The 86,430-nt window shown below is 42.8% G+C and carries 67 protein-coding genes, 8 tRNA genes and 4 pseudogenes (1 of these 79 cut by a window edge); 12 read left to right on the forward strand and 67 right to left on the reverse strand.

Translation table 11 applies throughout. The annotated features are described in order from the left end of the window. From ELZ11_RS20710 to ELZ11_RS20805, 20 genes are all read right to left on the reverse strand, one after another. Window positions 1–424, reverse strand: the 5' end (the start) of a protein-coding gene (locus tag ELZ11_RS20710; protein ID WP_137359284.1) for a metal ABC transporter solute-binding protein, Zn/Mn family. The gene continues 497 nt to the left of window position 1, outside the view; only the first 424 of its 921 coding nucleotides appear in the window; the start codon lies at window positions 422–424; its stop codon lies off the left edge, out of view. Window positions 425–442: 18 nt separating this feature from the next. After that, on the reverse strand, window positions 443–1,033 hold the full coding sequence (locus ELZ11_RS20715; RefSeq protein ID WP_137359285.1) for a DUF6162 family protein: 591 nt from the start codon (window positions 1,031–1,033) through the stop codon (window positions 443–445). Next, entirely contained in the window at window positions 1,030–1,362 is a 333-nt protein-coding gene (locus ELZ11_RS20720; RefSeq protein WP_137359286.1) for a hypothetical protein, read from the reverse strand. Before ELZ11_RS20720 ends, ELZ11_RS20715 begins: the two co-directional genes overlap by 4 nt. A 72-nt stretch (window positions 1,363–1,434) precedes the next feature. Continuing rightward, window positions 1,435–2,271 carry a DUF4198 domain-containing protein gene (locus ELZ11_RS20725; protein WP_208746727.1) on the reverse strand — a complete coding sequence of 279 codons (837 nt, stop codon included), beginning with the start codon at window positions 2,269–2,271 and terminating at the stop codon, window positions 1,435–1,437. 90 nt (window positions 2,272–2,361) lie between these two features. Further along, the gene (locus ELZ11_RS20730) at window positions 2,362–2,877 is read right to left on the reverse strand and encodes a DUF2271 domain-containing protein (RefSeq protein ID WP_137359288.1); all 516 of its coding nucleotides are present in this window, start codon (window positions 2,875–2,877) and stop codon (window positions 2,362–2,364) included. A 38-nt stretch (window positions 2,878–2,915) separates the two neighbouring features. Further along, window positions 2,916–3,542 carry a PepSY-associated TM helix domain-containing protein gene (locus ELZ11_RS20735; RefSeq protein ID WP_137359289.1) on the reverse strand — a complete coding sequence of 209 codons (627 nt, stop codon included), beginning with the start codon at window positions 3,540–3,542 and terminating at the stop codon, window positions 2,916–2,918. A gap of 208 nt (window positions 3,543–3,750) precedes the next feature. Next, window positions 3,751–5,748 (reverse strand): Fe(3+)-hydroxamate ABC transporter permease FhuB, encoded by a 1,998-nt coding sequence (gene fhuB, locus ELZ11_RS20740; RefSeq protein ID WP_137359290.1) that lies wholly within the window; start codon window positions 5,746–5,748, stop codon window positions 3,751–3,753. Then, window positions 5,749–6,639 carry an ABC transporter substrate-binding protein gene (locus ELZ11_RS20745; RefSeq protein WP_137359291.1) on the reverse strand — a complete coding sequence of 297 codons (891 nt, stop codon included), beginning with the start codon at window positions 6,637–6,639 and terminating at the stop codon, window positions 5,749–5,751. Window positions 6,640–6,660: 21 nt separating this feature from the next. Beyond that, window positions 6,661–7,428 (reverse strand): ABC transporter ATP-binding protein, encoded by a 768-nt coding sequence (locus ELZ11_RS20750; protein WP_137359292.1) that lies wholly within the window; start codon window positions 7,426–7,428, stop codon window positions 6,661–6,663. 83 nt (window positions 7,429–7,511) lie between these two features. Next, complete coding sequence (locus tag ELZ11_RS20755) at window positions 7,512–8,273, reverse strand: siderophore ferric iron reductase (RefSeq protein ID WP_137359293.1); 762 nt, start codon at window positions 8,271–8,273, stop codon at window positions 7,512–7,514. A 143-nt stretch (window positions 8,274–8,416) separates the two neighbouring features. Then, complete coding sequence (locus ELZ11_RS20760) at window positions 8,417–9,589, reverse strand: tetratricopeptide repeat protein (protein WP_137359294.1); 1,173 nt, start codon at window positions 9,587–9,589, stop codon at window positions 8,417–8,419. Beyond that, entirely contained in the window at window positions 9,586–10,206 is a 621-nt protein-coding gene (locus tag ELZ11_RS20765; protein ID WP_137359295.1) for an energy transducer TonB, read from the reverse strand. Before ELZ11_RS20765 ends, ELZ11_RS20760 begins: the two co-directional genes overlap by 4 nt. Then, window positions 10,206–10,610 (reverse strand): ExbD/TolR family protein, encoded by a 405-nt coding sequence (locus ELZ11_RS20770; protein WP_137359296.1) that lies wholly within the window; start codon window positions 10,608–10,610, stop codon window positions 10,206–10,208. Before ELZ11_RS20770 ends, ELZ11_RS20765 begins: the two co-directional genes overlap by 1 nt. After that, window positions 10,607–11,125 (reverse strand): MotA/TolQ/ExbB proton channel family protein, encoded by a 519-nt coding sequence (locus tag ELZ11_RS20775; protein ID WP_137359356.1) that lies wholly within the window; start codon window positions 11,123–11,125, stop codon window positions 10,607–10,609. Before ELZ11_RS20775 ends, ELZ11_RS20770 begins: the two co-directional genes overlap by 4 nt. Before the next feature lie 59 nt (window positions 11,126–11,184). Next, entirely contained in the window at window positions 11,185–12,561 is a 1,377-nt protein-coding gene (locus tag ELZ11_RS20780; protein ID WP_137359297.1) for a MotA/TolQ/ExbB proton channel family protein, read from the reverse strand. Then, window positions 12,561–13,328, reverse strand: coding sequence for a DUF3450 domain-containing protein (locus ELZ11_RS20785; protein WP_137359298.1), 768 nt, complete (start codon window positions 13,326–13,328; stop codon window positions 12,561–12,563). The genes ELZ11_RS20780 and ELZ11_RS20785 overlap by 1 nt, the downstream gene beginning before the upstream one ends. 162 nt (window positions 13,329–13,490) lie before the next feature. Further along, window positions 13,491–15,611: a TonB-dependent siderophore receptor gene (locus ELZ11_RS20790; protein ID WP_137359299.1), complete on the reverse strand. Its 2,121-nt coding sequence runs from the start codon at window positions 15,609–15,611 to the stop codon at window positions 13,491–13,493. Between the two features lie 266 nt (window positions 15,612–15,877). Then, window positions 15,878–17,260 carry a sensor histidine kinase gene (locus ELZ11_RS20795; RefSeq protein WP_137359300.1) on the reverse strand — a complete coding sequence of 461 codons (1,383 nt, stop codon included), beginning with the start codon at window positions 17,258–17,260 and terminating at the stop codon, window positions 15,878–15,880. Continuing rightward, the gene (locus tag ELZ11_RS20800; RefSeq protein WP_137359301.1) at window positions 17,260–17,925 is read right to left on the reverse strand and encodes a response regulator transcription factor; all 666 of its coding nucleotides are present in this window, start codon (window positions 17,923–17,925) and stop codon (window positions 17,260–17,262) included. The genes ELZ11_RS20795 and ELZ11_RS20800 overlap by 1 nt, the downstream gene beginning before the upstream one ends. Window positions 17,926–18,004: 79 nt before the next feature. After that, window positions 18,005–18,478 carry a LabA-like NYN domain-containing protein gene (locus ELZ11_RS20805; protein WP_137359302.1) on the reverse strand — a complete coding sequence of 158 codons (474 nt, stop codon included), beginning with the start codon at window positions 18,476–18,478 and terminating at the stop codon, window positions 18,005–18,007. A gap of 137 nt (window positions 18,479–18,615) precedes the next feature. Between ELZ11_RS20805 and ELZ11_RS20810 the strand changes: the two genes are divergently transcribed. Continuing rightward, window positions 18,616–19,056, forward strand: a complete 441-nt coding sequence (locus ELZ11_RS20810) for a DUF4174 domain-containing protein (protein ID WP_137359303.1) — start codon at window positions 18,616–18,618, stop codon at window positions 19,054–19,056. Between the two features lie 11 nt (window positions 19,057–19,067). Here the strand turns inward: ELZ11_RS20810 and cobA are convergent, their stop codons facing one another. The 5 genes from cobA to ELZ11_RS20835 form a co-directional block, all read right to left on the reverse strand. Continuing rightward, window positions 19,068–19,838: a uroporphyrinogen-III C-methyltransferase gene (cobA, locus tag ELZ11_RS20815; protein ID WP_137359304.1), complete on the reverse strand. Its 771-nt coding sequence runs from the start codon at window positions 19,836–19,838 to the stop codon at window positions 19,068–19,070. Between the two features lie 317 nt (window positions 19,839–20,155). Further along, window positions 20,156–20,968: a formate/nitrite transporter family protein gene (locus tag ELZ11_RS20820; protein WP_137359305.1), complete on the reverse strand. Its 813-nt coding sequence runs from the start codon at window positions 20,966–20,968 to the stop codon at window positions 20,156–20,158. Between the two features lie 120 nt (window positions 20,969–21,088). Continuing rightward, complete coding sequence (gene nirD, locus ELZ11_RS20825; RefSeq protein WP_137359306.1) at window positions 21,089–21,412, reverse strand: nitrite reductase small subunit NirD; 324 nt, start codon at window positions 21,410–21,412, stop codon at window positions 21,089–21,091. A gap of 14 nt (window positions 21,413–21,426) precedes the next feature. Continuing rightward, complete coding sequence (gene nirB, locus ELZ11_RS20830) at window positions 21,427–24,000, reverse strand: nitrite reductase large subunit NirB (protein WP_137359307.1); 2,574 nt, start codon at window positions 23,998–24,000, stop codon at window positions 21,427–21,429. Window positions 24,001–24,395: 395 nt separating this feature from the next. Continuing rightward, a complete protein-coding gene (locus tag ELZ11_RS20835) occupies window positions 24,396–26,030 on the reverse strand; it encodes a methyl-accepting chemotaxis protein (protein ID WP_137359308.1) in 1,635 nt (544 codons plus the stop codon). A gap of 578 nt (window positions 26,031–26,608) precedes the next feature. Here ELZ11_RS20835 and ELZ11_RS20840 point away from each other — a divergent pair. Beyond that, window positions 26,609–28,159, forward strand: a complete 1,551-nt coding sequence (locus ELZ11_RS20840; RefSeq protein WP_137359309.1) for a methyl-accepting chemotaxis protein — start codon at window positions 26,609–26,611, stop codon at window positions 28,157–28,159. A gap of 58 nt (window positions 28,160–28,217) precedes the next feature. On the opposite strand, the gene ELZ11_RS20845 is transcribed toward ELZ11_RS20840, so the two are convergent. The 10 genes from ELZ11_RS20845 to ELZ11_RS20890 all read right to left on the reverse strand — a co-directional run bounded on the left by ELZ11_RS20845 (window position 28,218) and on the right by ELZ11_RS20890 (window position 32,683). Further along, window positions 28,218–28,304 (reverse strand) — tRNA-Leu (locus ELZ11_RS20845). Between the two features lie 89 nt (window positions 28,305–28,393). After that, window positions 28,394–28,467: transfer RNA gene (locus ELZ11_RS20850), tRNA-Cys, on the reverse strand. A 60-nt stretch (window positions 28,468–28,527) separates the two neighbouring features. Continuing rightward, window positions 28,528–28,614 (reverse strand) — tRNA-Leu (locus ELZ11_RS20855). 89 nt (window positions 28,615–28,703) lie between these two features. Then, window positions 28,704–28,777: transfer RNA gene (locus tag ELZ11_RS20860), tRNA-Cys, on the reverse strand. A 60-nt stretch (window positions 28,778–28,837) separates the two neighbouring features. After that, a tRNA-Leu gene (locus ELZ11_RS20865) sits at window positions 28,838–28,924 on the reverse strand. An 88-nt stretch (window positions 28,925–29,012) separates the two neighbouring features. Further along, window positions 29,013–29,086, reverse strand: a tRNA-Cys gene (locus tag ELZ11_RS20870). Between the two features lie 60 nt (window positions 29,087–29,146). Continuing rightward, a tRNA-Leu gene (locus ELZ11_RS20875) sits at window positions 29,147–29,233 on the reverse strand. 88 nt (window positions 29,234–29,321) lie between these two features. Then, window positions 29,322–29,395, reverse strand: a tRNA-Cys gene (locus ELZ11_RS20880). A gap of 170 nt (window positions 29,396–29,565) precedes the next feature. Next, window positions 29,566–31,011 carry an ATPase RavA stimulator ViaA gene (gene viaA / locus ELZ11_RS20885; protein WP_137359310.1) on the reverse strand — a complete coding sequence of 482 codons (1,446 nt, stop codon included), beginning with the start codon at window positions 31,009–31,011 and terminating at the stop codon, window positions 29,566–29,568. Between the two features lie 13 nt (window positions 31,012–31,024). Beyond that, complete coding sequence (locus tag ELZ11_RS20890; RefSeq protein ID WP_137359311.1) at window positions 31,025–32,683, reverse strand: ATPase RavA domain-containing protein; 1,659 nt, start codon at window positions 32,681–32,683, stop codon at window positions 31,025–31,027. 295 nt (window positions 32,684–32,978) lie between these two features. Between ELZ11_RS20890 and ELZ11_RS20895 the strand changes: the two genes are divergently transcribed. The 4 genes from ELZ11_RS20895 (at window position 32,979) to ELZ11_RS20910 (ending at window position 35,690) form a co-directional block, all read left to right on the forward strand. Continuing rightward, complete coding sequence (locus ELZ11_RS20895) at window positions 32,979–33,494, forward strand: NUDIX hydrolase (protein WP_137359312.1); 516 nt, start codon at window positions 32,979–32,981, stop codon at window positions 33,492–33,494. Between the two features lie 9 nt (window positions 33,495–33,503). Next, window positions 33,504–34,508: a low-specificity L-threonine aldolase gene (gene ltaE / locus ELZ11_RS20900; RefSeq protein WP_137359313.1), complete on the forward strand. Its 1,005-nt coding sequence runs from the start codon at window positions 33,504–33,506 to the stop codon at window positions 34,506–34,508. 67 nt (window positions 34,509–34,575) lie between these two features. After that, window positions 34,576–34,893: a c-type cytochrome gene (locus ELZ11_RS20905; RefSeq protein ID WP_137359314.1), complete on the forward strand. Its 318-nt coding sequence runs from the start codon at window positions 34,576–34,578 to the stop codon at window positions 34,891–34,893. 41 nt (window positions 34,894–34,934) lie between these two features. Beyond that, a complete protein-coding gene (locus tag ELZ11_RS20910) occupies window positions 34,935–35,690 on the forward strand; it encodes a hypothetical protein (RefSeq protein ID WP_137359315.1) in 756 nt (251 codons plus the stop codon). Between the two features lie 77 nt (window positions 35,691–35,767). Here the strand turns inward: ELZ11_RS20910 and ELZ11_RS20915 are convergent, their stop codons facing one another. The 14 genes and pseudogenes from ELZ11_RS20915 to ELZ11_RS20975 form a co-directional block, all read right to left on the reverse strand. After that, complete coding sequence (locus ELZ11_RS20915) at window positions 35,768–38,914, reverse strand: efflux RND transporter permease subunit (RefSeq protein WP_137359316.1); 3,147 nt, start codon at window positions 38,912–38,914, stop codon at window positions 35,768–35,770. A gap of 9 nt (window positions 38,915–38,923) precedes the next feature. Then, complete coding sequence (locus ELZ11_RS20920; protein WP_137359317.1) at window positions 38,924–40,078, reverse strand: efflux RND transporter periplasmic adaptor subunit; 1,155 nt, start codon at window positions 40,076–40,078, stop codon at window positions 38,924–38,926. A 490-nt stretch (window positions 40,079–40,568) separates the two neighbouring features. Next, window positions 40,569–40,875: pseudogene (locus ELZ11_RS23970) on the reverse strand (PAAR-like domain-containing protein); the annotation flags it as partial. Window positions 40,876–41,000: 125 nt separating this feature from the next. Further along, window positions 41,001–41,570: a hypothetical protein gene (locus tag ELZ11_RS20925; RefSeq protein WP_137359318.1), complete on the reverse strand. Its 570-nt coding sequence runs from the start codon at window positions 41,568–41,570 to the stop codon at window positions 41,001–41,003. A gap of 356 nt (window positions 41,571–41,926) precedes the next feature. Further along, window positions 41,927–42,283, reverse strand: coding sequence for a hypothetical protein (locus tag ELZ11_RS23975; protein ID WP_244291694.1), 357 nt, complete (start codon window positions 42,281–42,283; stop codon window positions 41,927–41,929). Between the two features lie 486 nt (window positions 42,284–42,769). Beyond that, complete coding sequence (locus ELZ11_RS20935) at window positions 42,770–43,141, reverse strand: O-fucosyltransferase family protein (protein ID WP_137359319.1); 372 nt, start codon at window positions 43,139–43,141, stop codon at window positions 42,770–42,772. Continuing rightward, a complete protein-coding gene (locus ELZ11_RS20940) occupies window positions 43,138–43,668 on the reverse strand; it encodes a hypothetical protein (RefSeq protein WP_137359320.1) in 531 nt (176 codons plus the stop codon). Before ELZ11_RS20940 ends, ELZ11_RS20935 begins: the two co-directional genes overlap by 4 nt. Next, window positions 43,658–44,449, reverse strand: coding sequence for an AHH domain-containing protein (locus tag ELZ11_RS20945; protein ID WP_137359321.1), 792 nt, complete (start codon window positions 44,447–44,449; stop codon window positions 43,658–43,660). Before ELZ11_RS20945 ends, ELZ11_RS20940 begins: the two co-directional genes overlap by 11 nt. 2 nt (window positions 44,450–44,451) lie before the next feature. Continuing rightward, window positions 44,452–45,969 (reverse strand): PAAR-like domain-containing protein, encoded by a 1,518-nt coding sequence (locus ELZ11_RS20950; RefSeq protein WP_137359322.1) that lies wholly within the window; start codon window positions 45,967–45,969, stop codon window positions 44,452–44,454. Window positions 45,970–46,118: 149 nt separating this feature from the next. After that, window positions 46,119–46,910, reverse strand: coding sequence for a type IVB secretion system protein IcmH/DotU (icmH, locus tag ELZ11_RS20955; RefSeq protein ID WP_167494734.1), 792 nt, complete (start codon window positions 46,908–46,910; stop codon window positions 46,119–46,121). After that, window positions 46,907–48,232, reverse strand: a complete 1,326-nt coding sequence (tssK, locus tag ELZ11_RS20960) for a type VI secretion system baseplate subunit TssK (RefSeq protein WP_137359324.1) — start codon at window positions 48,230–48,232, stop codon at window positions 46,907–46,909. The genes icmH and tssK overlap by 4 nt, the downstream gene beginning before the upstream one ends. 11 nt (window positions 48,233–48,243) lie before the next feature. Then, window positions 48,244–48,744, reverse strand: coding sequence for a type VI secretion system lipoprotein TssJ (gene tssJ / locus ELZ11_RS20965; protein ID WP_137359325.1), 501 nt, complete (start codon window positions 48,742–48,744; stop codon window positions 48,244–48,246). Beyond that, a complete protein-coding gene (locus ELZ11_RS20970) occupies window positions 48,737–50,224 on the reverse strand; it encodes a type VI secretion system-associated FHA domain protein (protein ID WP_137359326.1) in 1,488 nt (495 codons plus the stop codon). Before ELZ11_RS20970 ends, tssJ begins: the two co-directional genes overlap by 8 nt. Before the next feature lie 9 nt (window positions 50,225–50,233). Continuing rightward, window positions 50,234–50,836: a hypothetical protein gene (locus ELZ11_RS20975; RefSeq protein WP_137359327.1), complete on the reverse strand. Its 603-nt coding sequence runs from the start codon at window positions 50,834–50,836 to the stop codon at window positions 50,234–50,236. Window positions 50,837–51,445: 609 nt separating this feature from the next. On the opposite strand from ELZ11_RS20975, the gene ELZ11_RS20980 reads away from it, so the two are divergent. Genes ELZ11_RS20980 through ELZ11_RS20990 form a run of 3 tightly spaced genes read left to right on the forward strand, consistent with a single transcriptional unit; the run spans window position 51,446 to window position 56,670 of the window. Then, window positions 51,446–52,762, forward strand: coding sequence for a type VI secretion system ImpA family N-terminal domain-containing protein (locus tag ELZ11_RS20980; RefSeq protein ID WP_137359328.1), 1,317 nt, complete (start codon window positions 51,446–51,448; stop codon window positions 52,760–52,762). 20 nt (window positions 52,763–52,782) lie between these two features. Then, window positions 52,783–56,175 carry a type VI secretion system membrane subunit TssM gene (gene tssM, locus ELZ11_RS20985; RefSeq protein WP_137359329.1) on the forward strand — a complete coding sequence of 1,131 codons (3,393 nt, stop codon included), beginning with the start codon at window positions 52,783–52,785 and terminating at the stop codon, window positions 56,173–56,175. Window positions 56,176–56,217: 42 nt separating this feature from the next. Next, window positions 56,218–56,670, forward strand: coding sequence for an Lrp/AsnC family transcriptional regulator (locus ELZ11_RS20990; protein ID WP_137359330.1), 453 nt, complete (start codon window positions 56,218–56,220; stop codon window positions 56,668–56,670). Between the two features lie 37 nt (window positions 56,671–56,707). Here the strand turns inward: ELZ11_RS20990 and tssG are convergent, their stop codons facing one another. From tssG to ELZ11_RS21055, 13 genes are all read right to left on the reverse strand, one after another. After that, window positions 56,708–57,706, reverse strand: a complete 999-nt coding sequence (gene tssG / locus ELZ11_RS20995; protein WP_137359331.1) for a type VI secretion system baseplate subunit TssG — start codon at window positions 57,704–57,706, stop codon at window positions 56,708–56,710. Next, window positions 57,703–59,451 carry a type VI secretion system baseplate subunit TssF gene (gene tssF, locus ELZ11_RS21000; RefSeq protein ID WP_137359332.1) on the reverse strand — a complete coding sequence of 583 codons (1,749 nt, stop codon included), beginning with the start codon at window positions 59,449–59,451 and terminating at the stop codon, window positions 57,703–57,705. Before tssF ends, tssG begins: the two co-directional genes overlap by 4 nt. Before the next feature lie 10 nt (window positions 59,452–59,461). After that, on the reverse strand, window positions 59,462–59,872 hold the full coding sequence (gene tssE, locus ELZ11_RS21005) for a type VI secretion system baseplate subunit TssE (RefSeq protein WP_137359333.1): 411 nt from the start codon (window positions 59,870–59,872) through the stop codon (window positions 59,462–59,464). A gap of 59 nt (window positions 59,873–59,931) precedes the next feature. Further along, complete coding sequence (tssC, locus tag ELZ11_RS21010) at window positions 59,932–61,407, reverse strand: type VI secretion system contractile sheath large subunit (protein ID WP_137359334.1); 1,476 nt, start codon at window positions 61,405–61,407, stop codon at window positions 59,932–59,934. A gap of 8 nt (window positions 61,408–61,415) precedes the next feature. Then, window positions 61,416–61,922, reverse strand: coding sequence for a type VI secretion system contractile sheath small subunit (gene tssB / locus ELZ11_RS21015; RefSeq protein ID WP_137359335.1), 507 nt, complete (start codon window positions 61,920–61,922; stop codon window positions 61,416–61,418). Window positions 61,923–61,945: 23 nt separating this feature from the next. Next, on the reverse strand, window positions 61,946–63,517 hold the full coding sequence (tssA, locus tag ELZ11_RS21020; protein ID WP_137359336.1) for a type VI secretion system protein TssA: 1,572 nt from the start codon (window positions 63,515–63,517) through the stop codon (window positions 61,946–61,948). Between the two features lie 2 nt (window positions 63,518–63,519). Beyond that, a complete protein-coding gene (locus ELZ11_RS21025) occupies window positions 63,520–65,511 on the reverse strand; it encodes a serine/threonine protein kinase (RefSeq protein WP_137359337.1) in 1,992 nt (663 codons plus the stop codon). 234 nt (window positions 65,512–65,745) lie between these two features. Continuing rightward, the gene (locus tag ELZ11_RS21030) at window positions 65,746–66,690 is read right to left on the reverse strand and encodes a hypothetical protein (RefSeq protein WP_137359338.1); all 945 of its coding nucleotides are present in this window, start codon (window positions 66,688–66,690) and stop codon (window positions 65,746–65,748) included. After that, window positions 66,683–67,675, reverse strand: a complete 993-nt coding sequence (locus tag ELZ11_RS21035) for a DUF2169 family type VI secretion system accessory protein (RefSeq protein WP_137359339.1) — start codon at window positions 67,673–67,675, stop codon at window positions 66,683–66,685. The genes ELZ11_RS21030 and ELZ11_RS21035 overlap by 8 nt, the downstream gene beginning before the upstream one ends. Beyond that, window positions 67,656–68,975 carry a hypothetical protein gene (locus tag ELZ11_RS21040; protein ID WP_137359340.1) on the reverse strand — a complete coding sequence of 440 codons (1,320 nt, stop codon included), beginning with the start codon at window positions 68,973–68,975 and terminating at the stop codon, window positions 67,656–67,658. The genes ELZ11_RS21035 and ELZ11_RS21040 overlap by 20 nt, the downstream gene beginning before the upstream one ends. Before the next feature lie 23 nt (window positions 68,976–68,998). Continuing rightward, the gene (locus ELZ11_RS21045; RefSeq protein ID WP_137359341.1) at window positions 68,999–69,484 is read right to left on the reverse strand and encodes a hypothetical protein; all 486 of its coding nucleotides are present in this window, start codon (window positions 69,482–69,484) and stop codon (window positions 68,999–69,001) included. Further along, entirely contained in the window at window positions 69,484–71,562 is a 2,079-nt protein-coding gene (locus tag ELZ11_RS21050; RefSeq protein WP_137359342.1) for a type VI secretion system Vgr family protein, read from the reverse strand. Before ELZ11_RS21050 ends, ELZ11_RS21045 begins: the two co-directional genes overlap by 1 nt. A 72-nt stretch (window positions 71,563–71,634) precedes the next feature. Then, a complete protein-coding gene (locus tag ELZ11_RS21055; RefSeq protein ID WP_137359343.1) occupies window positions 71,635–72,153 on the reverse strand; it encodes an Hcp family type VI secretion system effector in 519 nt (172 codons plus the stop codon). A gap of 455 nt (window positions 72,154–72,608) precedes the next feature. On the opposite strand from ELZ11_RS21055, the gene tssH reads away from it, so the two are divergent. The 3 genes and pseudogenes from tssH to ELZ11_RS24130 form a co-directional block, all read left to right on the forward strand. Further along, window positions 72,609–75,272, forward strand: coding sequence for a type VI secretion system ATPase TssH (tssH, locus tag ELZ11_RS21060; protein ID WP_137359344.1), 2,664 nt, complete (start codon window positions 72,609–72,611; stop codon window positions 75,270–75,272). Further along, a pseudogene (locus ELZ11_RS21065) lies at window positions 75,259–76,633 on the forward strand (sigma-54-dependent Fis family transcriptional regulator); the annotation flags it as partial. The gene tssH and the pseudogene ELZ11_RS21065, both read left to right, overlap by 14 nt. A 98-nt stretch (window positions 76,634–76,731) precedes the next feature. Next, window positions 76,732–76,893: pseudogene (locus tag ELZ11_RS24130) on the forward strand (helix-turn-helix domain-containing protein); the annotation flags it as partial. A 92-nt stretch (window positions 76,894–76,985) separates the two neighbouring features. Here the strand turns inward: ELZ11_RS24130 and ELZ11_RS21070 are convergent. The 5 genes and pseudogenes from ELZ11_RS21070 to ELZ11_RS21090 all read right to left on the reverse strand — a co-directional run. Beyond that, on the reverse strand, window positions 76,986–81,749 hold the full coding sequence (locus ELZ11_RS21070) for an OmpA family protein (protein ID WP_137359346.1): 4,764 nt from the start codon (window positions 81,747–81,749) through the stop codon (window positions 76,986–76,988). Continuing rightward, the gene (locus tag ELZ11_RS21075; RefSeq protein ID WP_137359347.1) at window positions 81,743–83,050 is read right to left on the reverse strand and encodes a TolB family protein; all 1,308 of its coding nucleotides are present in this window, start codon (window positions 83,048–83,050) and stop codon (window positions 81,743–81,745) included. Before ELZ11_RS21075 ends, ELZ11_RS21070 begins: the two co-directional genes overlap by 7 nt. Before the next feature lie 65 nt (window positions 83,051–83,115). Next, entirely contained in the window at window positions 83,116–83,682 is a 567-nt protein-coding gene (locus ELZ11_RS21080) for a hypothetical protein (protein WP_244291695.1), read from the reverse strand. Between the two features lie 41 nt (window positions 83,683–83,723). Beyond that, window positions 83,724–85,421: a hypothetical protein gene (locus ELZ11_RS21085; protein ID WP_137359348.1), complete on the reverse strand. Its 1,698-nt coding sequence runs from the start codon at window positions 85,419–85,421 to the stop codon at window positions 83,724–83,726. Window positions 85,422–86,023: 602 nt separating this feature from the next. Beyond that, a pseudogene (locus tag ELZ11_RS21090) lies at window positions 86,024–86,430 on the reverse strand (tandem large repeat); the annotation flags it as partial.

Consider the following 86,430-nt stretch of genomic DNA (forward strand, 5'->3'; position numbering starts at 1 on the left):
TGTATACCTTTTGAATGGTCGTTGATAACCCAACAAATGTATGAGGATTAACAGCGCCTTGCCCTACCGATTGCCCCATGGCTGGTAGCAATGGCACTTCTTTGTTTGCTTTGATCACGACAAGATCATCTCTCTGTGACGCCGCTATCACCTTTAGCGCAAAGTCATCGTGTCCAATACCATTAACTACGATCACATCCATCTGATTTAATCTTTTTAAATCATTAGGCTGTGGCAAGTAGTTATGTGGATTAAAACCAGCATCGACTAAAGGGAGTACATTCGCTTTGTCACCCACTACGGCTTTGACATAGCTGTAATACGGTTGAAGCGTAATACCAATGGTTATTTTTTCTTTGGCGGCTTGAACTAACGGTGCTGCGATAACTGACAATGCAGCGACGAGTAAGGTAAACATTCTCATGGTGTTTTTGCCTTTGATTTAGTGTGCTTGATGCTCATCGGCGGCAGCCATTACGACTTGTCGCCAACCGGCTTTGATAAGAGAGGTTTTTTCGAAATCAGGAGTGCTAGTGACATGCTCAAGCTGAATCTGTCGATCTTGCGACAACCAAATTTCTGGCTGCTCATTGACACTAATCAGCAAAGTCGCTGCAGCGGCTTGAGCGTTTTGAGGTAACCCTAAGTAGTAGCCTTCACCCACCAACTGCCACTGATGTTGACCTTTGCGCTGCCAACTCTGATCTTTGACAAAAGGGGAAACCCAATCTGATTCTAGGCTTTCGATGGTAGGCCAACTCTCCGTTCCAAAGTTTGAGTTTGAATTTGAAATTGAATCTAAGTAGAGATCTCGTATTTCTTCGTGGGCCAATCTAAGCTCTGCAATCATCGCTAGGTTCTCTTGTTTCACATCCGAAATTAACACTTGATGATCCAATACCGTTTCCGTTTCGGAGTCAGACTGATTAAATGGGATGGCGAAAAATGCGAAGACCAAGATAGCGATGATAATTAAGCCAACCCACTTACCTTCTCGACCACCCGTATCGGCTCTTACTTTTTGAGTGTTCATTTACTTTTAATCTCAACAACATCTACTTCCACCGGATTTTCATGGCCTGCATCGAATACCAGATAAAAGTCGACTTGAGGATGCTCAAACTCAGCAATGGAGCGCTTATCAGTCGAAGTCTTAGCAATTAAATTGTCATCGTAATCAAACATTTCTACTTCGTAATCAACGGCTGTGCTTCCGTCTGAATAACCGGCTTCACACACCACTTTATCGCCATCAAACCAACAGCCCATTAGTGGAAAGTGCGCCATTGTTGGCATAGAGGCTAAGCCGATTGCCAAAGCCAAAGCTGAAGAAGTAAACGTTTTTGTTATTTTAATATTCATCGGAGACCACCAAAAAACAGCAAAGGGCTCAAACGTGAGCCCGAAAATTAAGACAGCAAGGTTTGTACGCGATTACTGAAGCAGCGCTTCGAACGTTAGGTGAACATTTACGCTAGCGGTATCTGCTAACGGATGGTTTTCTAGCTCACCTTTGTAGTTAGCTTTCATTAAATAACGACCAGCCACATCAGGTGTAAACGTCACTTCACCTTGCTCGTTACTCACAACGTCAATTTGTTCTTGCTGATTACGGTAAAGCGTCCCTTCACGAGTAATTTCCGCAGTTACCCCCTGTTGAGGCTCACCGTTATAGAAGAACTGAAAAGTTACTGGTTCACCTTCAATGATGTCTGCAGGATGCGTAACTGGCTTCATTTCCAGCAACTTACCTTCGATTTCTAATGCTTTCTCTGTTGGTTTACCTACAGTGATGTAGCTTTCAGCACGGGTGTAACTAATACGAGTGACAATGTCACGTGCTTTCTCTGGCACCACACCTGCTCGTTCTGCTTTATTGGCTTTCACCCACTTAACCGTGTCCCTGCGGCCCGCTTTGTACTGCGTGTAGTAAGTCGGCTCATTGTTGATAGCCACTTTATGAGTACCTTCTTCTTCGAAATAGAAATCGAACATAGAACGGCGCTTCCCTTTCACCACAAAGTTCGGTCGCTCGCTGCGGCCGTCAGGCATAACGACAAATGCTTTATCGCTACCTGCAGGCTTATCGAATACAAACGTGCCGTGCGATGCGGTCACATCAAAGGTCAACCAATCGCCACCTTCTTTAGAAACAGTGAAATGAGAAGGTAAAACCCAACGAGGGTGAGCCTGCGCTGTCGTGGTTGCCGCTAAGCCAAATGCCATGACACCAGCCAGTGCTATTGCTTTCATTTTTGTATGTTGCATCAATTCAATTCCATTGTTTGTCGCTTCTAAGGTTTGTGAGGAAGCGGTGTTCTAATTCAAATTCATTACCAGATGGCTGTTTCGCTCACCTAATTACTTCACCTGATAGTTCAGCGTGATAAGCCCAGTTTCTTCTGTCGGCTTTAATTCATAGAGCACATCTGAATCAAGTAATTCGAGTTTCTGACGCAAGTAGTTACGACCACCATGTTCACGTACCACTTCTACATGTAAGGTGTAATTGCCTTGCGCAACACGTTCACCCGCATCATTGGTACCATCCCATACGAATCGATATTGGCCGGCAGGACGAGTCGCCGAAGTAACGGCATCAACAAGTTCGCGATCGTAGCGCCCTACTTTTCTCCACCAGCTACGCAGGTCTTTTAGCCACTCATCTTTACCCACCCATAGCTCTACCGTTTTTACTGGTTTTCTTTTGCTATCTTCAATCCAAACCGCTACATATGGACGGGCGTACATTGACGTTTCAATCTTTGGTAGCTCAAAGTTAATATCCAACTTGGCAGATTCTGGTAACTGGGCTGCCCCTGTCACTGGGCTAACAGATAGAGCAAGTAATAGCTTGCTAAACGTAGACATTTTCATTGTATAAATCTCTGTGTCTTTCCTTGAAACCACTGCGCCTAGGGCACAGCAGCTAAATAAATTGCGAGGGATACGGCGGAACCAAACACGGTCCATTTGATTGAAGTGACGAAAGTCTTTTTCTTTGGAACAAGCAAACACACGCCAGTCAATACGAAAAAGATCATCAGCAATGCGGTAATATCGATAAACCATTTCCACACTTCACCACTATTACGCCCTTTATGTAGATCGTTTAGTAAAGCGATTACGCCATAATTTGTGGTTTCTACTTCTGCAGTTTGAGTGGTGAGATCTATGAACACAGATGCGTTATAGCCTGGCGCTTTGTAATCAAGAGAAACTTCACCAATGACAAGCTCCCCATCTTCGTACTCTGAGTAAACGTCAAGATTGGATGCGATACCCGAGATACCAGCATCAGCAAGAAAGGACAACAGCATTTGATTATCCGACTCAATGCTTCCGTCAGCTGTAAACAAAGTAGAATGCGGAACAGATAATTCAAATTGTTCTATTTTCGGTTCATTTAATTCAAACAATTGGGGACGATTTAAGGTGATACCCGTAACGGAAAAAAACAGCACAACAAGAAGTAACGCCATTGAGATATAGATATGTAGACGACGCGCCCAGAGTTGAACGGTTCTGTTTTTTAACACCATAAAACGAAGTACCAATTAAATTAACGCCGCTAATTTATGTGATAATCATTCGTATTGGCATTTAATTTACATTGTTTACGTTTGTGTAGAATGTAAAAAAGCCGTTCACAATGAACGGCCTTTTAGGGGAACCAACTCCCAAATAACTCTCTAATTTTTAGCCTAAAACTGATTAATTTAAGTCCAAAAAGTTAAGCACAGTTTCAAGTTATTTTCGCATCAAGTATAGGAAGTAAGCACCACCAATTAGAGAAGCTAGCAAGCCTGCCGGGAACTGCCATGGGAACCAAAGCGTTCTCCCTACCCAATCGGCTAGTAGCATGATGATACTACCAATAACGGATGCGGTAATGATTTGGTGAGAGGCCTTGTATTGATGTAAAGACCTAGCCATATGCGGCGCTAACAACCCAATAAAGCTTAATGGGCCAATGACAATAGTACACAAGGTCGTTAAGCTCGCGACCAAAAGAAGCAATAACATTCGAACTCGGCCAGAGTTAAGGCCTAAGCTATTCGACGTTGTTTCACCCAACCCCGTAATATCGAGCCAACGGTGCAACTTAACCGATACCCCTCCAAGAATGACAACTCCGGCAATGAGTAGATAAACGTCTTCAATCGCCACTAGGTAAGTGGAACCTGATAACCAAGTCAGCAAAGAACGCACATTATCTTGCCCTGAAGACAGTGCGATTCTCAGAAATGCATCTAAGCCAGCGCTTAACGCAATACCGGTCAATAGCATCTGAGTCGCTGCAAAGTTATGCTTTTTACCCGTCCACCAAATAAACCCAGTAACGAGGACTGCGCCCGCGGTACCAAGCAGCATTTGCTCATGACGCTCTACCGCAAAGCCGAACATAGCACCTATGACCAACGCAAGCGCTGCACCGGAGCTGATACCCAGTATTTCGGGGCTCGCCATTGGGTTAGTTGAGACACGTTGAATAATTGTACCCGCTATCGCCAAGCCAACACCGGCAAAAATCGCCACTAAAACGCGAGGTAGTCTAAGGTCAAACACCATTTGTGAAGCGCTGACCGTCCAACCAAGTTGATCTTTACCAACAAACATTGATCCAATTAGCGCGAGCGCAAAAATAGGAATAAGTACCAAAAGCGCACGATGCAACGACGCATGCTGATAATGAACAATAGCCGTATCACGCGATTTCATATCCGATTGCATGACTTTTCGGTTTAACAACCACAGTAAAAACGGCGCGCCTAGTAATGCAGTCATCGCACCTGTTGGCAGTATTTCACCACCAGCACCAGAAAATGGCTGAATAATTAGATCGGCAAGCAAAAGCATTAATGCACCGACTAACCCACTCACCAAAATTTGCGCGTTTAAACGCCTAACACCTAACATTCGTGCTACCGCTGGCGCGACAATACCAATAAATCCAATTAAGCCAACTTCGCTAACAACCGATGCTGTAATGAATATTGCTAAACCCAAACATGCTAATTTGATCTTTTTGATATCGACGCCAATCGAGCTTGCAACAGTATCACCAAGTTGTAATGACGAAAGTGGACGTTCCAGCAACATCAACACAACGACTGGCAATATCACTAATGGCAGTAATGCTTGAACGCTAGACCAATCATTTTGATTCAACGTTCCCGCCCCCCACACAAACAAGCTAGTCAAATGTTCTTCGTTCAGGAGCATGAGCATGGTATTGAGAGAGCCAAAAAATAAGCTCACCACCATACCCGCTAACACCATATGTACCGGAGAAAAACCTCGCTTCGCTGACAATGCAAAAACAAGTGCCGTCGCTAAACAGCCTCCAAAAAATGCAGGGATAAATCCACCAATCGCAATGTTCGCCGGAATAAATAGAATCCCGAGAACCATACCTAACTCGGCTCCAGAAGCCACACCCAAAGTCGTTGGCGAGGCAATTGGGTTTCGCAATACAAACTGCATCACGCAGCCTGCGGTCGCAAGTGCAAAACCGCAAATTAAGGCAACGGCCAAACGTGGTAAATACGTTAAATTGGTTACGATATGTTGGTAGTCAGCGCTGTCATAATTGAATACAACATCCCAGAGAAACGCGCCCCCTTTTGAGTAAGGCACAGTAATATTGATCAGCATTGCGATAGCAGAAGCCAACAATACTGCAGAAACTAATGCCTGAGTCTTACGATTAACCCAAGGACCTTTTTGTATGGCAACGGTATCCATCTATTTTGTTAATTCTTCTGTAATTTGGTCGCTGAATCGTTGAGCAGCAATTAAACCGCCAAAAGTCCAAATAGGAGGTAACTCATACACAGACTTAGATCTCGAAAATTCCATAGCTTGCCACAAAGCAGACTGAGTCAGCTGTGCGCGCTCTTGTTTATTTAGCGGCCCAAAAATCATCATGTTCGTTTTTTGATGTTCTGCAACCTTTTCAATACCGGCCGTCGTGAACCCCCATAAATTAGTTGGTTCAGTCCAAGAATTACTTAGCCCCATCGACTGAATTGTTGCTTGAGCTAAAGAACCATCGCTATGGATTCGTAGCGTTTTATCATCAATGAATCGGACGAACATCAGCGGTTTAGAATCTGGGTTAGCTTTCGTGACCTTATCTCCGTTTGCCTTGAATTTTGCTTGCGTGGCGCTAATCACTTGTTCAGCTTGCAGATCTTTACCGAGCAATGAACCTAGCTCTCTTGTGATATGCGTAGCCGATTCGATAGGTGTTTTCTTCTCGCTATACACTGAAAATGCGATGGTTGGAGCAATTTTATTCAGTTGTTCATAGGCCGCAGACATATGCTTACTAATTAGGATTACATCTGGATCTAGCTTTGTCAGTAGCTCTAGGTTTGGCTCTCTTCGTGACCCCACGTCGATCGATTCTTTAGGTAACACAGGATACTCAACCCAAGTGTTATACCCTTTTACATCTGCAACGCCCACAGGCACTACATCTAAACTCAAAATGGTCTCAGTTAATGCCCAATCTAACGCTACCACCTTTACCGGCGTTTGCTTAAATGTGGTCACACCAAGTTCGTGTTTTATTTCGATAGCCTGTACCGACCAAGTAGCCAGCGCAGCCAAAATGATTAAAACGTGTTTCACAGATAAATCCTCAGGTATACGTTAAGGGATGTAGCTGATCGATTGACCAGTTTCAGGGTGAGAGAAAAGCGCAAGTTCCATACCGTAGATGCTTTTTAACGTGCTGGCTGTCATGATTTCATCTGGCGTGCCTTGGGCGATGACTTTCCCCGAATGCAACGCGATTATTTCATCGCTGAACTTCGCTGCCATATTCACATCATGTAGCACCATAATCACAGTTAAGCCCAGCGTTTGGTTTAGCTCACGAATCAAAGCGAGCAGTTCATGCTGGTGGGCTACATCTAATGCTGATGTAGGTTCATCAAGCAAAATACATTGGCTTTTTTGTGCCAATAACATCGCTACCCAAGCTCGCTGGCGTTCACCACCAGACAATGTCGCTACAAACCGGTCAGAAAAAGGAGTTAAACCGACCTTCTCTATCGCTTCATCAACCAATTGATAGTCTTCTTTGCTATAACGGCCAAACGCCCCTTTCCAAGGATAACGACCGAAACAAACAAGCTCTCTTACGGTGACTCCATCAGTGATCGGGGGGTGCTGTGGAAGATAGGCAACGTTCAGAGCGAATTCTTGGCTAGTAAACTGATCAACCGCTTGCCCGTTCAATAAGACCTGACCACTATTTTGCTTGTTCTGACGGCTAAGAAGCTTAATCAGTGAAGATTTACCGCAACCGTTATGGCCAAGTAAAGTTGTAACTTGACCATGTTGAAAGGTGAGATTAGTTGGGGAGAGAATCGTTTTACCGTCGATTTCAAACGACGCATCGACTAATTGATACATGAGTAGAATTGGATAATGAAAAACTGCGAAAACTTTACCATAACAGTAAATAAATGATAATAATTTTCATAAGTATTTAGTTTTTATGATGCGACAGCTTGCTTCGTCATACCTTTTTTATTATTCGGGTGCTTCGGGCAATCATCACACAGCTTTCTGCCCTCACATTTGTAAACTAAACAACAGCTTGTCCGAACGAGATGGAGTTTGTTCGTTTCTGGATTTATCTTAAGTCCACGTAAAGAAGCTAAAGGTAATTGTGCTGATTCTACCCAGAGCTTAGCTTGCTCTAACAGGTACTCATTTGGAAGATCTGGCAGGTAGGCTTGTACTTTGACAATGCAATCTAAGATGGCATCGGCGAATAGATATTGAGTAAAACCTGGACGAATCCGCGTCCAAGCTCCTATCTCACTTCGATAAAATTCAAATAGCTCATTCAATTCTTGCGCTGCTAAACGAATCAGCTCATTTTGCTCATCGACTCTGACTTGCTTGTCGTTAAACTGGTACCCAGCTATGAATTCACTTTGGATATCTTGTGTCATCGTTTTGATGTTTGGCAGCCCTCGACAGGCATAAATAGAAATAAACGATAAATAGATTGGCTGCCAACACAATAAGCCCCATGTACGGGTCAACCAATAGGCTTGTTTGGCTTCTGGATTCGATGTTGCCAGCGACTGATACAATGCCTGAATCTCATCGCTACACGAAGTGTCATAAGTCACCGATGGAAGCACAGCTTCACTACTCGGCTCTAATGGCGAAAAGCGTCCTGCTAAATAAGGGGTTACCGCCTGAGAGTATTCAAATAAGAGGTCGAATGAGAAGTTTGCGTTCATGAGGTAGTGTTAATTTTCTTATTGTGAACGCTAGGTTAAAGGATTTATAATTTATTGCAAATGATAATCAGTTAGTTTTAATGCAAAAAAAGCGATTGCCAGATGGTCAATCGCTTTCTAAGTCAAACCGAGGTTACATCGATTTAGCTGCTTGCTTCAATACTGCGAAGTTGCGTTAAGTATTTAATCCAACCTTTGGCTTCACTAGAGGCCTCAATATTATCCGCTCGCTTAGCTTGGATAAGTGCACCTTCTAATTGGTTCAACTTATACAGTGCGCGTACTCTGGCCAACGCTACATCTGCTTGTTTATCTTTTGCTTTCACTTTATCAAGTTCAGTCAGAGCTTGACGATATTGCCCTTCTTGCACCATCAACTGAGCAACGTTCCAATGGTATTTAACATCATGCTTTGACGCTAAAGACCAAACAGCGATCGATTTATCCCACTCTTTAGCCAACTGCCAATACGTCGCTTGTTCTGCAAGCAATTGTACGTCTGTGTTTGCCTCTTCCAACTCGCTAATCTCCTGTGCCGCGCGTTCAGGAATACCCTGTTTGGCATAGAGTTGGGCAAGTAAACGTCTGTCCGCTTGGGTGATTTCGACGCCTTGTAACTTCGCTAATGCTAATGTGCTCAATGCTGACTTATCACGCTCTAATCTCAGGTGTAGACCGACAAGTTGACGCCACCAATTCGACTTTTCTGGCTGTAACACGATGAGCTTTTCTAACGTCGGAATGGCGCTTTTCCACTGTTTTAACTGCATTTGCGCGCCAAGCTTAAGCGACAATGGTGGTAGCGCATCTTTATTGCCGAACGTATCGTATTGTTTAATTGCAGCTAACGTTTTAGTCCAATTTTCAATTTGATACTCGGCTTGTGCTATTCGCATCCACAATTGATCTTTGGCTTGATTCTCAGGCGCTGATTTCACCAGTTTGTAATAGTGAGGTAGCGCCTTTTTAAATTGCTGTTCATTCAAAAGAACATCCGCCAACATTCTTTGAGTGACCCACGCCTGCTCGTCTAATAACAAACCGCTTTCAACAGCATAAGTTAAGCTCTCGATCGCCTTTTTAGTCTGTTCATTTTGCCAATAGAAGACACCTAACATGCGCGCGACAAACGCTTTATCGTAAGATCTTGAAATATCGAGTTCTTCTAAAGCTTCTATGGCTTCGCTGACTTTCTCATCTTGTGCAAGCTGGTGCGCTTTTTGAACTCGAACAGCGGTATATTGACTCAGTTCACTAGCGAGAGCAGACACCGAAACCAGTACCGACAATAAGCTAATAAATATCCGTTTCATCATTTGGCTAGTTTAAACTCCAGTCTTACAGTTTGGTTCAACTGTGCAATTGATTTGCCGTCGATGACCTTAGGCTGATACTTCCACTTTTTAAGGGCTCGTACCGCTTCACGTTCAAACATACGTCTCGGGTTAGCTTCTAACACTTCTACGTCTACTGGGCGGCCTGTTTCGTCAATCGTGAATTGCATGACAACGTAACCTTCTGCGCCACGTTTTAGTGCCTTCGCAGGATAACGAGGCTCAACACGATAAAGAGGCATCGCTTGTTGATTTGCCCCAAAATCAGAAAACGTTGGAGCATTAATCGCTAATCCGTCTATTGAGGTATCTAACCCTAGCGATGGAATCGATGTCATCGGAGTAATGGGGGTGACTTCTGCTTTTGATTGAGAAACTTGAGATTCCGGCGGAGGCTCTGGAGCCTTAGGTTGTTCCGGCACACTCCTTTGACGACGCTGAACTTCCTGCTCAGCCTCAACCATCACCATGTTGAAACTCAATGATTCGCTTTGTTCAGCTTCACGCTGATGACCATTGTCGACCATCCATGCCATGAAAGAAAACAGCGCCAAACCTAAAACGCCAGCTAAAGGTAACGCAATAAGAAAACGCAGCATTAACGCTTCTCCGCCGCTAAGGCGATGTTCTTCACTCCCGCCCCTTTCGCCGCATCCATCACTTTCACAACAGTACCGTTATAGGCATGTTCGTCGGCTTGGATCACCAACGAGGCATCCGGCTGCTCTAGCAACAAATGTTCTAATGTTGCTTGAACGCGTTCTACATCGATCATTCGTTTATCAATGTAAATATCGTTTGCGGAAGTAATCGCTACAAAAATACCAGCGTCTTTTTGACTGACAACGTTCGAGGCTTGAGGACGATTCACCTCTACACCTGATTCCCGAACAAACGAACTCGTCACAATGAAAAAGATCAGCATGATAAACACGATATCTAACATAGAAGTTAAATCGATTTGCGCTTCGTCGTTTTTGCTATGTCGCCTACCGAGTCTCATCGCTGACTCCTTAAAGATTTTTCTAGTTTCATTTCTAATAAATTACATTTCTTGGCCAGTCGCGCATGCACAAACATACCAGCTAACGCTGCAACCATACCTGCCATTGTTGGTAACGTTGCAAGTGATATTCCTGACGCCATTAACTTCGGGTTACTACTACCTTGGTTGGCCATCACATCAAATACAGAAATCATTCCCGTTACTGTGCCAAGTAGCCCTAGCATTGGGCAGATCGCCACCAATAACTTAATAAAGTTTAGGTTTTGGTTAAGCAGCATATTTGCCTGCCCTAGCCAACCATCACGAATGGCACGAGCATGCCATGAATTATGGTCTTGACGACTTTGCCACTGCGCTACCCAAAATTGGCGTTGCTTAGGAAAATAAAAGGTGAGGTAAAGTACTCGCTCGACTACCAAGAACCAGTACACTACAACCACGGCAGCAAGCCACCACAAAACGAAGCCGCCTTGCTCCATAAACTGGGACAGTGAGAGCAAACTTGCTCCCATCAGCCCACTCTGTTCGAATATTGAGATCGGCAGCAAAGTACCAGACAACAAAATACTCATTAGGCAGCAGTCCCTACTGGCGTAACGGTGGCTTGGGGTTGTACATCTTTCTCGGCTTGCTCAGCAATCAAACCAATACCCTGCTTTTCTAGAATATTGCGAATGTTTTCTGCCTGAGTGCTTAGAATATTGTGAGCCAACAGCAATGGCATAGCCGCAACCAAACCAAGCACTGTTGTCACAAGCGCCATTGAGATACCACCAGCCATCACTTTAGGGTCGCCGTTACCAAATTGAGTAATAACTTGGAAAGTTTCGATCATACCTGTCACGGTACCTAGTAACCCAAGCATTGGTGCAAGCGCAGCCAGTAGCTTAAGCATCGACAAACCTTTTTCTAAGTGAGTTTGCTCATCAACAACGGCCTCTAGTAAGCGTAATTCTAGCGCTTCAATAGTACGATTTTGTTCTTTATCGTATACCGCAAGAACACGTCCCAATGGGTTATTGCCAGGTTCAGTCGGTTTCTTAAGTTGTGAACGAATTTTCTGACGAGCAACAGCTAAAGACACACCACGGAATAGCGCAATGATTAAACCAATTGCTAGCAAGCCAAGAATCACCTTACCGACAACACCACCCGCTTGCAGACGATCCATTAGGCTTGGAGTCAATGCTAATTGCTCAAGCATGACGCCACGAGATGGGTCCAATACGATATTTGATACTTCACCATTTTTTAACGATGACAAACCACTTAGAACTGGACCATTTTCAGGTTGTTTCAGGTAAGCGACCGCATCATTACGGTTAGCATTCCAGTTTACGTAACCTTGCTCAGTAATAAGGCCCAATGAACCAAGACGAACGGCATCGACCGTCTGAGTATTGCCTTCTCCATCGATGTACTGAATTTGCGTTTCGCTTAGTTCACCACTTGCGTGAATTTGATCCACCATACTTAGCCATAAGCCAGTAAGTTGTGGCATAGACGGTAAAGATTTTGCGTCAATGATCTGGTCAACAGTTGCAGTATGTTCACCACGATCCACGCTATTCACACTACTGTGAAGTTCCGCGCCTAGCTCTTTCGCATTCTGACGAACCACACCGAATAGCTCACCTAAGCTGCCCGTTTCTAGGCGAAGCTTTTCTTCTAGACGAGCCAATTTGTCTTCATTGGCACTGAATGTTTTCGTCAGCTGATCGGTTTGCTGTTGTAGTGATTTACGCTTTGCTTCTAACGCAGCTTTTTGAGCTTTAAGCTCTTTTTCTGTCAATTTGAAACCCGATTCACGAGCGATGTTATGCTTTTGCTGTGCTTTGTTTTCCGCTTTCGCGCTAGATACAAGTTCCGCAGTTGTGCCATCAGCGGCAACTGATCCAAAAGAAAAGCTCGCAATGCATAGTGCTGTTGCTAAAAATTTAAAGTTCATTATTTAGCCTCTGCAATATTTAGTGAAACAGGTAAAGTAATTAGGCTTGGAGCAACCTGTTGGCTAGCGATATCATACGCTTTGTCCAAATCAGCTTTCATAGAACTATCTAGTGGCTGCCACTGTTTTACGACTTGATTCCACGCCCAGTACTTATTACCGCTTAGGTTTCTAGCGACTAATGAAGTACGACCTAAGTGAAGAATGTCAGCCTCAATATTTTGAGTGTCACTTAATGCCATACGACCTTGGTAAATACCCAACTTGGTACCGTAATCCATTTCAATTTGATACGCCTCAAGAATACGGCGGTATTTCTCAGCATCACTTACATCAGCGCGAGTCATCATAGTTTTGAGCTTCTCAACACGTTCTCGGCGTTGTTCTAACTTAATCGGCGCATCTGTTTCGACAATGTATTGCAGGCCATCAATCATTTGGTACATCAAAGGCACAACCCCTTGGCGCGTGTACTTAATTTGGTCAATCTGGTCTTCGAAGTTTTGTGCTTCTTCGTTTTGGCTGTCGACCAATGCCGAGAGGTGGTTGTGGTAAATTTCTAAGTTCTTAACTTCTTCTTGTAATTGCTCGATTTCTGCTTTCAAGCTTAGCGTCGCTTCAGCGCTGCGATTGATTGTTTTTTGGCTAGATGCAGAAGCTGCGTTAGTTTTGTTTTGAACGGCTTGTGCCTGATCTAAGCTATTCGCTGTCGCAGACGTTGCCAAAGAGCCAATGAGGAAGGCAAGGCTAGTTTTTAGAAGGTTCATAGTTGTCGTCAATTACGTGAGAAAGTTTCAAATGAAGTTTATTGATAAACGCTCTCATTATCAATAAGCCCCATCTAAATTTATATTTTCTTAGCCAATTAAATCCAAGAAAGCCGAATGGGGAAGATTAAATCTTCCCCATTTATTAATAAACTGAGCGTATTAGTATTTAACTTGCAATGTTGCCATGTAGTTGCGGCCTTCACCGACTACCACACCGCTTGTGCTGCCACCTTCTAGGTAATCAGTATCAAACAAGTTTTCAACATTGAATCGAGCTACAAAATCTAAGTTTTCGTCGTACTTAATCGTATGGGCGATACCCATATCTACACGAGTGTACGCATCTTTCTTAAATTCATTCGCGCTTTCAGTGTAACGCTCACCTACATGGTACACACCTAGGTTAACATCAGTACCATTATTGAATGAGTACGTAGACCAAATGCTCGCAGTAAATTCTGGAACGTCTGCTGGTGTTTTACCTTCAAGTTCTGGATCATTCTTGTATTCCGCATCTAAGTACATCGTAGAAGCGCTTACAGAGAATTCGTTTGTTACATAACCTGTTGCAGATAGCTCAATACCAGTATGAACTTGCTCACCCACTTGCGTTGTACGTGCATCTTTACCGCCGTTGTTTGCAGGGTCCAAATCTTCTGTTACTTGCATGTTTGATTGCGTGATCTGGAATAGCGCACCAGACACAAGTAAACGTTCGTCAAACAACTCCCACTTTGAACCTAGCTCATAAAGCGTACCTTTCTTCGCTTCTTGAGACTTACCGTAGTTCACGTCGTCTTGATCGGTAATTTCGCCTACAGGTTCAAAGCTTTCAGAGTAAACGGCATAAATTGAACCATTCTCTGCAGGTGAATAGATCACGCCAACTTTTGGTAAAATATTGTTGTAGCTTTCTTCTTTATCACTGCTGCTGATAGTTTTATCGTAAGCAAAACGTGCACCCGCTAAAGCTTGCCATTGATCATTGAACGTCACTAGATCTTGAACATAGAAGCCATAGTGCTTGCTCTCAGAGTGCGATACTTCATCATCATTGTGGTAGCTAATATCAGATGGGCGGTCAAAACCATTGCCACACTCTTTAACTGCATCCGCTTCATTTGCATTTACACACGCGTAACCAGAGTCATATAGGCGCTTGTAATCGTAATGCAAACCGTTAGCACCAACCAATAGTCGGTGATTCACGCCAAGAGCATCAAAGTCACCTGTAAAATCAACGTAAGCGGTATCAAATGTCCACTCGTCATGACGGTCAGACACTTTGTAGCCGTACTCATTGGCTGAACTATTGAAATCTACAGTGCTATCCGACTCAGTACGTTGACGCTCATAAAACTGACGACTGATGCCCGTTTTAACAGACCACGTTTCATTCAGGTTAGCAGTAACCGCGGCACCGTAGTTCGCTACATCGTTGTCCGTTTGAGCGAAACGCTGGTCATTGACGATAGTAGGATCAATCGCTTTACCTGTAGAGGTATCAATCTTAGAACCATTGTCTAGGTCGCCAAGCTCTTGAGTGCGGTCGTAATGTAGTGAAAGCATGATGTCTTCGTTGATGTCGTAATCAACAAATAAACCGCCAACGAAACGTTCTGTTTCCACATCCGTGCCATCAAAACGAGTACGCCAAGAATCTTGATTTTCTTGAGAGATAATCGCACGAGCACGTAGCGTTTGTGCATCGTTCAAAGAACCACTCACGTCAGCAGTAGTGCGAGTGTAGCTATCAGAACCGATATCTTGGCTTACGCTGACTTTCGTTTCATACGTAGGCTTTTTGGAGATCATGTTTACTAAACCGCCCGGTGTAGACTCACCGTACAGTAGACCCGCGGGCCCTTTTAGCACTTCTACGCGCTCTAGCAATTCGATCGGTTGACGGTAGTGAGACCAATGCTGCACGCCATCACGTAAGTAGCTAGAGCCACTGTCTAGCTCAAAACCACGTAAGTTAAAGCGTTCACGGTTCGTTGATTTTGAACCAGCAGAGATAGACGCATCGTTCTTCAGTACTTCACCAAGAGTACTTGCACGCTGTTCATCGATGATTTGCTCATCAATTACTGAAACTTGTCCTGGAGTCTCTAATTGAGTTGCCTCCATGCGCATCGCTGTTGAATTCGAGTCTGCTTTGTAGCCGTAATCACGACCTTCAACAACCATATGTTCGTCAGTTTTCACTGTTTCTGCTAAAGCTACAGGCGATGCTAAAACTGCACCAATCACTAAAGCCAATGGGCTTTTTGAAAACATTATCCTTTACTCCGACTTATTCTTTTTACGCAGGCGGCCCTTTCTCTATTGAAGAACGCATCACTGCTTATCCGTTTCCGGTACCACTGAATTATTTCGGAGGTGAATATAAGTGATAACCATTACCATTTGCATTAAATTTACATTCTTTGCATTCGTAAAGTTTTGTAAAGATTCAGTACACAAACTAACAATACAACGGCAGATATAAAAAAAGCGCCAACAACGGCGCTTTCATATGCATTAAGAGTGATATAACAACAAAACTAACGACTAATTGGGAACAGTAAACTTACCCTTAGCCCCCCCTGCTGGCGGTTTTCAGCCACGACTTGCCCGTTCATCAACAACATGGCTTCTTTTACTATCGCGAGCCCTAATCCGTAACCACCAGATTGTTTGTCCCTTGCCGATTCAAGGCGAGTAAAAGGATCAAAGATGCTATCTAGCCTGCTTTCAGGAATTCCGGGGCCATCATCTTCAATCACAATAACACTGCTGGAGTTTTCATCCTCAAGCTCATAGGTATGGAGCGAAATTGTAGCCTTGTTCCCTGCGTACTTAATGGCGTTGCCAACTAGGTTTCCAATCACTCGCAGCAGTAACCTCTCGTCCGCTTTCACTAGTGGCGTCAAACTTGGCAAATCAGCTGTGAGCGTTTGACCAATTTTAAGGTCGGTTTGCAGTTGGCTTACCTGCATCGAACAATATTGCTCTAACTGCACAAGATTAAGCTGAGCGTCATAGCGTGAGTTTTCTAACCGGCTAAATTCTAAGATCTCGCCGACCAAATTATTCATTTCTTCCGTTTCCGTTTCTAAACGGTCGAGCAATAGCTGCTCTTCATCGGAGATCTTATTGCGTAATAAGTGCAACGCGAGATTCTGCCGAGCCAATGGTGTTCTTAGCTCATGAGACACATCTCGGATAAGCCGACGCTGTTTTTCAGCCAACGAATGAATTTCTTTGGTCATGTTATCGAAGTCATGCGCGAGCTCGTTAAATTCTCGCGTCTTCGAGTCAAGCTGAGACGCGACGCTCACCGAAAAATCGCCTTGCGCTAAACGTCTACTCGCTTCTCTCAACCTATCAAGCGGCTGTTGTAAGCTTCTTGCCATGATCAATGAAAACAGTGTGAGGATCACAAGCGCAATCAACGCCTTTATTAAAGAGAAGTAGTACGGAAAATATTGAGCAGGATGCACTTCATAAGGCAACTGAATCACCAACGTTTTACCTTGCACTAAGTTGATTCCGAATATTGGCTTATTCACTCTCGCATCTAACTGATGGTCTAGGTCCCTTAAAAAACGCAATTTAAATTCGAAATGAGGGTGCATATCTCGGTGGGTAATAGGATGTTTAGATTCGTCTAAAACAAATAGGTAATACGGCTGTGCATTTCCCCAATCCGCAAGTTCATCCATGTCACCTTCTTCGATTAATACATTCGCCTGTTGTGCCAAGCTCAGCATTTCGGCTTTCACTGGCTCAGGTACCTTCAGCAAAGCTTTCATCAAGGCTTTTTCCGCGATGCCTTGCAGGATCAAGATTGAAATAAGAATGATGGTCAGATAACTGAACAATTGAAATGCTAATCCGTCTTTACGTTTAGCGATAAATTGAGGGCAACGGAAAAACTGTTTCATTAAGCGCCTACTGCTTCCATATAACTGTACCCTTTTCCGCGAACCGTTTTGATGTGCTGCTTCGACAAGCCAGCTTGAACCAGCTTTCTTCGAATATTACTAATATGCATGTCGAGGTTACGATCAAAAGGACATAGCTCCTTCTTTAATACGCGTACTTGAAGATCCGCCTTGGACACCACCACCCCATTGTTTTTAATTAAATAGTCAAGTAAGTCAGATTCTGTGCCAGTTAGTGGTAATCGTGACAGTTGCTCGCTTAAACCTTGATTATCGTTAGCGATAGATTGTCTTTGTCTTTCAAGACCGACACGGCGCAAAATCACTTTGATACGAGTCAAAAGCTCTGGAACTTTGAAAGGCTTAGCGATGTATTGGTCGGCACCCGCTTGATAGCCATCAAGCATCGACGCTTCATCGTTTAGCGCGGTAAGCATAAGGATTGGGGTGGCAAAGCGCTGGCAAATTCGGCGAGCAACCTGCAAACCACTTAAGTTAGGAAGCATTACATCGAGCAACACTAGATCGACTGGGTTATTTTGGATGAAATCTAATGCAGATTCACCGCAATGAACTGCATCAACGTGATAGCCCTCTTCAACAAGCACTTCGCTAAGCAGTTCACACAATTGAATGTCATCATCGACAACTAAAACACGAGACATTTTACTTACCATTAAATAATAATGGTTCGCATTTTAATTATCAGTTATATCAAATACAACAACTGATGATTGATAAACCTTATAAAAGTAAGTCTTTTTCGATTGGAATGAATTTTGTTGCCGAATCAATCAGGCTCTGCGCCGTTAAACCTGGAACGCCATAGACTTCGACGGGTTTGTTAAAGCGCTCTTTAATTCGCTCAACTAAGATTTCAAAATCGCCGTCACCAGAAACCAAAACGATAGTGTCGGCTTGTTCTGCTAATTCAATTGCATCAAGCGCGATACCGACATCCCAATCCCCTTTAGCACTTCCGTCTCTGCGTTGAATAAAAGGTTTCAGTTTTACATCAAAGCCAACCCCGCGAAGGATATGGTGAAATTGTCTTTGCTTTGGATCTTGGCTAGAAATAGCGTAAGCATTCGCCGTTAAGACTTCACGTCCTTCAGTCGCCACATACCAAAACTGGTTGTAATCAAAGTTTGAACGGTATCTGTCACGAGTTGTGTAATAAACGTTCTGCACGTCTACCAAAATTGCGATTTTTTCCATCAGTTTCTTGTACCTTGAAATGTATCCAACCACCCTATTCTATTCATATATAAATAGCGAGTGGCTTTCGCCTGTTAAGCGTGATCGAATTGGCTATGCTTAATATGTAGGTTCAATTCGAATGACTGGGAGTAGCTATGTGGCGTTTACTTACTTTAGTGTTAGCTCTGACTGTGTTTGCTACCCCTACACACAGTTATCCAGCCTATGGTAAACACCTTCCACATCGTAGCGTGATTTATTTCGCGCCAACTCAAGATTCGTTGGTAACTCAGTTCCTAAAAGAAGTACTCATTAATAACTGCCAACTTGATGAGCGTGACATTGTAACAATGGTAATTACCGAAGATGGCTTCACGATGCCGAGCTGGATAGAAGAAGAGTTTAACTTAAAGGCTGTCGCAACTATCTACGACATCCCAAAAGGTGCACATACCGCAATATTGATCGGTAAAGACGGACAAGAAAAATATCGTTGGAATGGCGAGACTAACTGGCAGTACTTAACTGACTTGATCGACAAAATGCCTAAAAGACAATATGAAATGCAGCGACAAGCTAGTCGCTGCTCAATTTAAACAAAATAAGCTTATTGGTTAAACCAATCCAACTTCTCGTGTAGGGAGGTAACACTACCTACAACGATTAACGCTGGGCTCTTTGCCTGTTTTGCCAATTCTGGCAATTCAGAGAGTCGACCATGGAAGACCTTCTGCTCCGGGCGCGTACCGTTTTCAATAATGGCACATGAAATATCTGGTGATAAACCATGCTCAAGCAAGTTGGCAGTGATATTTGGGCTTTGTTTAAGGCCCATGTAAAACACCAAGGTATTGTTAGATTGCGCAAGAGAAGACCACTCTATCTCTTGCCCGTCTTTTTGAAGGTGACCAGTAATAAATTGCACACTTTGAGCATGCTCTCTGTGCGTAAGCGGAATACCTGCATAAGAAGTGGCACCTGCTGCTGCAGTGATGCCTGGGATCACCTCAAATTTCACACCGTTTTCAGCCAACTCTTCTAACTCTTCACCGCCACGACCAAAAATAAAAGAATCTCCCCCTTTCAGTCGGGCAACGTGTTTACCTTCTTGCGCTTTATCCACCAGCACTTGGTTAATCTTATCTTGTGGAACAAAATGGAAGTCGAGCTTTTTACCGACATAAATCATTTCAGCGTTTTCATTCGCAAGCGCTAAGATCTCTTTCGACACCAATCTGTCGTACACAACGACATCGGCTTGTTGAATCACTCGAGCGCCTTTAACGGTCAATAGATCAGGATCGCCCGGCCCAGCCCCAACTAATGAAACAAATCCCTTTTTTACTGCATTCTCATTCGATTGCGACATTTCTGACATGCTGTACTCCAAAGTTGGCTTGATTCTCCTCAAGCTCTATATCTGTGTGGCATCGGACTCTTACTACTTCCACAAAATGGATATCAAAGTCAGTACGTTGCCACTGTTCCTACTCTTAAGACTATCAGTTGTTGTGAAGAAAATTCACACTTAATTGGGACAAAGAAGGAAATAATTATAACAAAACAATCTATTGCACTGACTTTGCCATTTAAGTTGATGGATTGAACTCACTTATCTTAAGAAGTTGAATAAAAAAGCCCCAAGTCGCGACTTGAGGCTTTAGTAATTACAATTCAGGTCAAGCTACCGAACGATTAAGCATCTAATGCTGGAGACGTTTTCGCATGAGTTAGGTAAAGAGGAATACATGTAAATAGTAAGCCACCAACGATGTTACCCAGGATTGTTGGGATAAGGTTGAAGTTCAACCAGGTCGCGATACCGAAGTCAGCGCCAAGAATCATACCCAGTGGGAATAGGAACATGTTTACTACTGTGTGCTCAAACACTAGTGCGAAGAAGATGAAGATTGGGAACCACATCATCGCTACACGGCCAGCAACCGTGCGAGCTGTCATGTTGCCAATTACACCAAGGCATACCATTAGGTTACAGAAGATGCCACGTACGAAACATGTGATCCATCCGTCCATGCCCATGTTTTCAAAACCTAAGCTACGACCAGTTGAAACTGCAATGAACTTTTGAGCAACAGCGTTTGGCTCTAGTGAGAAGTTACCAGTTAATGAAACCGCAACTAGGAAAGCAACAATCAAAGAACCGATAAGGTTACCCAAACCAACAAGGCCCCAACAGCGTAGGATACGACCCCAAGTGATACCAGGGCGGTTGTCGAATTTAGCTAAAGGTGCAAGACCAAACACACCTGTTACTAAGTCGTAACCCATTACACTAAGAATTACGAAACCAACTGGGAACACGAGTGCACCAACAATACCGATACCCGTTTGAACGATAGTCGTGATAGCCACTACAACCGCAAGAGAAAGGATAATACCAGCCATAGTGCTTCGGATCAGAAGATCGCGAGTACCTGTCTTGGTTTTAGCTTCACCTACATCGATCATAGTTTGAACGAATTCTGCCGGTTTAAAATCAGTAGACATATGATTGTCCTTAAAAGTTAAATTTAAAAGTTAAAATTGGATAGGAAAAGGTTCTAACTGCCTTTAAGGCAATATGGGCAACTAGAACCCTTGAACTATCAAATCTTACTCAGCCAGAGATTAAGCAGAGATTTCTACAGCGCCTTTAGTAACGCGAGCTTTGTACGCTTTCACGTTGAAGTTCTCGTCTTCCATGCACGTACCTGTTGTCAGGTTAAAGCGTTGCTTCTTAAGTGGGCTCGCCACCCAAAGCTCATCTTTGTGCTCTACAATCAAACCACGAGATAACACGTTAGATTGAAAGTAAGGGTCTGTATTGCTAATCGCCAATACTTCTTCAGCTTTCGTTGGGCGGAAGATAGCCACTTGCTGACCTGCCACCAATGCGCAAACACCTGTACCCGGAATAATGTCTTCGATCTTACAAACTTTGGTAAATGCCATGATATCGTCTCCCCTTACACAGTTTCTACGTGAATGATGTCGCCCTGATGCTTCGAAGTTACGGCTTCAGGGTGCTTCTCTGTGAATGTCGCAGGACGATGTTGTTCACGGCCGTCATCAACAAACACTACGTTTTCATCACGGTCATCAGCATTGATAAAGTGTGCAAAGCGCTTAAGTTGAGCTTCATCGTTGATTGTATCTGTCCACTCACAAGCAAAGTTGTCTACTAGACCAGCAATGTCAGCTTCAAGTTGGTCGTTGATGCCAAGCTTGTTGTCTACAATCACTTCACGTAGGTAATCAACACCGCCTTCTAGGTTGTCCATCCATACCGAAGTACGTTGCAGTGGAGCAGCCGTGCGGATGTAGAACATCATGAAACGGTCGATGTATTTGATCAGCGTTTCTTGGTCTAGGTCGCTTGCTAGTAAGTCTGCGTGACGAGGCTTCATACCACCGTTACCACAAACATACATGTTCCAACCTGCATCAGTCGCGATAATACCTAAGTCTTTACCTTGAGCTTCAGCACACTCACGAGTACAGCCAGACACACCAAACTTCATTTTATGTGGAGTACGGATGCCTTTGTAACGGTTTTCGATCATCACGCCAAGACCAACTGAATCTTGAACGCCGTAACGACACCAAGTAGAACCAACACATGTCTTAGCCATACGAAGCGCTTTTGCGTAAGCTTGACCTGTTTCGTAACCTGCTGCGATTAACTTTTTCCAGATTGCTGGTAAGTCATCTTTTTGAGCACCGAACAGACCGATACGCTGTGCACCAGTGATCTTGGTGTAAAGGTTGTATTCAGCCGCAACATCCGCAAGAACGCTTAACGCTTGAGGAGTTACTTCACCACCCGCCATACGAGGGATAACAGAATAAGTACCGTCTTTCTGCATGTTACCTAGGAAGTTATCGTTGGTATCGTGCAGTTTCACTAGCTCAGGCTTAAGGATATGTTCACCCCAGCAAGAAGCAAGAATAGAACCCGCTAGAGGTTTACATACTTCACAGCCGTAGCCTTTACCGTATTTCTCTAGTAGCTCATCGAATGTTTTGATTTCTTCAATGCGGATTAGGTGGAAAAGCTCTTGGCGAGAGTAAGCAAAGTGCTCACACACATCGTTCTTAACTTCTACACCAGCTTTAGCAAGTTCAGCATTAAGTACTGAAGTTACTAGTGGAATACAACCACCACAGCCAGTACCCGCGCCCGTTACTGCTTTGATATCACCGATTGTGTGGTGACCTTCAGCAACCGCTTGAGCGATCTTGCCTTTGGTTACATCAAAACAAGAACAGATAACTGCAGATTCAGGAAGAGAGTCTGCGCCAAGTGTTGGTTTTTCAGCACCGGCGTGTGCAGGAAGAATCAACGCATCTGGATGTTCAGGAAGGTCGATTTCATTCAGCATAAGCTGTAGAAGATCGCCATAGTCAGACGTGTCGCCAACCATTACTGCACCTAGCAGCTTCTTGTTGTCTTCAGAAACGATTAGACGCTTGTAAACTTCTTGCTCTTCGTTTTGGTAAACGTAGCTCTTACAGCCAGGTGTACGACCATTCGCATCACCGATTGAGCCTACTTTCACGCCTAGAAGCTTAAGCTTCGCCGACATATCAGCACCTTCGAATGTGCTCTCATTACCCAGAATGTGGTCAACAGCAACCGTCGCCATCTTGTAACCAGGAGCTACTAAACCGTAGAAGGTACGATTCCAAGAAGCACACTCACCAATCGCGTAGATGTTCTCATCTGTCGTTTGGCAGTTATTGTTGATTTCGATACCACCGCGCGGTGCAATACCTAATCCCATTTGACGAGCAAGTTTGTCTTGTGGGCGAATGCCTGCAGAAAATACGATGAAGTCTGTTTCAAGTTCAGTGCCATCTGCAAAGCGCATTACGTTACGCGCCTCTTTGCCTTCAGGAGCAATCTCTAGCGTATTTTTACTTGTATGAACATTCACACCCATACGTTCAATTTTCTGGCGTAGTTGATCACCACCCGCTTGGTCAAGCTGCTCGGCCATTAATTTTGGCGCAAATTCTACAACGTGAGTGGTTACGCCTAGTGCTTTCAGTGCACCAGCAGCTTCAAGCCCAAGTAGGCCGCCGCCAATAACAACACCTGACTTAGAATTTTTCGCTGTTGCTTCAATCGCTTTTAGATCTTCAATGGTGCGGTAAACAAAACAGTCTTTGCCTTCATTACCTTTGATTGGCGGTACAAATGGGTAAGAGCCTGTAGCAAGAATCAACTTGTCGTAATGGATTTCGCGGCCAGTACTTGAGTAAACATTTTGCTTCTCACGGTTGATATTGATAGCACGTTCACCAATCAATACGTTAATACCGTGCTTTTGGTAGAAACCCTCTTTTACAAGAGAAAGTTCATCAGCGGTATGGTGTGAAAAATATGAAGAAAGGTGTACGCGATCGTAGGCGACACGAGGCTCTTCACAGAAAACAGTGATGTCCATTTGGCTTACATCTGTCTTCTCGACTAAATCTTCGATATAGCGATGGCCGACCATGCCGTTACCGATGATGACTAGCTTCATCTTGCTCATAAGGATTTCCTGAATTGTTATATTTTTCTACTGAGCAAATAATGAATTATGAAAGAAAATGAAAATATGATGTAAATCAATTACGAAATCGAACTACCCAAAAGGGGTAGAACAAAAGAGGTAGAGGCGTTCAAAAATAAGGCTGCATTGCTTAATCAACCGAATCCTCGAGCCATTTTTATAAAAACCAACCAAAAAGGCCAAACCTCAAATTTCGTTGTTAACTTTCAAAACAAATCGAAGACAGAGAAATTTAGTAACATGTTTTCACTTTCGCCTATAGTTGTGAAAAGTTTGGTCTCGATTTATAGCGGCTAAAAAACTCTAGGGTTAAACAATTGACAAAAAAATAGCCAGCGCAGTGCTGGCTAGATTCGTTATCAATAACTCAAAGTTTACACTTTAAACGAGTTTACCAATCCGTTGAGTTCCTGAGCCATACCACTTAGATGTTCGCTAGATTGGCTTGTCTGAGCAGTACCGATTTCTGTCTGCTCTGCTACAGCAGCGATGTTGTCGACATTAGCGCTAATTTCAACCACTTGCTGAGTCTGTTCTTTGGCAGAATAGCTAATATCTTTTGCCATTTCTGAAAGTGAGTTGATCGAACTTTGAATATTCTCAAGCTCACGACCACACACGATCGCTTTCTCTATACCTTCTGCAGTGTAAGTTTCACAGTCACGCATAACCTGAACCGTAGTACTCACATCCGCCTGTAACTCAGTGATAATGTCTTGAATACTGCCCGTTGATTCTTGAGTTCGAGACGCCAACGTACGAACTTCATCGGCCACGACCGCAAAGCCACGACCTTGATCACCCGCACGTGCCGCTTCAATTGCTGCGTTCAGTGCCAATAAATTGGTTTGTTCTGCGATCTGTTTAATGACTTCAATGATGTCGCCAATTTTATTCGAAGAATCCTCTAACTTTTCTGCATTGACCACAGCACCGTTTACTTTAGACGCAACGACTTCAATGATCTCGATGTTTGCATCTATGCTCTGGTTGCCGCTTTTCGCCGCTTGAGTCGCTACTTCAATCTCTTCGAGTGCCACTAGCGCTTTATCCGTCACCGTATTTGATGCTTGCTCTAAATGCTGAACACTGATCGATACCGCTTCAGTTTGTGCTTTTTGTTCAACAACACCGCCTTGAATTTGTGTAGTAACCGTTGACAGTTCTTCCGCCTGCGACGCCAAAGAGCTCGTATTCATGTTAATGTTCGTCACTACCCCTTTGATATTTTGGTTCATTTTATTGAACGCCGACGCCATAACTGACAACTCGTCTTTACCTTGGCTCTTCATTTCTATTGTTAAGTCTTTTTCTTCGGCAATCTGAGACATCGTCTTAGTTATCTTCTGAAGAGGACGAACAATATTTCGCGAGATCAAACTTGAAATAGTAATAAGGATAAGAAGGATTAGGCCGCTGTTTAGCAGCGAAGTCATCAACTGTTCTTTAAACGCTTCTTCTACATCAGAATAATAAACGCCTGTTCCTACCACCCAAGGCAGCGAATCCGTCTTCTTAACGAATGAAATTTTCTTTTCGAGTTCATTGCTACCAGGAATTGGCCAATCGTAAGTAACAAAGCCTTCGCCTTGCTGCTTAGCCACCGCAATAAAATCACTAAAAGCATTCCTTACATAAGACTTAGAATTCGCCAGCATGTTCTGATCATCAAGCTGAGGTTTAATTGGGTGCATGATCATCGTGCCATCAAGGTGATTAATAAAGAAATAACCATTTGAAGCATAACGCACTGATTTTACTAACTCTTTAATCAGGGTTTGTTTCTCTTGAGGCGAAGCATTGGTTGAAGCCGACACGAACTCTGCCTGTGCAACGATCGTTTCTACTAGTGACATCGCTGCGTTTTTACGCTCAGTTAAAATTTCTTCTTTTAGCTGATAAGCCGAAACAAACTCCAAGCCAATGATAAACAAACTAGAGAGTATGATAATTAGACGAATTTTAGCGCCAACCTTAATTCGGTTTAAAATGGTGTTAACAAACTTCATAACTGTTCTTTTTATTGATAACTATTCTGTGAATGTCGCATTTTAGAGACGGAATGTATAAATACAACCACACAAAATTTACAGAATTAGATAATAAACATACGCATTTAATTTAATTGCAACATATCACACTCCTGGAAAGTGAAATTAGCCATCTAAATAATTGACAATCAAAACAACAAGTTAACAAGAGAGCAACATAACCCACGTTAACAAGTGATGAAAGAAACACCATACCAAGCCAGTCATATAGATAAGTACAATGTGAAATTAAATTAAAATAAATGCGATTGATATTAAGTAATGTGATCTGAAATGTTCATTTTTGCTTCCTATATTCAGATAGACTTCTCCCCCGCCTGTCTCGACTACTAGAGTAAACTCTCAATTTATTGCAACAAAAGTGAGATGTCGCTCCAAAATGTGACATTAATTGTTTCAACTTCACGAATAGTTATTTCGAATGGATAATTTTTATAAATATCTACAAGCAATTGATTTCAATCATCAATCTATGAATAGGAGAATGCTATTGATACGTCGCTATTTATAACGACAACTATAGAAGTGAAAGTCAGATGAAAACCGAAGCAACACGTAACCGAAACTTTTCTGCAACCGACAACCTCATTTCCACTACGACACCTGAAAGCCATATAACCTACGTCAATCAGGCTTTTTGCAATGTCGCCGGATATGAGCAAGAGGAGTTATTAAATGAACCACACAACTTAGTTAGGCACGCCGACATGCCTAAATCCGCTTTCCAACAAATGTGGCAGTACTTGTCATCAGGCAAAAATTGGATGGGATTAGTCAAAAACAAATGCAAAGGAGGAGAAGAGCATTACTGGGTATCCGCGTTTGTTACTCCAATCAAGGACGAAAACGACAACATTATTGAATACCAATCGGTAAGGTCACGTGCATCTGATCCTCAAATTGAACGTGCCGAAAGCCTATATCAAAAACTGACATCCAATCGGTTATGCAGAGATCATCGCCTCTCTACACTCAAAGCACTCTGGGCGCTGACGTTGTGCAATTTGATTGCTGCACCAGCACTGATCGCGCTTGACGCCTTCCCTCTTCCACTATTAACCGGAATAAACTTAGCGACATTGTTATGCGTTTATCAACACAACCGCCGTTACAAGTCGGTCAGCACGTTGGCAAAAGAAACCTATGATAATGAACTTGTAGAACATGTATATACTGGCTACAAAGATGATTTCTCGCAGATCCAACTCGCTCTGTTAATGAAAAAAGCAGAGTTACGCGCGGTTTCTGCTCGAGCCGAAGATACCACCTCTCAAATATTGATCTCAGCTGAGGAAGAGTTCGCTACCATACAAACCATATCAGAACGCATTGATGCGCAATGCCAAGAAACAGAACAAGTAGCAACCGCGGTCGAAGAACTGACCCACTCCATTAATGAAGTCGCCACTAGTGCACTTTCGGCGTCCGATTTAACTACGGAAGCCAGTATCCAATCTAAGCAGGGCCTGACAAGTATCCTTGATACAATTTCAGTTGTTGACTCTTTGGCACAAGAACTCGAGCAGTCTCAGCAAGTCATCAATCAGCTCGCGGAAGACAGTCAAAAGATCGAAAGTATATTGGATGTAATCAGCACCATTTCCGATCAAACCAACTTACTCGCATTAAATGCTGCAATTGAAGCCGCACGGGCGGGCGAAGCTGGGCGTGGTTTTGCGGTCGTTGCCGACGAGGTAAGGAATTTGGCCTCTAAGACAGGTTCATCGGCGAGCGAGATCCACGCAATGATAAGTCAATTACAAGCAACCGCAGAAAAAGCAGTTCAAACCATGCAACGAGGAGGATCGCTATCGGTTCAATGTAAACAACAAGCAGGTCTTACTGGCGAAGTTCTTGAACAGATTTACGATAAACTTGAAAAGGTCACCGATAGCAGCCATCAAATAGCGAACGCCGTTGATGAACAATCTCAAGTAACCAAAGAAGTGAACATGAATGTTGTGAAGATCAGAGAGCTTGCCCTTTCAACTGCAGACACTTCTTCTCACTCCATTGCAAGAACGAGTAAACTGGTTGACGATATTGAGCAGCTTCAAAGACTCATGAATCAATTCAGTCGTATCTAGCTTGATACACCTAATTTAGATACAAAAAAACCAGCCTATATGGCTGGTTTTCTATAGATGGTGCCCCGGGCCGGACTTGAACCGGCACAGCGCGAACGCCGAGGGATTTTAAATCCCTTGTGTCTACCAATTCCACCACCAGGGCACGCAATACTTTATTGCGATGCCGATTACTGAAAAGTAAAACACCATCTTTGATATCAACCATCTAATGACAATCAATACCCCAAAATTTGGAGGCGCCTCCCGGAGTCGAACCGAGGTCCACGGATTTGCAATCCGCTGCATAGCCACTCTGCCAAGGCGCCATAATCACTAATGTGATAGTTCGTTAGTGAACCATTCTCCTCTAACCGAGGAAGTATAGATGGTGCCCCGGGCCGGACTTGAACCGGCACAGCGCGAACGCCGAGGGATTTTAAATCCCTTGTGTCTACCAATTCCACCACCAGGGCACGCAATGCTTTATTGCGATGCCGATTACTGAAAAGTAAAACACCATCTTTGATATCAACCATCTAATGACAATCAATATCCCAAAATTTGGAGGCGCCTCCCGGAGTCGAACCGAGGTCCACGGATTTGCAATCCGCTGCATAACCACTCTGCCAAGGCGCCATAATAACTAATGTGATAGTTCGTTAGTGAACCATTCTCCTCTAACCGAGGAAGTATAGATGGTGCCCCGGGCCGGACTTGAACCGGCACAGCGCGAACGCCGAGGGATTTTAAATCCCTTGTGTCTACCAATTCCACCACCAGGGCACGCAATACTTTATTGCGATGCCGATTACGAAAAGTAAAACACCATCTTTGATATCAACCATCTAATGACAATCAATATCCCAAAATTTGGAGGCGCCTCCCGGAGTCGAACCGAGGTCCACGGATTTGCAATCCGCTGCATAGCCACTCTGCCAAGGCGCCATAATCACCAATGTGATAGTTCGTTAGTGAACCACTCTCCTCTAACCGAGGAAGTATAGATGGTGCCCCGGGCCGGACTTGAACCGGCACAGCGCGAACGCCGAGGGATTTTAAATCCCTTGTGTCTACCAATTCCACCACCAGGGCACGCAATGCTTTATTGCGATGCCGATTACGAAAAGTAAAACACCATCTTTGATATCAACCGCCTAAAGACCATCAATATCCCAAAATTTGGAGGCGCCTCCCGGAGTCGAACCGAGGTCCACGGATTTGCAATCCGCTGCATAGCCACTCTGCCAAGGCGCCTTGTCTTTCAACACGTTAGAGCGTTGCTCCGCTGTGTTCGGGTGCCTACTTTACGGATTGCGCGAAGATAGTCAAACAAAATAACGCATTTATATTTCGTTTGCTGACATTTGAATCAAATCGGTGTTTGTTCGATCTTTTTTGACACTTTCTGTACGAATAATAACGCCTTACCACTTCTTCATTAGGCGTCCTACAAGACTTGGGTGATAAGCCCAACAGTGATCAAACATACTCATTAGTTGCGGATTTCCGTATTTGGAAACACTAACGGCATGAAATCTGTTCTTATTCGCTTTAAGTTTTTCGACTTGGTCTAGTAATTCGTCAGACTGTTTTGGAGCAATAAAGTCTGACAAAACCACTAAATCGGCATTTTTGTATTTGTCACCCATCATTAAGTCGATGGATTTCATTAACACAGGTTCTAAATCTGTCCCACCGTGGAAGCTGTAACTCAAAAAGTCACTCACTTCGCGAAGGCCATCTTGTCGAGTCAGTTCATAAGTGATCTGCTCAGTCGAGAATAGAATAACGTAGCATTCTCGTTGTTCGGCAAGTGCAATTTGCATGAGAGCATAAGCCATCGCCTTAGCGCACTGCTCAGGGAAACCACTCATGGAGCCAGATGCGTCTACACAAACAATAAATGGACCTTTTTCCACTTCAGCCTTTTTATTATCAGGCTTATGCGCTTTCACTTTGCGTAAAGTTCTCGCTTTACCTTTGGTGCGATAGTTCATTAAACGTTTATCGGCCAAATGTTTGTAAAAGATAACTTCAAGTTCTGGGTACGCAAGAAACATGGTTTCGTTAGGAAGCAATTTATTTAGATCATCACTTTCATGAATACCGACGATATCATCCGTCGCTTCATCGCTTTCTTCTTCGACCATTTGAAGCTCTTCAGCCGGCGCTTTATTTAAAGAAGGGTCATCGACGTTACCCGCCATTCGACCAAGCTTTTCCGCGATTTCTTGCAGGCCTTTATTCTTCAATAAAAACTCGGCGTGATTCTTCATGACAGACACGTCGGTTTTGCTCAGTTTGGCTGATGCCATATCCCATAAGCGCCCTACACTGCCTTCATCGCCACTCTCAGTCACACGGTCCATGTTTTTCATGGTTTCCATGCGCTGATACAAATCGTTGAACATTTTTTCTTTGCTGGCTTCTAGCTCGGAAACCTGCGCTTGTTGAATCGCTTCAGAAAGCGACTTGTACCATTGGTCACAGAAATAATGCGGGAACATTGGGTTGTCCACGCCTTTGTTCTTTTCCAACAAACGCCTTGCTTGTAAGTAAAAAGAGGAATGCCACTCTAGCTGTTTGATCACGTCATTGATTTCGACAAAAAACTTAGCTTCGTCCCAATAAATGACTTCTTGGTAAAGTGCGAGTTCTTGCTGGAATCGTTCGGTCTCACACACTTTGGTGACGCGTTTAGTCACTTTACCGCGCCACTTCAACAAATGGTTTTTTACTGAATTCTTTACGCCTTTGTTTTCAGCCATCATCATTACTTGTGAACGAGCCATAAGATCGTTCACTGCAGTATCAATGACACCGGAGTCAGCTAACATTATTGCAAGGTTTAACCCATCCGCACCTAACATTCACTCACTCCCATTACGCAAAGATTTTGTCTAAGTTTTTGATACGCTGAACTACCTTCGTACTTTCAGCTTGAGTCGACTCGAGCAGTTGCCCGATAGACTGAATACTGATTTCCATTGCCTTTGGCAATTCAGGGTCAATAAAGCTGTGCGGCAACGCACCGTGGAAGTCAGAGCGCGCTTTTCTAAGCTGATGCTCCGCTTCATTTAGCTGCTCTAACGCTTTCTCAGCTTTGCTTGCCCACGTTGTATACGTTTCTTCAGCAAGGCCATCATTCGTCACCATACCAACAAGCACTGAGCGATTAGCAATATCTTTGATCACAAGCTGGTTTGAAGCATCTAGGCCAAACTTAAGTCGACATAAATGGGTATTCTGATTCACGTAACCATAGGTTTCACCTTGGCCTTCTTTGATCACTTTTTCAAAGTCATCTTTTGCAATGTAAACCCAGCGGCTATCGCCTTTCTCTGATTCTGAAACCGACATATTGCTTTGAAGTAAAGCCAACTTAATAAGATTGTTCGCTGTACCCACGCTGTATTTCTTAGCCTTACTCACATCGTATTGATAAACGTCTTTTCGCAAAATGCCCGTAGTGCTTTCCATTGACAAAGAAATCGCCAGTTCGGACTCTACCGCGTCTTGAACATCTTCAAGATCTTCTTTGCACATTTCGACTTGGCCTTGCACATCTTGTTGATCAAAGGCGTTATTGAGAGCAAAGTCTTTCACCACGTTTCGTACTACGTCGCGAGATTCAGGGCTATTCCACAGACAATCCTGGAGCAGAAGTAAATCTAATGGGTTGATGGTGTCTCGGCCATTAAAGAAAGCACTTGCTTTAAGCAGCTTCACTGCTTTCTTCCAACGTCGGTCAGAAACATACAAGTCAGATTCAGCCAAACTCGAACCCTGTGACTCGATCGTTTCTTCGAGCATGTTTTTGAGCTGATACAGCTTTTCAAACCCGTTATCGGTCAGTTCCAGTTTCTCTAGTTCTTTTTGCCATTGATGGTATTCAATATCTGTAATAGCTAAGCCTTCAGGGATCACCGCTTCTTGAGGAGTTCCTACCGTCAGCATAGATTTGAAGTTTTGCTTATTTTGAATTCGGTTAACAAAGATGCGAACCAACATACGATCGTATAACGCATCTAAGCCACTATCTTCATCTGGCAGTTCATTCGATGCTGAAACAAGTAGGCGCATTGGCACCCGTTCGATATCGCTGCCATTTTTAAACGTTTTTTCGTTAACCACGGTTAACAGCGTATTAAGAATCGCAGGGCCAGCTTTCCAAATTTCATCTAAGAATACGACTTGCGCGGTTGGTAAGTACCCTTCCGTTAAACGTACATAGCGGCCATTATCTTTTAGCTCTTGAATACTTAATGGCCCGAACACCTCTTCAGGCGTCGAGAAACGAGTCATTAAGTATTCAAAATAACTACTGTTATCAAAAGCTTGGATAAGTCGCTTAGCGATGAGACTTTTTGCAATGCCAGGGGGGCCAAGTAGGAATACGCTTTCTCCAGCTAACGCAGCAAGTAAGCAAAGTTTGATTGTATCTTCACGCTCGTAAACCCCATCAGATAGCGCTGCCGCTAACTTGTTAATTCGTTCCGATAACAACGCCTTGTCGGCATGCGAATAGATGGATGGGTTCATCAGTGCGTTACTCCTGGAAACTAATGGTATTTTCAACTGTATATACCTTTTTATACATTTGTTATCACTTTGTTACAAGTGTATTTTTTTATTTGAATGCTACTTATATCAGGAATTTACAAATGTAATTTTTGAGCAATCAAAGTTTGCACTTTTGAGATATAAGTCACTAATGGTGTGTAATAGTAATGTGTTCATCGCGTTTTATTGCTTTCACTTCATTCCTATTGTCGTTATTGTTTGCTGCTCCCCCCTTAATTAAGGGCAGTTAGCTAGATAAAGTGACAACAATTGCATGAGCAAAGTTATCCATAAATGGAAAAACATTTCTCTCGTAGAAGAGAAGGTTTCATTACCTAACGGAAAGGCCATTAATCACACCACGATTCATCACCCTGGCGCGGCCGTTATCTTGCCAATTACCAGCCAAAACCGTGTTGTATTAATAAACCAGTTCAGGCCATCACTAAACAAGTGGTTGCTGGAGCTCCCAGCCGGCACTAAAGAGCAAGGCGAAACTCCTCTAGAATGCGCGTCTCGTGAACTTGAAGAAGAAACAGGGTTCAGCGCTAGTGAATTCATTACTTTAGGACAAGTTACGCCATTGGCTGGCTTCTGTGATGAAATTCAGCACTTGTTCGTCGCTAAAGGCTTGGACCATACCTCACGATACGAGTGTGATGACGACGAAGTTATAGAAGTTATAGAGCTCACTATCGAAGAATTAGAAAATAAAATTAAAAACGATCAAATTACCGATGCCAAAACCATCGCTTGCTTAAGTAAAGCCAAACTCTGTGGCTATTTATAGGAGAGAAACATGGACTTTCGTTCTGATACCGTAACAAAACCATCCCAAGCTATGCGTGAAGTCATGGCCAATGCAGAAGTTGGTGACGACGTATACGGTGACGATCCAACAGTAAATGAACTGGAACAATGGGCTGCAAACGAAGCAGGATTCGAAGCTGCGCTGTTTACCTCGTCTGGTACACAAGCCAATTTGCTTGGTCTAATGGCACATTGTGAGCGCGGTGATGAATACTTATGTGGCCAACAAGCGCACAACTACAAGTATGAGGCAGGTGGTGCAGCTGTACTTGGCTCTATCCAGCCCCAGCCAATTGAGAACAACCCAGATGGCACATTAGATTTCGACAAGCTTGCCGCTGCGATCAAACCTGATGATAGCCATTTTGCGCGTACTAAACTCCTAAGCTTAGAAAATACTATCAACGGCAAAGTTATCCCGTTAGAGTACCTGGCTCAGGCGCGTCAATTCGTAGACAAACACGGCCTACAACTTCACCTTGATGGTGCTCGCGTGTACAACGCGGCAGCTGCACTAGACGTGCCCGTTAAAGAGATTGGTCAATACTTCGATTCAATGACCATTTGTTTATCCAAAGGCTTAGGTGCGCCAATCGGTTCACTACTGCTTGGAAGTAAAGAGTACATCGCAAAAGCTCGCCGTTTACGTAAGATGGTCGGTGGTGGTATGCGACAAGCTGGAATTTTAGCTGCTGCTGGAAAAATGGCGCTCACTGAGAATGTGTCGCAGCTTAAACAAGACCACGAAAACGCAAAAGCGCTAGCTATTGGGTTAAGCAAAATGGAAGGCGTATCAGTTAACCCTGATTTCGTTCAAACCAATATTGTGTTCGCCAAGCTAGCCGATTCTATCGATATCAATACTATTGCGACTAAGCTCGCGACGGATGGAATTACTGTGTCTCCTGGCAACCCAATTCGCTTTGTCACTCATCGCGATATTTCACGTGAAGACATCGACTTGTTCTTAATCAAGTTTAAGTCATATCTATAAGCAAATACCTTGAGCTTCCCCTAGGGGAAGCTTTAATCTTAGGTCAAACACACCGAACGTTAGACCTATGTTTAGACAGTTATTCATATCGCTCACAGTTGTTATTTCTTTACCTGCCTTATCTTCAGAGTTTGGAGATCCTGAGCAAGGTAAAATCAAGTCCCCAAGCTGCGTATATTGCCACGGCTCAAATGGGGTTAGTTCAAATTCGTCCTACCCCAATTTGGCAGGACAAGATCCACTCTACCTATTTAATACAATGAAAGGCTATCAACGAGGTGAACGCCAAGGCGCATTCGCGGAAATGATGAAATCTCAGCTTCGACAGCTTAATGATCAAGACCTCAAAGATATAGCCGCTTTCTATTCAAACCAGTCTAATTAGGCTATATAAAACACTCACGACTCTCACATCATGAGGTTTTGATGCCCTACCCATCTGCACAAAAACACGGTCCAATAACTCAGTACAAGCCCAATATATATTGGGTGAAAGGCAGTGTTTCACTTAAAGCACCACATTCACGATTTGGCCCACTGACTTTAAAGTTCAGCCGTAATATGTGCATTATTAAACAAGGTCAATCTTTAATCTTAATCAATTCAGTAAGGCTAAATGAAAACGCGTTAGCAGAGTTAGATGAACTTGGCACGGTTAAACATGTTATACGCCTAGCGGCTTTTCACGGGATGGATGACCCTTTCTACAAAGATAGATACGGCGCTGACGTATGGTCAGTTGATGCGCCTTATTTTCGTGGTGTAGACCCTACCAAACCCGAGAATATTTACTTTAAACCCGACCATCGACTTCACGCAGGGTGTAACCTACCACTTGAAAATAGTAACTATTTTGAGATTGATTCTGGTACGTTAAACGAGGGCTTGTTACGAATAGAACAAGATGAAGGGATAGCGATTTCTGGTGATAGCTTACAAAACTGGCTTGCACCGGACGAATATTTCAATTTAAGTGCTCGATTGATGATGAGTAAGATGGGCTTCATCAGGGAGTGTGGAATTGGTCCTGGTTGGATTCAAGCAACAAAACCAGATCTCACAGCGATACTGCCTTTTTTAGAGCAACCATTTGAATGTTTGATCCCTTCTCACGGTGAATTAGTCACGTCGCGAGCCAGTGAGAAGTTTAAACGTTCCGTCCAAAAACTCATTCATAACTAGGTTAAGGCATTATTCATCCCACCAGCAAAAAGAGCGACATATCGCCGCTCTTTACATCAAAGTGGCCTAAATCCAGATCAACTATTTGTGTTCGCTTGATCGTCTAGGTTTTTCTTCGCTGGCAACAGATAAATCATCCCGCTTTTAATTTTCCCTAGTAAATTGCCGACGTCCTGTAAAATTAGATACAGACACGGCACCAATACTAAGGTCAATAACGTTGCAAACAGCACAGCAAAGCCGAGTGCTACTGCCATCGGTATTACAAACTTCGCTTGCAGACTGGTTTCAAACATTATTGGTAATACGCCAACAAACGTCGTGATTGACGTTAAAGTTATCGCTCTGAATCGAGCACAACCCGCTTCTACCACCGCCTGTTTGATATCCATCCCCTTCGCTCTAACCTGATTCACGTAGTCGGTCATCACGAGCGAATCGTTAATCACAACCCCAGCGGCGGCAATCAAGCCAAATGTCGACATCATGCTCAAATCTAAACCAAACGCGTAATGCCCCCAAATCGCCCCTGTTAGGCTAAATGGGATCACCGACATAATGATCAACGGTTGGCTATAGCTTTTCAGTGGAACCGCTAGCAAAATGTAAACTATGATCATACCGGCAATAAAGAACATGATCTGTTCACTCTGTTGAGCTTGTTGCTCTTCAATTGAACCGCCAAGTTCTGTTTTAACCGATGGAAATTGCTCTTTTAGCTCACTCAATAGATTTTCTTGAATGTTTTCTACAACTTCCCCCGGTTCTACGACTTCTTCGTCGATAGACCCGTACACATAGACGGTTCGGAAGCCTTGTTCACGGCGTATTTCACTCACGCCCGGCTTTTCTTCAATTTTCACCACATCACCCAGCATCACTTTTTTTCCTGCGGATGTTGTAATGACTGCATAACGCAACGAAGAAAATGCTTCTCTGGTCAGTTTCGGGTAACGCACCATGACTTTAATTTCTTCACCATCACGTATGATGCGTTGTGCTTCTCCACCGTAGAAGCTTCCTCCTACCTGCAAAGCGATATCGGTAAGGTCAAGGCCCAAATCATAAGCAACTGGCGCTAACGATAATAGAACTTCTCTGCTACCTGCATCAATGGATGAAGATATGTCGTACAAACCTTTTTGTGCTTGCAACTGAGAAATCAACTGACGCCCCGCTTCATTAAGCGTTTGAATATCCGAACCAAACAGTAAGTAACCAAACTCGTCTGCTTTCCCACCTCCATTTACATCATCTTCAATCGTAAAGCTTTTTAACCCCGGTATTACGGGCATGTTTTCACGCCACTTTCTCGACAACTCAAAGGTATTAAAAGGCCTTAGCTCTTCATCCACTAATGGAACAATGATGCGCCCTGCTGTGCGTCCACTATTGAATGACAGCATGTCTTTGATCATACCTTGCCCAAACTCTGAGACAGTCTCATCTTCAACTTGCCAAATCACGGATTCAATTTCTTTCAATGCCGCTATAGTTTGTTCACTCGACACATTGTCATTCATCGATATTTCAATGCTCGGAAAATCATGAGGCACTTTTGGCGTCGGAACGATACGAACATAGCTTGCCATGACCATTGCAATGCTGATCGCTAATACTGCGATAAACAAAGCTAATACCGACCAACGCCAATGAGTACAAACGGTGACAAAACGTTTGTAAGGGCCATTAACAAAACCGAAGAAACGTTGGTTAAAACGGTCGCGCCAGCCACCTTTCTTAATTGGTGGGTAGCGAGTATGTGCTAAGTGCGCTGGCAAAATAAGTTTAGATTCGATCAAACTAAACACCAGGCACAAGATCACCACCGATGCGATACCAAAAAAGAAGGCTCGTTCAGGCCCCGTCGACATAATAAATGGCGCAAAAACTGCGATAGTCGTTAACACACCGAAAGTAGCAGGCGTAGCGACTTTTTGTACACCGCGCACAACATTATCGACGCCCCCACCACTTTTTTCGATTTCGGTATAAGCGCTTTCACCGATGACAATGGCATCATCAACAACGATCCCGAGCACCATAATAAAAGCGAACAGTGAAATAATATTGATGCTCACACCCACAACTGGCATCAACATAACGGCACCCAAGAAGCACACAGGGAGGCCCACCATAACCCACATGGCTAAACGTACTCGTAAGAAAATACTTAGCATCAACGCCACTAAAAACGCACCTTGAAGTAAGTTCTTAAGCATCATGTCTAAACGCGCATTTAGGTAGTACGTCATATCGACAAGGGTTTTGATTTGCATCCCTTGTGGCAAAGTTTCGTTTTTGTGTTCAATGTAGGCTTTAACCGATTCCGCAACCGTAACCATATTTTGGTCTTTAGTCGCTTTTACGGAGAAGTAAACCGCGTTCTGGCCGCTGTATTTGAAGTACCTTTCTGCTTCCGTAAAGCCATCTTTAATAGTAGCAATATCTTGCAGCAGTACTTTGCCACCATTTGCACCAATTTTTACAGGAATTGATCTGAATTCATCTCCCCTGTAATACTGATTTTCAATACGAACAGAAATCATTCCAGAATTTGTGCGCACTTCCCCCGCTGAATAATTAGCCGAATAACGCTTAATCGCTTCACTCACATCATTGAGCGTCAAATCATATTTACGAAGTATCTTAGGCTCTACCTCAATAGCAATCTCTTCTTCTGGCGCACTTAAGTCCACCAGCATTACATTGTTTAGCAGTAACAACTCATCTTCTATTTTTTTGGCTATTGGCTTAAGCTCTTCTAGTGGTTTATCTGCTACCAAAGACATTTCGATAACGTCTTGTCTAAACTCAGCTTGATAAACGTTAATAGGCTCCATAGCCGCTGGGAAGCTAGCGATTGTATCGACACGCTGCTTAACATTGTCGAGCACTTCAGATAAGTCGCGATCGACATCAATTTCCAAAGAAATATGGCCGCTACCTCTACTTGCCGTAGATACCGCTTTTTTTATTCCAGTGACATCCTTTAGGGACTCTTCTAATTTTACGAGAATGCTTTCCTCAATTTCCTGAGGCGATGCACCCGGATATGAAGCACTTACATTTACATAGTTGATCTCAATGTTAGGAAACATTTGTCGCTGGATAAAAAAGTAACTGACCGTGCCCATTATCAATAGAAATACCATCAACAAGTTGGCTGCAACAGAGTTGTTAGCAAAATACGCTATGATGCCTTTCGGTTTTAACTGTTCCATGTCTTAGCCCTATTGCTGTCGCTCAACTGTGGTGATATTACTATTCGCTACTTTGACAGCCATTCCAGATTGCGGGTATTCAGGAAGGGTTAATACCAAGTTGTCTTGCTGTTCAATCCCCGATGCAATCAGCAGAAACTCTCCTTCCGCTCTAACAACGTTTACCGTTCTTGGTTGTAGTTCTTGTTTTTCATCCATGACCCAAACCGTACGATTGTTAACGTACTCTTGCGGAAGTTTGTAGATATGCTGAAGCTCTTTACCACCAAAACTCACTTCAACGTAAGAGCCAAACTTCATTGCAGGCAAACCGCTATCTAGACCATAAGGATCTTGGATTCTAACGACCATGTTCACCATGCGCGTACTGCTATCTATCACACCTAGGTCTCGGTCGATTAAGCCCTCCCGTACCACTTCCATGATGCCGTCTTGTTTCAATGTTGCGGTTAGATCTTTGAGTGTTTCTGGTAAAAAAGCGCTATCAAAGCCCGCTATTGGTATTTGAACTTCAGCGGCTTCGACATTATTAATGACTGCGACTTGAGCACCAGCAGAAACATACTGACCGACACCGATATCACGCTCGATCACTAGCGCGTCGTATGGCGCAATTACCGTGCAATTATCTAGATCACGACGAGCACGCTTGAGTGAAGCTTTAGCTGATTTTACTTGCGCTTGCGCACTCAATAGCTGAGGTTTTCTTAAATAAAGATCGCTTACCTGCTTATCACTGATCTTTTTCGCTTGTCTCTCTGCAACTTTTGCTTTCGCTTGCTCCTCAATCAAAGCAGCACGTGCACTAGCTAAATTGGCTTCCGCTTCTAATACGGCGGCTTCATAATTATCTTTTTCTATCGAAAAAAGTACTTCACCACGCTTTACGATCCCGCCCGTGATAAAGTTCTGGTGCCAGCTCACCACTTCGCCTGAAACATGCGCAGAGAGCTTGGTGGTTTCTAATGGTTGCACTTCACCATAACTAGTAATGACCACCTTATGATCGGTAGGAAATAGCTTGGACACTTGCACCGTCGGTTCTTTTTCAATCTCAGTTTTACTTTCTGTTTCTGGGGCGCTCGCCGCTATCGCACTGTAACCACCATAAGCACCACCAAGTAAAACGAGTGGAAACAACCAACGTAATGATTTAACGATCATCAGAATTCCTTTTTGTTATACGCCCTGACTACCCGAAGAAATCTCTTGAAAATCATTCAACTGGGCATTTAGGTATAAGACCCATGATTTTATAGAAGTTCACTTATCATTGTTAATATTTATATGTAGTAAATAATCTATAACCTTTTAGCAACCATTTCGCTCTCAGCAAACCCTGTGCCAAGCCCGAACATCACTATTTTTAATGAATCCGCACTATCAAGAGACGAACCAACGATGCTTTTTGGTAAATTTAGCCAACTATTGGCTATTTCTACCTATTGGTGTTTTTATGAGAGAGGTTTAGGAATAACTGCGCTATGAAGTAGGTATTGTAGGTAGGGAAGTAATTAAATTGGGATAACTAGAGCAACTCTTAGCGGCCACCTTGGGAGAGTAAGCACATCCTATAAACAAGCGTTCTTTATGTGATTTTTTATTGGTCGACCGTATATTTATCTTCTTGATCTATAGTTACTGACGGATTTTAAGCACCACCAATGCACATAGTGTTGGCTGAATTAATCGTCATGTGTTCGAAAAGGCTGAATACGTGAAAACTTTCGACCTTACCTGTTGGAGAAGCAGATATAAAGTCAGCTTCCATGATGCCAGAAGCTACACTCTTTTTTCACCACCGGTATCATCAGTACTGGCTGTGAGTTTACTGCCTTTGGTTGCAATGCTATTGCTGCCATCCATTGATACGTGGTTGTGCCACCAGCAAGAACTGCCGATACGGTACTATCGCTATAAGAGATAGGAACGATCGGCTTTCCGACCTTAGCTAACCAAACAGCTTAATAAAACCAATATACAATCAGAAAAACTCTGAATATTCATCTACAGAGAAAAAATCGATACTTGTAACTCCTACCTCCTTAAATTTATCAACTATAGACTTATGTGAAAACAGAAATATTTAACTAAAGTCAGAATAACTATCTGCAGGTATAAATTCAACACCTACTAGGTTCAGTTTTTTAATTTTCTCAACTATGCTTCTATGAAAAAACACATATTTCAACCAACCAGGGTCTGTCAATATAAGTCTTCTATTTATTGGTATAGTATCAATTAGTTTTTCGTCTAATTTAAGATTAAGAATACCACTAATCATTTCATCACCATTAGAATCCTCTCTGTATCTCTTAAACTTACTTTCAGATCTATCGATTATTTTGATCTCATTGGTGACCTGCAGCATAAGGAAATCGTGTTCGCCTTTATCATGAAGTTTTATATCAACCCAATTCACCCCAAAAATGTTACTTACATGCAATTTAGAAAACTCATTCTTCTTTATCGAGAAATTCGGCATCTCAAGTATATCTGGGACTTCGTAGCCTTCTTGTAAGATCGATTCAATAATCAAAGGGACAGGTTCTTTAGGATAAGTAAAATTTGTTAGAGGCACTGCATCAACGTAGTCATCTGGAAAACAATAAATTGGGTAGTTATTACACTCATTAACAAAAAAATACTCACTCATTTTCGCTCCCCAAGTGTTCTAGGTTTAATAATCAATTTTTTGTTCGGTTCACTTTGCTTTTCTAACTTCTAAGTTACTTTCTTCGACATTGCCCGAATCATTTACTGGAAAAATCATTTCCGAAAGCCGTTTTCAACAAACATCGGTTCGCTCCTACCCAATCACTCAACTCAATAGACGGCCAATTGTTATAATTTTGAAGCGATACTGCCAATAATAAATAGCTTGAATGAAAAGATTATTTCCAATAATAGATCCGGTTCAACGGGTACAATTGGCTTTCGAGTTTGTTAAAATGGGAAGCTAACTAAATTTTTCTTCGATAATATCAAATAATTGGTCATTTTATTTTTTCTCTAATAAAGTGGGACTTCCGAATTGCAATCCAACTTAGTTTCCCTCAGATAAGAATAATTATCATCACTTGCTACCAAATCATATAACTCTTCGCAAAAAATTGTCGCTGTTTCAGCCCCTTTAACCCTAAACAGGATTCGTTTATTTACTGGATGATTTTCTAACTTGTCTTTAGACAAGAAGAGCTCCATAATCAGAATCTTATTCCGCTTGGGCGATTTTCTAGTCTCAGACCTAATTTCTTCTATTACGTCAATCACATTATTTAAGGCAAGAATGTATCTTCCTGCAAGTGACCCGTCATGATTATTTATCTGCGCTGGATAAAACTCAATACCATAAGGGTCAAAGCTCATTACAATCTCAGCAAACTCCTTGGTAACACAAAGATCCCCATTATCGGCTATATTTCCAACTTGCTTAGTCGAACCGTCCAGGGTTCCCACACTATTGGTGATTTCGAGCTCGTAGGTTCATATTCGGATTTGCTATATAGTGGCTCTCTGTTATCAACACATTGAAATTGTGTTGTGCTTCGGTTGAAGTTTTCTTAAATTATTGCAAACTTCATCAACTATCCTTTTTATTAACTTGTTCTCAGGCTTTGGGTTGGAGTAGCTAACATCGGAAATAGGGACGACATACCTGTTGACAGTTACTAATAAAGCGCCTTTCGGCGCTTTATTTAAACGTCTCTTACCCAAACATCATTAACATGTTGCTTAAGTAAATAATTGAAATTAAACAAATTTAAACCTAGCTAAATTATATACAATGGGTATTAGATTAGCACCAGAAATGTGTACCCTCAGTGAATATCCTACATAAGTAATTTTAATAAATCAGTCTATCAAAATGTCCACACCATCTTTTTTGAAGAGAGTTTCAAACAACAACCTACTAATATAATATTTGTTCTCACTTGAAACATATAAATACCCAATATCATTGCTCTCGGATAATGATGATACAGGTTCAGCAATTAATTCACTATAGTCTTCCAAAGCTTCATCTACACACCCTCTTGAAGGTGATATCATTGAAGGCTCTAAAAACACCTCTAAAGTATCCAATAATTTTTCAAAACAACTATTTCTTACAAATATCCTTTTATTAAGATATTGATTTATATATAAATCCGGCTCTACTTCAACAATCCGGTTAGAGCAGTTGTCGTATTTCTCTAAATCTTTAAGCTCTATGAATTCTCTCATGACAACATCCACTCCATAGTCCATTTGCTTGCAGATATAACTTTGCCTGATTGTAAAGTCCCACCATTAAGAACATTATTAATAAAGCTCTTGTGAAACAAGTATGTCATTGAATCTTCAGATGGTTTAAATATAATCCTTTTTTCTATAGGTATTGATGATAGCATTTCAAAATCTAATTCATCTCCATCAATTATATCTATTACGTTACCGCAGTGAATATATATATAATCTGAGCCATTAACAGAGGCAGGAACAACAGAGCATTTATAAAGATAAGTTGATTTTAATTTTCCGTAAAATTCAACATTCAATAATATATCGTTTGAAACGTAAACGTCAAATATAGGCTTGATTTTTTTTGCAGATATAAAATCAAAGCATTTAAAAACAACCGGGGTGAAAGAAGCTACAGTTCCATTTGAAAGAATATCAAAGTCACGTTCATCGTCATAACTTACGATGTAATTTACATTTTTATAATTTTCACTGACAATGAAATAATCATCTGAAATTTTATGTCTCATACTCTAAGCCTTTACCAAAGTTCTCTAATTCAAAAACAGTTTTTAGTCTCTTGTTATATTTCATACTAGCTATAAGGGGAGATAAGTTATAACCATGATACCTTTCTACGCAAGACTTTGATTCATCTTTATTTTTCTCGATATTGTCTATGATCCCTCTACATCCAGGACCTTTCTCTTTATAGTCTTTACCAAATTTGTGAAGAAGCACGTTAAAACTACTAATCCATTCCAATTTTATGCATGATAGATAATCTACATTAACTAAAACTTCTTGACTTTCAGATTCAGTATCACCAGGGCAAGTTCCTTTTCTACGTAGTAGTTTCAACATATGTAAAATCATCTTGGTAGTAAACATATGATACGACATTCCCATTTGCATATCTGGAATCGCTTCTCCATTATGATTACCATAATGAATCGGTACTTCTAACTCACATGCCATCTGTGATAATGTGGGCAGCGCCACGATGTTTTTACAGTGATTTGTATCATACTTAGCAGCCTCCAACATAGTGCCGTATTTAGTCTTGGATGCAGCTTTGACTCCTGAAACAGAAAGAATGTGATGACCAGTAACGGAAACTTTTTCGGAGCCCTCAACATACCAAGGGTGAGCCGAAGGATATTTGTTTGGTTCACTGATTTTGTTAGCTGAACGCCAACAACCTCTTCTCTCAAAGTCGTGCCTTTTACCTGTTTTCACTGTTTTCTTTAAACTTCCTTTATTATTTCCAGAGTAAAGTTTAATTCTTTCGATTTCCATTAGTGGAGTCATTTTTATTTCCTTTTCGACCCTAGCCTAGCCTTACATGGATGTTTCTTGCTTTTTTTATTTTTTCTACATATGTTGCAAACATACTCAGCCTTGTCGTTCTCTTCATTTGCTTTGCTAGCATTTTTACCGGATTGCGCGGTCTCGCCAGAACCGTGTTTTACCTTCGCTGGATAAGCTCGTTCACCTTTACCTAGAATTTGGGCAAAAAGTTTGTCGAACTCCCCCATAGCTTGTTTAAGCTTGTCTGGTACGATCTTATCGATGATTTTCACTTCGTCGGCTAACTTTAGGAAGTACGCACCAAGTTCATCAGCGCCCATTCGATTTGCGTAAGACGCGAGCTCAGTTGCAACCTCAATACAAGGTTTAAGCACATCTGAAATAATGTCGCTTGCTTGTTTTGCGTAGTTTAACCAGTCAAGATTGCGTAAGAATTTTTCTGGATCGCCTTTACCCATGCCGCGTAGCACTGCTAATAGCGTATCTTTAGATGTTCCCTTACCGCCTTTAAGCGCAACTTTACAGGTTCCTTTCACCGCACTGCCAAACGTTGGAATACAGCCAATTAGAGTTAACGAGAGCGCCAACCAATTTTCAGGCTTGTCTCGCTCTTCTTCACTCAATAACGTCATTACATTAGCGGAAAGGTCGCGTACATCTGCAGCTTGGTCTACTACTGGGATCATTGTTAGTGCAGTATTGGCAATGATTTGTTCAACCGAAGCGTCATCATTGAAGTCGCCAAGAATCACTCCCCAGATCCAACTAGCGGCACCAGACATTCGTGTCCAAGCATTTTCCCAAAAACCGACTTCGCCTCGCTTGGCTTCTTCGATGATTAGTTGAGCATTAGCGTTTGGGTTAAAGTTTGGATTTGTTTTTGTAGGGACGTTCGGCATAAACTCACGGCTGTCTTCACCGTAATCGATGTTAAATTCACCGGGCGCGACCCCGCCAACCGAAGCCTTACCACTATTATCTAGCGTACCTTCAAAAACAGCCCCCGTTTGGTCAACAAGCTTGTAAGTTGCACCTTGTACTGGATCACCGTCAGAGTATGAAAGGAACAAATCAACCGTGTACGTCCCTTCTTGATCTTCCGTTACTGAAACCGAAGGGTTCTGAGCGCCGCCTAAACACATGGTGTTGGCTTTGTTCATCGTCATTTGATCGGAAAGACGGCATACGCCAACGCCTTCAAATTTAACAGTTGGAGAGGCAGAGATAAATTCAGCTTCAGCTTCAATGGTGCCTGAAGCTACGCCCTTTTTGTCACCACCGGCATCACCGGTACTGGCTGTAAATTTACTGCCTTTGATCGCAATACTATTGCCGCCATCCATAGATACGGTAGTAGTGCCGCCTGCTAAATCAGCGGATTTTGCATTATTGCCATAAGGGATAGGAACAACAGGTTTGCCGACTGTTGTTAAACAAACATCTGGGAGTGTAGCGTTAGCTTCGCCCCCTGAGCCTTGATGAACTACGCTAAGTCCATTTGCACAAACTGTTACGCCCATAACCAATCCATTTAAAATTGAATGAGTGAATAATAAAAGAGAGTACCGGTTTCGTTCTCTCTAAATAGGTAGGTAAAATCACCATAAGGCTAGGTGAAATAACTAAGGCACCAAAATCTGGCACAAGATCTCATTATGAGCTCAAACGCTTATTGATAGACTTCGAGTAACTGCTGAAATTTCAAATCAATCACTACATAGGTTGCTACATACATCACTGCGAAAGTGAGCGCACTAAAACCCAAGATCAATTTTGGTGAAACCACTCTTTTTAGCGGTTTCTTCAGATACTTGGCTTTTAAGTTAACCAGAGACACCTTTTCTTGTTCTGCTAAGCGATCGTCACGTACTAGGCGATAAATGGTGCTGCCAATTTCTGCTAGCTTTTCGTTACCGCGTTCTTCACGCCCATATTTGCCTTGGAAACCTAGTTGAAGTAGTAAATACAAAAACTCAATCACATGGCGATACTTTCGTGGGTCAGCTTTCAAACGCTCTAAAATGATAAAGAACTTGTCACCGCCAGAGGTTTCATTGTGAAACTCAGACAGCAAGCTGTTTTGGCTCCAAAAACTGTTTGCGCCCCACTCTTGTCGACACACCGACTCATCAATGGCGGCACATAAGCAGTATCGAATCACCAAAATGGACGCGCGATCGAGCTCCATTTCATTTAGCTTGCGCTCCCCTTTGCGAATTTCACGTGCGACTTGCTCACGAAAAGGCATTGGGTCATCAAGCCATGGGATAGAAGACATACAAGACAAACTGGCGATCAACCACGTGAATTGGTCGACCAGCGGATTCACGCCCATGTTCTCGATGTTTAAGTTTCGAACCGAGATATTGCGGGATAAGTCTGGCGCAGGCATCACCTCCATCGGCTTGCCTGGCTCTGGCTGGAATAAAACTACCGTGACATCGGTTTCGGCGTAACTCATAGACGAACAGCCCATAGTTGCAATGATAGATTCGCAAAGTCACCTGCTACATGAACCGCAATCGCCGCTGTGTTCTTAAGCGCTGCCCACTCTTCCGAAACTTTGTCTAATTCAAAGTAGGTGTAACCCGCATGGTATGGCAGAGCCCGAGGCACCACAGGCATAGGTTTGATTTCGATTCCTGGCAGTTGCAAGTTGATCAAATCACGAATGTTGTCGATTGAGCCTATCTTAGTTTGGCTAACAAATTGGGTGTGAAGCACATCTAACGTCACATCCGCTTTCACCGCCAGAATGAACGTGGTGTTATCCACCAGCTTGCTATCTGTGATTGGTGCAGTTTGAATTCCATAATTCTGATCGGTCAATGTAAGTGGTACTGCTCGCTGTTCAGACATCACACTTAGTGTCATCTTCGCGCTGTCTAACGTGCGCGACAGGCATGATGTTAAATCACCGTGATTATACTTACTGAATTCTTGTGGACGGCGTGAAGCAGAGCAGAGCGTCGATAAATCGCCTTCCGCTTGTAAAAGCGTGCGATAAAAAGATTCAGGGTGTACGCCTTCAACACTCGCGAAATGCCAAAATAATGGTTCATAGCGATTCAGTGCTTGAAGCAACATAAAGTCAGAAACTGAAGATACGCCTTGTTGGTCAACCACACCTAATCGATGAACGATTGATTCAGCACGGTGCTTAAGCATTGAAGCAAATTCAGTCGCAAACTTGTTCAAGACGACGGATGCATGAATATCAATACATGTGGGAATAAAACTGTCGTCTAAGATAACGCTACCGTCAGGTTTGACTTCCGATATCTTTAGAATTGGAATAGACGTGTAAGCACTTTTATCTTCGTGGTCGTACATTAAGCGGAAGTTGAGCTTACCGACAACGATGTTTGCCATGTCTTCAGAATCGTAGCAAGAGTCAACCGCTTCTTGAGGTTCCATGTTGTAACGCGCACCGTCTTTCTTTGAGCCAAACAGTTCTGAACGCTCAGAAGGTAATGGGCAACATAAGTAAACGACTTTATCGGCTATCGAAGGGTCAACGTCTTTTACTTCTGGTAACTCGGCTAGGAGAGGTAAATCAAATGGCGTGCGATCTTGTAAGATCCCTTCCGCGCGAGTGATACCAATTTTTCCGAGCGCTAAAAGTTCATTATTGATCTCTAAGCGTTTGATCCCCCAATGGAGCGGAGAACTATAAGAACTCAGCATATTAGACTGTTTACTTTGAGAACGATCTAACTGTTGAAAGTGCTGAGGCTTCATAAACATTCCATCTTGCCAAACAACTGGATTGTATAAAGACATGTATCTATCCTTTAAAAGTAAACTTGCTCAATACCACGAGTATTGTTTGACGACAGCTCACTGCCTTCTAACTTGAGCCTTAAAAAGTACTCGCTCTTTTCTTCAATGACTTCCACTTTACGCCATGAAGATCCGTTGATATCTCGAAACGCCACAGAGAATCCTACCGCCCTAGTCGCTGGATCAAGGACGAGTAGTTCGGTTATAGAATCTCCAGGTTGTAGTTGGTATTCGTAACGCTTGATATATTCATCACCTAAAGATGCTTTGTCATTTTCAAATAAAGCAAAGAAGTCCAAACTTCTAAAAAGTACAGGGGAAGTGAGTTCGTGAACTCGCAAGATCACCGGAGATGATTGCCCACCCTCTCGCTGATTAAGAATCGCTGAAGCTTCGATAACTAATTCTATCGACGATGTTTCCGGCGTGATCCCCGATGATTCTTTAAATTGGTCCCACATTGAACAGCCTGAAAGCAGAGCTAACCCAATGAGTATTGCTATGCTACGCATGACTTCCCTTAATCGTTTTATTGTATATATCTTTGATTTGCTTTTTCACCGAACTTTCAAGTAGTTGACGACGATTTTGTTCATAGAACTCCGTATATCCAGACCACAATTTTGATTTAGTAGTAAACAGAGAGTTTCTGCTTTGTTGGTCTGCAAATACGAAGGGATCGCTCGCTTTTAGTTGTTCAGCAAGCAACTCATTCAATGCCTTGCTGTACACTACATTATGCTCGTTTAACTCATCTAGCATTTGTTCAACTAGTTCATGAGGTGCTAATAAGTCTTGGCTATTTAGAATAAGCATGAGTTCCGTAAGGTTCGCTTCCTGCTGGGTGCTGCTTTGCTCGTCTTTAAGCGACTCGACTTCACGTAATTCTTTTTGAAGATTATCGATACATAAGCGCAGAGATGTCCCCATTTGTTTGAAGAAATCGGCATCGTTACTGATCAGTTCAGGGTCTGAAACGCCTAAGCCTTCATAAAAGGCGGCGACTAACTCGTTTGACTCGTCTATATATACAGGCTGAGAAATAGTATCTTTCTCAACATGCTCTACCGGGGCTTGCGACGAACTCCTCTCTTGATCGGGTTCCGCATCTTGCATTGAAGGTACAAAAGGTTGGGTCACTTCTTCCCACTTTTGTCCCACTTCTTCGCGTAAAACTGACCTTTCACTGTGTTTGACGACTCGGTCGTTAGTTTGGCTGAGAGCCACATCCACATCTTTTGGCTGCAGACGCTTGGTAGGGGCAATTACTTCTTGTTTCTCACTCTCTTCATAAAAGTTTGAGTTAGGCATATTTGCCCCACCTTCACCTGCCATCCAGTCTTCCGGGATCAAGTTAGGTAAATCAAACTCCGAATGTATACTAAAACTATCATCTACAATCTGACGATGGCTCTCTATAGTTTCGATAGGATCAGATTCATCCAATTGTTCGTTGCGGATTAAGTGATCATCGTCACGCTGCATTGAAAACTGTAAATGTGCTACAGGATCATGGCTATCGACTTCATCAGGCTTGGTCTCCATAAAGAGTTCTTCAAGAGATCCCACTTGCTCACTTTCTTCAACAACCGCTTCTCCCAAATTTATCAATGGGTCGGTAGAGTCGCGCTCTGGCGCAATGTCAGACGCGATATCTTGGGTTGCGGTGATTTGCTCCAGCACGATCCCAATTTCATATTGCCCTAAGCTAATGCAGTCACCATCGCAAATCGATACTGGCTGGTTTTTTAAAATTTTATTGCCGTTAACAAGCGTACCATTCGTACTAACATCACTAATATAAAATGTATTTCCGTAAACACTCACTAAGCAATGAGTCCCCGAAATAAAACGATTGTGATCTGTTAAAGGTAAAGTACAGCCAGGGTCTCTCCCGATAGAACCACCACTCTCGGGCATTTCAAACTGTTTAGTCCCTGTATATTCTTCCGGACACTTAGAAATAAATAAAACGAGTTGATTTAAACGCATTACAGACCTCTAAAACAGAAGTGAAACGGTAAGTTCAACACCGCCAAGACCATCGTTGTAAACAGGTAAGATGTAAGAAGCTTGAGGAACAATTTGCAGGTGAGCATCTGGATTGCTTCCAAGTTTGATAACAGTGCCAACCGTGGCGACAGCGCCCATTTCAAATTGATCGATGTCATCTAATTGTTCACCATATTTAAAGCCTTCGCTATCCACCTTCCAGCGCTCAGAATACTGGGAATAACCAAGAGATAAACCTGCACCTATATAAGGTGTAAATACACTCCAAGATCCTAATGCGAATTGCGGAACAATACGAAACTCGTAATTCGTCACTTCTTGATAAACACCGTTACTAGGAGCATCAAGGGAGTCGGTCAAGTAATTAAAGCCTAACCACCAACGCCAACGATTATTGTTCTGATCAATAGGTCGTGTATGGACGATACCGTAACGTAAAGAATCCTTTTCACCACTAGAACCCTCATCGTATTCTATGCTCTCAATCGTTAGCATATTAACTGAAGCACCATATCGTTCTCCCTTCGCTATCGCGATTGACGAAAACAGACACATGGCTGAGATCAGCCCGACATTTATTGGCTTTAGCATTATTCCCTCTAGGTTGTTCCCCTTAAATAATTAGTGGCGAAAGATAGCAATTCTCTTTCGATTTTCAACACTTCAACAGACAACTTTCATAAATAAGGTAATTTAACTAACAATAAATGTCATTTAACTATAAATATAAACACAAAACACGCCAACTGACAGAATAGTAAATAACGATGTCTTTTATTGATGATTTTTATATTTTTTGGGGAGGGAACAATTATAAAAAAAGCTTTTTACTCACATCACGAAGACCTAATGAACTTCCTACCCATGAAACACTACTTACTGACAAAAATGATACTTTAGTTCACTTTATCGCCACCAAGAATCAGTCTCACAAATGATACAAGCAGTATAAATCCACAATTATAATGGTAGTTTTGCGAGTGTAATCACTTTGATGATGACTCACCGATACTAACCACTCAAAATAACGAGACAACCATCACATTTAGTTAAAATTCGCACTCTAGCGCCATTTTTATTATTTAATTTATTCTTTTTACCTATAAAATCCCTCAAAAATATAAATAAACACCTAAACGGTAATATTTCAGACATAGAAATAGCTGTTTCTTATATAACGTTCAGTTTGGATTTATACACATGTTTTTCACCGATTTTGCGAGAAGACCCATCGATGAAACTAACCCAAGTGGGGTAAACCCCAATAACTTGGAAGAATTCGATGAAATTAAGCGTCAAATAAACAACCTAAATAAAGTTACAGGGAGAGTATCCTGGAAAACAGTTCAATCTCTTTCAAAAAAAGTACTGACCTCCCATAGTAAAGACTTCCGTTGCAGCTGCTATTACACCGTCGCCGCAACTCACAATGAAGGTCTAAAGGGACTAGTGGAAGGGTTAAACTCTTTACTTGATCTGTCTGTCGTGTACTGGTTTACAGCTTTCCCTGATCACTCGAAATCTAATGCCCGCATTGGAGCCGTCGAGTGGATGGTAGAAAACACTGAAAAGCGAATCAAAAAGGAGAGTGTAACCCAGGATGAACTCCCTCTCATTGAAGCGGCCCATCAGATTTGCTTAAAAATTGAGGAAGAATTACGACTACATTTCGGCATTAAAGCACCGTCACTAGGTCGTATTCGTCGGATCTTGAAACAATGGATCGAAGACCTGAAAGAGCAACAGGTTCGTGAACTCGAACGGCTAGAAAAGAAGAAGGAAAAACAAACAATCTCAACTCCAGTACCCCCACAAGGTGGTATAAAAGTTGATATTCAACCACCAACTCCCCCTGCGCATGTAACCAAAGTCGAACAACCAAGCGAGGAACCAAAGTCGAGTAAGGCCGCTATATACTCGTTAGTTGCTCTATTGCTTATCGCTTTGGCATCCCATTTTATCTATAAACAGCAAACGTACATAACACTTCAAACGAGAATTGATACAGCTTCAATCTATGAGCTAGAAAGTGTAGTTAAATCACTGAGTTATGAAAACCAAGCATATTCGGAAAAGTTGCGTAGTTCTGTCGTGCATCGTCTCGATACTTTGCTAAAAAATTGGGCGTTAGACCCATTAAAAGTAAGTCAAGTGAACACCATCGAACTACTAACCGATGAACTCGTATCTCTTTACCCTGATTCCTCTTCAGCTCTGATGCTACGAGATAATTTCAAAAAACAGCGTGGTCAGTTCGAACAAGATTTTCAAACCTTGATGAACCGCTTTAATTCGGCACGAACTGTTTTTGCCAACGTGAAGGCCAAAGGTTCAGATAAGTACTCAACCAAAGCTTACGAATACAGTAACTCGTTGTTTCCTTTACTAGGGCGTATTGAGTATGCCGAAAAACAATCTAAACAAGTAGAGCTCAATCGTTCACTCCTATTACTCAACACATACTTATACAAAATAAACCAAGTACAAGCGTCAGTTGATTCTATAAAAAACAACTAATTACAAAGAAATTTAGGCTTATGTTCAAAAATAAACTTTTCAGAAACCCAGTGATATTATCCACTGTGGTTGCACTGTTGTTAGCGGCTATAGCAGTCGCCATACACTTAATTTGGCTAGACAGTACAACAGAACCTTACCTGTGGATTGGCTTGAGTGCGATAGCGTTACTGTATGCGGTTTTCCAAGTTACACTTTGGTTCAAAAAGAAAAACAGTACCAAAGCACAAAAGCTGGAGACAGAGGAAGAAGCGTTAGCGATGGTATTTCGACCATTACTTAATAACGCAGGAAAAAAACCAATTTATTTGTTAGTGGGGAACAAAAACGCTGGATGTAGCCAGTTTTTAACCAATTCTAATGCCATAAAACCTATGGATAAGAATCGAACTGCTAAAAATGATTTCTTTGAATGGTATGAATCAGATAGCGCGGTTTACATTAAACCAGATCAACGCTTGGTATTTCAGGAAGTATCCAGCAGCGATGGTGCACTTTGGAACCGATTTTTGGATGAGGTGATTCGTCACCGTCCAAGAAAACCATTTTCTGGTTGCATGCTTTTCATCGATTTCGAATTTCTGATTGTTTCTGAATCTGAACAGGTTGATTACACATTGACCGCTTTACTAGAACGTCTGCAATCTATCAGTGACAAAACATCTTCTGCACTTCCAGTGTACTTAATGATGTCTAAGCTTGATAAGCTTGAAGGCTTCAAAGAATACGTTCATTTCAGTTCATTAAAAACAAGTGTCGAGTTTCTTTCTATCCCGCTTAAGGAGGCAAAAGGCGTTGTCACAGAGTACTATAGAGACAGCTACCGAAACCTAGTCAAGGTAATGGAAAGCAGTGCACTTGATTCTTCTGCCCATTCCAATGATGTTGCGGAAAAGCAGGCTATTCTTTCATTCCCTAAACAATTTGAACTGTGTCAGTCAGAGATTGGCGCTGTTGTTGAACGCTTATGCGACGTTAACACCGGTTCATATTCTCTTGATTTGAGAGAAGTTTTCTTTTGTTCCAGCCTTCAAGGTGGACGAAAGTACAATCTACTAGCGAAAAGTTGCAGCAACTACTTCAATTTGCCGATTATCGCCTCAGAGCATACTCAGTTAACCGAAACACCCTACTTCAGTCGATTTTTGATTGACTCACAGATTCTACCTGAAAGTGATTTTGCTGGTGAAAATAAAACCTATCTAAGACTAATTCAACGTCAAAGTAGGCTTGCATTTGCAGCATCATTTATTCTGCTTGTTGGCGGCGGGTATTTTTTTACCACGACGCTAGACAGTAACCTACGCGTTATCAATCAATTAATTGGTATCGACAACGAAGTGCAAAGCCAACAACAGCAAATCGACTTTGACAAGCTTCTCATCCAAGCTAATCAAGCGGTGCAACCATCATACAATGCTTGGTTAAGTGGGACTGATGCGTTGGAGCAAGAGCTGCTATCAATGAACGTGAGTCGATTGGACGAAAGTACAAAAATTGCTTATCACGCTTTACTCTCTGAAATTGCTCACAAGCTTATGCCTGTGATTGAGCAGGGTTACCGTATCCAACTAACACACAACCAGGACAACATAAATCGCTCATTGCCTCTGTTAAAAGGGTATTTGATGCTCAAGGATGCCCCAAAGCGTGATATCCAGTTTCTGCGTCAACAGACTTATACAACGCTAAACGAGTTAAGTAACAAGCCTAGTGTTGTTAATGAAGTCATGCGTTATTTAGATGCATACTTTCGAACCCAATTCGCTCCGGTTTCTATCAATATGGATATCGTCCGAGCAACTCGACGTAATTTGCTCGCAAATTCAAATGTGGATCTTGTTTATGCCGGGCTGCTACAGCAAGCGAATGAAATTGACTTAGGTACATTAGATCTTCAACGTGCAGTCGGGTTCGATTTCAATAACGTCTTTAATGATTCGCAAGATAATAGCCAACTGATTATCGACAAAGTTTACACTTCAACAGGGTTTAGTACTTTCTATCGACCTCGTGTTGACCTTATGTCTCAGCAAGTCATCAGTGATAACTGGGTTTTAGGGCTCTCTAACCATGTTATCCCTACCCCACAAGAGCAAGATGCATTCAAAGCGGATGTACGCAAAAAGTATACAGATGATTACATCAGCTACTGGCGTAATGCTTTGAGTGAGCTAAAAGTGCGTCAATATGACAATGTAGGTGAACTCACCAATGCAATCGATCTGATATCTGGCCCGTCATCTCCAATGACGACCGTACTCAAACAAGTGTACGCGAACACGCAATTCTCACCTGTTGGCGAAAAGAGTGCTTTGCTTTCTCAAATGAACCCTAAGCTAGTCGAAGCCGTAGACTCGGCGTCTTCTGCTGCAGAAGAACTTGTTCAACCTGATTACTTGTTAATGAAGCGTGTAGAGCAAGCATTTCGTTTATTGAACCAATTGCAAATAAGCGAAACACCAAACTCTCCAACACCTTGGGATGAAACAATCACCGCACTTAGCCGAGTGCGTACATATATGAAAGATATCGCTGATGCGCCTGATCCTCAAATGGCAGCGCTAGCAGCGGCAACACATAGAATGAGCAGTACGGATGCCGATCCTATTATTCGCCTAAAGCAGATTGCTCAAAAATCACCAGAACCGGTTAGAAGTTGGTTGCTAGGAGTGGTTAATCAGAGTTGGTCTGTCATGATTTCTGAGTCTTCTAAAGGTATTCAAACCCTTTGGTACAGTGAAATTTATACTAAGTTCAGTGAACTTGGTCTAAACAAATATCCGTTCGACCTTACCGCTACGGAAGAAATATCCATTGAAGACTTCGAGCTACTTTTCGCTTCAGGTGGCTTGCTGGATGCTTTTATCCAAAAGAATTTTGCACCATTTTATGACACCAATTTATGGCAACCAAAAGAGGTGGAAGGTGAAACCATGCCACTTTCGCCAGAGCTATTGGTTCAGCTAAGAAATTACAATGTTATTCGCGATACTTTAATCAACAAGAGCACTAACCGCGTCAATATTCCTTTCAGCGCGAAAGTGTTAGATCTAGATTCAAGTGCTATTCGCGCCAGCCTAAAAATTGCGGACGCTGATATTAACTATTATCACGGTCCGAGCCGAATTCGTGAGCTGCAGTGGCCACCTCAAAATGGTGACTTCAATATCAGCATCACGATCCAAGATGTAACCGACGAGGGTAAACAGCACGTTCTGAACAAGAGTGGTCAATGGGCGATATACAGGTTGCTAGGTGACTCAACCTTGACAAACACTCATAACGGCAGCTTCGTCAGCGACATCAAAGTGTCAGGTAGGGATTTAAGCTTACGAATCACTCCACTGACACAAAAAAATCCGTTTACTCTAGCTGAACTTTACAACTTCACGCTTCCAGAAACGATATAACTACTAATAAAAACAACAAATAAAAGCAAAGGCAGAAAACACATGATGTCAAACATGAACTTACAAGGCTTAGATAAATTAGACCGCAAAATTCTTTCAAACCTTTTGTCGAATGGTCGCGAATCTATCGCGAACTTATCCCGCAATATCGGTTTGTCCCGTACTGCTGTAGCAGAGCGAATCAACCGACTTGAAAAAACAGGGATCATCAAAGGGTACACTGCGCAAATACGCGTAGAAAATGAAGGAAGAAAAGCAGCAAGCTACCTACTGATCTCTTGCGAAAAAGGCAAAAAGAATGAGGTAAGTAACGCGCTTAAAGAACTACCAGAGGTTCGCTTAACCAGTATTGTTGGCGGCACCTATGACATTATCGCACTGATCGAGGCACCAGATTTACAATCCATTCACCACTTATGTAATGAAATTGAATCTTTTGTAGGCATTCGTTCTCTTAACACGACAGTGGTTCTACACCAGCCGATTAGCCGCTAAACATAACCCCAAAAAAGCCGCTCTACTGAGCGGCTTTTTAAATACTTCCGATAACTTTTATTTTTGCGTCTTGCGAAGACGGCTTTCCAAGCCAGAGTGACTGGCCTAGCTGATTACCGTTACCCTGCCCCAATGTATTTTCCGGAATGCTATCTAGATTCACGGTAAGTTTAAGATCCCAAGACATGGGATCACGTAAGATAAACCTCATCAAGCCTACTAATGTTGTATGCAGTTCACCGCCATTGGAAAATTGCTTAAATGTAGCGAAGTCAATGTTATCGATACACACATTAAACTTGCCATTCAAATCGGCGATGCTTTGCCCTAAATGCAAGTTTTGTCCTAGCACACAGTTAGAGCGGTTCAACCGGTTTCGTTGACTCTCAGCGATATTAACTCGGCGAAATACCCACTCCTCTATTCTCACACTTGGCAGTGAAAAGTAGTGCGCGACAATACCCGAGATAAGTTTAGGTGAGCGTGTACGAGTCGATAGCTGATTCACATAGGAAAGTATTTTCGCTCGATCAAGTTCTGCAACATCACATTCTTGAATAACGCTCGATAGCCCAGCTAAATGAAGGACTCGACCAGAAAAGGCATCGGTCGCTCCACTCTGATACTGCACGTGATAGCGATACTTTTTCCACACTCGATAAAGCATGCTCGTATATCGATTATGGAAAAAATCAAAGAAATCTTTCACCGGGTTATCTTCCGGATCACGCCCGGCTAATTTTTCGGTGTAAGTCGCTGGAAGCGGTGAGCTCGAACCATGTAACCCAAGGAAATTGGTTTCTACCCGGGAATATTGCTCACCATTGCGTTCCATGTGAGTAATAAAGTCCATATCACTCTTGGGAAACGACAGTTTCGGTGACACACTAAATTCGATGCGTTCTTGGTGAAAATACTTGTTTTCACCTACCGCCACAAAATCGGTACCCGCTTCTAGCTGGTAGTGCTTTTCTAGTAACGAAACAGCCTGATAAAAGCTAAATTCATTGGTACTGTCTGACAATGTATTAATCATAGTATCGTTTGCTGCCCCTCTAGGCTTGCCCAGTGGTAGTTTTCTCCACTTGCTTCATCAAACACTTCTAATTCTGTAAATGAATTCACACTAGAATAAAGTCGAATAAACTCATTAAGCACATTCGCCATTAAGAACATGTCACCTTCATTCACAAAGAACTTCGAATTCGCAACGAGCCTAAATTGGTTACCTCTGACTGAAACCCCTCTAAAAACACGATCAATCGGCTTCATTTCTGAAGAGATAATCCCGTCTAGGCGATGAATCGAAGCTCGGTGCGCTTGGCGATCAACGCGAGAATGAAAGTCATAGGTAGACAGCAATACTTTGAGTACGTCTATATTTGCCAAAGACAAGTAATTTAGTGACATATTAGCGATCAACTGCCATTGAAGTTCACCATTCACTTGTGGGCTCACTGATTGCGTTGGCTTGGTAATATTGCTGAATGTCGCGTAAGTCGGCGATTTATGAGTGGTGTAGATAATGTCGCCAACAGATAAACGCTCTGCCAAATCTGCATTGCTACACTGCAATTTCATTAACACCGTTTCAGTCCCCAACTCGGCAATGTCACCATTGTGTGTATGGAAAGAAATGTAGCGTTCAAGACCGCGTCCACTCACTCTTTCACCTACTTTAGACTTGTAGAACTCTCGTTTATCTCGCTGGTTAATTTGGTGTTCAAAGGACTCAAATTCAATTAGCGGCTTGCGTCGGCGTTCATCCTTACTCCAACTTTCGACCTGATTAATGGAGTAGACTTCATAATGTTCTTGGTTAGTGCTTTGTGGTCGAACTTTATATTCATTTCGACGGTGTTCGAGGCGAATCGGATCGCCATCTTTATCAAACAAGTTCACCGCTGGTGTGCAGTGCAAACGCAAGTGTTTGTCTTTTAACACCACTTCAGATGGTAAAGCACGCTTAAAGTGAAATGACATTTTAACGGTACTTCGCTGAGGAATACCTTTTAACCACTCTAACCCTTGGATGTCGAAAAACATGAACTTATCAGGCAATGAAAAGTATTCTTGAAGTAAGCGATAACCAGCAAATGATTTTTTGCTGTATGGCAGCAGAGCTTCATCTTCTTCATAGCCCACAGGCTTAACAAATTCAGGACCAAGCTTATGTTTGTACCCGCCACCAACATCAAGTTCGACATAATCAAGATATCTGAACAACCAAAGAAAAACCGATCTGGTGATATGGATCTCGCCGTGCAGGTGCAATCTGAGTGTGTCCAATCCAATCCGAGAAAGTTCTAACCCGTGCTCTGTCGATAGTGTGACATCTATACTCGAACTTGTTCGGCTGTTCGTTTGTTCAATGTTGGTAATTTGGATAGGATATAAATCGACATCGTAACAGGTTCTAAATTGGCACTGCGTCCCTTCAACTTGCTCACTCGCCATTTCCGCGCCGCGTTTTACGACCGTCTTCTCGGTTACGCTTCCGGTATAAGGCTTAAGCTCGCTGATACACATTGAAGGCACAGAACGCATGTAGTGAGGCCAGAGTAACGTCATTAGCGACTGAGTAAGCTCGGGCAACTCATCGTCAATTTTCTCGCGAATTCGCCCAGTTAGAAACGCAAAGCCTTCCAAAAGACGTTCTACATCGGGATCAAACGTTCCTTCTGCAAGAAAATGGGTTAACTTTGGATGGTATTTGGCAAATTCACTGCCTGACTCACGTAAATACGTCAGTTCATCTTGAAAATATTTGCTGTTACTCAAGTGACACCTGCTAAACGTTAAATTGACCGTCTGTTCCCATGTAAACATCAATCGACATTGGAACTTTACCGCCGTTATGCGAAACCTCGCCACAAATACCGAAACCCAATTGAAGTGGGTTATGATCGTCTTCGCGATAGTGAACTTCGACGTTTCTTAATCGCGGTTCAAAGCTTTCGATTGTGGATGCAATGTTCTTCTGAATATGACGAACTAAATTAGTATTGTTTGACAACACATCGTTGAAATCGGGTAAACCGTACTCATCATCAATCATTGCATTGCCAGAATGAGTGTTGAGTAAATCGGCAAGGTGCAGATGTATTGACTCGATAAGGTGCCTGTGCGAAACCACCTTTTCATAACAGTTTTTCGGTTCGCCTAATTCGATGCGCTCTAGAAGTCGATAACCTTTTTCCATGCTCTTTCCTACGAAAAAAGCAGCCAGAAGTCTGGCTGCTTGTTACGACAAGTCTTTGATTACTGGTCTAGTTTACCCACTAGAGACAGGTCAAAGCTTGCGCCCATGTACTTGAAGTGTGGACGAACAGACATTGATACTTTGTACCAGCCTGGATCGCCTTCTACATCAGATACTTCTACCTTCGCAGCGCGTAGTGGTCGGCGACCACGAACTTCTGCTGGCGGGTTTTCCTGATCAGAAACGTATTGACGAATCCATTTGTTCAGTTCGATCTCTAGGTCAGAACGTTCTTTCCAAGAACCGATTTGTTCACGTTGAAGCACTTTAATGTAGTGTGCTAGGCGGTTAATGATGAACATGTAAGGTAACTGAGTACCTAATTTGTAGTTCATCTCCGCTTGCTTACCTTCTGGTGTGTTCGCGAACACTTTTGGCTTCTGTACTGAGTTTGCAGAGAAGAACGCTGCATTGTCAGAGCCTTTACGCATCGTTAGAGCGATAAAGCCTTCTTCAGCCAGTTCGTATTCACGACGGTCAGAAACCAGGATCTCAGTTGGGATCTTAGTTTCGATTTGACCCATAGCTTCGAAGTTGTAAACAGGAAGATCAAATACTGCACCACCACTTTGAGGGCCAATGATGTTTGGACACCAGCGGTACTTAGCAAATGATTCACTGATCTTCGACGCCATTGCGTACGCAGAGTTACCCCAAAGGTAGTTATCATGGCTGTCTGTTACCTTCTCATCGTAGTCAAACGCCTTAATTGGGTTATCTTCCACAGAATAAGGAGTACGAAGCATGAAGCGTGAAGTACAAAGACCAACATAACGTGCATCTTCATGCTCACGGAAACCACGCCATTTGGTGTATTGAGGACCTTCGAATACTGATTTAAGGTCTTTTAGGTTCGGTAGCTCTTCGTAGCTGTCCAAACCAAAGAACTTAGATGAAGCTGATGTGATAAACGGTGCATGCGACATCGCGCCAACGTTACCCATGTACTCCATAAGCTTAATGTCTGGAGAAGAAGCAGACAGCTGGTAATCACAAACGACTGCACCTACTGGTTTACCACCAAATTGACCGTATTCTCTTGTGTAGATCTGCTTGTAAAGACCAGATTTAACTACTTCCGGCGCATCTTCAAAGTCGTCTAGAAGTTCATCTTTCTTCGCTGAGATTAATTCAATTTGAATGTTCTCTCTGAAGTCCGTGTGATCAACAAGGTACTTTAGTCCGCGCCACGTTGATTCAATCGCTTGAACTTCTTCGTTGTGAAGAATCGCGTCAACTTGCTTAGATAATTTTTGATCGATCTCAGAAATCATTAGATCAACAAGAGACTGATCTACTTTTTCTGTTGTTGTGCTGCTCAATAGCTCGCCAATAAATGCTTCTACGCCGCGTTTTGCAACATCAAAACCTTCATCGCTTGGCTTTAAACGTGTTTCATTAAGAATGCTGTCCAAAAGTGAGCCCGATTCTGCTAGGGCTGCTTCTTGTTCTGGCGCTTGTGCTTCTGCCGACATGGTATCCCTTACTCTTCTTTCGCTTCTTGGCTTTCACCAATGCTTAGTTCTTCCAACAGTTTCTTTCTTGCGTCTTCATCTTGAAGCACAGCTGCAATTTTCTTACGGAATGCAGGTACGTTTCCAAGAGGACCTTTAAGAGCAACTAACGCTTCACGAAGTTCTAGCAAACCATTCAGTTCAGGTACGCTTTTCGCGATAGCTTCAGGTGAAAAGTCCTTCATGTTTTTGAACGTTAGATCTACACCGATCTGCGCGCCTTCTTCATCAGAAAGACGGTTAGCAACGTTAGCTTTAACGTTAGGTGCGTAACCATCTAGAACTTCGTTAAAGTTATCTTTATCGATGTTGATTGGTGTACGTTCTTCAATTGGAGTCTCATCTGCGCGAGCAGTGAAATCACCCACAACCATCATACTCAACGGCAGTTCTACGTCTTCTTGCGCATCACCTGTCGCTGGAACATAACGGATATTAATTCGCTCTTTAGGAGCCACCGAGCCATCACGTGACATAATTAGTTCCTTATCTAACTCTGTTACTTGTCATAAATTATTTCCCATTCGTTGTACTTTTCAGGGAGAAGATCTTTTGTTCTGTATAACTCTTGAAGAGTTTTTTGAATCAAGCCTTCTAACTGCATAAACAAATGAGGTTCCCAGCTCGCGAGATTAAATTCCTTTTGCACTTCCCAACCCTTTTCTAGGTATGGCAAACACAAAGGGAATAAACCCGCACTGTGGTAAGCTTTTACCAGTTGTAAATACAACGTGAACTGCCCTCGCCCGGAGTTATCCAACTCCAATTTTCGAGAAAGCTCTGCTGCATGCTCACCCAAGTTTTCTAGGGTGATATCCTCCATTGGCAGTGAATCATCTTCAGTAACGACAACCGTCGTAATGACAGGTTGGCTACCAGACGTTCCAGCAACACTTTTAGACAACCAATTAAGTGTCGCTTCGTCTGCAAATGGAATAGAATTCTTAAATGAAAGGTGTTCGATACCTTCGAACTGCTGCACAAACAATTTCACTTCTTGCTCAACAGCCGACGCGGCTTCACTCCACCCTAAATTGACTAGCATCGAGTACACATAAAAGTGCCCCGTTAACCAGAAAGGTGCGTCTGTTAACGTACGTTCGAGACGTTTGATTGTGTCCACATCACTTTCTTGAGCGGCTTTATCTTTGTAATCAGCCTGCTGATCAGAAGACACAGCTAAACTTAGTGGAGTTTCGTTATTTTGATGATCGGGTAATCCGTCAATGTCGTCCCATGTAAGATGGCGATATATGCGATAAGCCAGTGGATTACTTGGGTCAGAATAAATCATGACTTCAGCCACTTTCTTTAACGAACGTTTTGAAGCAGCCGGAGAAGAGAAGTCGGTATCAACATCCACTTCCTTCGACACCACTTTACGAGGTGCCTGTTTTACCGGCGTAGGCTTAGGCGCTACCGCTTGAGCTACTGGCGCAGTCTCCACAACACTTTCTGGTTGCGCTTCAACACTTGGCTTCGCAATTTGCTCTGATACTGTGGAGTCGGAAGTTGGGGCTTCCGCTTCATCCGCTGCTGCACTTTGCATCAGAACATTAAGCTGCGTTCTTATTTCGAAAAAGTCAGATTCTGAGTCATGGAATACATCGTCAAATTGTCGCTGAACGTCTTCAACTAAGGTCGCGCATTCAGAAAGTACACTCCAAGCTAGAGGCTGAGACGAAAGCTTATTGCACACCAATTTGACTTGATGGTTTAGCCACTCAACAGCTCCATCACGCCCCCTTTTCCTTTTCGGATAAAGGTCAGAGCCGTATCGAACAAGTGACTCATTCAAAAGCGCTAATCCTTGCTTAAGACCATCAAGGTCTGCCTCTTCCACTAATGCGCGGATCAAATAACAGATGGCTTTGAGATCTTTGCTGTGTCGTTCAAGCACCTCAGTTGAGTGAGTTTTAACGACTTTCCAATCAACAGTTTCGCCAAACAATGAACCGAACTTTTTAACTTCGGCTTCCATCATTTCGTAACAGAACTCATACCTCGCATCTTCACCAGCAGGCGTTTGTTCAGATATCGGAGCTAATAGCTGTTCGTTAATATTGGTCATAGTTAGCCTCGCTCCTCAGATAGGTAATCTCGAACGGCTCTTTCTACCGCAATCGCTCCGCGAGCAGGTTTAGACTGTTGATGGCTTTTATCGATAGACTCTGTTGCCATACCATCGAGTAGACCAATGATTTCACTGAATTTTTTAGGTGCATTGACTTCAAGATCATTCAGTGAGTCATGCAGCTTTTGCTTATTGAAAAAAGACTGCTCTGTGACGGTACTGAACAGAATAAATTCACTTCGCGCTATCTTCAGGTTACGGACCTTCTCGACCAATTCTGGGGTTGGGCCAAAAAAGCTCTGCGCCGCTTCAGCTTCTATAATCGCTTTTGAGTAGTAGCGCTGCTGAGCGTTTAATTCGATAGATTCGTAGATATTCGACAGTATTTGCTTAGGTAACACTTGGCTATAGAAGTACGCTTCCGACTGATTCAGTAACCAAGCGGCTTTCAATTCATTGTCAGCCAGCTCGCTTTCACCCTGTAGTACCAGGTCTGCTAACTTCGCCACTTTGCTACCTGAAACACCAGACAGCTTTTGAGACTCAATCGATGCTGTATTCAAGCTTTGCATTGCTGAGGTTAATGCTCTGTCAGCGTACGGGAACAACGAACCATCTGCGTTTAATTTTTCTCGAAGAGAAACAAGATCACGCCTGACTTGACCAAGTGTAGAAGGTAAATTGTCTGCGAGTGTTTGGTATGAAGAAAGCTGTGGTCTGTTTTTCTTGTACAGATCCGAAAGCTTTTTTTGCTGCACTTGATACGCTTCGCGATACGGTGCAGTAGTCACTACATTCATTTCCATGTCATTCAAAGCATGCTCAATCTCCCATGGAGGCTGTGCTAGGAATGACGCTGTTTGTGCTGGTTTAATGTTTGCTGTAGACACAGCAGAAGAACGTTCTGAATTAACGATCGACTTCCATTCAGGTTGAGCTTGGTTATAGAGGTAATGACCCGTTATGGCGATAACGCTCATCACTAAACTCGCTTCAAGCACTTTAAATCGACCACTGTTCGACTTATCTGACGGTCGACGCTGTGTTAATACGAGATCCGCATTTCTAAGGTTGCTGAATATAGGCGCATTAACCTTGGAGTCGATGGTTTGAGTATCGATATTAGCCAATTGTTGCGCAAAAGAAATAGCGGTATAACCGTGACCTCGAGGGTTTTTGATCACCTCACGAATTTGCTTCCAAACATGGTTAGGAATAAGCGATGGTCGTTTACGGCTCTTTAACTGTTTATGCCACGCATCACCAAATGCAGCCCCTAAAAATAGGTGACCGGTTAACAGCGCGAGAGAATAAACGTCGTCTTGTGGTTTTGCTATGCCGCTTTCTAGATAGAGTGGTGAAGCATAGCTAAGACTTGCCTCAGCATAGTTTTCAGATTCACCTATGTACCTTGCAGCACCAAAATCAATTAACTTTACGTAATCATTATCGGTAACAAGAATATTCGATGGTTTAATATCGAGATGGCATATCCCTCTGGTGTGCATAAACTCCAGAGCTCCCGATAACTGATAAACCAACCATGCAATATGGTCGTAACGAAACCCTTTTGTGGAGTGTCGTTCCATCTTTTCGGCTAGAGATTCACCCTGAATCCATTCATACATTAGGTACGGTCGCTCAAATTCGCTACCGATCTTTATGAATTCAGCGACACTAGGGTGTTGGGATATTTCTAAGCGGCTTGCTTCATTAAGAAGCATTTTGTGGGCGACATCTGGCGCATCATCATTCACGACTTTGCAGCAAACTTGCTTTTCAGGTTGGTCTTTCTTCGCTAAATGGTAAACCGTCGTCTTGCCATTTTTAGACGGCAAAGTGTCAAGGACGTCAAACTGAGAAAAAAGAACATATTCCAATTTTGGCTTATTTTTATTCGCCATTGTTTGTTGGTTATGTTTCTTTTTTTCGATGGCTTTAACAACCAACTGGTCAATATAGCCTTTCGCTGCCCCTTGTTTATCTGACACGTCGCACTCTTTAATCAAACAAATATTATTAGGGGCAAATAATAGTTATTCTAGAGACTTAGTTTCAAGGCCAGTAATTAAAACAAACGGTAAGACTATTAGTTTAGTTATATTTACTAGAATATTTAATCGTTAGACTTTCTCTTTCACTAACTATTCAAATTGCTTTTATCAGGATTATTATCAATAAAAGTTAGCCACAATAAGCGATGCATAACTGGTCTATTAAAAACGTTAACTAGCTAACAATTGTAACAACGCTTTTTCTTTATTTTGGTCAAACATTAGCAAGGAGATTGGCTGATTAAGGTCGTGCTGTCTGATTGCAAAACCAACCAAAGCCAACGCTGAACAATTCCCCATGGTACCCCAAAGTTCATTGATCAATTTAGGTTGCTGGGGGTTAATAAAACGCTCCGCTCTGGCTCCTAAGGCGAAGCCATAATCTTCAGTGTGAGCACGAAGGTTAGTCATATCGCTGTATACTTCACCAAAGGAGTCTAAAACCTTACTGGCTTTTTGCACCAATCGATACATCCCTCTTCTGTCCGTTGAACCAGTATCAACTTCCATATACCCCAACTTCGCTTTTGGTGTGAGTTTCAATGTATCCACCAAGTTTTTTCTACATAAAATAATCCCTGCCGCGCCTTCACTCGGGATGATTCCCCAAGGGTTACTGCTACTCAGAACAGAGCGTTCTTCTATGAGTTTATCCAAGTGGCTGACCAATGAATCTGCCGACACACACAAGAGTGCGTCATACCGTTCCATCGCTTTAAGTGCATGCAACAGGGTACTTGGTCCACCAACTTGAACGATATCGACATGAGAAATGCAATCATTATAGGTGCTTTCACCTACCCAGTCTTTCACTTTAACTACGTCGATCCCCTTTGGTAAGGTAATCTGTAAAGGGATCGGCTTTAGAGCTCGAGGGAGCTGCTCCAGCAAAGATTCAATAATGTAGCTGAGCATTTCATACAGTTTCTCATCCGTTTCCTTCTGAGTAGTAAATTCAACACTCGCGAATGTGAAACGCTCTAAGCCATCATCAGACACTCGTTGATCAAACCGACCTAAATCACTTTGAGCAACTTCCGTCGCGATATCCAGATTCATACCGGTCGGCGTGACAACTTCTGTACCTAAAATGTACCCACCTTTTGAACTAAGCATTTTGACGCTCCCTTTCAACCGCTTTAATTTCTGTAGCGATCAGCAAGTGCTCCCTACCCTGACAAGGAAAGGCTGCGGTATAACTAACAGACACTGTTTTTTGTTCTGAATCGACAAAAACCGTATAAATCGACATATCGCTTTGGTAGGTTTCGTCTTGAAACTTCGCTATCGCGACATACTGCTCACTCGGAATTCGAAACAAAATAGTATCGTCGTGACAAAAGCCACTCATCACCATCCGTTCTCCCCCCAATAAGTAGCCTTTACACTGCTGATCGACAGGCGCACTCTGATAGAAGCGTTTATCAAAATCTGTAGGTAGCATTGGTCGACGTGTTTCTTCCCAATGCTCATCAAAGGTGCCTGCAAAAGTAAGACGAGATTCAAAAAACGGTGGAACAGGACCGAAACCAGCGGTTCTAAGTTTGGCACCCGTAGGGCTCCAATCTTCTTTCGGATAAAAAACACTTGGCACGTTTTGTTCAAGCAACTCCTTATTTGAGCTGGCAATACCGCAACCAATGCGGTTGCGTATATCACCACCAATCGCGTTTGAATAATCAATTTCTTTCTCGATGAACTCAGTCGGGCGGCTCATCGTAAGGCTGCCGCCATGTTCTATCCAAACTCGCTCACCATGTACCGAAATTGTTTTATCAATATGCCCATCAAGTAAGAGACGGCATTCATGATAAACGACTGGTTTTTTTGAATAACTTCTCGCTTTGCCATAAATCAGCACATCGGTATTTTGTTTGAAGTAAGCAAATTCATGATCTTCTTTCATTGCAGAAATACCAGGTTCCCCGGCGTAAACCGGATCGTCATGGATCAGCGATTCTTCTTGCTCCACCCAAGCGGTTACTTCCAATTTCCAAGTACGTTTACCAGTGACCACCCACACTTCGTTACCATTTTCATCACGTTGAAATCGACCTTTAAGCGTGAGTTCCGGGTGTGAATCAATATCCCACAACTGCATGGTTACCCCTTAAATTGAATCGTTCAGCTACCGAAGGAAGCGCTTTAAGCCTTTTGATATTCCATTCTTGTTGATGTATCGGCATCGTCGCATCCCACGGAATATAAACACGTGAATGAAGGCATGTCTGTTGCCATAACCAGCTTCTAAATGAGTCATCAATGTTCTTGTCCATCATAGCTGTCATTGTTGAGTCGAACGTCAACTCATAACCTAGTCGGGATGGAAGGCGCATAACGTGCCCATCGCTATTTCTCCAATCGGATAACAAGTTCGTTATTTCCTGCCACTCCAGTTCAATTCCTAACTGATGGGGATAAACGGGTAGTACTGAACCATAAACGACATAAAGCGCCTTTAGCCAGATTTCACCATCAACTCCATCGAGCTGTGTTAAATGATCTAGTACTTGAGGGGTTAACTCCGTATCTCCGGCAAGAGCATAATGAATAGGAGCGTCAGCCACGGTCACATCAAACTCTGAGAACTCTTTTAACTCAAGAACCTTAGCGAAAGTAAGAATGCGTGGATGGGAAATAGCAGCAGACTCAATGCCAAAATGTTGCCTGAACCATGTGCTTCTATCATGTCGAGTCAAGAGACGTTCAAACAGGTACTGATCATGCTTTGCGTTCTGGTTGACCCACTCAATACCATCTTCAACATCTTGTCGAGCCAACGCGCAATAAGCGATTTTTTCTGGAATGGTTTTCACTTTTAGCCAACGCTTGGTTAACGCCACGCTATTTGTCTGCCTAACGCTTAAACACTCAAAGTATTGGGTACTTAAGGGCGCTTCACCTTCAATCAGTTCCGCTAAAGTGTAATCGAGTGACTCAATAGTGGACTGAACAACTAAGAGCTTTGCAAAATCAGGGGACACTTCATTCAGCAGCCCTAGTCCACAAAGAAGGTTATCTAACGAATACCCAAACTCTTCTTGCAGCATTAGCCAAACGTAAATCTCTATTTCTTGAGACTTAAGTTGATGTATAAACCCAGAATTAAAGCGGTAGAAAGATTGGTAAACCCGTTTAAGCTCACCTATCTGACGTTCAATCAAATTAAGGTAATCAATATCTCGGCTGGGGAAGCCTTTTTTGAACAACTGAAATCTTTGCTTTAACAAAAAGCCAAGAGATTCATTCGCCAATAATACTTTCTCGTTACAAAACGCAAGCCAAGTCGGGTTGACTTGCGAAAGCGATTCAACCGCTTTATCTGCCATTAGGGTCGCTTCGTCTACTCTCTGTTGAGTAACGGGGTCTTTAAGTTGCTCGACACTGATTCTTTGTCGCATCTATAAATCCAATAATAATACCGTTAGTTGATAGCGATTGTGCCGCCTTGAATCTTGTGGGCTTTTTCAGCTTGAGAAGTGACATACTTTGCTTTGGTCGTCACTCTTCCATCTCGACCGCTGTAGCGTGTTTCTGTTTCACCGCTACGAACAATCAGCTCCTGCTCTGTTTCAATGACCAACTTTTTGGCTCTTAACACCAATTCATCCGAGTCATCCATAAGCGAGAAAAAAATGTCGGTAACTATAGGCAAGCTAATATCTTGATTCAGAAACTCGATTCGACAATTCAACTGACTATCAATTGCAAGTTCTAATTCCGAACGGCGAAAGCCTCGCCCTAGCCTAGCTGAAATGGGTTGGGAAAACGGATTGCCGTCAAAATCAATACGGACGCTATTGCCCGATTCATTGATTGATATAATTCTTCCAAAACGCGAAAAGCAAGCCGATGATTCGGCTTGCTGTTCAGTGATGGTTTCATTTGTTAAATGTGCTTTTTCCATCATTAATTTATCGCCACATTGCCACCTTTCACGACGACTTTATCGCTGCCTTCAATGGTGATTGAAGCGCCACTGAGCTTAATCGAGCCATCGCTGTTCATAACCAAAGATGAGCCACCTGTTTTCAATACAATTTTGTCGCCGCTGATGATCTGCGTTGCGCCATCGGCTTTGTAAGAGGTGTTCCCCTTCACCGACACCGTTAAGTTTCCACCGACGGTTTGGTTGTCATCCGCTCCAATATCTGAACTCTTCGACGCGCCAACGGTAAGATTGCTGTTTTCGCCGACATCTAAATCGTCATTCTTACCAATTTTTGTGGTTCGATTATCGCCAACCTCTAAGTCAGCGTTATTTTTCACATATTGAGTTTCGTTGGCATTGTATGTAACGGAAACATCTTGCTCTACCGTTTCGGTAAACGTGCTGTTTACCTGAGTCGTTTTATGGCCATCAATTGTTTCTTTATGATCACCATGAATATCATTCGTTTGATGACGGGCAACCTTAAGGAATTCATCTTGGCCAATGTCGCGGAAACGGTTGTTTAGCACCTTAGTCGACATGTCTTTTTGAGCGTGAATGTACACTTCTTCTTGATTGGCTTCATCTTCAAAGCTCAATTCATTGTAGCCAGACCCTTTGTGGGTTTGAGTTCGAAATGTCGTTCGGGTTTTATTTTCCGGTAGTGAATACGGAGGGTAATGAAGACCATTGTATACCGCACCTGTTACAAGCGGTCTGTCAGGGTCTCCCTCTAAGAAGGTCACTACAACTTCGTGACCAATCCGAGGTAAGTACACAGCACCCCATGTTGGCGCAGCCATTGATTGGCTCACACGAATCCAGCAGCTCGAATGCTCATCATCTTCACCATAACGATCCCAATGGAATTGAACTTTAATACGACCCAATTTATCGGTATAAATTTCTTCGCCAGCCGGACCAACAACGACCGCAGTTTGTGGGCCATCAACGATTGGTGCTTCCAGTTTAGGTGCGCGATATTCAACACTACGTGGAATACAGGAAAACTGGTTATGGTAAGTCGTCGGTAACCCACTGTTCTCGTCTTCATGTACCTGAGGATCGTGACCACTGTGCGTCACAGACAACATGATGTAATCGCGATTGATCTCAGACCGAGGGTGCTCACCAACACTAAAGCTGTAACCCGAAGCCAAGCGCATCACATCGCTACTTGCTTCAACTTGTTGGTTGTCGACCACGTGCTCAGACATCCACTCATTCGTCCGCACTTGCCCCATTATTGGGTCAACATAACGCCCTGGGTAGTCAAACAGTTTTAAGTCTTGGTCAAGGTCGCCTGAACTCGCCATTTCTTGTGGAATTTTAGGCTGTTCGTAGTTGTAATCTGTGTAAGTAACATGCCCAGTTTTCACTCGATTCACTAACTCTAAGTCAGTGATATGCTCGCGATCAGCAACGCCGCCGCCATCGGAGTGGTAAACAATAGGGCCTAGGTAAGACGCATTCAGCGGCGTACTAAGCAGCGGTGCAATCGCATCGTTACTGTCGACGATCACCATCGTATGATTAGAGTCGATGTGATCGAAGTAGTACCACATGCCGTGTTCGGCCATCATGCGCTGAACAAAGTGCAAATCAGACTCACGATATTGCAACACGTATTCTTTTGGTGGGTAAATGCCTGAAAGCTCAAAGCGATAGTCAGTAACCGCTCCATCATCGAGGACTTCTTGAATGATATCTGATGCGGATTTCTGTTGGAAGATACGACAATCTTGACGCTGAGATAAGAACCAAGCCTGTGGAACCAATACTAATTGATAGCGTGAGAATCGACGCCCAGAACCTAAATAGCGAACTTCATTCACCACGCCATTAAAACAACGTGCTGACGCAACGCCTTGACCATAAAGCGTTAACGTACCAGCCTTACGAATCAACGAATCAAACGTGATATCAGGATCAAGTGAAAGTAATGAGAGACTGATGTGGAAAGGTTTAGAAAGCTCTTCGTTAACTTGAAAGTTTTCGACTCGGAATTCATGCCCACAGCCGGGCACTTCAAATTTAAACTCTACGTCATTCACCATATCTTTTACCTGATACTAATAATGGAATAAGGGCCAACAATTGTTGGCCCTGAGTCTTTACGCTAAAAGCAATTATGCTTCGCGTGGAGCACGCCAGTCGTCGTTACCAGCAGTACCACAGTTTTCGTGTGTTACTTCGATTGCACGGTAAGTCAGCTTAAGAACTTCTTCTGTCACGCGGTCTGCTGTAGAAGCGTCTTGACAGTGGTTCATGCGAGTTTGGATGTCTACTAGTAGTGCATCAATCAGTTTGATTGAGTAGTAATGCTCTTGCTTACCTTGTACAGAAGTACGGTAGAAACGAATTACACACTCAGGAAGTTTTTCACCAGATACAAGCGCGTTGAATAGTAGTGGAGAAGAACGGTCTTGAACTTTTGTTACTACTACTGGGCGGTGAACACGTTGACCAGTTGGCTGACCACTTTGTGGATCACGAGGTACAGTTAGTACGTGGTCTAATTCTTGAACTAGGAACTCATCAACGTGAGCTTCTTGCCAAGTGTTACCTACAGAGTCTGCAGAGTAAGTGTCTTTAGTAATGTGACCTTGAGTTTCACCTTGGATAGACATATATGCTGGAGTTGGCATCGATATTTCCTTTTTAAATTCTTAATTTGTTTAAATCACCAAATCGCTTATCACCGCGACTGATTAGACTAATACAATCTCCATGCCAACTTTTAAAAACCTTAAAATACAACAACTTAGATAAATTTCAATGTTATTTATTAATTTATTAACTACAATTTATTGTTTAAATTCACAAAATATTGGGCAGCAATAATAATAAATTGTTTTGCCTCGATAAAGACAAAATAACCAATTTAAAAACACCAAAATAAGTTATTAACACTATCTGTTTAGGCAGATTAACCACAAATATAAACACACTGCATAAATTCAAACAAAATAAGAAATAAATACCACTAGAAACACCAGTAATTTAACTAACAAATACTAGTCAAAATATCTTAATTAAAAAATGCAAATAGCATTTTTAGTATAATTAGCGCTACTAAAAACCTATAACGAACGAAGTTACGATGATAAATATTAATCTTTCCTCATTAATTCAACGTCTGCACCCTATTGCTAAAGTCGCTTTAGAAGATGCAGCAGCACTTGCAGTCTCAGAAAAAGCAAACGAAGTTCAGATCGAACATTATTTATTAAGTCTTTTAGAAAGACCAAATAGTGATTTCGACGTCCTATTAAGTCAGTTTGACTGTTCAGAGAATTTATTAAGACAATCTATTCGCTCGACGTTAGACACCGAAGCAAAAGGTAACGGCAGCAAACCTGTGTTCTCGGCTTTACTCATTGAATGGTTACAAGAAAGCTGGTTAGTTTCGTCGTTAGATCTTTCTGAAACGCAAATTCGTTCAGGGGCATTGCTTCTTACTTTGGTGAGCAACCCACTTCGCTATGGTCAGCATGGTTACGCAACCATCCTTGAAAGCATTAACCCAGACAGCTTAAAACGTAACTTCGCTGAACTGACAAGCCAGTCGCTGGAAGCGCAAGTTGCTACATCAGAAAACACTAAAGCGCGTGAAGACGGCTCGGCATTAAGCAAATTCACCACCGATTTCACTGGTAAAGCCCGTAAAGGCGAAATTGATCCAGTATTCTGTCGTGACCAAGAAATCCGCCAAATCGTGGACATTCTCGCGCGTCGCCGTAAAAACAACCCTATCGCCGTTGGTGAGCCAGGCGTAGGTAAAACAGCAGTCGTAGAAGGGCTTGCGCTGAAAATTGTTCAAGGTGACGTGCCAGACAATTTGAAAGGCGTGGAACTTTACGGTCTAGACATGGGCTTATTGCAAGCTGGTGCGAGCGTTAAAGGTGAATTTGAAAAACGCCTAAACGCCGTTCTAGACGAAGTTAAAAACTCCCCTACACCTGTCATCCTTTTCATTGACGAAGCACACACGCTAGTTGGCGGTGGTAACCAAGCGGGTGGTAGTGATGCAGCAAACCTTCTTAAGCCTGCATTAGCTCGTGGTGAAGTAAAAACCATTGCTGCAACCACTTGGTCTGAGTACAAAAAATACTTCGAGAAAGATCCAGCGCTTGCACGCCGTTTCCAACTGGTAAAACTAGACGAGCCGTCACCAGAACAAGCCGCTTTGATCATTCGTGGTCTTCGCCCTGCTTACGAAAAATCGCATAACGTTTATGTACGTGATGATGCGATTACCTCAGCAGCAGCGCTTTCGGCGCGCTACATTTCAGGCCGCCAACTACCGGATAAAGCGATTGATGTGCTCGACACAGCATGTGCTCGTGTAAACATTAGCTTAAATGCAATTCCTGCTTCTGTTGAGTCACTTCAACAAGAACTTGCCGCACAACAGCGTGAACTTGAAGCTCTTGAGCGTGATGCATTACAACAGACTGGCGACAAGCACAGCCTGGCAACCATTCCAGATTTAAAACTCGCTATCGAAAGCACACAAGCGGACTACGAAACTCAGCTTGCACAATGGCAAGAGGAAAAAGCAAAGATCCAAGAAATGATTGCGCTACGCGCTCGCCTACATGAATTAGTGTCTGGCGAAGAAATCGTTGCAGAAGCAGAAGACGAAGACGCTCCAGTTTCTGAGTATGCAGAAATGGATGAAGAATCTGTCCGTATTGCTATCTCTGCGTGCCAAGAAACACTCGATGCTATCCGTGACGGAAACCCATTGGTTCACTACGAAGTTGGCCCTGATGAAGTCAGCCACGTTATCTCTGATTGGACAGGCATCCCAATGGGTAAAATGCTGCAAGACGAGGCAGAAACCACTCTTAAGCTAAAAGAAAGCCTGATCAAAAGCATCAAAGGTCAAGAATTCGCGATTGATGCATTATCTGAAGGTATCCAAACTGCGAAGGCTGGTCTTGGTAACCCAGATGCACCAACGGGCGTATTCTTATTAGTGGGGCCAAGTGGTGTCGGTAAAACTGAAACGGCTCGCGCTATCGCAGACCAAATGTTCGGTGGTGAGCGCTTTATGACGACCATCAACATGTCGGAATTCCAAGAGAAGCACACAGTTTCTCGTCTCATTGGTTCTCCTCCTGGCTACGTAGGCTACGGTGAAGGCGGCATGTTAACGGAAGCAGTGCGTCAACGCCCTTACTCTGTTGTTCTGCTTGATGAAGTTGAAAAAGCCGATCCAGAAGTACTGAACCTATTCTATCAAGTGTTCGATAAAGGTACGTTGAATGACGGTGAAGGACGTACTATCGATTTCAAAAATACATTGATTATCATGACCAGTAACCTAGCAACACATGAAATCGAATCTTTAGTACACCAATCAAAAGACATTGACGCCAACATTGTTGCAGAGGCGATTCGCCCAACATTGAACCAACATTTCAAACCTGCACTCTTGGCGCGTATGTCAGTGTTACCGTTCCTTCCTCTTTCGGATGACGCGATGACAGACATCATTCACCATAAACTGAACAAGGTATCTGAACGTCTGCAAAGTCACCACAAACTAACGCTAAGCTACAAAGAAAGCCTAGTTGAATTTGTGCTTGGCAACTGCCGCCTTGCTGAAACCGGTGCTCGTAACATCGATGCTGTTATTAACCGCCAGTTACTGCCACAACTTTCCACTCAATTGCTTGTTCATGAAAAAGACGAGTCACACACACAAATTGAAGTGTCTGTGGATGAGCAAGGAACCTTGACCTATGAGTTCAGCTAACCATAGCGAACTTAGCAACGCACTACTTGCGATCAGCCAATCTTTGGCTGATCGCAGTCAGTTGACTCAGACCTTAGATGCGGTGCTGACCGCAGCTAGGCAGATGACGTTTGCTAAGCACGGCATTATTTACGTTTTGGACCAAACGGGACAAGCGTTAATCCCAAGTACCGCTCATCACAACGATAAAGTGGTAGTCAGTCACCCTTGGGAGCCGTTACAACTTGATTCAGCCAGTGAGACCGACCCTTTTAATTTTGCCGTGCGCAACGGAGAAGTGGTTTTAATCAATGAGCTGTACAAGTACAACGGCTACGACTGTGAAGGTATCTATCAAACTGAGCAAACGCTTGGTCTAAAAAGCGACAACCTGCTTGCTTGGCCCTTGATTGATAATGAAAGTAAGACCATAGGCCTGTTGGTGTTGCTTGATCTAAGTGTGATCGATAATGAAACCGCTTTAACTGAATTTTGTCGAATGGCAGCAAGTAACATTCGACATGCAGTTTGGCTAGAACAATACGGTCAGGTCATTAAAAACCTAAGTGCAGATAACCAAGCGCTGGTGAGAGAAAACACGCAGTTAAAGAAACGTACTCAAAAAACCTATCAAGGTCCGATTGCCGAGAGCGAAGAAATGCTCAACGTATTAAACCGATTGGACAAAGTGCTTTCTTTGCCAGTAGATGTGTTGCTTCGCGGTGAAACTGGATCAGGTAAAGAAGTGATCGCGAAATACATTCACGAAAACTCTAACCGCGCTGACCAACCGCTGATCGTTCAAAACTGTGCGGCGATTCCAGAGCAGCTATTGGAATCTGAACTGTTTGGCCACAAGAAAGGCTCTTTCACCGGTGCAGATAAAGACAAAATTGGTCTGTTTGAAGCGGCAAATGGTGGCACGCTGTTTTTAGATGAAATTGGCGATATGCCAATGCTTCTGCAAGCCAAGCTACTGCGTGTTTTGCAAGAGCGTAGAGTACGACCTGTGGGTGCCAGCAAAGAAATTGAAGTGGACGTTCGAGTTATTGCGGCGACACACTGTAATCTTATGCAGCAAATTAAGGATGGCGGCTTCCGAGCGGATTTATTCTATCGCTTGAATGTCTTTCCTATCACTTTGCCGCCGCTGAGAGCAAGGCAAGCAGACGTGATTCCACTTGCAGAGCATTTTGTTCAGCACACGACAAATACGCTAGGGTTACCACAAGCGCCTGGGCTAAGTGCCAATGTACGAAAGCAGCTTATCGCGTACCCGTACCCAGGCAATGTTCGTGAGCTTAAAAACATCATTGAGCGATCGGTTTTATTGTCGGATTTCGAAACCATTACTCACATAGAATTCGGTGAGCAAGTTCCGGATGAAGCACACAGCATTCAGCTAGTACAGCAAGCGCCTACCGCCCCAGAACCGTCAGTTGCCGAATCAGAAGTGCCTGCCTCACCATCTAACGAGTCTTTAGGCTTAAAAGAGGTTGTGAGCCAGTACGAGCGAACCGTCATTTTAGACTGCTTGAATACGTGTAATTGGCATACCAAACGAGCAGCAGAGCAACTCTCACTCCCGTTAAGTACCCTCAACCACAAGATGAAGAAATACGATATTTCTGCGGCAGGTTGAGTTAAACACAAACCAATCACAGCAGAGTATTTCAGTCATTCTGATAGAAATAAAAAAACCGCCCGAAGGCGGTTTTTTTTATTTTCTCAATGCTACAGCTCTACCCAGCTATCAATCATGTCTATACGAGCATCGATTAAGCTATCAAAGTAATCGTTGTAACTCATCCATTTCTGCAGATTGATATGTGGTTTGAATTTTATTTCCTTCGTCTTATCAGCAAAATCTAAATCTGATTTGATAAGGTTAAGCTGTTTCGCCGCCTCAATTTCATCTTCTTTATGTTTGAGCTTAATCCAGTTGTTAGGAATTGTCGTTACCCCGCTATCAACCAAGTGTACCCCCTTAGCTTTTTCTAGATCTAATCCAGATCCAAAAGGCGCATTAACTTGTATTTCAAAGTCAACGCCTTTTCTTAAACTACTTGGTGCAATCATTGGTCTTAACCCATTAACTTTATGACCGAACAGGTTGATGTAAGAAAGGTCTACAACACTTGCAAAAAGAGTTGTTTCTTTCTCTTTTGCTCCAGTCCATGTCGATAGTGCTAAGTGTTTAAGGCTTTCTGAACTCATTTTCACAATATCTTCTTGTAGATCAGAAAGAGCCTTAGGAATTGATTCCATTTCAGATTTTTCAAAAGTAAATGATTCATCTACTTTTTTGATAGTTCCAAGTCGCGCGACTGTCTTAAAATCAGTGACTGGACAAAGGTTTGAGCCCGGCCACAAGTTGGGATCATAGGAAAACTGAACACTAATTGGGATTAGGTTTCTATCAAAGCGTTGCTCTTCTAAATGCTCAGGGTCGCATGGTTTTGAGCGAATTAGTAAAGTAGCCGTTGCCTCTTTATTCCAGTCAAACGCGGTAACACGACCTCTCATGCGAACGTCGCCTTTAAGCAATGGATCTTTCTCGTCAGTGCTCTTTTTAACAACATCATACTTTAATCCACTTTGTCCTAAATAGAGACTGACTTTTGCTCCATCAAAAACCTGCGGATAACGAACTTCTTTGCCTTTTGGTGGTGTCAAAAATGTTTTCTCATAGAAATGACCATCACCAAAAATAGAGCCGCTAAAATTAACAAAGTCTTTTGTCAGTTCATATTGACGGGCTGGTGATAAAGTAACATTGAATCGACTATAGGTTTTTTTACTCTTTTTCGCCCCAAACGAACGCAAAATGTCGATGCGCTTTTCAGTTTTACTTTGGCCAGGTACTTTTAACTCGAAAAAATAAGACAAGAATTTGAACCCACCAGACACGGCAGAACTGGCTGATGTATCAAAAAGTCTCTTCAGCGGAGTATCATCATAATCAGCGACAGGACGAATACCGAATATACGTGTTGTACCAAAGAAATAACTTGGCTGAATGATGACGCCGAGTTTTTTAACATCGTTTTCATCCCCAAAAATCAGTTTGTTCTCTTGTTCAGAAAAGTTGGAAGGTTTTAGTTCTGAAACATACTCGATATGCGTGGAAGCGACACTATCACTCCACTTCCAGCTCCCTTCGTTTGAACTGTGTGAAATAACATCAAGACAAATCGGCAGCTGACCAACTACATTGCCGTTATCCTCGTCCCCAATGCCATCTTTGATCAATGCAACTACTTTAACGTTATCATATGGTGTAAGCATTGAGCCATTTTCACGATAATATTGCTCAAATGGGATCCAATCGTCATACTTCGGTGTTTTTCCACCTGATTTGTATGGACGTCGTACAAAGACTTCTATCTTCTCGAAGATACTGTCATCAAGGTCTTTGGGAGGCTCATCTCCCAGCAACGCTTCGAAGTGACTGTCGTCTTGGCTTGCTCTGTAATGAATGGGAAAGTAATGGTTATAACGCTGCGCTTTCTCTGTCATTAAGTCAGTTAAATCATCGGACGAGACGTGACGGTAAACATTAACACCTTGAGCGTAAACCTTAGCTACAGAATTACTGCCAACTCGGTTATACGTTTGACTGTAGCCATTTTCTTTCATCCAAACTTCGTCGAGGTGTTCAGCCCCCATCAATGAAACATCAACACTCCAATCATCATTGAGTATGAACTCATCGATATAACCTAGTACATCGAGTTGGCTGAATGAGGTGATTTTTGGTCCACTTAGCACTCCTGCGTCACCCGAAACTCCACCACCACTAAAAGCGGGTTTGGCTTTTAGAGCATGGAAACTTTTAATCAGTCGAATCAAACCATTCAATGCAATCATTCGCTTCATGTACGATTTCAAATAGACACGTGTCGCATTGGGAATATCTGGCTGCGCTAAGAACTGGTTAAACGCCATAAGATCTTGGTGGCGGATGGAATCAACCTGCTTTAGGCATTTTTGATACTCAGTATTTGGCTTTAAAAGATCCATAATAGCAGAGGCAAGCTTCACACCTTCTACGCCAGCAGCAATCACTTTTGCTGGCGGGAAAGCCATTGCTGCACCACCGATTAAAGCACTTAATCCAGAATTGATAAATTCCAGCATTTTGTCGTCTTCATTGAGATCTTTGGCAATTTTAACCTTGGCAGCCTTTTCAACGTTCATAAGCCCTGCACGGCACGGTGGATATTCCACAGAGCGACTAAACGCGAGATAGATTTCAACGCGACGGTTTTTAACTCGCTCTTCATTAGTTTGGTTAGTATTGCCAGGTAATGGCACTGCAAACCCTTTTGCTACAATTTTAAACATAGGCGACCAAACGCTTCGAGCGTCCAAAGGCATAGCATCAAGGATAGCTTTTTTGACCGACAAGGCGCGTTTTTCTGATAACTCAAGATTGTACGCTTCTGCCCCCATGTTACAGGTGTGTCCAGTTACAACAATTTCGAAAGGGTTACTTGCTAATTTCTGTAACTGCTCGGCGATTTTCTTGTGCGCATCACCATTTTTAGTAATTAGGTACGAGTCGAAATCAAAGAATGTCATATTCATCCGGAGCAGCACATCTTGCACACGTCGGTCTGCAGAAACGTTTTCTCCCTCAACAAACAACTCTGGCACTTCAGCTCTTAACGCTTTTACAGCATTTTGATACTTATCTTCTTCTCTCTGGAAAGCTTGCGCTTTATCCGCTTGAATAGAAGCGGTTGTCCCCATGTATTCCTGTACCTTATATAGCAAATCTCCGTGTGCAGACGCTTGCGCGGCTCGACTGCCGTTCCAATCTGCATAGCTATTTACCGCATCGTAACCGAGCTGCGTGATAGTTAGCGGTTTATCTAACATTTCTAACGCTTTCGTTCCGATCCGTCCAACCCCAGTGAGATATGGCAAAATGGAAGTGCTCCATAACGGAGAGACTCTATCCATCTGCGCATGAAACTTCTGACTAAACCACACTACTTGCGCATTAATACGGCCATTCATGAAGTGAGCAGATTGGGTCACTTCATTCGGATAGTGATCATTTAGGTCTGCAACAGCTTTGATGAAAGCTGTAGACGCTTGTGTAGCACCCAAAGTTTTACTCACGGTAAGTGCTAGCTTAGCAAGTTCATCATTTTCAGTGTTGATGCTTGATACTGAAGCAGCCGCAAATTTACTTAACGTCACCCAACTGATGCCATCTTTTAACACACCGGAAGTTGACTCCAGACTTCCTTTTACCGTTTGAAACGTCGCCCACGTTGAGTTTGGCAAACTGGTTTTAGTCTCCGTACGTGCAATCAGCTTTGCTGGGCTGTCGTAAGGGAATGCTTCTAAATCGGCGTTCAAATGAGGGAAGAATTGCGGGGCATGGTTAATTAAGGCTTCTTCAACGGAGATAGGATCACCATTAACAACAGCAGTTCGACCTGCGGTTGTATGAATGTCGAGAGCAAGGGCATTTTCTTTTAAGCTGTAGCTGACAGGAATACTCTTAGCCTTTAAAACAGCCTCAACTTTTCCGGTCTTATCTGTGCTCATGACTTTCGAAAAATCAATATCAATACGAACAGAGGTAAGTCGGTCATTTAAAACTAAAACACTTTCAGAATTAAGCCAAAACGTCGCGACATACATCGACTCGTCTTGATTAACCTGACCATCTGTAGAGTACTTGTAGAAAACTTCTTTAACCGTCGATGTAGGTGAAATACCATGGCTCTCTGTCTCAGAGCCTTGGATATTAATGCCTTTTGGTAAATCGGCTAATGTGACTTCAGCGCCAATATAATCCTCTGAAGAAAAAACAACCTGAATTGTATAAAACTGCGGAACTTCCACTATATATATTTGTTTAGAGTGGCTCTTATTAAACCACTCTGCGTAGTTGTTAAAGAAGTCACTGCTTTGGTCAACTTGGTCCGAGGGGGGAGCTAGGCAATCTTGCTCGACACTTACACGCTTCACGCTTAAATCAGTCACACAAGCAGGTTGCCCTTTATCATCCTTTATCTCCTTAAGATCATTATAAGACAACAAGTTGTAGAGTTTAGTTAACCATGGCTCTTGGTCTTTACTTTCTTGGGCTGCATTCGCCATCTGGCTTAATGGCACCAAATAGCTTGGGAAAAACAGCACGTCTTGCACGGCGCCCTTGTTAATCGCGGCTTCCACACAACCCTTTGACAAAGGAGCCCTAAGTAACTCAGCGCCTATCTGATCTGCGTTGAATTCACGAGCCGCTAAAATATTAAGCTTACCTAACTCATCACTGACCGCGATCGGGTTTTTACTGCTGGTAGATACCTGTTTGTTAGTAGTACTGTGGTCTGCAACAAACTCCTGTTTGACTTCTAAACTCGGAATGACCAATGTTTCATGGGCTAATGGGAAAAAGCGGCCAACGGGCTTTCCATCCCTGTCATGCAATCTTCCCATTAGATAAAGGCCCGGAATATCGTAACGTTTTACCATTTCTTCACCCCCATATATTCCCTAACTTGCTCCATATCTTTAAACAGCGCTTTCATATCGTAATACTGAGCACAATTCTGGAACTCTCCTCGGCTTCTTGCGCAATCCCAACGCATCTTTTCGGTCACTTTAGGCACCAGCTCATCGAATTGCGCCTTGGTAGGGATAGCAGGCATAAAAGGACGCAAATCCTTATTTTCAAAGTCTGCATGCATATATGAGGGAATAAAGAAGCTTAAGCGATTGAGTCGGTCATAGTCGAACTCACCATCCCCCGTTGTTAATGCGTAGTTGTAACTCAAACCATCAAACATCCCTACTTCTCCGGGCTGCTTTAGGCGAACAACTCTATTGCCATATGCGTCTGAATACCACTTACCTCGCTGCAAAACATACCTTTCTGGCACCTGTTCAATTTTTTTCTGAGGGTCTTCAAGCGAATATAAGTCGTAGGGTTCACGTCTATTACAGGCTAGATACTTCTGCAGCGCTCCTTTGGTAAAATGGTTTAAGCATTCGGGAGCTAAATACTCTTTTTTACCAAGTAAAGACATATCTGAAAAACGGAACACTAATTGCTGATCAGGGCCTCGCTTCCCTGCCTCATCTATTTTGCTTACTTTATAGATAAATCGGTCATTGAATTGATCAATAAAGAAACCATAACCATCACGCAGTGGATTGAAGGTTTCTTTATCAACGCGGATCGTAGATTGAAATACATCACTTCGATTGCGGCTTTCGAGTTCAAGGCGCTGTGGGTTACGACTATCAGAGTCAGTAAAATAGAACTCTTTACTATCTTGAGTAAAGGTCGCTGACGTGCACAACTCCGCCTTAACGATGGTTTCTCTTTTCTTTAAATCATAAACCGCACAATTTACCCCTGCACCGTAATAGCGAAAAGCTAGATATCTCCCATCAGGAGAACGTTTGATATCATTTCCCCCAGCTGGTAATTCACCGAATTCGTCGCGATGAAGTAACAACCGGACATCCGTGCCATCTAGGTTCATAGTATAGATGGTAGAATCTGGTCCATAGTTAAACATCACTTGGGGTTGGATGTGCTTTGCGTTCCACTCTTCTTTGGGAACACCTTCAAGGCTTCCTATGTCTATCTGCCATCCCCGAATTTTTGAAAGGGACTCTCTTTGTTTACTGAACAAAGTAGATGTCACTGTGTAACCGAGGTTTCTTTTATAGGCTTCGCCCATTTGAGGCTTGCTTTGCCAATGCACAACACTAGCCCCAGCTACTAAGACAGCAACAATGGTGCTGCCTATTATGATTTTTTTCATATTTCGCTTATTCTTTTGATTATTTGATAAACCGAGGTTTAGCGTACTACCCCCGACGTTTCAATTTAATTGGCGTTGATAAGTTCTAGCATCATGTCTAGTGTTTTCCTTTGACGCTCTCTTTCTTCATTAACTTCATCAGGCACTCGCTGTTCTTCGTGCTTAGAAATCATCGGTAATTTTGGTGGTTCTGCGGTGATCTCTTGGTATGTCAGCCCTTCAAACATCGTTACCGCGATGTATTTTCCCCCGAGGTACGAAACCACAAGTGTAAACTTTCCTTTGGGAGGAATACCTGTCACTAAGGCACTGATATAACCATCTTTACTGATTAACTCAAAGGGCTCGGTAACTCGCCAGTCACTTTCAGAATCTTCCATAATGGCAACTAAGCCGTCATACGAAGCAAACGAGTAAGGGTCAAGCTGTTCTTCCAATGGGCCGTCTGCCAAACCAACCTCTAAGCGAACAAGGAGTTTATCTTCCTCATTGCTTATAGTTGATGCATTATTAGCAATAGTTTGGGCTTGGAAATAGTCATCATCGACTGTCGGTTTTGGTTTTCCGTGAGCTACACCAAATCCCAAAGACATCATTATAGTAAGCGCATATAAAGTGATTAATCTTTTCATTTTCAACCTGTTATTTCTAATAGACCAAATAGGCTATTACGTTAATTGTTATTGATAAGCTCTAGCATCATGTCTAATGTTTTCTTTTGACGCTCTCTTTCTTCATTAACTTCATCAGGCACTCGCTGTTCTTCGTACTTAGAAGCCATCGGTAATTCTGGTGGTTCTGCGGTGATCTCTTGGTACGTCAGCTCTTCAAACATCATCACCGCGCTGTCCTCCCCGCCAAGGTGTGAAAGCACAAGTGTAAACTTTCCTTTGGGAGGCATGCCTGTCACTAAGGCACTGATATAACCATCTTTACTGGTTAATTCAAAGGGCTCTGTAACTCGCCAGTCACTTTCAGAATCTTCCATAATGGCAACTAAGCCGTCATACGAAGCCAGCGAGTAAGGGTCTAGCTGTTCTGCCAATGGGCCGTCTGCCAAGCCAACTTCCAAGCGGACAAGAAAACCACTGTTTTTTCCGTCTACATAAGCAATCACGGTGTTACTCTGGTCGTAGCTGCGAACTATGGCTTGTTGGTCGCTCAGCCATGGCATGTCGTCTTCGGTAATTTTGTGGATGGCAGCACTGTCTACATCGGAGGTGAATTCTTGTGCACTGAATGACTGTCCATCACTGTAACTGCTTAATTCATCTAATGGCGTGCTGGATTTCTCGAGCAGAGCAGCATCCGATTCTAAAGCTTCAATTTGGGCAAAGCGCTTTTGCTTTGGTGAGAAAATGATCTTGAGTCCACTTTCCCCTTGTTGGACTTCACCCGATATTTTGTAAGGTGCCCAGAAATGCGCCATGGCAAAACCGCTTGCGCTTCTTTGTATTACCTGAGGTGTGTCTTTTTTCTTTTCTTCTTGCTCCAAGGTACGGTAATACTCAACGTCAACATCTTGGTAGTAACCTTTCTCGGTTATGGCCATCTCTCGCCAAAGCTTCCCTTTCCAAAAAACATACAGGAAACCACCACTTAGATCAGAGGCTTTAGCTTTGTCTTTACTGCCATCTAAATAAGCCAATGGTCTCACAGGCACCAACACATTATCCCACTCATCCATCTGAGTTTCATTATCAACGGGTTGCAAGTCTTCGGCGAGTTTAAGCAAGATTGGCTGAGGCTGATCAGAACAAGGGATTTTGATGTAAAGCGTTTTACCCTCGACTTCGAGATCTTTAAACGTTGCAAGGCTACGGTGTTTGTTTTCAGTATCTGGCTTGCCTACGGTGACTTTTTCTTTTTGAGTATCGGTAGTTCCGAGCATCAGGCAGGCAGCATTACTTGACCATTGGCCGGCAAATTCCACAACGATCTTATGATCTGGACTAGGCTCTACAGGCGTGTAAGTCATGTTGCGGGGCAAAGGCACATCATCTTGAACTTGCTGATAGTTGGCTTTATTGACTTTCTTCCCCTCTGAAGTATCCAAGTTGGTAATCAGAGACTTTAACTTAGGGTAAGTATTCAGCTGAGCATCACTCAAAGGGACTCTGCGCGCAAAAGAAGATAAGGCGATCCAATGCGCTTTAAGCAACTCATTTTTAAGAGCATTAAGAAGGCTATGGGGAGACTTTTTAGCTGCAATTGAGATTGGCTGAGACAATGCAACAGGCAAATGCCGCACTATATCATTGGGGTTTCGCACACGCGAAAGCTGGCCTATGCATTCATCAGGCGTAAGGACATAAGATAGCTCGTTAGGTGTTAACTTCGAGCTGGGTATAAATTTGCAAACTAAATGCATTTGAATTCTCCACAACCAACATCGTAAATAGGTTGCGGTGATAATTAAGCTGATAAGGCTTAGAGGTACGATTTGGTCTGGCGATCATACTTATTTAATCAAATAATTTCAATTAGATAGGACAATTAAGCACTAGTCATAAAGACCAAATTGATAGGCAAAACGCCTACATCATTTGATGCTCTGGCTAAAGATCACAAAAACATTTTTGCCCTATAGATAATGAACTAAGTAAATGTCGCCTAACAAAATAAGGAGAGGTTTTATATCGTTATGATTTATACAAAGTGGGAGGGATAGAGAAAAAGAAAAGTGGGCAAGATGCCCACTTCAATAACAATTCAGAGTACTCTATGAAATATACTCTAATCGTTAGTTAACCAAAGGTTAGGTAACAAATATTACCAAATGCAGAACGTTTCAATGTGGCATTAATGTCGATGCCTCGATATACCTACTAAGTTAAAATAGTTCCCCACCTATATATGAGTAAGCGCTAAGAACTAGGTCAATAACAAACAACCTTGTGCCTGTAATAAACGTTCTTTTTGATTATCGAAACAACACTATAACTTTTGGGTTCAAATCTATATATAGTGATTCTAGGGAACCAATTCAAAACCACTGGACGCTTCCACTGTCACGCCAGCCTCATTGGTGCCCGTCACTGTGACCGTGTAATCACCGTTGACAACTTCGCTCAAGTCCACAACAGCCGCACTCCAAGCATCATTCAATACCGTAGCCGTCGTCCTCGTCACCTCACTGCCACCTGTCGTCTTCACCACAACCGCCAACGATTGGTCATTGAAACGCGTCGATGTGCCTTCAAACACCAAATTCGCAGCTTCACTCTCATTCACCGTTCCTACCGGTGTAATAGCAAGCGTTGGCGTGATTGGCAATTCGTGGGACGAATCGGTGGCGCCTACATTACCCGCTAAATCCAGGTAGTTGCTCACTTCCAACGCAACACGCAACGCCTCCGTGCTTGGCACAGTCACCGTCC

Source organism: Vibrio profundi (assembly GCF_005281835.1).
GTDB lineage: Bacteria > Pseudomonadota > Gammaproteobacteria > Enterobacterales > Vibrionaceae > Vibrio > Vibrio profundi.

What these genes read in the sequence shown, in the direction of transcription:
- tssC (WP_137359334.1), bottom strand. Translation starts at nt 61,407, where the DNA reads ATGTCGGCAGAAGCACAAGCGCCAGAACAAGAAGCAGCCCTAGCAGAA.
- ELZ11_RS20810 (WP_137359303.1), top strand. Translation starts at nt 18,616, where the DNA reads ATGTGGCGTTTACTTACTTTAGTGTTAGCTCTGACTGTGTTTGCTACC.
- ELZ11_RS20770 (WP_137359296.1), bottom strand. Translation starts at nt 10,610, where the DNA reads ATGAGACTCGGTAGGCGACATAGCAAAAACGACGAAGCGCAAATCGAT.
- ELZ11_RS20785 (WP_137359298.1), bottom strand. Translation starts at nt 13,328, where the DNA reads ATGAACCTTCTAAAAACTAGCCTTGCCTTCCTCATTGGCTCTTTGGCA.
- ELZ11_RS20735 (WP_137359289.1), bottom strand. Translation starts at nt 3,542, where the DNA reads ATGGTGTTAAAAAACAGAACCGTTCAACTCTGGGCGCGTCGTCTACAT.
- tssB (WP_137359335.1), bottom strand. Translation starts at nt 61,922, where the DNA reads ATGTCACGTGATGGCTCGGTGGCTCCTAAAGAGCGAATTAATATCCGT.
- ELZ11_RS20800 (WP_137359301.1), bottom strand. Translation starts at nt 17,925, where the DNA reads ATGTCTCGTGTTTTAGTTGTCGATGATGACATTCAATTGTGTGAACTG.
- tssK (WP_137359324.1), bottom strand. Translation starts at nt 48,232, where the DNA reads ATGTCTTTATACAATCCAGTTGTTTGGCAAGATGGAATGTTTATGAAG.
- ELZ11_RS20750 (WP_137359292.1), bottom strand. Translation starts at nt 7,428, where the DNA reads ATGTATCAATTAGTCGATGCGTCGTTTGAAATCGACGGTAAAACGATT.
- ELZ11_RS20945 (WP_137359321.1), bottom strand. Translation starts at nt 44,449, where the DNA reads ATGACTCCACTAATGGAAATCGAAAGAATTAAACTTTACTCTGGAAAT.
- ELZ11_RS20905 (WP_137359314.1), top strand. Translation starts at nt 34,576, where the DNA reads ATGTTTAGACAGTTATTCATATCGCTCACAGTTGTTATTTCTTTACCT.
- ELZ11_RS20765 (WP_137359295.1), bottom strand. Translation starts at nt 10,206, where the DNA reads ATGCTGCGTTTTCTTATTGCGTTACCTTTAGCTGGCGTTTTAGGTTTG.
- cobA (WP_137359304.1), bottom strand. Translation starts at nt 19,838, where the DNA reads ATGTCAGAAATGTCGCAATCGAATGAGAATGCAGTAAAAAAGGGATTT.
- ELZ11_RS21075 (WP_137359347.1), bottom strand. Translation starts at nt 83,050, where the DNA reads ATGAAAAAAATCATAATAGGCAGCACCATTGTTGCTGTCTTAGTAGCT.
- ELZ11_RS21085 (WP_137359348.1), bottom strand. Translation starts at nt 85,421, where the DNA reads ATGCATTTAGTTTGCAAATTTATACCCAGCTCGAAGTTAACACCTAAC.
- ELZ11_RS21055 (WP_137359343.1), bottom strand. Translation starts at nt 72,153, where the DNA reads ATGCCAACTCCAGCATATATGTCTATCCAAGGTGAAACTCAAGGTCAC.
- ELZ11_RS20730 (WP_137359288.1), bottom strand. Translation starts at nt 2,877, where the DNA reads ATGAAAATGTCTACGTTTAGCAAGCTATTACTTGCTCTATCTGTTAGC.
- ELZ11_RS20790 (WP_137359299.1), bottom strand. Translation starts at nt 15,611, where the DNA reads ATGTTTTCAAAAAGCCCATTGGCTTTAGTGATTGGTGCAGTTTTAGCA.
- ELZ11_RS21045 (WP_137359341.1), bottom strand. Translation starts at nt 69,484, where the DNA reads ATGATGGAAAAAGCACATTTAACAAATGAAACCATCACTGAACAGCAA.
- ELZ11_RS20715 (WP_137359285.1), bottom strand. Translation starts at nt 1,033, where the DNA reads ATGAACACTCAAAAAGTAAGAGCCGATACGGGTGGTCGAGAAGGTAAG.
- tssA (WP_137359336.1), bottom strand. Translation starts at nt 63,517, where the DNA reads ATGACCAATATTAACGAACAGCTATTAGCTCCGATATCTGAACAAACG.
- ELZ11_RS20910 (WP_137359315.1), top strand. Translation starts at nt 34,935, where the DNA reads ATGCCCTACCCATCTGCACAAAAACACGGTCCAATAACTCAGTACAAG.
- nirD (WP_137359306.1), bottom strand. Translation starts at nt 21,412, where the DNA reads ATGGCATTTACCAAAGTTTGTAAGATCGAAGACATTATTCCGGGTACA.
- ELZ11_RS20840 (WP_137359309.1), top strand. Translation starts at nt 26,609, where the DNA reads ATGAAAACCGAAGCAACACGTAACCGAAACTTTTCTGCAACCGACAAC.
- ltaE (WP_137359313.1), top strand. Translation starts at nt 33,504, where the DNA reads ATGGACTTTCGTTCTGATACCGTAACAAAACCATCCCAAGCTATGCGT.
- tssE (WP_137359333.1), bottom strand. Translation starts at nt 59,872, where the DNA reads ATGGAAAAAGGTTATCGACTTCTAGAGCGCATCGAATTAGGCGAACCG.
- ELZ11_RS20795 (WP_137359300.1), bottom strand. Translation starts at nt 17,260, where the DNA reads ATGAAACAGTTTTTCCGTTGCCCTCAATTTATCGCTAAACGTAAAGAC.
- ELZ11_RS21080 (WP_244291695.1), bottom strand. Translation starts at nt 83,682, where the DNA reads ATGAAAAGATTAATCACTTTATATGCGCTTACTATAATGATGTCTTTG.
- ELZ11_RS21040 (WP_137359340.1), bottom strand. Translation starts at nt 68,975, where the DNA reads ATGCGACAAAGAATCAGTGTCGAGCAACTTAAAGACCCCGTTACTCAA.
- ELZ11_RS20760 (WP_137359294.1), bottom strand. Translation starts at nt 9,589, where the DNA reads ATGATGAAACGGATATTTATTAGCTTATTGTCGGTACTGGTTTCGGTG.
- ELZ11_RS20890 (WP_137359311.1), bottom strand. Translation starts at nt 32,683, where the DNA reads ATGAACCCATCCATCTATTCGCATGCCGACAAGGCGTTGTTATCGGAA.
- ELZ11_RS23975 (WP_244291694.1), bottom strand. Translation starts at nt 42,283, where the DNA reads ATGAGCTTTGACCCTTATGGTATTGAGTTTTATCCAGCGCAGATAAAT.
- ELZ11_RS20975 (WP_137359327.1), bottom strand. Translation starts at nt 50,836, where the DNA reads ATGCTAAAGCCAATAAATGTCGGGCTGATCTCAGCCATGTGTCTGTTT.
- ELZ11_RS20970 (WP_137359326.1), bottom strand. Translation starts at nt 50,224, where the DNA reads ATGCGTTTAAATCAACTCGTTTTATTTATTTCTAAGTGTCCGGAAGAA.
- ELZ11_RS20940 (WP_137359320.1), bottom strand. Translation starts at nt 43,668, where the DNA reads ATGAGACATAAAATTTCAGATGATTATTTCATTGTCAGTGAAAATTAT.
- ELZ11_RS20925 (WP_137359318.1), bottom strand. Translation starts at nt 41,570, where the DNA reads ATGAGTGAGTATTTTTTTGTTAATGAGTGTAATAACTACCCAATTTAT.
- icmH (WP_167494734.1), bottom strand. Translation starts at nt 46,910, where the DNA reads ATGAGTTACGCCGAAACCGATGTCACGGTAGTTTTATTCCAGCCAGAG.
- ELZ11_RS20835 (WP_137359308.1), bottom strand. Translation starts at nt 26,030, where the DNA reads ATGAAGTTTGTTAACACCATTTTAAACCGAATTAAGGTTGGCGCTAAA.
- ELZ11_RS21050 (WP_137359342.1), bottom strand. Translation starts at nt 71,562, where the DNA reads ATGGTGAATGACGTAGAGTTTAAATTTGAAGTGCCCGGCTGTGGGCAT.
- ELZ11_RS20775 (WP_137359356.1), bottom strand. Translation starts at nt 11,125, where the DNA reads ATGGGAGCAAGTTTGCTCTCACTGTCCCAGTTTATGGAGCAAGGCGGC.
- ELZ11_RS20915 (WP_137359316.1), bottom strand. Translation starts at nt 38,914, where the DNA reads ATGGAACAGTTAAAACCGAAAGGCATCATAGCGTATTTTGCTAACAAC.
- ELZ11_RS20820 (WP_137359305.1), bottom strand. Translation starts at nt 20,968, where the DNA reads ATGTCTACTGATTTTAAACCGGCAGAATTCGTTCAAACTATGATCGAT.
- tssM (WP_137359329.1), top strand. Translation starts at nt 52,783, where the DNA reads ATGTTCAAAAATAAACTTTTCAGAAACCCAGTGATATTATCCACTGTG.
- viaA (WP_137359310.1), bottom strand. Translation starts at nt 31,011, where the DNA reads ATGTTAGGTGCGGATGGGTTAAACCTTGCAATAATGTTAGCTGACTCC.
- fhuB (WP_137359290.1), bottom strand. Translation starts at nt 5,748, where the DNA reads ATGGATACCGTTGCCATACAAAAAGGTCCTTGGGTTAATCGTAAGACT.
- ELZ11_RS20780 (WP_137359297.1), bottom strand. Translation starts at nt 12,561, where the DNA reads ATGAACTTTAAATTTTTAGCAACAGCACTATGCATTGCGAGCTTTTCT.
- ELZ11_RS21070 (WP_137359346.1), bottom strand. Translation starts at nt 81,749, where the DNA reads ATGGTAAAACGTTACGATATTCCGGGCCTTTATCTAATGGGAAGATTG.
- ELZ11_RS21035 (WP_137359339.1), bottom strand. Translation starts at nt 67,675, where the DNA reads ATGCAGTTGTGGGATATTGATTCACACCCGGAACTCACGCTTAAAGGT.
- ELZ11_RS20935 (WP_137359319.1), bottom strand. Translation starts at nt 43,141, where the DNA reads ATGAGAGAATTCATAGAGCTTAAAGATTTAGAGAAATACGACAACTGC.
- ELZ11_RS20755 (WP_137359293.1), bottom strand. Translation starts at nt 8,273, where the DNA reads ATGAACGCAAACTTCTCATTCGACCTCTTATTTGAATACTCTCAGGCG.
- ELZ11_RS20720 (WP_137359286.1), bottom strand. Translation starts at nt 1,362, where the DNA reads ATGAATATTAAAATAACAAAAACGTTTACTTCTTCAGCTTTGGCTTTG.
- ELZ11_RS20895 (WP_137359312.1), top strand. Translation starts at nt 32,979, where the DNA reads ATGAGCAAAGTTATCCATAAATGGAAAAACATTTCTCTCGTAGAAGAG.
- tssJ (WP_137359325.1), bottom strand. Translation starts at nt 48,744, where the DNA reads ATGCGTAGCATAGCAATACTCATTGGGTTAGCTCTGCTTTCAGGCTGT.
- ELZ11_RS20920 (WP_137359317.1), bottom strand. Translation starts at nt 40,078, where the DNA reads ATGATCGTTAAATCATTACGTTGGTTGTTTCCACTCGTTTTACTTGGT.
- nirB (WP_137359307.1), bottom strand. Translation starts at nt 24,000, where the DNA reads ATGAGCAAGATGAAGCTAGTCATCATCGGTAACGGCATGGTCGGCCAT.
- ELZ11_RS20980 (WP_137359328.1), top strand. Translation starts at nt 51,446, where the DNA reads ATGTTTTTCACCGATTTTGCGAGAAGACCCATCGATGAAACTAACCCA.
- ELZ11_RS20990 (WP_137359330.1), top strand. Translation starts at nt 56,218, where the DNA reads ATGATGTCAAACATGAACTTACAAGGCTTAGATAAATTAGACCGCAAA.
- ELZ11_RS21030 (WP_137359338.1), bottom strand. Translation starts at nt 66,690, where the DNA reads ATGCTTAGTTCAAAAGGTGGGTACATTTTAGGTACAGAAGTTGTCACG.
- tssG (WP_137359331.1), bottom strand. Translation starts at nt 57,706, where the DNA reads ATGATTAATACATTGTCAGACAGTACCAATGAATTTAGCTTTTATCAG.
- ELZ11_RS20950 (WP_137359322.1), bottom strand. Translation starts at nt 45,969, where the DNA reads ATGGGCGTAACAGTTTGTGCAAATGGACTTAGCGTAGTTCATCAAGGC.
- ELZ11_RS20805 (WP_137359302.1), bottom strand. Translation starts at nt 18,478, where the DNA reads ATGGAAAAAATCGCAATTTTGGTAGACGTGCAGAACGTTTATTACACA.
- tssH (WP_137359344.1), top strand. Translation starts at nt 72,609, where the DNA reads ATGATAAATATTAATCTTTCCTCATTAATTCAACGTCTGCACCCTATT.